General features: G+C 64.9%; 110 protein-coding genes and 1 pseudogene (2 of these 111 only partly in view). 23 read left to right on the top strand and 88 right to left on the bottom strand.

Features of this window, described 5'->3' with window-relative positions:
• A protein-coding gene (locus J2S96_RS11785) for a DNA-3-methyladenine glycosylase 2 family protein (RefSeq protein WP_306863385.1) crosses the window boundary here: on the top strand, positions 1-281 show its 3' portion. The gene continues 1,294 nt to the left of window position 1, outside the view; the window shows 281 of its 1,575 coding nt (coding positions 1,295-1,575); the start codon falls outside the window, past its left edge; the stop codon is at positions 279-281.
• Here J2S96_RS11785 and J2S96_RS11780 read toward each other — a convergent pair.
• The 9 genes from J2S96_RS11780 to argC all read right to left on the bottom strand — a co-directional run bounded on the left by J2S96_RS11780 (position 187) and on the right by argC (position 9,686).
• A complete protein-coding gene (locus tag J2S96_RS11780) occupies positions 187-924 on the bottom strand; it encodes a maleylpyruvate isomerase family mycothiol-dependent enzyme (protein ID WP_306863383.1) in 738 nt (245 codons plus the stop codon). The two genes, J2S96_RS11785 and J2S96_RS11780, sit on opposite strands and share 95 nt — an antisense overlap.
• 106 nt (positions 925-1,030) lie before the next feature.
• A complete protein-coding gene (gene argH, locus J2S96_RS11775) occupies positions 1,031-2,446 on the bottom strand; it encodes an argininosuccinate lyase (RefSeq protein WP_306863381.1) in 1,416 nt (471 codons plus the stop codon).
• Entirely contained in the window at positions 2,446-3,651 is a 1,206-nt protein-coding gene (locus J2S96_RS11770; protein WP_306863380.1) for an argininosuccinate synthase, read from the bottom strand. Before J2S96_RS11770 ends, argH begins: the two co-directional genes overlap by 1 nt.
• Before the next feature lie 63 nt (positions 3,652-3,714).
• On the bottom strand, positions 3,715-4,248 hold the full coding sequence (locus J2S96_RS11765) for an arginine repressor (RefSeq protein WP_306863378.1): 534 nt from the start codon (positions 4,246-4,248) through the stop codon (positions 3,715-3,717).
• Positions 4,248-5,261, bottom strand: a complete 1,014-nt coding sequence (gene argF / locus J2S96_RS11760; protein WP_306863368.1) for an ornithine carbamoyltransferase — start codon at positions 5,259-5,261, stop codon at positions 4,248-4,250. Before argF ends, J2S96_RS11765 begins: the two co-directional genes overlap by 1 nt.
• The gene (locus J2S96_RS11755; RefSeq protein WP_306863365.1) at positions 5,258-6,538 is read right to left on the bottom strand and encodes an acetylornithine transaminase; all 1,281 of its coding nucleotides are present in this window, start codon (positions 6,536-6,538) and stop codon (positions 5,258-5,260) included. Before J2S96_RS11755 ends, argF begins: the two co-directional genes overlap by 4 nt.
• Positions 6,538-7,479 carry an acetylglutamate kinase gene (argB, locus tag J2S96_RS11750; protein WP_306863363.1) on the bottom strand — a complete coding sequence of 314 codons (942 nt, stop codon included), beginning with the start codon at positions 7,477-7,479 and terminating at the stop codon, positions 6,538-6,540. Before argB ends, J2S96_RS11755 begins: the two co-directional genes overlap by 1 nt.
• A gap of 12 nt (positions 7,480-7,491) precedes the next feature.
• Positions 7,492-8,658 carry a bifunctional glutamate N-acetyltransferase/amino-acid acetyltransferase ArgJ gene (gene argJ, locus J2S96_RS11745; RefSeq protein ID WP_306863361.1) on the bottom strand — a complete coding sequence of 389 codons (1,167 nt, stop codon included), beginning with the start codon at positions 8,656-8,658 and terminating at the stop codon, positions 7,492-7,494.
• The gene (argC, locus tag J2S96_RS11740; RefSeq protein ID WP_306863359.1) at positions 8,655-9,686 is read right to left on the bottom strand and encodes an N-acetyl-gamma-glutamyl-phosphate reductase; all 1,032 of its coding nucleotides are present in this window, start codon (positions 9,684-9,686) and stop codon (positions 8,655-8,657) included. Before argC ends, argJ begins: the two co-directional genes overlap by 4 nt.
• Before the next feature lie 287 nt (positions 9,687-9,973).
• Between argC and J2S96_RS20210 the strand changes: the two are divergent.
• From J2S96_RS20210 to J2S96_RS11725, 4 genes and pseudogenes are all read left to right on the top strand, one after another.
• Positions 9,974-10,117, top strand: a pseudogene (locus J2S96_RS20210) (IS256 family transposase); the annotation flags it as partial.
• A 364-nt stretch (positions 10,118-10,481) separates the two neighbouring features.
• Positions 10,482-11,447 carry a quinone oxidoreductase family protein gene (locus tag J2S96_RS11735; protein WP_306863356.1) on the top strand — a complete coding sequence of 322 codons (966 nt, stop codon included), beginning with the start codon at positions 10,482-10,484 and terminating at the stop codon, positions 11,445-11,447.
• Between the two features lie 95 nt (positions 11,448-11,542).
• Positions 11,543-15,475, top strand: a complete 3,933-nt coding sequence (locus J2S96_RS11730; RefSeq protein WP_306863353.1) for a Pls/PosA family non-ribosomal peptide synthetase — start codon at positions 11,543-11,545, stop codon at positions 15,473-15,475.
• A gap of 81 nt (positions 15,476-15,556) precedes the next feature.
• Positions 15,557-16,936, top strand: a complete 1,380-nt coding sequence (locus J2S96_RS11725) for a M1 family metallopeptidase (RefSeq protein WP_306863420.1) — start codon at positions 15,557-15,559, stop codon at positions 16,934-16,936.
• A 9-nt stretch (positions 16,937-16,945) separates the two neighbouring features.
• Here the strand turns inward: J2S96_RS11725 and J2S96_RS11720 are convergent, their stop codons facing one another.
• The 3 genes from J2S96_RS11720 to pheS form a co-directional block, all read right to left on the bottom strand.
• Positions 16,946-17,557, bottom strand: coding sequence for a 4'-phosphopantetheinyl transferase family protein (locus J2S96_RS11720; protein WP_306863349.1), 612 nt, complete (start codon positions 17,555-17,557; stop codon positions 16,946-16,948).
• 80 nt (positions 17,558-17,637) lie between these two features.
• Complete coding sequence (gene pheT / locus J2S96_RS11715) at positions 17,638-20,187, bottom strand: phenylalanine--tRNA ligase subunit beta (protein WP_306863346.1); 2,550 nt, start codon at positions 20,185-20,187, stop codon at positions 17,638-17,640.
• Between the two features lie 2 nt (positions 20,188-20,189).
• Complete coding sequence (pheS, locus tag J2S96_RS11710; RefSeq protein ID WP_078105647.1) at positions 20,190-21,251, bottom strand: phenylalanine--tRNA ligase subunit alpha; 1,062 nt, start codon at positions 21,249-21,251, stop codon at positions 20,190-20,192.
• A gap of 185 nt (positions 21,252-21,436) precedes the next feature.
• Here pheS and J2S96_RS11705 point away from each other — a divergent pair, with 185 nt between their 5' ends.
• Positions 21,437-22,093 (top strand): SIMPL domain-containing protein, encoded by a 657-nt coding sequence (locus tag J2S96_RS11705; RefSeq protein ID WP_306863340.1) that lies wholly within the window; start codon positions 21,437-21,439, stop codon positions 22,091-22,093.
• Positions 22,094-22,244: 151 nt separating this feature from the next.
• Here J2S96_RS11705 and pcp read toward each other — a convergent pair whose 3' ends face one another.
• On the bottom strand, positions 22,245-22,892 hold the full coding sequence (gene pcp / locus J2S96_RS11700; protein ID WP_306863337.1) for a pyroglutamyl-peptidase I: 648 nt from the start codon (positions 22,890-22,892) through the stop codon (positions 22,245-22,247).
• Between the two features lie 157 nt (positions 22,893-23,049).
• Here pcp and J2S96_RS11695 point away from each other — a divergent pair, with 157 nt between their 5' ends.
• Entirely contained in the window at positions 23,050-24,144 is a 1,095-nt protein-coding gene (locus J2S96_RS11695; RefSeq protein WP_306863334.1) for an Rv2578c family radical SAM protein, read from the top strand.
• Here the strand turns inward: J2S96_RS11695 and J2S96_RS11690 are convergent.
• A complete protein-coding gene (locus J2S96_RS11690; protein ID WP_306863331.1) occupies positions 24,141-24,617 on the bottom strand; it encodes a (deoxy)nucleoside triphosphate pyrophosphohydrolase in 477 nt (158 codons plus the stop codon). The genes J2S96_RS11695 and J2S96_RS11690 overlap by 4 nt on opposite strands.
• Positions 24,618-24,788: 171 nt before the next feature.
• Between J2S96_RS11690 and J2S96_RS11685 the strand changes: the two genes are divergently transcribed.
• Positions 24,789-25,997: an MFS transporter gene (locus tag J2S96_RS11685; RefSeq protein WP_306863328.1), complete on the top strand. Its 1,209-nt coding sequence runs from the start codon at positions 24,789-24,791 to the stop codon at positions 25,995-25,997.
• A gap of 61 nt (positions 25,998-26,058) precedes the next feature.
• Here the strand turns inward: J2S96_RS11685 and J2S96_RS11680 are convergent, their stop codons facing one another.
• The 5 genes from J2S96_RS11680 to infC form a co-directional block, all read right to left on the bottom strand.
• Positions 26,059-26,976: a cation diffusion facilitator family transporter gene (locus J2S96_RS11680; RefSeq protein ID WP_306863327.1), complete on the bottom strand. Its 918-nt coding sequence runs from the start codon at positions 26,974-26,976 to the stop codon at positions 26,059-26,061.
• 99 nt (positions 26,977-27,075) lie between these two features.
• Positions 27,076-27,972, bottom strand: coding sequence for a TrmH family RNA methyltransferase (locus J2S96_RS11675; protein WP_306863325.1), 897 nt, complete (start codon positions 27,970-27,972; stop codon positions 27,076-27,078).
• Positions 27,973-28,023: 51 nt separating this feature from the next.
• Positions 28,024-28,554 (bottom strand): 50S ribosomal protein L20, encoded by a 531-nt coding sequence (gene rplT / locus J2S96_RS11670; RefSeq protein WP_306863323.1) that lies wholly within the window; start codon positions 28,552-28,554, stop codon positions 28,024-28,026.
• Between the two features lie 117 nt (positions 28,555-28,671).
• The gene (rpmI, locus tag J2S96_RS11665; RefSeq protein ID WP_028266640.1) at positions 28,672-28,866 is read right to left on the bottom strand and encodes a 50S ribosomal protein L35; all 195 of its coding nucleotides are present in this window, start codon (positions 28,864-28,866) and stop codon (positions 28,672-28,674) included.
• A gap of 117 nt (positions 28,867-28,983) precedes the next feature.
• On the bottom strand, positions 28,984-30,003 hold the full coding sequence (gene infC / locus J2S96_RS11660) for a translation initiation factor IF-3 (protein ID WP_370873089.1): 1,020 nt from the start codon (positions 30,001-30,003) through the stop codon (positions 28,984-28,986).
• 378 nt (positions 30,004-30,381) lie between these two features.
• Here infC and J2S96_RS11655 point away from each other — a divergent pair, with 378 nt between their 5' ends.
• The gene (locus J2S96_RS11655; protein ID WP_078105657.1) at positions 30,382-30,768 is read left to right on the top strand and encodes a DUF1844 domain-containing protein; all 387 of its coding nucleotides are present in this window, start codon (positions 30,382-30,384) and stop codon (positions 30,766-30,768) included.
• Between the two features lie 86 nt (positions 30,769-30,854).
• On the opposite strand, the gene J2S96_RS11650 is transcribed toward J2S96_RS11655, so the two are convergent.
• The 8 genes from J2S96_RS11650 to J2S96_RS11615 form a co-directional block, all read right to left on the bottom strand.
• The gene (locus J2S96_RS11650) at positions 30,855-32,189 is read right to left on the bottom strand and encodes an MFS transporter (RefSeq protein WP_306863319.1); all 1,335 of its coding nucleotides are present in this window, start codon (positions 32,187-32,189) and stop codon (positions 30,855-30,857) included.
• Positions 32,190-32,246: 57 nt separating this feature from the next.
• On the bottom strand, positions 32,247-33,149 hold the full coding sequence (locus J2S96_RS11645; protein ID WP_306863317.1) for an SseB family protein: 903 nt from the start codon (positions 33,147-33,149) through the stop codon (positions 32,247-32,249).
• Positions 33,149-33,895 (bottom strand): bifunctional 1-(5-phosphoribosyl)-5-((5-phosphoribosylamino)methylideneamino)imidazole-4-carboxamide isomerase/phosphoribosylanthranilate isomerase PriA, encoded by a 747-nt coding sequence (gene priA, locus J2S96_RS11640; RefSeq protein WP_306863314.1) that lies wholly within the window; start codon positions 33,893-33,895, stop codon positions 33,149-33,151. The genes J2S96_RS11645 and priA overlap by 1 nt, the downstream gene beginning before the upstream one ends.
• A gap of 79 nt (positions 33,896-33,974) precedes the next feature.
• Positions 33,975-34,133, bottom strand: a complete 159-nt coding sequence (locus J2S96_RS11635) for a hypothetical protein (protein ID WP_306863311.1) — start codon at positions 34,131-34,133, stop codon at positions 33,975-33,977.
• Between the two features lies 1 nt (position 34,134).
• A complete protein-coding gene (hisH, locus tag J2S96_RS11630) occupies positions 34,135-34,890 on the bottom strand; it encodes an imidazole glycerol phosphate synthase subunit HisH (RefSeq protein ID WP_306863308.1) in 756 nt (251 codons plus the stop codon).
• Positions 34,887-35,513, bottom strand: a complete 627-nt coding sequence (gene hisB / locus J2S96_RS11625; protein ID WP_306863305.1) for an imidazoleglycerol-phosphate dehydratase HisB — start codon at positions 35,511-35,513, stop codon at positions 34,887-34,889. The genes hisH and hisB overlap by 4 nt, the downstream gene beginning before the upstream one ends.
• Before the next feature lie 42 nt (positions 35,514-35,555).
• Complete coding sequence (locus tag J2S96_RS11620) at positions 35,556-36,674, bottom strand: histidinol-phosphate transaminase (protein ID WP_306863302.1); 1,119 nt, start codon at positions 36,672-36,674, stop codon at positions 35,556-35,558.
• 90 nt (positions 36,675-36,764) lie between these two features.
• Positions 36,765-37,124: a LysM peptidoglycan-binding domain-containing protein gene (locus J2S96_RS11615; protein WP_306863296.1), complete on the bottom strand. Its 360-nt coding sequence runs from the start codon at positions 37,122-37,124 to the stop codon at positions 36,765-36,767.
• A gap of 368 nt (positions 37,125-37,492) precedes the next feature.
• On the opposite strand from J2S96_RS11615, the gene lexA reads away from it, so the two are divergent.
• Positions 37,493-38,242: a transcriptional repressor LexA gene (gene lexA, locus J2S96_RS11610; RefSeq protein ID WP_306863293.1), complete on the top strand. Its 750-nt coding sequence runs from the start codon at positions 37,493-37,495 to the stop codon at positions 38,240-38,242.
• Positions 38,243-38,269: 27 nt separating this feature from the next.
• Here lexA and J2S96_RS11605 read toward each other — a convergent pair whose 3' ends face one another.
• Entirely contained in the window at positions 38,270-40,333 is a 2,064-nt protein-coding gene (locus J2S96_RS11605) for an ATP-dependent DNA helicase (protein WP_306863291.1), read from the bottom strand.
• Complete coding sequence (hflX, locus tag J2S96_RS11600; protein ID WP_306863288.1) at positions 40,326-41,888, bottom strand: GTPase HflX; 1,563 nt, start codon at positions 41,886-41,888, stop codon at positions 40,326-40,328. Before hflX ends, J2S96_RS11605 begins: the two co-directional genes overlap by 8 nt.
• Before the next feature lie 420 nt (positions 41,889-42,308).
• Between hflX and J2S96_RS11595 the strand changes: the two genes are divergently transcribed.
• A complete protein-coding gene (locus J2S96_RS11595) occupies positions 42,309-42,923 on the top strand; it encodes a class I SAM-dependent methyltransferase (protein WP_306863285.1) in 615 nt (204 codons plus the stop codon).
• Here J2S96_RS11595 and dapF read toward each other — a convergent pair.
• The 7 genes from dapF to J2S96_RS11560 form a co-directional block, all read right to left on the bottom strand.
• Positions 42,904-43,872 (bottom strand): diaminopimelate epimerase, encoded by a 969-nt coding sequence (gene dapF / locus J2S96_RS11590; protein WP_306863282.1) that lies wholly within the window; start codon positions 43,870-43,872, stop codon positions 42,904-42,906. The genes J2S96_RS11595 and dapF overlap by 20 nt on opposite strands.
• 31 nt (positions 43,873-43,903) lie before the next feature.
• Positions 43,904-44,845, bottom strand: a complete 942-nt coding sequence (gene miaA / locus J2S96_RS11585; protein WP_306863279.1) for a tRNA (adenosine(37)-N6)-dimethylallyltransferase MiaA — start codon at positions 44,843-44,845, stop codon at positions 43,904-43,906.
• Between the two features lie 6 nt (positions 44,846-44,851).
• Positions 44,852-46,492, bottom strand: a complete 1,641-nt coding sequence (gene miaB, locus J2S96_RS11580; protein WP_370873086.1) for a tRNA (N6-isopentenyl adenosine(37)-C2)-methylthiotransferase MiaB — start codon at positions 46,490-46,492, stop codon at positions 44,852-44,854.
• Complete coding sequence (locus J2S96_RS11575) at positions 46,467-47,723, bottom strand: lytic transglycosylase domain-containing protein (protein WP_306863273.1); 1,257 nt, start codon at positions 47,721-47,723, stop codon at positions 46,467-46,469. The genes miaB and J2S96_RS11575 overlap by 26 nt, the downstream gene beginning before the upstream one ends.
• A gap of 128 nt (positions 47,724-47,851) precedes the next feature.
• On the bottom strand, positions 47,852-48,412 hold the full coding sequence (locus J2S96_RS11570) for a regulatory protein RecX (RefSeq protein ID WP_306863270.1): 561 nt from the start codon (positions 48,410-48,412) through the stop codon (positions 47,852-47,854).
• Positions 48,413-48,521: 109 nt separating this feature from the next.
• Positions 48,522-49,568: a recombinase RecA gene (gene recA / locus J2S96_RS11565; RefSeq protein WP_306863268.1), complete on the bottom strand. Its 1,047-nt coding sequence runs from the start codon at positions 49,566-49,568 to the stop codon at positions 48,522-48,524.
• 240 nt (positions 49,569-49,808) lie between these two features.
• On the bottom strand, positions 49,809-50,048 hold the full coding sequence (locus J2S96_RS11560; RefSeq protein WP_306863265.1) for a DUF3046 domain-containing protein: 240 nt from the start codon (positions 50,046-50,048) through the stop codon (positions 49,809-49,811).
• A 41-nt stretch (positions 50,049-50,089) separates the two neighbouring features.
• Between J2S96_RS11560 and J2S96_RS11555 the strand changes: the two genes are divergently transcribed.
• Positions 50,090-50,587, top strand: coding sequence for a MarR family winged helix-turn-helix transcriptional regulator (locus tag J2S96_RS11555; protein ID WP_306863262.1), 498 nt, complete (start codon positions 50,090-50,092; stop codon positions 50,585-50,587).
• Between the two features lie 100 nt (positions 50,588-50,687).
• Here the strand turns inward: J2S96_RS11555 and J2S96_RS11550 are convergent, their stop codons facing one another.
• The 16 genes from J2S96_RS11550 to J2S96_RS11475 form a co-directional block, all read right to left on the bottom strand.
• Entirely contained in the window at positions 50,688-51,140 is a 453-nt protein-coding gene (locus J2S96_RS11550; RefSeq protein WP_306863259.1) for a helix-turn-helix domain-containing protein, read from the bottom strand.
• Positions 51,141-51,272: 132 nt separating this feature from the next.
• Entirely contained in the window at positions 51,273-51,776 is a 504-nt protein-coding gene (locus J2S96_RS11545; protein ID WP_306863256.1) for a CinA family protein, read from the bottom strand.
• The gene (pgsA, locus tag J2S96_RS11540) at positions 51,773-52,375 is read right to left on the bottom strand and encodes a CDP-diacylglycerol--glycerol-3-phosphate 3-phosphatidyltransferase (RefSeq protein ID WP_306863253.1); all 603 of its coding nucleotides are present in this window, start codon (positions 52,373-52,375) and stop codon (positions 51,773-51,775) included. Before pgsA ends, J2S96_RS11545 begins: the two co-directional genes overlap by 4 nt.
• Before the next feature lie 9 nt (positions 52,376-52,384).
• Positions 52,385-55,243 (bottom strand): FtsK/SpoIIIE family DNA translocase, encoded by a 2,859-nt coding sequence (locus J2S96_RS11535; RefSeq protein WP_306863250.1) that lies wholly within the window; start codon positions 55,241-55,243, stop codon positions 52,385-52,387.
• A 162-nt stretch (positions 55,244-55,405) separates the two neighbouring features.
• Complete coding sequence (locus J2S96_RS11530) at positions 55,406-57,097, bottom strand: ribonuclease J (RefSeq protein ID WP_306863247.1); 1,692 nt, start codon at positions 57,095-57,097, stop codon at positions 55,406-55,408.
• A gap of 27 nt (positions 57,098-57,124) precedes the next feature.
• Positions 57,125-58,036 carry a 4-hydroxy-tetrahydrodipicolinate synthase gene (gene dapA / locus J2S96_RS11525; RefSeq protein WP_306863244.1) on the bottom strand — a complete coding sequence of 304 codons (912 nt, stop codon included), beginning with the start codon at positions 58,034-58,036 and terminating at the stop codon, positions 57,125-57,127.
• Positions 58,037-58,122: 86 nt separating this feature from the next.
• Entirely contained in the window at positions 58,123-58,485 is a 363-nt protein-coding gene (locus J2S96_RS11520; RefSeq protein ID WP_306863241.1) for a hypothetical protein, read from the bottom strand.
• Positions 58,486-58,545: 60 nt separating this feature from the next.
• Positions 58,546-59,034, bottom strand: coding sequence for a hypothetical protein (locus J2S96_RS11515; RefSeq protein WP_306863238.1), 489 nt, complete (start codon positions 59,032-59,034; stop codon positions 58,546-58,548).
• Positions 59,035-59,038: 4 nt separating this feature from the next.
• Positions 59,039-59,797 (bottom strand): 4-hydroxy-tetrahydrodipicolinate reductase, encoded by a 759-nt coding sequence (dapB, locus tag J2S96_RS11510; protein WP_306863235.1) that lies wholly within the window; start codon positions 59,795-59,797, stop codon positions 59,039-59,041.
• A gap of 50 nt (positions 59,798-59,847) precedes the next feature.
• Entirely contained in the window at positions 59,848-60,093 is a 246-nt protein-coding gene (locus tag J2S96_RS11505; protein WP_306863232.1) for a hypothetical protein, read from the bottom strand.
• Between the two features lie 4 nt (positions 60,094-60,097).
• The gene (locus J2S96_RS11500; RefSeq protein ID WP_306863229.1) at positions 60,098-60,883 is read right to left on the bottom strand and encodes a hypothetical protein; all 786 of its coding nucleotides are present in this window, start codon (positions 60,881-60,883) and stop codon (positions 60,098-60,100) included.
• A gap of 2 nt (positions 60,884-60,885) precedes the next feature.
• A complete protein-coding gene (locus J2S96_RS11495) occupies positions 60,886-61,785 on the bottom strand; it encodes an ABC transporter ATP-binding protein (RefSeq protein ID WP_306863225.1) in 900 nt (299 codons plus the stop codon).
• Entirely contained in the window at positions 61,782-63,245 is a 1,464-nt protein-coding gene (locus J2S96_RS11490) for a PH domain-containing protein (RefSeq protein ID WP_306863222.1), read from the bottom strand. Before J2S96_RS11490 ends, J2S96_RS11495 begins: the two co-directional genes overlap by 4 nt.
• The gene (locus tag J2S96_RS11485; RefSeq protein ID WP_306863219.1) at positions 63,245-63,730 is read right to left on the bottom strand and encodes a PH domain-containing protein; all 486 of its coding nucleotides are present in this window, start codon (positions 63,728-63,730) and stop codon (positions 63,245-63,247) included. The genes J2S96_RS11490 and J2S96_RS11485 overlap by 1 nt, the downstream gene beginning before the upstream one ends.
• A 133-nt stretch (positions 63,731-63,863) precedes the next feature.
• A complete protein-coding gene (locus J2S96_RS11480) occupies positions 63,864-64,025 on the bottom strand; it encodes an aureocin A53 family class IId bacteriocin (protein WP_306863216.1) in 162 nt (53 codons plus the stop codon).
• A 172-nt stretch (positions 64,026-64,197) separates the two neighbouring features.
• On the bottom strand, positions 64,198-65,382 hold the full coding sequence (locus J2S96_RS11475; protein WP_306863213.1) for a sensor histidine kinase: 1,185 nt from the start codon (positions 65,380-65,382) through the stop codon (positions 64,198-64,200).
• A gap of 201 nt (positions 65,383-65,583) precedes the next feature.
• Between J2S96_RS11475 and J2S96_RS11470 the strand changes: the two genes are divergently transcribed.
• The gene (locus J2S96_RS11470) at positions 65,584-66,243 is read left to right on the top strand and encodes a response regulator (protein ID WP_306863210.1); all 660 of its coding nucleotides are present in this window, start codon (positions 65,584-65,586) and stop codon (positions 66,241-66,243) included.
• A 22-nt stretch (positions 66,244-66,265) separates the two neighbouring features.
• Here the strand turns inward: J2S96_RS11470 and J2S96_RS11465 are convergent, their stop codons facing one another.
• The 7 genes from J2S96_RS11465 to J2S96_RS11435 are packed head-to-tail and all read right to left on the bottom strand — an operon-like array spanning position 66,266 to position 72,541.
• A complete protein-coding gene (locus J2S96_RS11465; protein ID WP_306863207.1) occupies positions 66,266-66,721 on the bottom strand; it encodes a molybdenum cofactor biosynthesis protein MoaE in 456 nt (151 codons plus the stop codon).
• Positions 66,711-67,211, bottom strand: coding sequence for a MogA/MoaB family molybdenum cofactor biosynthesis protein (locus J2S96_RS11460; protein ID WP_306863204.1), 501 nt, complete (start codon positions 67,209-67,211; stop codon positions 66,711-66,713). The genes J2S96_RS11465 and J2S96_RS11460 overlap by 11 nt, the downstream gene beginning before the upstream one ends.
• Entirely contained in the window at positions 67,208-67,744 is a 537-nt protein-coding gene (moaC, locus tag J2S96_RS11455) for a cyclic pyranopterin monophosphate synthase MoaC (RefSeq protein WP_306863201.1), read from the bottom strand. The genes J2S96_RS11460 and moaC overlap by 4 nt, the downstream gene beginning before the upstream one ends.
• On the bottom strand, positions 67,732-68,952 hold the full coding sequence (locus J2S96_RS11450) for a molybdopterin molybdotransferase MoeA (protein ID WP_306863198.1): 1,221 nt from the start codon (positions 68,950-68,952) through the stop codon (positions 67,732-67,734). The genes moaC and J2S96_RS11450 overlap by 13 nt, the downstream gene beginning before the upstream one ends.
• A gap of 46 nt (positions 68,953-68,998) precedes the next feature.
• Positions 68,999-70,558, bottom strand: a complete 1,560-nt coding sequence (locus tag J2S96_RS11445; RefSeq protein ID WP_306863195.1) for a molybdopterin-dependent oxidoreductase — start codon at positions 70,556-70,558, stop codon at positions 68,999-69,001.
• Positions 70,555-71,823: a sensor histidine kinase gene (locus J2S96_RS11440; RefSeq protein ID WP_306863192.1), complete on the bottom strand. Its 1,269-nt coding sequence runs from the start codon at positions 71,821-71,823 to the stop codon at positions 70,555-70,557. The genes J2S96_RS11445 and J2S96_RS11440 overlap by 4 nt, the downstream gene beginning before the upstream one ends.
• Positions 71,810-72,541, bottom strand: coding sequence for a response regulator transcription factor (locus J2S96_RS11435; protein WP_306863416.1), 732 nt, complete (start codon positions 72,539-72,541; stop codon positions 71,810-71,812). The genes J2S96_RS11440 and J2S96_RS11435 overlap by 14 nt, the downstream gene beginning before the upstream one ends.
• A 176-nt stretch (positions 72,542-72,717) precedes the next feature.
• Here J2S96_RS11435 and moaA point away from each other — a divergent pair, with 176 nt between their 5' ends.
• The gene (gene moaA / locus J2S96_RS11430) at positions 72,718-73,848 is read left to right on the top strand and encodes a GTP 3',8-cyclase MoaA (RefSeq protein ID WP_370873084.1); all 1,131 of its coding nucleotides are present in this window, start codon (positions 72,718-72,720) and stop codon (positions 73,846-73,848) included.
• Positions 73,849-73,852: 4 nt separating this feature from the next.
• On the top strand, positions 73,853-74,119 hold the full coding sequence (locus J2S96_RS11425) for a MoaD/ThiS family protein (RefSeq protein WP_306863189.1): 267 nt from the start codon (positions 73,853-73,855) through the stop codon (positions 74,117-74,119).
• Between the two features lie 20 nt (positions 74,120-74,139).
• Here J2S96_RS11425 and J2S96_RS11420 read toward each other — a convergent pair whose 3' ends face one another.
• The 9 genes from J2S96_RS11420 to truB form a co-directional block, all read right to left on the bottom strand.
• On the bottom strand, positions 74,140-74,601 hold the full coding sequence (locus tag J2S96_RS11420) for a DUF1579 family protein (protein ID WP_306863186.1): 462 nt from the start codon (positions 74,599-74,601) through the stop codon (positions 74,140-74,142).
• Between the two features lie 464 nt (positions 74,602-75,065).
• Positions 75,066-76,409, bottom strand: coding sequence for a M16 family metallopeptidase (locus J2S96_RS11415; RefSeq protein ID WP_306863183.1), 1,344 nt, complete (start codon positions 76,407-76,409; stop codon positions 75,066-75,068).
• Positions 76,410-76,571: 162 nt separating this feature from the next.
• Positions 76,572-78,836, bottom strand: a complete 2,265-nt coding sequence (locus J2S96_RS11410; RefSeq protein WP_306863180.1) for a polyribonucleotide nucleotidyltransferase — start codon at positions 78,834-78,836, stop codon at positions 76,572-76,574.
• Positions 78,837-79,090: 254 nt separating this feature from the next.
• On the bottom strand, positions 79,091-79,360 hold the full coding sequence (gene rpsO, locus J2S96_RS11405) for a 30S ribosomal protein S15 (protein ID WP_028266602.1): 270 nt from the start codon (positions 79,358-79,360) through the stop codon (positions 79,091-79,093).
• A gap of 197 nt (positions 79,361-79,557) precedes the next feature.
• Positions 79,558-80,412, bottom strand: coding sequence for a tryptophan 2,3-dioxygenase (gene kynA, locus J2S96_RS11400; RefSeq protein ID WP_306863170.1), 855 nt, complete (start codon positions 80,410-80,412; stop codon positions 79,558-79,560).
• A 15-nt stretch (positions 80,413-80,427) separates the two neighbouring features.
• Positions 80,428-81,411 carry a bifunctional riboflavin kinase/FAD synthetase gene (locus J2S96_RS11395; protein WP_306863167.1) on the bottom strand — a complete coding sequence of 328 codons (984 nt, stop codon included), beginning with the start codon at positions 81,409-81,411 and terminating at the stop codon, positions 80,428-80,430.
• 117 nt (positions 81,412-81,528) lie between these two features.
• Complete coding sequence (locus J2S96_RS11390) at positions 81,529-81,978, bottom strand: hypothetical protein (RefSeq protein ID WP_370873083.1); 450 nt, start codon at positions 81,976-81,978, stop codon at positions 81,529-81,531.
• A gap of 2 nt (positions 81,979-81,980) precedes the next feature.
• The gene (locus J2S96_RS11385; RefSeq protein WP_306863162.1) at positions 81,981-82,334 is read right to left on the bottom strand and encodes a hypothetical protein; all 354 of its coding nucleotides are present in this window, start codon (positions 82,332-82,334) and stop codon (positions 81,981-81,983) included.
• Between the two features lie 2 nt (positions 82,335-82,336).
• On the bottom strand, positions 82,337-83,257 hold the full coding sequence (truB, locus tag J2S96_RS11380; protein WP_306863159.1) for a tRNA pseudouridine(55) synthase TruB: 921 nt from the start codon (positions 83,255-83,257) through the stop codon (positions 82,337-82,339).
• A 96-nt stretch (positions 83,258-83,353) separates the two neighbouring features.
• Here truB and J2S96_RS11375 point away from each other — a divergent pair, with 96 nt between their 5' ends.
• Complete coding sequence (locus J2S96_RS11375) at positions 83,354-84,508, top strand: pyridoxal phosphate-dependent aminotransferase (RefSeq protein ID WP_306863155.1); 1,155 nt, start codon at positions 83,354-83,356, stop codon at positions 84,506-84,508.
• A gap of 3 nt (positions 84,509-84,511) precedes the next feature.
• On the opposite strand, the gene J2S96_RS11370 is transcribed toward J2S96_RS11375, so the two are convergent.
• The 6 genes from J2S96_RS11370 to rimP all read right to left on the bottom strand — a co-directional run bounded on the left by J2S96_RS11370 (position 84,512) and on the right by rimP (position 91,166).
• The gene (locus tag J2S96_RS11370) at positions 84,512-84,997 is read right to left on the bottom strand and encodes a nucleoside deaminase (RefSeq protein WP_306863153.1); all 486 of its coding nucleotides are present in this window, start codon (positions 84,995-84,997) and stop codon (positions 84,512-84,514) included.
• Between the two features lie 138 nt (positions 84,998-85,135).
• The gene (gene rbfA / locus J2S96_RS11365) at positions 85,136-85,645 is read right to left on the bottom strand and encodes a 30S ribosome-binding factor RbfA (RefSeq protein WP_306863151.1); all 510 of its coding nucleotides are present in this window, start codon (positions 85,643-85,645) and stop codon (positions 85,136-85,138) included.
• A 322-nt stretch (positions 85,646-85,967) separates the two neighbouring features.
• Complete coding sequence (gene infB, locus J2S96_RS11360; protein WP_306863148.1) at positions 85,968-88,823, bottom strand: translation initiation factor IF-2; 2,856 nt, start codon at positions 88,821-88,823, stop codon at positions 85,968-85,970.
• 152 nt (positions 88,824-88,975) lie between these two features.
• Positions 88,976-89,317: a YlxR family protein gene (locus J2S96_RS11355; protein ID WP_306863146.1), complete on the bottom strand. Its 342-nt coding sequence runs from the start codon at positions 89,315-89,317 to the stop codon at positions 88,976-88,978.
• A 245-nt stretch (positions 89,318-89,562) separates the two neighbouring features.
• A complete protein-coding gene (gene nusA, locus J2S96_RS11350) occupies positions 89,563-90,543 on the bottom strand; it encodes a transcription termination factor NusA (RefSeq protein ID WP_306863142.1) in 981 nt (326 codons plus the stop codon).
• Positions 90,543-91,166 (bottom strand): ribosome maturation factor RimP, encoded by a 624-nt coding sequence (gene rimP, locus J2S96_RS11345; RefSeq protein ID WP_306863140.1) that lies wholly within the window; start codon positions 91,164-91,166, stop codon positions 90,543-90,545. The genes nusA and rimP overlap by 1 nt, the downstream gene beginning before the upstream one ends.
• 125 nt (positions 91,167-91,291) lie before the next feature.
• Here rimP and J2S96_RS11340 point away from each other — a divergent pair, with 125 nt between their 5' ends.
• From J2S96_RS11340 to J2S96_RS11330, 3 genes are read left to right on the top strand one after another with little or no spacing between them, the layout of a single operon-like run.
• Positions 91,292-92,386, top strand: a complete 1,095-nt coding sequence (locus tag J2S96_RS11340) for a DUF4439 domain-containing protein (protein ID WP_306863137.1) — start codon at positions 91,292-91,294, stop codon at positions 92,384-92,386.
• 51 nt (positions 92,387-92,437) lie between these two features.
• Positions 92,438-93,166, top strand: a complete 729-nt coding sequence (locus J2S96_RS11335) for a VIT1/CCC1 transporter family protein (RefSeq protein WP_306863135.1) — start codon at positions 92,438-92,440, stop codon at positions 93,164-93,166.
• 35 nt (positions 93,167-93,201) lie between these two features.
• Positions 93,202-94,242: an aminoglycoside phosphotransferase family protein gene (locus tag J2S96_RS11330; RefSeq protein WP_306863132.1), complete on the top strand. Its 1,041-nt coding sequence runs from the start codon at positions 93,202-93,204 to the stop codon at positions 94,240-94,242.
• A gap of 48 nt (positions 94,243-94,290) precedes the next feature.
• Here J2S96_RS11330 and J2S96_RS11325 read toward each other — a convergent pair whose 3' ends face one another.
• The 3 genes from J2S96_RS11325 to J2S96_RS11315 are packed head-to-tail and all read right to left on the bottom strand — an operon-like array spanning position 94,291 to position 98,328.
• Positions 94,291-95,676, bottom strand: coding sequence for a pyridoxal phosphate-dependent decarboxylase family protein (locus J2S96_RS11325; RefSeq protein WP_306863129.1), 1,386 nt, complete (start codon positions 95,674-95,676; stop codon positions 94,291-94,293).
• 46 nt (positions 95,677-95,722) lie between these two features.
• A complete protein-coding gene (locus J2S96_RS11320) occupies positions 95,723-96,520 on the bottom strand; it encodes a sulfite exporter TauE/SafE family protein (RefSeq protein WP_306863126.1) in 798 nt (265 codons plus the stop codon).
• A complete protein-coding gene (locus J2S96_RS11315) occupies positions 96,517-98,328 on the bottom strand; it encodes a proline--tRNA ligase (RefSeq protein WP_306863123.1) in 1,812 nt (603 codons plus the stop codon). The genes J2S96_RS11320 and J2S96_RS11315 overlap by 4 nt, the downstream gene beginning before the upstream one ends.
• 471 nt (positions 98,329-98,799) lie before the next feature.
• On the opposite strand from J2S96_RS11315, the gene J2S96_RS11310 reads away from it, so the two are divergent.
• Genes J2S96_RS11310 through J2S96_RS11300 form a run of 3 tightly spaced genes read left to right on the top strand, consistent with a single transcriptional unit; the run spans position 98,800 to position 100,957 of the window.
• Positions 98,800-99,591, top strand: a complete 792-nt coding sequence (locus tag J2S96_RS11310; protein ID WP_306863118.1) for an ABC transporter ATP-binding protein — start codon at positions 98,800-98,802, stop codon at positions 99,589-99,591.
• An 8-nt stretch (positions 99,592-99,599) separates the two neighbouring features.
• Positions 99,600-100,343 carry an ABC transporter permease gene (locus J2S96_RS11305; RefSeq protein ID WP_306863411.1) on the top strand — a complete coding sequence of 248 codons (744 nt, stop codon included), beginning with the start codon at positions 99,600-99,602 and terminating at the stop codon, positions 100,341-100,343.
• Positions 100,340-100,957 carry a TetR/AcrR family transcriptional regulator gene (locus tag J2S96_RS11300; protein ID WP_306863116.1) on the top strand — a complete coding sequence of 206 codons (618 nt, stop codon included), beginning with the start codon at positions 100,340-100,342 and terminating at the stop codon, positions 100,955-100,957. The genes J2S96_RS11305 and J2S96_RS11300 overlap by 4 nt, the downstream gene beginning before the upstream one ends.
• 39 nt (positions 100,958-100,996) lie before the next feature.
• Here the strand turns inward: J2S96_RS11300 and J2S96_RS11295 are convergent, their stop codons facing one another.
• The 5 genes from J2S96_RS11295 to dxr all read right to left on the bottom strand — a co-directional run bounded on the left by J2S96_RS11295 (position 100,997) and on the right by dxr (position 105,961).
• Entirely contained in the window at positions 100,997-101,890 is an 894-nt protein-coding gene (locus J2S96_RS11295; protein ID WP_306863409.1) for a GNAT family N-acetyltransferase, read from the bottom strand.
• Entirely contained in the window at positions 101,853-103,019 is a 1,167-nt protein-coding gene (ispG, locus tag J2S96_RS11290; RefSeq protein ID WP_306863114.1) for a flavodoxin-dependent (E)-4-hydroxy-3-methylbut-2-enyl-diphosphate synthase, read from the bottom strand. Before ispG ends, J2S96_RS11295 begins: the two co-directional genes overlap by 38 nt.
• A gap of 65 nt (positions 103,020-103,084) precedes the next feature.
• Positions 103,085-103,378, bottom strand: coding sequence for a YciI family protein (locus J2S96_RS11285; RefSeq protein WP_306863111.1), 294 nt, complete (start codon positions 103,376-103,378; stop codon positions 103,085-103,087).
• 49 nt (positions 103,379-103,427) lie between these two features.
• A complete protein-coding gene (locus tag J2S96_RS11280) occupies positions 103,428-104,759 on the bottom strand; it encodes a M50 family metallopeptidase (protein ID WP_306863108.1) in 1,332 nt (443 codons plus the stop codon).
• Between the two features lie 17 nt (positions 104,760-104,776).
• Positions 104,777-105,961 (bottom strand): 1-deoxy-D-xylulose-5-phosphate reductoisomerase, encoded by a 1,185-nt coding sequence (dxr, locus tag J2S96_RS11275; RefSeq protein ID WP_306863105.1) that lies wholly within the window; start codon positions 105,959-105,961, stop codon positions 104,777-104,779.
• A 38-nt stretch (positions 105,962-105,999) separates the two neighbouring features.
• Between dxr and J2S96_RS11270 the strand changes: the two genes are divergently transcribed.
• A complete protein-coding gene (locus tag J2S96_RS11270) occupies positions 106,000-107,460 on the top strand; it encodes a lipase maturation factor family protein (protein ID WP_306863102.1) in 1,461 nt (486 codons plus the stop codon).
• A 31-nt stretch (positions 107,461-107,491) separates the two neighbouring features.
• Here the strand turns inward: J2S96_RS11270 and J2S96_RS11265 are convergent, their stop codons facing one another.
• The 6 genes in view from J2S96_RS11265 to J2S96_RS11240 are tightly spaced (at most 19 nt apart) and all read right to left on the bottom strand, a layout consistent with a single transcriptional unit that may run on beyond the window.
• Positions 107,492-108,328: an HpcH/HpaI aldolase/citrate lyase family protein gene (locus J2S96_RS11265; RefSeq protein WP_306863099.1), complete on the bottom strand. Its 837-nt coding sequence runs from the start codon at positions 108,326-108,328 to the stop codon at positions 107,492-107,494.
• Positions 108,325-108,876 (bottom strand): MaoC family dehydratase, encoded by a 552-nt coding sequence (locus tag J2S96_RS11260; RefSeq protein ID WP_306863096.1) that lies wholly within the window; start codon positions 108,874-108,876, stop codon positions 108,325-108,327. The genes J2S96_RS11265 and J2S96_RS11260 overlap by 4 nt, the downstream gene beginning before the upstream one ends.
• Complete coding sequence (locus J2S96_RS11255) at positions 108,873-109,625, bottom strand: CoA transferase subunit B (RefSeq protein ID WP_306863093.1); 753 nt, start codon at positions 109,623-109,625, stop codon at positions 108,873-108,875. Before J2S96_RS11255 ends, J2S96_RS11260 begins: the two co-directional genes overlap by 4 nt.
• 2 nt (positions 109,626-109,627) lie before the next feature.
• Positions 109,628-110,437, bottom strand: coding sequence for a CoA transferase subunit A (locus J2S96_RS11250; protein ID WP_306863091.1), 810 nt, complete (start codon positions 110,435-110,437; stop codon positions 109,628-109,630).
• Between the two features lie 19 nt (positions 110,438-110,456).
• Complete coding sequence (locus J2S96_RS11245; protein ID WP_306863090.1) at positions 110,457-111,632, bottom strand: acyl-CoA dehydrogenase family protein; 1,176 nt, start codon at positions 111,630-111,632, stop codon at positions 110,457-110,459.
• Positions 111,633-111,634: 2 nt separating this feature from the next.
• Positions 111,635-112,447, bottom strand: partial view of an acetyl/propionyl/methylcrotonyl-CoA carboxylase subunit alpha gene (locus J2S96_RS11240; protein WP_306863089.1) — the 3' portion only. It continues 1,281 nt past the right edge of the window; the window shows 813 of its 2,094 coding nt (coding positions 1,282-2,094); its start codon lies off the right edge, out of view; the stop codon is at positions 111,635-111,637.

Here is a 112,447-nt window from a genome sequence, read left to right as displayed (position 1 = left end):
TGGGCTATGTTGGGATGAGGGTCACCGGCGATCCGGATGTTTTCCTCGGCAACGACGCAGCGGTCCGGAACGGCCTCAAGAGCCTGGCGGCCGCGGAAGGCCTGCCTGCCGACTTCCGCAACGTGAGCCCGTGGCGCTCCTACGCAACGATGCACCTGTGGCGGGCAGCGGCAAGCAAACGCCGCGTTAGTGCGCCGCCGGAACGCTCGATGGCCACGGCAGGAGTTCCGGCAAATCAACGCCATCCGCGTCGGCAGAAGCCCGCAGGCTCCCCAGGGTAGGCGTGCGCCCGGCGAGCCAGGCAGCGATATCCGTGATCATGCCGTTGATGGCAACGGACTGCCGGCCCGTGCCGATAACCACCTGCGGGAGGCCAAGTGGCTGAAGCACGAATTTCTGCTCGGCCGGCACGCGTGCCGAGAGGAAATCGAAGAGGTGCTCGCAGAATTGCCGGCTCCAGACCTCCGGGCCACGACCGATTCCCAGATCCGTGACGTGGATGACCAACTCGCGCCAGAGTGCCAGGCCGCCGTCGAACACCGTTCCATTCCGGAAGGTGATCCGGGCGTTCCAGCCGGACTCGACGAGTCCGTCGAAAGCCCTCAGCACCCGGGCGATCGCAGCTTCCGTCGCTTCACGGTGCTCAGCAATGCTGTGGCTCGCAGCCAACTCAATGGCCTTGGTCCGGCCCTCGTAGCCGCCGTCGTAGAGTTCGATGGTCTCGCCGCGCACAGCGTATTCCAGTTGCCTGGCCATCGCGTTCGCGATGCCTGCAATGTGAGCCAGCACGTGGCCCCGGGTCCACCCGGGCAGTTCGGAGGGAGCTGAGACATCGGCGTCGTCGAGATTGGCGACGACGCCGGTCACAGTGCCGGCTGCTTTGTGGAGCTCGGCAAGAAGTGCTGGGGTAGTGATCTCGGTCATAGCGCCATGATATCCGACAGGGTTAACCGCGCTTAACGCAAACGAGTTGGCATTTCACGGCGATGCTCACGAAAAACATTGCCGCGAAATGCCAACTCGCGCGTCGTTAGCTTGCGTACTTCCGCACCGCTGCCAGCTCAGCCTCGAGGGCCGCCAGTTGGCGTTCGACGGCGGCCGGGGCCGTTCCGCCCTGCGAGTTGCGGCTGTTGAGCGAACCTTCGGTACTGAGCACGGTACGGACCTCGGGCGTCAGGTGCTCCGAGATGCCCGCGTACTCTTCGTCCGTCAGGTCCCACAGCTCGACGCCGCGTCCCTCAGCCAGCTTCACCGCGGCACCGGACAGCTCGTGGGCCTCCCGGAAAGGCACGCCCTGGCGGACCAGCCATTCAGCGATGTCCGTGGCGAGTGCGAAGCCCTGCGGTGCCAAGGATGCCATGCGCTCGGTATTGAAGGTGAGCGTGGCAATCATCCCGGAGACCGCGGGGAGCAGCACTTCCAAGGTGTCCGCAGCGTCGAAAACCGGTTCCTTGTCTTCCTGGAGATCGCGGTTGTACGCGAGCGGGAGCCCCTTGAGCGTTGCCAACAGTCCGGCCAGGTTGCCGATGAGGCGCCCTGCCTTGCCGCGCGCGAGTTCGGCAACATCCGGGTTCTTCTTCTGCGGCATGATCGAAGACCCCGTGGAGTACGAATCATGCAGCGTCACAAAGGAGAACTCCTTCGTTGCCCACAGGATGACTTCCTCCGAGACCCGCGACAAGTCGATGCCAACCATCGAGCAGATCCAGGCGAACTCGGCAAATACATCGCGCGCGGCGGTGCCATCGATCGAGTTGTGGACCGCCGAGAAGAACCCGAGATCCGCTGCCACGGCCTCAGGATCCAGGCCGAGGGAGGAACCGGCCAGAGCACCGGAACCGTACGGCGAGACACCGGCGCGCTTGTCCCAGTCCTGGAACCGCTGCACGTCGCGCAGCAGTGCCCACGCGTGGGCCAGCAAGTGGTGGCTTAGGAGGACAGGCTGGGCATGCTGCAGGTGCGTTCGTCCAGGCATGGCAACGCCTTGGTGGGCCTTGGCTTGCTCCACGAGGGCGTCGATCGTGGCAAGCACACCACGGGCGATGATGCGGGCGTGGTCGCGCAGGAACATGCGGCCGAGCGTAGCCACCTGGTCGTTGCGCGAACGTCCTGCCCGGAGCTTGCCGCCCAGTTGGGTCCCCGCGCGCTCGATGAGCCCGCGTTCAAGGGAACCGTGGACATCCTCGTCGCTCTCTGCGGGTTGGTAGGCGCCGCTCGCGACGTCCTCATCCAGCAGGGTAAGCGCGGCGAGCATGCCCTCGAGTTCGCCGTCGTCAAGCAGCCCGGCCTTGTGGAGCACGCGGGCGTGCGCCTTGGAGCCGGCGATGTCGTAGCGGGCGAGCCGCCAGTCAAAGTGCGTGGACTTGCTCAGTGCGGCGAGGGCATCCGCGGGGCCGCCAGCGAACCGGCCGCCCCACAGTGCGCCCTCATTTGTTGCGGACGCCATTACTGGCCTGCAACCCGCAGGTCGCGGCCGGAGGCCACCTTGGAGGACATGCCCCACAGCTCGATGAAGCCGCGGGCCATCGACTGGTCGAAGGTGTCACCCGTGTCGTAGGTGGCGAGGTCGAAGTCGTAGAGCGAGGTGTCCGAGCGGCGGCCGTTGACAATGGCCTGGCCGCCGTGGAGAACCATGCGGATGTCGCCGGAGACGTAGCGCTGGGTGTCTTCGATGAAGGCGTCCAGGGAGCGCTTGAGCGGGGAGAACCACTGGCCGTCGTAAACCAGCTCGGACCAACGCTGGCCAACAGTGGCCTTGAAGCGGGCCTGCTCGCGCTCGATGGTGACGTCCTCGAGGTGCTTGTGGGCGGTGATGAGGGCCATGGCGCCCGGAGCTTCGTAGATTTCGCGCGACTTGATGCCCACCAGGCGGTCCTCGACGACGTCGATGCGGCCAACGCCCTGTGCGCCTGCACGGCGGTTCAGTTCCTGGATGACCTGCAGCGGGGTGCGCTGCACGCCGTCGATCGCCACCGGGACGCCGGCTTCGAAGGTGATGATGACTTCGTCCGGCGCCGGCGGGAATTCCGGGGTGGCCGTGTAGTCGTAGATGTCCTTGGTGGGAGCGTTCCAGATGTCCTCAAGGTAGCCGGTCTCGACGGCGCGTCCCCAGACGTTCTGGTCGATCGAGTACGGGTTCTTCTTGGTGGTCTCGATCGGCAGTCCCTTTTCCTCGGCGAAGGCAATGGCCTTGTCGCGGGTCAGGGCGAGGTCGCGGACGGGTGCGATGCACTTCAAGTCCGGGCCCAAGGTCTGGATGCCCACCTCGAAGCGGACCTGGTCGTTGCCCTTGCCCGTGCAGCCGTGCGCAACGGTGGTGGCACCGAATTCGCGGGCAGCCTTGACGAGGTGCTTGACGATCACAGGACGTGAAATCGCGGAAACCAGCGGGTAGTGGCCTTGGTAGAGGGCGTTGGCCTTCAGGGTGGGCATGGCGTATTCGTTGGCGAATTCGTCACGGGCGTCGGCCACGTAGGCCTCGACGGCGCCGCAGCCGAGGGCGCGCTGGCGGATGGTCTCGAGCGACTCGCCGCCCTGTCCGACGTCGACAGCCACGGCGATGACCTCGGCACCGGTGGCTTCACCGATCCAGCCGATCGCTACGGAAGTATCAAGGCCACCGGAGTAGGCCAGAACAATGCGCTCAGTCACGAGAGTGCTCCTTTGTTGTTTCTTTGTAATGTGTCGAGAGTCTTGATTCGGGTGCTGTTGGGTTCAGGTGCCGGTGCTGGCTTCTTCCGCGAAGGCCAGGAACCTCGCCGCCAACGCCGCTCCGCCGTCCGGATCCCTGGCGATCAGTAGCACAGTGTCGTCGCCTGCGATGGTACCTAACACGGCAGGCATGACCGAATGGTCGATTGCCAGCGCGAGGAAGTTTGCGGCGCCCGGCGGGGTCCGCAGGACGGCGAGGTTCGCAGATGCCTCTGCGGTCACGAGGAGTTCTCCGCACAGCCGGGTGAGCCTCGCGTCCAGGATTTCCTGGGTGACGCCGCTCTTTGCATTACGGTCACCACCCTCGCCGGGCACCGCGTAGACCAAGGCACCGTCCTTGCCGCGCACGCGGACAGCGCCCAATTCCACCAGGTCCCGGGAGAGGGTCGCTTGGGTGACCTGCACGCCGTCGTCCGCCAGCAACGCGGCGAGTTCTGCCTGCGAGCGCACGGACTCGCCGGTCAGGATCGCGGTAATGCGCGCCTGCCGGGCAGTCTTGGTCGCCGGGCTGACGCCCGGCGGAGGCTGGGTGGACACTAGAACGTGCTCTCCCCGGTGCCTTCAACGGAGGAGAGACCGCCGACGAAAGCCAGTCCCGACCTGTGCATGAGCCACGCCATCAGCGCCTTCTGCGCGTGCAGGCGGTTCTCGGCTTCGTCCCAGACGATGGACTGGGGTCCATCGATGACGCCGGCTGAGATCTCATAGCCGCGGTAGGCGGGCAGGCAGTGGAGTACGACGGCGTCCGGCGCCGCGTGCGCCATGGCGGCCTCGTCCACGGAGTAGTCGCGGAAGAGCTGCATCCGGGCTTCCTTTTCGGCTTCCTGGCCCATGGAGACCCAGGTGTCGGTCGCGACCACGTCGGCTCCCTTGAGTGCTTCGGGCGCGTCCGTGGTGATCAACACCGAACCGCCGGTTTCGGCGGCGCGCTCCTCCGCTGCGGCGACGATATCTGCGGCCGGCAGGTAGCCTTCCGGCCCCGAGATCCTGACGTGCATGCCCGCCGTGACGCCTGCCAGCAGGTAGGAGTTGGCCATGTTGTTCGCGGCGTCGCCCAAGTAGGCCATGGTGAGGCCCTTGAGCTCGCCCTTGTGCTCTTTGACCGTCAGGAGGTCCGCCAGCAATTGGCACGGGTGGTAGTCATCGCACAGCGCGTTGATGACGGGAACGTTCGAGTTTTCGGCCATGGCCACCAGTCCGCTGTGGGCGCCGGTACGCCACACGATGGTGGAGACCATGCGTTCGAGCACTTTCGCGGTGTCCTCGACGGACTCCTTGTGGCCGATCTGCGCCTCGCCCGGGTTGATGATGAGCGCGTTGCCGCCCATGTCGGCGATTCCGGTGGCGAAGGAGACCCGCGTCCGGGTGGAGGTCTTGTCGAAAATGACGGCGACGGTCTTGCGCCCGTTCCCGTCCGCCGCAAACGGTTGGACGCTGTACGGCGCGGCCTTCATGCGGACAGCGAGCTCGAGCACTTCGGCTTGCTCGGCGGGAGTGAGGTCCGTGTCCTTGAGGAAGTGACGTGTCGTAGAAGTTCCGGGAGTGTTCACTGTGCGTCCTTAGCGGTCTGAATGATGCCGGGCAGTGCGTCGAGGAAACTGTCGGCTTGCCCGGTGGTCAGGATGAGCGGCGGAGCCAGCCGGATGGTGCGCGGGCCCGGGCTGTTGATGATGAAGCCTGCGTCGAGCGCGGCAGTCACCATGGCGGGGGCGATGTCGGCGTCAACGTCGAAACCGATCAGGAGCCCCTCGCCCCGTACTTCGGTGACAGCGTCGACGTCGGACAGGCCGGCCTGCAGCCGCGCGCCGGTCCTGAGTACGTTTGCCAGCACGCCCTGGCTTTCGATGGCATGCAAGGTGGCGAGGGCTGCCGCTGTGGCCACCGGGTTGCCGCCGAACGTGGTGCCGTGCTGGCCCGCGGTCAAGAGCGAGGACGTCGGCTCGCCAAAGGTGATGAGTGCGCCGACCGGGAAACCGCCGCCCAGGCCCTTCGCGAGGGTCACGGCGTCGGGGACGATTCCGGAGTCTTCGCTCGCCAGCCATTTGCCGGTCCGGCCGATGCCGGTCTGGACTTCGTCCATGATCAGCAGCGCGCCGGCGGCGGTGGTGGCTTCGCGGGCCGCTCGCAGGTACTCGACACTGAGCGGGCGGACGCCGGCTTCGCCTTGGATGGGTTCGAGGAACACTGCAGCCGTGGTTTCGTCGACGGCGGCGCGGAGGGCCTCAATGTCGCCGAACGGAATGTGGACCACGCCACCGGGCAACGGCTCGAACGGCGCCCGGTAGGCTTCCTTGGCGGTCAAGGCGAGCGCGCCCATGGTGCGGCCGTGGAAGGCCCCTTCGAGGGCGATGATCTTGGTGCGCTTCGCTGGCTTGGCACCGGCGGGCGCTTCTGTTGTGGCGCCGCCGCCATTGCGCCGGGCCAGCTTGAAGGCCGCCTCGTTGGCTTCGGTGCCGGAGTTCGCGAAGAACACCTTGGAGCCGGCAGGAGCCTTGGTGATGGCAAGGAGTTTCTCGGCGAGGGCGATCTGCGTGGGGCTCGTGAAGAAATTGGAGACGTGGCCCAGGGTGGCGAGCTGGCTGGCGATGACCGAGGTGACGAACGGGTGGGCGTGGCCCAGGGCGTTCACGGCAATGCCGCCGAGGAGGTCCAGGTATTCCTTGCCGTCGGCATCCCACACAAGCGAGCCGGCGCCGCGGACAAGGACACGCTGCGGGGTGCCGAAGACGCCCATGAGCGAAGACGAATAGCGGGCCAGCCAGTCGGCTCCGCTGCTGGTGGAGACGAGCGCTTCTGCAGGCGTTTCGACCAATTCTGCTTCGTTCATCAGTTCACTTCCTCGTCTGGGACGACTTGGGTTCCTATGCCCGCCGTCGTAAATGTTTCAAGGAGCATGGAGTGCGGCAGGCGGCCGTCGACGATGTGTGCGCGCTCCACTCCTTCGTCAATGGCCTTTAGGCAGGCCGTCATTTTCGGGATCATGCCGGATTCGAGGCGCGGCAACATGTCGCGCAACTCCGTGGCCGTGAGCGAGGAGATGAGCGAGGATTTGTCCGGCCAGTTGGCATAAAGGCCCTCGACGTCGGTCAGGATGACTAGCTTCGAGGCGCCCAGCGCGGAGGCCACGGCCGCGGCAGCGGTGTCCGCGTTGACGTTGAGGACTTGGCCCGTGGTGGAGCCGGTGCCATCGCCCTCGTCGATGATTTCGGGGGCAACCGTCGAAATCACCGGGATGCGGCCGGCGTCAAGGATGTCCTCGATGCCCGTGGGATCAACACCCACCACTTCGCCAACGAGGCCCAGGTCCACTTCTTCCCCGTCCACCACGGTGCCGGTGCGCACGGCACGCAGGAGTCCGCCGTCTTCACCGGACATTCCGACGGCATAAGGTCCATGGGAGTTGATGAGGCCCACGAGTTCGCGGCCCACTTGTCCGGTGAGCACCATGCGGACGACGTCCATGGCCTCGGGGGTGGTCACGCGCAGGCCGCCCTTGAATTCGGATTCGATGCCCAGCCTGCCCAGCATTGAGTTGATCTGCGGGCCGCCCCCGTGCACTACCACAGGGTGGATACCCACGTGGTGCAGGAAGACGACGTCTTCGGCGAAGGCGCGCCGGAGTTCCTCATTGACCATGGCATTGCCGCCGTACTTGATCACCATGGTGGTTCCGGCGAAGCGCTGGATCCACGGCAGCGCCTCGATGAGGGTTGCGGCTTTGTCCTGGGCAGCACTCATGGACGTGGTTTCGCGGGTGTGCGCGGTCACTGTCATCCCCGCCTAGCTCGAGTAGGCGCTGTTCTCATGCACGTACTCGTGCGTGAGGTCGTTGGTCCAAATGGTGGCTTCCGCCTCGCCCGCCTGCAGGTCGATTTCCACGAGCACCTCGCGGGGCTCGAGATCGACCAGGTTACGGTCGTCGCCAATGCTGCCGTTGCGGCAGATCTGGACGCCGTTCATGGAGACGTTGAGCTGGTCCGGTTCGAAGACGGCGTCCGTGGTGCCCACCGCGGACAGGACCCGGCCCCAGTTCGGGTCCTTGCCGAAGATGGCGGTCTTGAAGAGGTTGGAGCGGGCCACGGCACGGCTGACGATTTCGGCGTCGCGTTCGCTCGCCGCGTTGAATGTGCGGATGGCGATGTCGTGGCTTGCGCCTTCAGCGTCACCGATCAGCTTGCGGGCAAGCTCGGCGCACACCTGGGTGATTCCGGCACCAAGCTGTTCAGCGGACGGCATGGCATCGGAGGCTCCCGAGGCCAGCAGGACGACTGTGTCATTGGTGGACATGCAGCCGTCCGAATCAGTCCGGTCGAAGGTGACGCGCGTGGCGTCGCGGAGTACGACGTCGAGCTCTTCAGCCGGAACCTGGGCGTCCGTGGTGAGCACCACCAGCATGGTGGCCAGGCCGGGCGCGAGCATGCCGGCGCCCTTCGCGATGCCGCCCACCGTGAACGTCTTGCCTTCGGCATCGGTTCCGGTGAACACTGCTTCCTTCGCCACGCTGTCCGTGGTCATGATCGCCGTAGCGGCCGCGGAACCGCCGTCCTCGGAGAGCTCCGAGAACGCCGCGTCGACGCCCGGGATGATCTTGTCCATGGGCAGTTGCTCACCGATGAGGCCAGTCGAACAGACCACGACGTCGGAGGCCGAGATCCCGAGGACCTCCGCCACTTTTTCGGCGGTCGCGTGGGTGTTCTGAAAGCCCTGCGGCCCTGTGCAGGCGTTGGCCCCGCCCGAGTTCAGGACCACGGCGTCCACACGGCCATCCGAGACCACCTGGCGCGACCAGTGCACGGGTGCGGCAGCGACGCGATTGGACGTGAAAACGGCTGCGGCGGCTTTCAGGGGGCCGTCGTTGACTACGAGGGCGAGGTCGGGATTGCCCGATGCCTTGATTCCGGCTTTGACCCCGGCGGCCCGGAATCCTTGGGGGGCGGTGATGGTCACGGAGCGACTCCTTGGACGTTGAGGCCGGCGGATTCGTCCAGGCCGAGGGCAATGTTCATGGACTGCACAGCACCGCCGGCGGTCCCTTTGGTCAGGTTATCGATGGCGCATGTGACAACCAGGCGGCCGGAGTGCTCGTCGAAAGCCAATTGCATGACGGCGTGGTTGGAACCCTGCACGGATTTGGTGGTGGGCCACTGGCCTTCGGGCAGCAGGTGGACGAACGGTTCGTCGTCGTACGCTTCGGCCCAGGCGCTGCGGAGATCGGCGGCGGTGACGCCGGCCTTGACCTTGGCTGTTGCGGTGCTCAGGATGCCGCGGCTCATGGGCGCGAGGGTGGGAGTGAAGGACACGGTGACCGTTTCACCGGCGGCGTTGGAAAGTCCTTGTTCGATCTCGGGGGTGTGGCGGTGGCCGCCGCCCACGCCATAGGGACTCATGGAACCCATGACTTCCGAGCCGATGAGGTTCACCTTGGCCGCCTTCCCGGCGCCCGAGGTGCCGGAGGCGGAAACAATCACGACGTCGTCCGGCTCGAGGAGCTTGCTGGCGAAGCCGGGCGTGAGGGCGAGGAGGGCCGACGTCGGGTAGCAGCCGGGTACGGCAATCCGCTTCGCCCCCTTGAGGGCGTCGCGCTGGCCTGGCAGTTCGGGCAGGCCGTACGGCCAGGTCCCGGCGTGGGCCGAGCCATAGAACTTTTCCCATGCGGCCGGGTCTTCGAGGCGGTGGTCCGCGCCGGCGTCGATCACCAGGGTGCCTTCCGGCAGCTGAGCCGCGATCCCGGCCGAGGCGCCATGCGGGAGCGCCAGGAACACGACGTCATGGCCGGCGAGGTTTTCCACGCTGGTGTCCTCGAGAATCCGGCTGGCCAAACCATGGAGATGCGGCTGCAACTCCCCTAGTCTGGAACCGGCGTTGCTGTGCGCAGTGATGGCACCGATGGTGACGTCCGGATGGCCAGCGAGCAGGCGCAGGACCTCTCCCCCGGCGTAGCCACTGGCACCGGAGACGGCAACAGAAATAGTCATGACACGACTATACAGCAAAACTATTCATAGTGGCCGATATTTATGCAAGCCATTTTCTACCTCCCGCAGACCCCCGGTCACATAACCACACCCTCCCACGGACCCCCGGTCACATCTCGGCCGATTCCTCCCGACCCCCGGTCACATCTCGGCCGATTCCCCCACCCCCGGTCACATCTCGGCCGATTCCCCCCACCCCCGGTCACATCTCGGCCGATTCCCCCCACCCCCGGTCACATCTCGGCCGATTCCCCCCCAACCCCCGGTCACCTACCGACGGTCTCCCCCCAACCATCCCCGCCGCCCTTAAATGCCTCTACCTGGCCACCCGGGCACTAGACCCCACCGGCCGAAGCAGAGCACGATGGATAGCACGATGGAAGCCGGCACTGAACGCCTTCGCCATCACCTTCGAAGGCAGAATCACATAACGCCAACACCCGAATCCACCGTTAAACGGACACTCCCCGCCGTCGGGCAATTGAAGAATCGAACTGACCGGGGATCGACCGGAAACGCTACATATCTGACCGGGGGTCGACCGGAAACACCCCATACCTGACCGGGGATCGACCGGAAACACCCCATACCTGACCGGGGATCGACGGGAAACGCTACATATCTGACCGGGGATCGACCGGAAACGCTACATATCTGACCGGGGATCGACGGGAGGGGGCACACATTACGGCGAACCACCGAAGGCAGCAGCCGACTGGACACCCGGCGGACTCCGCTCCCTAGGATGGGGGTGTGAATGCGGGCACGAAAGTGCCTCGACGGAGAAGGAGACCCATGACGCATGCGATCATTGCCCGGCAAGCCGGAGGACCCGAAGTCCTCGAACTCACCGAAGCAGAGGTTCCGGCCCCGGGCCCGGGCCAGCTCCTCGTCAAAGTTGCAGCCGCCGGAGTGAACTTCATTGACACCTATCAGCGCAGCGGCCTCTACAAGGTCGAGTATCCGTTCATCCCCGGCTCCGAGGCGGCAGGCACCGTGGAGGCCATCGGCGCAGGCGTCGAGGACTTCGCCCTCGGGGACAGGGTCGCAACCGCTGAAGGGTCCCGCAGCTACGCGGGTTACACCCTGGTAGACGCCGACAAGGCGCTTCCGGTACCGGACGGCGTCGACGACCACACAGCGGCTGCCCTGCCGCTGCAGGGAATGACCGCGCACTACCTGATCAATTCCTCCTTCCGGGTGGAACCGGGGCACACCGTCCTGACCCATGCCGGCGCAGGCGGAGTGGGACTCATCCTGACGCAATTGCTCAAGGCGCGGGGCGCCCGCGTCATCACCACGGTCTCCTCCGACGAGAAGGAAGCCCTTGCCCGGGGAGCCGGCGCGGACGAGGTGCTGCGCTACACCGGATTTGCGGAAAAGGTCCGCGAGCTCACCGACGGCGAAGGCGTCAACGTCGTGTACGACGGCGTCGGCAAGGACACTTTCGACGATTCCCTTTCAAGCCTTCGCATTCGCGGCGCGCTGGTCCTTTTCGGGGCGGCTTCCGGACCTGTGCCTCCTGTTGATCCCCAGCGGCTGAACGCGGGCGGATCGTTGTCCCTCACGCGCCCCACCCTCGCCCACTTCCTCCAGAATCCGCAGGAGCGGCGCTGGCGTTCGGCAGAAGTCTTCGGCGCTGCAGCGAGCGGCGCGCTCAAAATCCGGATTGGCGGAACGTATCCGCTCGCCGAGGCCGCCCAGGCCCATCGCGACCTGGAAGGCCGCAAGACCACGGGCAAATTGCTGTTGGTTCCTTAATCGGGGCAACGGTCACCCGCTTTTCAATTAACATGGGGCTAAGCCGCAGCGACCGCTGACACTTTTTGTTCACTTCAATCCGAGAAGCTTCGAACGTGACCCAGGAACATGACATCCCGGCGGACAGCCTGGAGCTCCGAGCGGTATATCTGCCCCAGCTCGAAGGCTCGGCGGCCGCGCCGCCGGCGCGCACGCTCATCGAGATCATCGATGACACGGCAAGCTCGTATCCGGAGGCCTCTGCGCTCGACGACGGGCAAAAGTCGCTGAGTTACTCCGAGCTCATGGCGCGGGTGCGCGGTTTTGCTGCCAAGCTCAACGCAGCCGGGCTGGGCCCCGGAGACAAGATCGGCGTGCGGGTTCCCTCCGGTTCCAACGATCTCTACATTGCCATCTTGGCGATCCTCTCGATTTCGGCCGCCTATGTTCCCGTGGACGCGGACGATCCCGAGGACCGGGCACGGCTGGTTTTCGGAGAAGCCAAGGTGTCTGCCGTCGTCACCAAGGGCCTCAGGATCGAGGTGTCCGGGGAGCGCCCAGCGCCGCACCCCGCTCCCCGGGGCCCGGGGCTGGACGACGATTCCTGGGTCATCTTCACCTCGGGGTCCACCGGCACGCCCAAGGGTGTGGCGGTGCGGCACCGTTCGTCCGCTGCGTTCGTCGACGCTGAAGCCCGGCTCTTCCTCCAGCAGGATCCGATCGGTCCGCAGGACAGGGTCCTCGCCGGCCTTTCCGTGGCGTTCGACGCTTCCTGCGAAGAAATGTGGCTTGCATGGCGGCACGGGGCTTGCCTCGTGCCGGCCCCGCGCGCTTTGGTGCGTTCCGGCATGGACCTTGGCCCTTGGCTCATCAACCACGGCATCACAGTGGTGTCCACCGTTCCGACGCTCGCGGCCCTGTGGCCCGCGGAAGCCCTCGAGAACGTGCGCCTGCTCATTTTCGGTGGCGAAGCCTGCCCTCCGGAGCTCGCCGAGCGCCTCGCGGTGGACGGCCGCGAAGTATGGAACACCTATGGCCCCACCGAAGCGACTGTCGTTGCCTGCGCAGCTCCCCTCGGCGGGGATGGCCCCGTCCGGATCGGATTGCCGCTGGACGGCTGGGACCTCGCGATCGTCGATGCCGCCGGGGTTCCGGTCGCGGAAGGCGGGACGGGCGAATTGATCATTGGCGGAGTCGGGCTGGCCCGCTACCTGGATCCCGCCAAAGACGCCGAAAAGTACGCCCCCATGCCGTCCCTGGGGTGGGCGCGTGCGTACCGCTCCGGCGACATCGTCCGCTACGAAGCGGCCGGCCTCATCTTCCAAGGCCGCGCGGACGAACAGGTCAAGCTTGGTGGACGGCGCATCGAACTCGGTGAAATCGACGCCGCCTTGCAGGCACTGCCGGGAGTCGCGGGCGCCGCTGCCGCAGTCCGCACGACGGCGGCAGGGAACCAGATACTCGTCGGTTACCTGGCCCCGGCCGGGCCCGCGGAGATCGACCTTGCCGCTTCCCGGGAGTTGCTCGCGGAAAGCCTTCCCGCTGCGCTGATCCCCCTGTTGACGGTTGTGGATTCGCTTCCGACGAAGACCAGCGGCAAAGTGGACCGGCACTCCCTACCGTGGCCGTTGGCGGGCGCGGGTGCCGCAGATGCGGACAAGGCGCCACTGAACTTGCCCGAGGACGCCCAATGGGTAGTTGAACAATGGGAAAGCGTTCTCGGCTCCAGCGTCACCTCGCTCGACGCAGACTTCTTCGCCTATGGCGGTGGCTCCCTCGCCGCAGCCCAGCTCGTCTCGGCCCTGCGCCTGCGCTACCCCACCATCACCGTCGCCGAAATCTACGCGACACCCCGCGTCGGTGCCCTGATCGACGCCGCGCGGCAGTCACTGCCGGAAGGCGGCATGGCGGGTCCGGCGGCCGAACGCACGGTTCGCCCCACGTCGCTTAAGTCGCAGGTCTTCCAGACCTTGATGGGGATTTTCCTCAACATCCTGGTGGGCATGCGTTGGCTCACCTATCTCATGGCCGCGAACCGTTTGCTGGCCGACTTCGCCGGTTTCGCCTCCGCTCCTGTGGTGTCCTGGTGGTGGATCCTGGCATCTTGGCTGGTGTTCGTCAGCCCGCCGGGACGCATGGGCATCTCGATCCTGGCCGCGCGGACCCTCTTGCGCGGAGTCCGGCCCGGAACCTACCCGCGCTCAGGCAAAGTCCACCTGAAGCTATGGCTGGCCGAACAGATCCAGGACCTTTCGGGCGCCATCAGCCTTGCCAGCGCTCCGTGGGTTCCCTATTACGCCAGGGCGCTGGGTGCCAAGATCGGGAACAACGTCCACTTGCACTCCTTGCCTCCGGTGACGGGCCTGCTGTCATTGGGCACTGGCTGCAACATCGAACCCGAGGTGGACCTCTCCGCCTGGTGGATCGACGGTGACTACGTCCACATCGGCGCCATCCACGTAGGTGCGGGCGCCACGGTGGGCTCCCGCAGCACGCTGATGCCGGGGACGAGCATCGGCGCAGGCGGGCGTGTGGAGCCCGGTTCCGCGGTATTGGGCAAGGTCAAGGCCGGGCACCTGGTCGCCGGCTCTCCTGCCGAACGCCGCGGCAAGGCCAAGACTGGCTGGCCGGAGACACCCGCGTCACACCATCTGATCGGCCGGCTCTGGTTTGCGGGGTTCGCGGCAGCCTCGGCGCTGCTTGCCTTGATCCCCTATATTTCGGCATTCCTCGCCGCCACCGTCATCCTGGCCTTCATCCAAGGCAGGAACTCCCTGCAGGACGCCTTTCCGGAACTCCTGCTTGCCATCCCCGTGGCGGCCCTGGCTTGGTTCCTCTGCAATCTCCTCCTGGTCCTGGCGACCACCCGGATGCTCGGCGTCGGCCTCAAGGAGGGGTACTATCGGGTCCGCAGCCGCGTTGGCTGGCAGGTTTGGGCCACTGAACGTGTGCTGGACATGGCGCGGGACCTGCTCTTCCCCATCTATGCCAGCCTCTTCACGCCTGTGTGGCTGCGCCTGCTAGGCGCCAAAGTGGGCCGTAACGTGGAGGCTTCCACGGTGCTGTTGCTGCCACGCATGACGACCATCGGCGAAGGCGCGTTCCTCGCTGACGACACCATGGTGGCCTCCTACGAGCTTGGCGGCGGTTGGATGAAGATCGCGCCGGCCAAGATCGGCAAACGCTCGTTCCTCGGCAATTCCGGCATGACCGCCGCAGGCCGAAACGTGCCCAAGAATTCGCTGGTCGCGGTGCTGTCCGCCACGCCTGCCAAGGCGAAGTCGGGCACCTCCTGGCTGGGCAGCCCGCCCGTCAGGTTGCGCCGAACAGCTGTCGACGCCGATCAGAGCCTCACTTTCAACCCGCCGCTGGCCCTCAAGACCAAACGGGCGCTTTGGGAACTATGCCGGATGGTGCCGGTCATCCTGACGGTAGGGATCGCCGTCGGGATCATGCTGGTCCTCGACTGGATCGCCACCGAGTCCTCGTACTGGCTCGCGGCCTTACTCGGGGGCGTCGTGGTCATCGCCGCAGGTGCCGTTGCCGCGGCGAGTTCCGTCGCGGCGAAGTGGATATTGGTGGGACGCATCAAGGCGGGCGAGCATCCCCTGTGGAGCTCGTTCATTTGGCGCAACGAAGTGGTGGACACTTTCATCGAAATGGTCAGCGCTCCTTGGTTCGCGCGTTCGGCGTCCGGCACTCCCGCGCTCGTGTGGTGGCTCCGGGCGCTCGGCGCGAAAATCGGCCGCGGTACCTGGTGCGAGAGCTACTGGCTGCCCGAAGCAGACCTTGTCACGCTCGGCGAAAGCTCCACGGTCAACCGCGGTTGCGTGATCCAGACGCATCTTTTCCACGACCGCATCATGAGCATAGACACCGTGGTCCTCGGGGACGGCGCCACCATGGGCCCGCACGGCGTCATCCTGCCGCGCGCCAGCATCGGGGCCGGCGGAACGGTGGGACCGGCCTCCCTGGTCATGCGTGGGGAAACCGTCCCCGCGGGCACCTACTGGATGGGCAATCCTGTCCGCCCGTGGTCCGGACCGTAGCGTAGATTGGCAAGAGGGCTTATGAATGACCAGCCCATGACAACAGCAACACAGCAAGCTACACGGAGGCAGCCAGCGCCCATGAGCCTAAGCGGACCAGGAATCACCACAACTGCCGCCGATCCCTACACGCTGTACCACGGGAGCACGGCATTCCAGGTGCTGCGGTATGAATTGGACCTGGACTACAGCCTGGGCAGCAACCGGCTCAGCGGCCGCGCCATGCTCCGCTGCGTAGCCCTCGAAGACACGGACTCGGTGGTCCTGGACCTGGTGGGCCTGAAGGCTTCCAAAATTCTGATGGACGGCAAGAAAGTGCCGAAGTTCAGTGCCCGCGGCGAGCACCTTGTGATCACCGCCAAGGACCGGTTGAGGGCAGGCCAGCACTTCACCGTTGAGCTCCGATACGACGGCAACCCGAGGCCGCGCCGGGGCCTGTGGGGCGAAGTCGGTTGGGAGGAGCTCGACGACGGCGTGCTGGTTGCGGGGCAGCCGAACGGCGCCGCGTCCTGGTTCCCGTGCAACGACCATCCGCGGCACAAGTCCAGCTACTTGATCAGTATCACCACCGACGACAACTACCGCGCCATTTGCAACGGGCGCCTCGTTTCGCACAGCAGGAAGTCAAGCCGTGAGACCTGGGTCTACGAACAGGGCGAGCCTATGGCGACTTACCTCGCCACTGTGCAAATCGGACGCTATCGGCTCCACCAGCTCAGCCCTGCCCTCGGTGTGGTCCGCGACGGGACGGCGCATCATGCCGAAGCGGTACGGCCGGCTCCGGTTCCCCAGTTCGTTGCGGTCTCCCCCGGTTTGTTGACCGAGGCCCGCGAAGGACTGGCGCGGCAGGCCGACATGATGCGGACCTTCGTGGAATGTTTCGGTCCGTACCCCTTTGCCGAATACACGGCCGTGGTGACTGAGGACGAACTTGAAATCCCGCTCGAGGCCCAGACCCTCTCGATCTTCGGGCGGAACCACATGGAGCAATCGTGGGACGCGCAACGCCTCATCGCCCACGAGCTGTCCCACCAGTGGTTCGGCAATTCGCTCACTGTGAGCAGCTGGAGGGACATCTGGCTGCATGAGGGATTCGCGTGCTACGCCGAGTGGATCTGGTCCGAGGAAGCCGGCGTCATGTCCCTCGCCAACCGTGCAAGGGCCGCGTGGCGAAGGCTCGACGCGGGCGCCCAGGACCTGGTGATCGGCGACCCCGGACTGGAGCTCATGTTCGATGACCGTGTTTACAAGCGCGGGGCGCTAGCCCTCCACGCCGTCCGTCTCGCATGCGGGGACGCAGCCTTCTTTGGACTGTTGCGGCACTGGACCGAGGCCAAGCGCCACAGCTCGGTGTCCACGAAGGACTTCATCGACGCAGCCAACACTTACGTCCCGGGGCTCGACGCCGCCAGCGTCCTGGAACCGTGGCTGTACCAAGCAAGGCTGCCCGCTTTCGGCTGATCGCCGGATTCAGCGGGACGTAACCGCGAGGGCTGCAAGCAGTCCGGCCGGAAGATCCCGACCATCAGCGCTGTCCGGGAGCTCCAGGTCCCACAGCCCCGGCCGTTCGAGCACATCGAGGGAATCCGGGGCCACCCTGAGCCCTTCGCCCGTCATCTTCAACCAGGCTTCCTTGCGCGCCCACAATCGTGCGCGCTCATGGGCCCGGCTCCCGGCGTCGACAGTGTTGAGGTGGCGCCGTTCCCGTTCGGTGAGCGCAACGTCGTCGAAGCCGGCGAATTCTGTGCCCGCCGCATTTTCCAGGTCGACGCCCACCTGGAGGCCGGGCTCCGGATGCACGACGGCGGCAAACAGTACCCAGCCCGACGACCGTGAGGCGCTGAGCATCAGGGGCGCGGGACCGCCGTCGAGCACGTATCCGGGCCGGCCATGCGCGATGTCCGGACCAGCACCGCATTCCGGACAGGCGTAGGAAGCCCGGAGCTTCGCGGCTGGAACACCCAGAAGGCTTGCGGCAAAGTACTGCTGGGCCAGCCTGGACGCCAGGAAATCCCTTCGCAGGACCGGGGCCATGGCGTCTGCCCGCAGGGACTCGGCCGGAGACAGCAATTCCGCCGCCATCTTCTCGACGGCGGCGGAATCGGCAGGATCCAGGGGCTGGATGTGAACAGCCAGCCCCTGGATCCCCGGGTTGATGCTCGTCAGCGCTGGACTGCTCCGAATCGCTCCGCGGCGACGGCGACGGCGGCCTCGCGTGCCGCCGAGGCCTCGTCGGCGGTCAACGTGCGGTCCGCGGCACGGAATCGCAACCCGAAGGCGAGCGACTTCTTGCCGCCTTCGATGCCCTTGCCAGCGTAGACATCGAAGAGGGCGACGTCTTCGAGGAGTTCGCCGGCGCCCTCCCGGAGGGCAGCCAGTACGGCGTCCGCCGGAACATCCTGCGGCACCACGAGGGCAACGTCCTGGGTGGCAACCGGGAAACCGGAGATGTGTTTGGCGACGATGACGTCCGGCGCGGCGTCGAAGAGCGCGTCCGCGTTGAGCTCAAGCGCCACGGAACGTGCCGGCATGTCATGGGCGGCCAGCAGCTTCGGGTGCAGTTCGCCGGCGTAGCCCACGACATCGCCCGCGCGGAGCGCCAGGCGGGCGGCACGGCCCGGGTGGAACGCCTGGTGGCTGCCCTGGCTGACCACGAGTTCCACGCCGAGGACGTCGCCGACAAGCCTGGCCACATCCAAGGCGTCGGCCCAGTCCCAGGCACGCGGGGTGTGGCCCGCGGCGGCCGGGGAATCATGGCCGGTCAACACAGCGGCGATGTGCAGCGGCTGGTCCGGGACGCCGTCGTACAGTCCGTCGAGGACCTCGTCGGAAGGCTTGATGCCCAACGGCGGGATGGACGCCGTGCCAAGCTGCCCGTCGGGAAGGAACACCGAACCCGCCTCGAAGAGGGCGAGGTCGCGGAACCCACGGGAATGGTTGCGGCGGGCAACCTCGATCAGGCCCGGAAGCACCGAGGTACGCAGGTAACCGTGTTCTTCGCTGATCGGGTTGGCCAATTTGAGGGCCGTGCGTGCCGCGCCTTCCTCTGCCACCCCGAAGGTGTCATTGGCCGACTTGGAGACGAACGGGTAGGAGAGGACCTCGGTGAGCCCCGCGTCAGCCAGCGCCTGGACCACGCGGCGCTTTTGCTGCTGGGTCCGGGTCAGGCCACGGCCCGGAGGGGCCACGGGAAGCGTTGCCGGGATGTTGTCGTAGCCGACCAGCCTCGCGATTTCCTCGGAGAGGTCTTCCTTGGTTTCGAGGTCATTGCGCCAGCTCGGTGCCGTGACAACATACGAGTCCGAGGCCTCGTCCTTCAGGACGATCGCGCCCAGGTCCTTGAGGGAACCGGTGATCTGTTCCTCTGTGAAGTCGATGCCGATCCGGGAAGCCGCGTAGCCGGCCGGCAGCTCGATGGTCACGGCGTCTGGTGCTGTCCCGACGTCGGTACCGGCCTCGTCAGCCGTCCCGCCCGCCAATTCAACCAGGAGGTCGATGACCCGCTGGGCGGCAACGTTGGCAACTTGCCAATCCACTCCGCGTTCGAAGCGCTTGGACGCCTCCGACGGCAGCTTGTGCCTGCGGCGCGAGCGCGCGATCGAGACCTCGTCGAAATGCGCGGCCTCGACCAGGATCTTGGTGGTCGAATCGGAAACCTCGGTGTTCGCTCCGCCCATGACGCCCGCGATACCGATGGCGCCGGAGTCGTCGGTGATCAGGAGGTCTTCGACGTCGAGCGCACGCACTTTGCCGTCGAGGGTGGTGATCTTCTCCCCCGCGACAGCGCGACGGACCACGATGTCGCCCGACAGCTTGTCGAGGTCATAGCAGTGGTTCGGCTGGCCGAGTTCGAGCATCACATAGTTGGAAATGTCCACAGGCAGCGAAATGGAGCGGATGCCGGCTAAGCGCAGCCGGGAGACCATCCACGGCGGGGTGGGGCGGGTGGCGTCCACGCCGCGGACCGTGCGGGCCACGAAGCGGTCGCAACCGGGCTTGCCGTAAATGGGGGCGTCGTCGTTGAGCTTGACGCCGTAGCCGCCCTGCAGGGAAGCCGGAGCGGCGACCTTGGAGGCCGGGTCCGTGAAGACGGTACCGGTGGCGTGGGCGTATTCGCGGGCCACGCCACGGATCGAAAAGGCATAGCCACGGTCCGGAGTGACGTTGATTTCCGCGGCTTCGTCGTAGAGGCCAAGGAGGGCCATGGCGTCGGTGCCCACCTCGGGATCCAAGCCGATGCGGGAAAGCACCAGGATGCCGTCGTGGTCCTCGCCGATGCCGAGCTCACGGACCGACGCGATCATGCCGGCGGAGAGGTGCCCGTACGTCTTGCGCGCGGAAATGTGGAAGTCGCCGGGCAGCACGGCGCCCGGGAGCGTCACCACTACCTTGTCGCCCTCGACGAAGTTGTGGGCACCGCAAATGATGCCCTGCACGCCGGAGGGGTCGATGCCCTTTCCGGTCAGGGTCTGCTCCTGGCCCTCAGGGACCACGCGGACCTGGCACCAGTTGATGGTCTTGCCGTTGCTCTGCGGTTCCTTGACGAGGCTGAGGACCTGGCCCACCACGATTGGACCCTTGAGTTGGTCCGTGGGGCGGTGGACGGCTTCCTCTTCAAAGCCGACCTTGACGAGTTCCGCCATGACGTCTTCGGCCGTGGCATCGGCCGGAACCTGCGCGAATTCGCGCAGCCATGAAAGTGGGATACGCACTGTTAGATCTCCATCCCGAAGTGCTCGCTGAAACGTACATCGCCTTCGATCATGTCGCGCATGTCGCCGACCTCGTTCCGGAACATGAGCGTGCGCTCGATGCCCATGCCGAAGGCAAAACCTGAATACTCGTCCGGGTCGATGCCCGCAGCGCGCAGCACGTTCGGATTGACCATGCCGCAGCCGCCCCATTCGATCCAGCGAGGGCCGCCCTTGGCACCGGGGTGCCAAATGTCCAGTTCCGCGGACGGCTCGGTGAACGGGAAGTAGTTGGGACGGAGGCGGATCTGAGCCTCATCGCCGAACATCTGCCGGGCAAAATGCTCCAAGGTTCCGCGGAGGTCGGCCATGCTCAGCTTCTTGTCGATGGCCAGGCCCTCGAACTGGTGGAACACGGGCGTGTGCGTGGCATCGAGTTCATCGGTGCGGAAGACCTTGCCCGGGCACAGAACATAAATGGGCACTTCGCGTTCCAGCATGGAACGGACCTGCACCGGGGAAGTGTGCGTGCGCATGAGCAGGTGCGCCTCGGGAGGTTCCACGAAGAAGGTGTCTTGCATTTCGCGGGCCGGGTGGTCCGGCTTGAAGTTGAGGGCGTCGAAGTTGAACCACTCGGACTCGACCTCGGGTCCTTCGGCGATTTCCCAGCCCATGCCGACGAAGATGTCCGCCACGCGGTCCTGCAGTGTGGAAAGCGGGTGGCGGGCACCGGCACGGCGTCGCCGCGGCGCCGCGGTGACGTCAACGGTTTCCTCGACCAGGATGCGTGCGTCGTTTTCGGCCTCCAGCACGGCGGTCCGTGCCGCGAGCGCCTGGTTGACGCGGCCACGGGAGGAACCCATGAGCTTGCCTGCGGCGGCCTTCTGTTCCTTGGGCAGTCCACCGATTTCACGGTTGGCAAGGCTCAAAGGCGACTTCTCGCCGGTGTGCGCCAAGCGCACGGCTTTGAGTTCTTCGAGGGAGGATGCAGCGGCAATCGCGGCGACGGCTTCCTCAACGGCAGCGGTGATGGCGGCTTCATCCAAAGGGTTCGGGATGGCAGCGCCCGGCAAAGTGTCAGTCATCTACTGTTCTTAGCTACGAGTCGGAAATGGTCTCCACCAGGCAGGGCCATGGCAAAAGCAGGAGCGATGCTCGCTGGACGCGTCCGGCGGGCACTAACCCCAGTCTAGTAGAAGGGTTCGGCGGGGCCTTAACCCGTGACACGGCACGGGTGCCGTTCCCCGGAACCCGGGGCTAGCATGGCCTCATGACGCCGGTCCGCACCATCACTGTCACCGGGGAGGGGACTGCCGGAGCCGTCCCCGACCTGCTGACGCTCACGTTCGCCGTCGAGGTCAGGCGCGACGGCGCCGAAACGGCCTATCGCGACGCCGGTGAAGCCGCCTCGGCGGTGACGGAAGCCTTGAGCGGGCATGGCGTGGCCGGTGCTGAGTTACGGACCAGCGGCCTCAATCTGCGCGCCGAACTCGTCTGGGCCGAAAACCAGGGGCAGAAGGTCACTGGATATGTTGCATCGACCACCATGGTTGCCCGGATCAGCCCGCCGTCACGGGCATCCGCGGCCATATCCGCGGCAGTCGCCGCAGGCGGTGACAGCCTGCGCATCAACGGGATCGAGCAAGGATTCGCTGATACGCCCGCGGTTGCCGCCCGGGCACAGGAGGCCGCGTGGCGGGACGCCGAAGCGAAGGCGTCCCGCTTCGCAGCACTTGCCGGCGGCCGGCTGGGCAAAGTCATCTCCATCGATCAGCGGCCGGAGCATGGACCGCCGGTACCGATGATGGCCGGCATGGAGCGCGCCTCAGCGAGCGAAGACCTGCCCATCGAGGCCGGATCGGTGGCGGTTTCCGCGAGCGTCGTGGTGCAGTGGGAGCTGGATTCGCCCGGGAGTAACACGGGGTGATCCGGGACCCTGGGGGCGGCAGGATCCCGGGAGCCTCCCGTCCTGACCTTCCTTGAAGAACGATTCTGCGCGACACGCCGGCGACACGCCGCTTGAGAGGCTTTCTCCGATCCAAAGAAGGTCAGGATGGACCCTTCATTTACCGCACCGCCTAGTGAACGGCGCCCGCGGAGAGCTTCGCGTCCACTGTGGTCCCAAGCGCCGTGCGCACGACGACGGCGATCCCCCGGCCCATGTCCCGCGTCGCCATGCCGGGTACGGTACTCCCCTGCGGCAGGCGTGTTTCGTCGTGGGGAACGTGGATGAAACCGCCCCGCGCCCGTGGCGTATCGGCTCCGCCGAGCTCGTGCATGAGGGCATAGAACACGTGGTTGCACACGTACGTCCCGGCAGTCTGCGAGACTTCGGCGCGGATTCCGGCGATCTGCAGCGCCCGGAGCGCGGACTTCACCGGTAGCGTGCTGAAGTAGGCCGCCGGCCCCTCCGGGACCACCGGCTCGTCGATGGGCCTGTTACCGGCGTTATCCGGAATCCTGGCGTCATCGCAGTTAATGGCCACGCGCTCCAAGGAGAGCCTGTCCCGGCCGCCGGCGAGTCCGACGCAAATGGTCAACTCGGGTTGCAGCTTTCCCATGGCCTCGCGCAGGACAGCGGCGGATTCACCGAAAACGCACGGTAGCTCGAGCACCTCCACCGTATGCCCTTCGCCTCGCAAGATTTCCTGCGCTTCGAGGACGGCACCCCACGAGGAGTTACTCGAATCGCCACCAAAGGGCTCGAATCCTGTCAGCAGAATCATGCACCCACCCTAGCAAGGGCTGACCCGGCTTCCAGGTTCCCCCATCGGATCTCCCGCAGGCCTCCAGGCCACACAGGCCTACTTTCACGGGCCTTCTTCCATGGGCCTTCTTCCTTGGGCCTTGACAAGTGTTCGAACATATATTCGAATGGAGGCCATGAGATGGGACGCACAAGCACTTTCACCACGACGTGGTCCGGCACCTGGAGACAACAGCAACAGCGTTCTGCCCGTAGCCGCCCCAGCAACGGAAGCACTGCTGCCGCTGGCCGGGCTTGTGCGTTCCGTCTCGACCCCCGAATTCTCCGGAGTCACCTTCCATGAGGTCACCGCCAAATCGGTGCTCAACAAGGTGGCGTCCGGTTCCCAAATGCCTTTCGAATGGACGGTCAACCCCTACCGCGGATGCAGCCATGCGTGCGTCTACTGCTTCGCCCGCAAGAGCCACACCTATCTGGAGTTCGACGCCGGACGCGATTTCGATTCCCAAGTGATAGTGAAGATCAACGTGGCAGAGGTCCTGCGCAAGGAACTGTCCAAACCGTCGTGGGGCCACCATCATGTGGCCCTCGGCACCAATACGGATCCGTACCAGCGGGCAGAGGGCCGTTACCAGCTGATGCCGGGCATCATCCGGGCCTTGGCCGATTCCGGCACTCCGTTCTCCATCCTCACCAAAGGAACCCTCCTGGGCCGCGACATCCCCCTCCTCAAGCACGCCGCCAGCCAAGTGCCGGTGGATCTGGGCATATCGCTGGCCATGACCGACGAAGCCCTGGCCTCGGCCGTGGAACCGGGCACGCCCGCGCCGCGCGCACGGCTCAAGCTCATCCACCGTTTGCGCGAGGCCGGGCTGCCGTGCGGCGTGATGGCCATGCCCATCCTGCCGTGGCTGACGGACAGTGATGAGGCCCTTGAGTCGCTCTTCACGGCCCTGTCCGGGGCCGGCGCCACTGGCGTGACGGCCGGGGCGTTGTACCTGAAGCCGGGCACCAGGGAGTGGTTCATGCAGTGGCTTGCGGCTCATCATCCCGGCCTCGTCGGCAAGTACCGGCGTCTCTACGGACAGGGCTCCTACGCCTCGAAGGAATACAGGACCTGGTTGAGTGGCCGCATCAACTATTTCAAAGCCCGTCACGGCTTTTCCGGAAGCAGCGGCTTCAGCCACAGGAGAGCCGCCGCGCGCAAGGAAGCGCCGTCTTCCCTTCCAGCGGCGTCCCTTCCGCCAGCTGGCCAGTCCACTCTTTTCTAGCCAAGCAGGCCGGTGGTCACCCTTTCCACCAGTGCCCGGACAATCGGCAAGTCAGCAGGAATCCAGGGCAACGCGAAGGCGTCATTGCCATTGCCGGCGTCGTTGCCATGGCCATGGCCGTCGCCGTTGCCAAGCGGAACCCACCGGAGTTCATCGTGGTCCTGGAGCGGACGCGGTTCGCCGTCGAGCACTTCTGCGAACCAAACCCTCATGACGGCCCGCTCGTTCAGGGGCCACCCGTCGGGTTCGGCCGGTTCAACTTCGGCCCCGAGACGGACGGTGATCCCGAGTTCCTCGAGCAGTTCGCGGTGCAGCGCGCCTTCGAAGGATTCCCCGGCCTCCAGCTTGCCGCCGGGAAACTCCCACATTCCAGCGAATTGCGGTGGGGCGCTGCGCCTCGCGACGAGCAGTTGCTGTGGATTTTCAAGGGAATCGACGACGGCGGCGCCCGCCACGCTTATCAGTCCAGTCACCGCAACAGTCTATTGGCCGTCAAGCGAGGAGCCCTGCCGATGGAAGCCGTCACATTCAGGAACATTCACCGGACTCCCGCATTAAGCTTTCACCGGGCTCTCGCATTACGCTTAAAAGTCAGCTTTATTTCCTTCGAGCGGGCTCCCCCTTCTCCCCCAAGAAACAGGACGATGACCACTACCGCTGCTAGCAAGACCTCCCAACGGACCGGAAACCGTCACGTGACGCTGGCGATCTTTGCCCTTGCCATGGGCGGGTTTGCCATCGGGACCACAGAGTTCACCATGATGGGCTTGCTCAAGGAGATCGAGCAGGGTCTCAATATCAGCACTCCCGAGGCCGGGAACCTGATTTCCGCCTACGCTTTGGGAGTCGTGGTGGGCGCGCCCGTCTTCGCGGCCCTGGGCGCCCGGCTCCCCCGCAAGCAACTTGCCTTGGGACTCATGCTGTTCCTGTCCATCGCGAACCTGAGCTCCTTCATTGCGCCGGACTACGGAACCATGTTGATCACCAGGTTTGCCTCGGGGCTGCCCCACGGCGCCTTCTTCGGGATCGCCGCGGTTATCGCAGCGAGCCTGGTTGCTCCCACCAAGCGTGGCTGGGCGATTTCGATGGTCATGGGCGGCCTCACGATCGCCAACGTCATAGGCGTTCCTGCGGCCACTTGGCTCGGCCAGACTTTCGGGTGGCGCCTGCTCTTCGTGGTGGTAGGCGCCATCGGCTTGGCCACTTGCGTGTTGCTGTTTAAGTTTGTGCCGTTTGAGCCTGCCCACCCGGAGGCGAGCATCCGCCGGGAACTTGGTGCCCTCAAGCGCATTCAGGTGTGGCTGGCATTGCTGATAGGAATCATCGGTTTCGGCGGCTTCTTCGCCACCTACACATACATCTCCCACACCATGACATCGGTGGCGGGCATCCCACAGGCGCTGATACCCCTGGTAGTCGCTCTGTACGGACTTGGGATGGTGGCAGGCAACATCCTCGGCGGCCGCATCGCCGACAAATCGGTCATGGGAACCATCTACCGGGTCCTGCCCCTCATTGCCTTGGCGCTGGTGGCCTACGCCGTCGCGGCCCACTGGGCGTGGTCGGCATTCATCATGGTCTTCATTGTGGGCGGCATCGGCTCCATGCTTGTCCCGCCGTTGCAGACGCGCCTCCTCGACGCTTCGCCGGACGCCCCCTCCTTGGCTTCCTCGCTCAACCACTCCGCCCTCAACATCGCCAACGCCCTTGGCGCGTTCCTCGGCGGAGTGGTGATCGCATGGGGCTGGGGCTACGTGGCCCCTGCCCTCGTTGGCGCTGTCCTGGCAGTCATGGGGCTCGGCGTCGCGGGAATCAGCGGCTGGTTGGAACGCAAGAGGCCCCTGGCTGCATAAGTACTGACCGCATACCTAAGAGCGTGCAGCGGTCACGCTTCGGCACCTCTTGGACCTGGACTTAGACCTGGACCCGTTCCACGTCCGGTTCAAGGTAGATGACCCGGGCAATCGGCACTGCAGTGCGAATCCGGAGTTCGGCGTCGTCGATCGCTTTGGCAATCGCCCGACCGGTATCTGCCGCGCCCACACTGATCTTCGCAGCCACCAGCAGTTCTTCCGGGCCCAAGTGCATGGTCTTGAGGTGGATAATGCGCGTGCCATCGGACTCAATGGCTTCCGTGATGCGCGCATTGTCCTCTTTGGTGGCTGATTCGCCGAGTAGCAGGGACTTGGTTTCCACCGCGAGCACCACGGCGATTCCCACAAGAAGCAATCCGATCATTCCCGTGCCTGCGGCGTCCCACAAACCGTTGCCCGTGATGAGGGTCAGGCTCACGCCGAAGAGCGCAAAGGCCAGGCCCAGGAGGGCTCCGAAGTCCTCGAGAAGGATCACAGGCAACTCCGGTTGCTTGGCGTTGCGGATGAACCTGATCCAGCCCTGGTTTCCGCGCAGCGGATTGGACTCGTGGATCGCGGTCCGGAACGAAAACGATTCCGCCACAATGGCGCCGAGCAACACGGCCAGCGGTACCCACCAGAAGGCGCCTTCAATCGCGTGGGGGTGCTGGAACTTCTGCCAGGATTCGTACAGCGCGAAAAGGCCGCCGACGCTGAACAGCACGATCGAGACGATGAAAGCGTAGATGTATCGCTCACGTCCATAGCCAAACGGGTGCTCGGGGCTTGCTGTGCGCTGCGCCCGCTTCCCGCCAACCAGCAGGAGCAATTGGTTGCCGGAGTCGGCTACGGAGTGGATCGCCTCGGCCAACATGGACGACGACGTCGTCAGCACGAAGGCAATGAACTTGAGTGCTGCAATCGACAAGTTGGCAGCCAGTGCCGCCACGATCGCCTTGGTACCGCCATTTGCAGCCACGAAAGCTCCACTTCTTCTTTTGGGGGATGTGAGTGAGTTGGCAGGGACGGACCGCGGGGTCGCGTCCCTGCAAGCAATACCGTACCTATAGCGGAATTGTCAGGAAGCGCGCTGGGAGCGTGCGCTGGCGTAAAGGCAGACTGTGGCGGCTGTCCCAAGGTTCAAGCTTTCCGCCGAGCCGTAAACGGGCACTGCGACACGATGGTCCGCAAGGGCCAGCTCGAAGTCGGAAAGTCCTTGCGCCTCGTTACCGAACAGCCAAACCGTCGGCGCTTCGAGGGCGTAGGCGGAAGGCGCTGCCGATCCACCCAGGCGGCGTGCCGCGTTCTCGTCCTGGAGTTTGTCCAAATTGAGGGTGCCGTAACCGTCCGCGGCGAGGATCCCGATGCCGCGCTCCTTGCAGAGGGCCACGAGCTCTTCAACGTCCGCGCCCAGGACAACGGGCAGGTGGAAGAGCGAACCTGCCGTGGACCGCACCGCCTTCGGGTTGTAAATATCGACGCTGGAGGCCGTCAACACCACCGCGTCCGCTCCGGCCGCATCAGCTGCACGAAGCACTGTTCCAGCGTTGCCGGGGTCCCGTACCTGGCACATGACGGCGATCAGCCGCGGCCCGGCGTCGAGCACTGATTCAAGGCTCACGTCCACAAAACTGCAGACGGCCACAATGCCCTGGGGATTGACGGTGTCAGCCATGGCGGAGAGGACATCGTCATTCGCGAGCCGCAAGGCAACGCCGTCGGCGAGATCGGCCAGTTCAGGGAGCCGGTCCAGGCAGCTTTCGCTCGCGAAGACTTCGTGCACGACGCCGGACTCCCCCGCGGCGGTCCGCTCCCGGTGCAGGACCAGCGCCTCGCGAACAGCCTGGGGGCCTTCCGCGAGGAAGCGGCCACGCTTTAAACGGGCCGGGCGCCCTGCAAGCTTCGCGACATCCCTGACCCGATCGGCTCGGGGGTTGGACATCGGAAGTTCTTGCGGGCGCCCGGTTTCGTTCATATACAGAACTTTAGTGGCAGTTGCCACCGTCCCATGAACTGAGGCTACGTGCTACTCAGCAGCTTCAGCGGCCGGCTTCTTCGCAGCCTTGGCCTTGGGTGCCTTGGCAGCGGGCGCTTCCTCGGAAACGGAGGCCTTCACACCGGAAGCAGTCTTCGCTGCCGGAGCAGCCTTGGCGGCAGCCTTCGGAGCAGCCTCGGCCTTGGCAGCCGGGGCGGAGGTGTCTGCAGGAAGGGAATCCTTGGCGACCTTGACCAGCGCGGCGAAAGCGTTGGCGTCGGAAACGGCCAGCTCTGCCAGCATGCGGCGGTCAACCTCGACCTCAGCGGCCTTCAGGCCCTGGATCAGGCGGTTGTAGGTCAGGCCGTTGGCGCGGGATGCAGCGTTGATGCGCTGGATCCAGAGGCGACGGAAGTCGCCCTTCTTCTTGCGGCGGTCGCCGTAGCTGTACACAAACGAGTGCAGCAGCTGCTCTTTTGCCTTGCGGTACAGGCGAGACCGCTGACCGCGGTAACCCTTGGCCCGTTCAAGGACAACCCGACGCTTCTTGTGGGCATTTACCGCCCGCTTCACACGTGCCACGTGCGTACTCCTTCAAAATTCTTATCCCAAGCTGCTACTGCCGGGAATCCGGCCCGCCTGAGAAGGCTTTGGTGTAGTCGGCGGCTACCGGATGGCAGCAACCAGAAAACTTGGAACTTAGACGCCGAGCATCTTCTTGATGACCTTGGCATCGCCCTTGAAGACGATCCTGTCGCCGGCAAGGCGACGGGTCAGGGTGGAGGACTTGTGCTCCAGGTAGTGGCGACGGTTGGCCTGCTGACGCTTCAGCTTGCCGGTACCGGTCAGCTTGAAGCGCTTCTTAGCACCACTGTGGGTCTTCATCTTCGGCATGGGAACCGATCTCCTTACGTATCCGCAGACTGGGTCTGCAGTTCTTTCGTGCAACCACCCCTTAGGGGGCGGCTGCTGCTTTCGTGCCGGGCGGAGGGAGTGCCTCCTGCGGCGTGACTAGTTGGTCTTGCGCGCCGCTGGCTTCGGAGCGGCCTTGGGGGCTGCCGGTCGAGCTGCAGGCTTCGGAGCCGCGGGCTTCGCCATCGGTTTCGGTACTGGTGTAGCAGCAGGCTTGGGGGCGGCCGGAACCGCAGGCTTCGGAGCTGCCTGCTCGGGAGCCTTTGCCGGTGCCGGCTGAGCGGTCTTGGCCGGTGCTGGTGCCTTTGCCTGCGTCGGTGCGGTAACCGGAGCTTCAACCACAGGAGCCTTTTCGGCTGCTGCAGTCTCTTCAACCACAGGAGCCTCTTCGACAAGCGATTCCTCAGCAACCGGAGCCTCTTCGACAACCGTTTCCTCAGCAGCCTCCGCCTCAACGGCATCCGGCGCGGTTCCCGCAGCCTGGGTTTCCCCGGACTGAGTCAAGAGTTCCGCCGGGAGCAAGTCCGCGAGTGACTGGGTCAAGGGAGCATCCTCGCCTGACGTGTCAATCCGGCCTGCCGCCTTGGCTTCATTCTGGGCTTTGGCTTCAGCACGCTGCGCCGCGCGGCGGGCCTCGGCCTTGGCCTCAGCCTTGTTCTTCAGCGGGCCGATCACCATGACCATGTTGCGGCCGTCGATGCGCGGGCTGGACTCAATCACGCCAACCTCGGCAACGTCCTCGGCGAATCGCTGCAACAGGCGGATGCCCATTTCAGGGCGCTGCTGCTCACGTCCGCGGAACTGGATCATGGCCTTTACCTTGTCACCGGCACCCAGGAAGCGAAGCGCGTGGCCGCGCTTGGTCTCGTAGTCGTGGGTATCGATCTTCAGGCGGAAGCGGATTTCCTTCAGAACCGTGTTGGTTTGGTTCTTGCGGGCCTCACGGGCTTTGACAGCGGCTTCGTACTTGTACTTGCCGAAGTCCATCAGCTTGCACACCGGAGGCTTCGCCTGCGGTGCAACTTCAACGAGATCCAGGTCAGCCTCGGCGGCCAGACGCAGGGCGTCCTCTATACGGACGATTCCAACCTGTTCGCCGGCAGGGCCGACCAAACGCACCTCGGGGACGCGGATACGCTCATTGATTCTTGGCTCGCTAATGTCAAAGCTCCTGTTGTTGTGATGAGTATTCCACCGGCAAATAGAGAAGGCCCCCAATTGCTGGCGCAATCGAAGGCCTCGACGATCGGATAAGGCCCCTCAATGGGAGCCTTCGCACCATCCAAGGCTGACCTTGAACGGCGTCCGACCAGGTACCCGGCAACTTACATCCCCGAAGGGAAACGGCTGACGCGGGTGGGAGAGAACTCCGCTTGCAAACTGAAAATCAATTCTACAGAAATCGGGCACCAACCGCACATTAACGATGGGTGTCCGAGTGCTGCGCGTGCCACGGAAAATGGCAACTTTCAGTCGGTCTGTGACAAGCTTACCAGCATGAGCACTTCAGACAGCAATTCCCTCGACCACGAGCCCACCGGTACCGACGCCGGAGTAGGCCAGCAGATCCGCGACATTTCGGAAGTACCGGCTGTTGAGGTCATCACCACAGGCGCCGTTCACCTCATGAGCGCAGCGGCCGTCAAGGTCGGCTTGGCCGACGACCCCGAGGCGGAAGAGCTCAAGGACCTCGACGAAGCCCGCAAACTGATCACCGCCCTGGCCGGCCTGGTCACCGCGGCAGCACCGGAAATCGGTTCGCAGCACGCCGGCCCCTTGCGCGACGGCCTCCGTTCCCTTCAGCTTGCATTCCGCGAGGCATCCCTGATCCCGGACGAGCCGGGCAAGGGCCCGGGCGAAAAGTTCACCGGCCCGGTCAACTGACCCGGAGCCACCTGTTGGACCCGCGACGGCGGGCTGGCCTCTTTGGCCGGCCCGCCGTCGTCGTATCCTGGCGGTTTACGCCCGACTCAGTTGACGGCATCCCCCGCTCCGGCCTGCGTGATGGTCATGATCCGGCGCCGACGCAACTGGAGGAACAGCCCCGCCAGGCACAGCACCACGCCCGCCGCGCCGATGGCGACGAAGCCGGCCCACGGCCCCACACCGTCGATAAAGAGTCCCGCAACCGGCGAACCGAAGGCGACCCCTGCCGTGAGGGCCGAGCCGTACCAGCCCATTGCCTCGCCCCGCCGTTCCTCATCTACGATGTCGGCGACTTTTTCCGAAGCCGCGGACAACACCGGGGCGCAGAGCAGCCCGGGAAGCAGGGACAACAAAGCAAGGGTCCAGGTATCCCCGGCGAAGCCCATCGGGATGGTCAGGGCCGCCATGCCCAGCAGGAGCAGGATGGGTGAGACGGGGCGGTGCATGGCGCCGTAGATGAGTCCGCCGACCACCGAAGAGGCGCACCAGAAGAAGAAAACGATTCCGATCTCGCTCTCGTGGCCGCCTCGCTGCAACACCGCGACGATTCCGACGTCGGTGCCGCTCAGGACCATGCCGGATCCTGCGGCGACGGCGAACACGGCGGCTACCGCCGCAGTGAACCACGTGAAGTTCCTGGCCATTTTTCCGCGGATCCCGGAAGCCTGCGAAACCGTCGGAGCCATCTCTGAAGCGGCTTCCTGGAGATGGGCCGGCGCCGAGGCCACCACCGCGGCTTCGGCAGCATGTAGCTCATCGGCATCCCGGTCAGCCGTCTGGCCGGCATCCAGGGCGCCCTCGCTACGGGTGGGCGGGTTGAACCATAGCAGGATAAGCCCGGCGGCCGAGGTGCACACTCCCACGATGGTCAGGCCCAGCACCGTGAAGCCACTGGTCGCGACGACCGCGCCGACTGCGGGCCCGATCATGAAGACCACTTCGGTGCCAATCGAGTCCAGGGCATAGGCCGAACGCCGTTGTTCGCCATCGACCAGGACGCCGAGGGACTGCCGGATGACGCTGAAGATCGGTAGCGTCAACAGGCCCCCGACGAACACGAGTGGAATGATCCATTCGTAGCTGACATGAGGCACCACGGACCAAATCACCAGTTCGGACACCACCGAAGGAATGAGGGCCTTGCGCAGGCCGACAGTGTCCACGCGCCGCCCTCGCCACGGAGCGCCTATCGCGATGCCGATGGTGAATACCGCGGCGGCCGCGCCGGCGGCGGCGTATCCCTTGCCCAGGGTCAGCACGATATGCAAGGTGAGCAGTACTCCCGCTGCAGAGTGCGGTATGCGGGCCACCATGCCCACCAGCAAGAGCCGCCGCACGGACGTGATGGACAACATCTCCCGGTAGAGAGAGAAATTCACGAGCTACATCCCCTGTTCTGCCGAGGGCAGGACAAGGAGGTTCCCCCATGCCTTCGGCTACTGTGCCGCCCGCTGCAGGCTGACCTCGATCGAGTCAACCCGCTCGGCGAACAATTCGTTCTGCGCCCAACGTCCGTTCAGCCCGGAGACGAGATCCTGCACCGCGGCGGCGTCCAGGCCATCTTCGAGGTACAGCACCACGCGCAATTCGGGCCCGGGTCCCCCGCCGGCCATCGCCGATCCGTCAGCCGTGCGTGAGGCCATCCCGGATCCTGGCCGCATCTCCAGGCGTCGCACCGCCGGGTACGTCCCTGCCACGGAATTGAGAGCAGCCTCCAGTTCACCATCAAGGTACGACGGCGTCCAGTCCCGCTGTTGCGCCAAGGACCACATGGCGGGCCGGCGCACCACGAAGGTGACATCCGAACCGGGGTCCACCACGAGGAGCTGGGCTCCTTCCGACACGGCAGACAGCGCCGCCCGTGCCGCATATACCGCGACCGGGCGCGCCTGCGGATGCCAGGCTTCGAGGGCGGCAGCCGAGGTGAACACGGGCATGGCCGTGCGGCCATCGGGTGCTTTCAGCGTCACGAGCGCCATATCGGCCTGCTTGTCGGCATGGAGACCATCCACGCCCTCTGCTTCCTCAGCGAGCTGGGCCACCACCGGGACAAAGACCCGGGCCGTTGCCAGCGAAGCCACCACGCCCGCCTCGTTGCCGCTACCTGCGAGCAGGGCCGCGACGGCGGCGAGGTACCCGGCGTCGGCCGTTCCGTCGTCGTCCTCGAAATTATGGATCTTGGGGGCATCTGCGCCCAGGTCGCGCCCCGCCCAGGGCTGGCCGGCAGAATCGCCCGCTCCCCCGGCACCCGCCAGTGCCGCGGCGATGTGCCCGGGCAACTGCCGGGTCGCCGGAGTTGAAGCCTTATCAGCGGCCGGGACCTGTGGATCCTGCGACATCAGCGGCGTCCGGCGACGTCCAGGGCTTCCGGAAGCGTGAAGGCACCGGCGTACAGGGCCTTGCCGACGATCGCTCCCTCGACCCCGAGGGGCACGAGCTCCCGCAGGACGCGCAGGTCTTCGAGGCTGGAGATGCCACCCGAAGCGACCACGGGTTTGCCGGTCCTTTCGACCATCTCGCGCAAGAGCTCAACGTTGGGACCCTGCAGGGTTCCATCCTTCGTGACGTCGGTGACCACGTAACGGGCGCAGCCGGCGTCTTCAAGGCGGGCCAGAACTTCCCAGAGGTCCCCGCCTTCCTTGGTCCAGCCGCGGCCCGCGAGCGTCGTTCCGCGGACGTCCAGCCCGACGGCGATCTTGTCACCAAAGCGCTCAATGGCCCGGCGGGTCCATTCCGGGTTCTCCAGCGCGGCGGTTCCGAGGTTCACCCGGGCGACGCCCAGCTCGAGCGCGCGCTCGAGGGATTCGTCGTCGCGCAGTCCGCCGGACAGCTCCACTTTGACGTCCAGCTGCGAGACGACCTCGCTGATAAGGCCGGCGTTACTGCCACGGCCGAAAGCGGCGTCCAGATCCACCATGTGTACCCACTCGGCTCCGGCGTTCTGCCAATTCAGGGCTGCCTCCAGCGGCGTGCCATAGCTGGTCTCGGAGCCCGCTTCTCCCTGCAGGAGGCGGACGGCCTGGCCGTCCACGATGTCGACGGCGGGCAGCAGTTCCAGAACGGGCAATTCGGAGGCGGTGGTCATTGGAGTCCTTGGGGTTGTGCGGACGGGCGTCAGTTGCCCGGAAAGTTATTTGGCGGGCTTGATCATTTGGCGGGCAGCGTCATTTGGCGGGCAGCGTGAAGAGGTAGGCCGCCAGCAGCGCCAAGGCGGCAAGCACGTAGAACGAAATGGAGACCCAGGCGGGGCGTTTCTGCTGGTGGAAGGAGATTCCGCCACCGACGAGCAGCCCGGCCGCGCCCATGAGGATCACGGACCACATATCAGGCAGCGCCTCCGGCTTCGGTTGCCGGCAATTGGGGCTGGGCCTGCGGACGCAGGCCGTCAACCCAGTTGCGCAGGAGCCGGGCCCCCGCGTCGCCCGACTTCTCGGGGTGGAATTGCGTGGCGCACAACGGACCGTTTTCCACTGCTGCGATGAACGGCGCGCCGTGCTCGGACCAGGTCACCTTCGGCGGGGCCATACGGGGCTGGGCGACGTCGAATTCCCACTTCTGCACGCCGTACGAGTGCACGAAATAGAAGCGTTCGTGCTCGACGCCGGCGAACAGCTTCGAGCCTTCGGGCACGTCCACGGTGTTCCAGCCCATGTGCGGGACAACGGGCGCAGGGAGGAGTTCCACCTTGCCAGGCCACTCGCCCATGCCTTCGGCCTCGGTTCCGTGTTCCACTCCGGCCTCGAACAACACTTGGAGTCCGACGCAGATACCCAGGACGGGCCGGCCTCCGGCCACGCGACGGCCGATCATCCGGATGGCGTCGACTGCTTTGAGTTCGCGCATCACCGTTTCGAAGGCGCCGACGCCGGGGACCAAGAGCCCATCAGCGTTCAGGACATCTTCGGGTTGGGCGCTCAACGTGACTGCCGCTCCGGCCCGCTCAAGCGCCCGGACCGCCGAGCGGACATTGCCCGAGCCGTAGTCAAGGACCGTTACGGTCGGTTTTCCATCGGGAGAGACAACGCGGCCGGCAGCCTTCGGATCGACGACAGCGCCATCCTTCAGGATGTGCGTACTCACAAGGCACCCTTCGTGGACGGAATGCCTTCCACGCGGGGGTCGGACTCAACGGCGGAGCGGAGCGCACGGGCGAAGGCCTTGAACTGGGCCTCCACGATGTGGTGCGGATCGCGGCCGGCGAGGACATTCATGTGAAGGCAGATACCGGCGTGCAAGGTGATGGCCTCAAAGACGTGGCGGGTCAGCGACCCGGTGAAGTGTCCGCCGATCAGGTGGTATTCCTGGCCTGCGGGCTCACCGCCGTGAACAAGGTAAGGGCGGCCGGAGACGTCGACGACGGCGTGGGCCAACGCTTCATCCAGCGGCACCGTGGCCTCGCCGAAGCGACGGATGCCCGCCTTGTTACCCAAGGCAGTCCGCAGGACTTCACCGAAGGTGATGGCAACGTCCTCCACGGTGTGGTGGGCGTCGATGTGCGTGTCTCCGCTCGCCTTGACTGTCATGTCGATGAGCGAATGCTTGCAGAGCGCCGTCAGCATGTGGTCATAGAACGGCACCGAGGTGCTGATATCCGAGATTCCCGTGCCGTCGAGGTTGATTTCAACCAGGACGGAAGACTCGCTGGTGGTGCGTTCCATGCGTGCTGTCCGGGCGGCCGCCGTGCTGGCGCCGTTTTCGCTCATTGATGATCCTTAGGAGGAAGGAGTGGTGGGACTTATCCAAGTCTAGGCCGGTGCGGAGACCTGTCCGTCCAGCAAGGCTTCAAGCGCCTCAAGGAAGGCTGTGGTCTCCGGTTCCGTACCGGCCGTCACTCGAAGATGGCCCGGTATGCCGACGTCGCGGATCAGGACCCCGCGCTCGAGGAGACCCTGCCACAAGGCATGGGGGTTTTCGATTCCGCCGAAAAACACATAGTTGGAATCGGAGGCGGCCGGCCTAAAGCCCATGCGGGTCAATTCGCTGACAATGCGATCGCGTTGAATCTTGATGTCTTCCACGTCGGCCATCAGGGCTTCGCGGTGCCGGAGCGCAGCCAGCGCGGTGGCCTGGGTGATGGCCGAGAGGTGGTACGGAAGGCGGACCAAGCGGATCGCATCGGCGACCTCGGGGGCAGCTGCCATGTAGCCGATGCGTGCACCGGCCAGGGCGAAGGCCTTGCTCATGGTCCGCGAGACGATAAGGCGCTCCCGGCCTGGGAGGAGCGTCAACGCACTTGGGGTGTTGTCGTGGGCGAACTCGTGATAAGCCTCGTCCACGATCACTACGGTCTGGCTCGGCTCGCCGGCCTCGTAAACTGCCTCGACAACGTCAAGGCCAAGTCCCGTGCCGGTGGGGTTGTTCGGGGAGCAGAGGAACACGACGTTCGGCTTGAGTTCGCGAACCTGGGCGGCTGCGGAGGCTGCATCGAGTCCATAGTCTTCAGCGCGAACTCCGACGACGTATTCAGTGTCGGTTCCGCTGGCCAGGAGAGGGTACATCGAGTACGTGGGCGGGAAACCGAGCGCGGTGCGGCCGGGGCCACCAAAAACCTGGAGGATCTGCTGCAGCACTTCATTGGAGCCGTTGGCTGCCCAGATGTTCTCCGCGGCAAGGCCGTGGCCGAGGTATTCCGCAAGGGCCTCGCGCAGTTCGGTGAACTCGCGGTCCGGGTAGCGGTTCAGTCCAGTGGCTGCGGCCGCCACCGCTTCGGTGATCGCGGCCTGTACATCCGCCGGCACGCCATGTGTGTTTTCGTTGACGTTGAGCAGAATCGGAACATCAAGCTGCGGCGCGCCGTACGGGCTCAGGCCGCGGAGGTTGGTCCGGAGGGGAAGTCGGTCAAGTCGCTCAAGCTGGTCACTCACCATGACAGTTTAAGGTGCCGCAGCGGATGCCCCTAAACTGTGACGGTCCTACGGCCGTTCGGAGCCCCGTCAGTGCGGTCAAGATTGCCCTTAAGCGGCAGGAACGAACAATTGCTGGCCCGGCACGATGCGGCCGTCCTGGAGGTTGTTCAGCTGGATGATCTCGGCAACGACGTCGCGCGGATCCCGTGAAGGTACAACCATTCCCGCAATCCCCCACAAGGACTGGCCGCTCTGAACCGTGACGCTCGTGCTGGTGGTCGGCTGCAGCTCAGCGGTGGAATCAGCGGCCTTGGCCGGCGAATTCAGGAATCCTGCCAAACTGAGCAGGGCCGCGACCAGGAGCATTGCCGGGAGGCCGAAGAAGACCATCCGGCCCCGGCGGGTCAGGCGAAGCCCTCCCGGTGCCGCACCGTGGCCGGACGTGTGGGTGATGGTTATTGCGGACATGAGCTGAGCCCTTCTGAACGATGCCACGCTCCGGAATCCCTGGGTGCGGCTGCCAATTCTTGCCTACAGTCAGTGCTTGCAGGACGGCCATTCGTTGATCCGTTCGAACGAATCAAGCAACGACCCGGAGCCTGGATCACTTTTATAGAACACATATTCGAACCTTGCTATGACATTTTTAGCACTTATCAACGAACGATGTCGAGACTCGCTAGAACAAATGTTTGAAAAACGCCTGCGCCTGCCCTACGTTTGACTGAAGGAACCAGCACTGAATCAGTGCAACAGGAGGGTCTGACATTTCAGGCCGACAGTCCCGGCAAGCGCCCCCGGCGCCGCACGGGCGCAACGGAAGGGCGTTGGCGAACATGGCAGCGAAAGCCACTGGCAGCGGGTCGACCCCAGCGCGGAGCCCGCAGCCGCAGAAGGCCCCCAAGAGCCTGACCGTCCGCCAAAAGAAAATCCTGGAAACCATCCAGCGTTCGGTGAACGACCACGGCTATCCGCCCTCAATGCGTGAAATCGGGGACACCGTGGGCCTGGCCAGCTTGTCCAGTGTCACCCACCAGCTCTCACAGCTTGAGAAGCTCGGCTATCTGCGCCGCGATCCCAAGCGCCCGCGCGCGATGGAAGTCCTCATGCCATTGACTTTGGACGGTGGCTCGGTCATACCGGGTGTGGAATCACCGGCGAAGCTGCGCAGCGCGGGCGGCCTGGCTGTCACGGAGCTCGCGAGTGCCAGCGACACGGCCATGGTTCCCCTCGTGGGCCGCATTGCCGCCGGTGGACCCATCCTCGCAGACCAGACCGTTGAAGATGTCCTGCCGCTGCCCCGCCAATTGGTGGGCCATGGCGAGCTCTTCATGCTGAAGGTCGCCGGGGATTCCATGATCGACGCCGCTATCTGCGATGGAGACTGGGTGGTTGTACGTCGTCAAAACGACGCACTCAACGGCGACATCGTGGCAGCCCTCCTGGATGACGAAGCGACCGTCAAGACGTTCCGGCAGCGCGACGGCCACACATGGCTGCTCCCCCAAAACACGCAGTACGAGCCCATCCTCGGCGACCATGCCACCATCATGGGCAAGGTCGTCTCGGTATTGCGCTCACTCTAGGACGCGCTCACTCGAGCGCGCCCGCCTTCAAGCCTTGACTGACTCGGCGTAAAGGCGTTCGAGCGCACCGTGCACCACGGAACGGTCCGTGGTGGGCCAGAACGGCGGCAGGGCTGCCCGGAGGAAGTTGCCGTAGCGTTCCGTCGAAAGCCTTGAATCCAGTACCGCCACAACGCCCTTGTCTCCCGTTGACCGGATAAGCCGGCCGGCTCCCTGGGCCAGCCGGATGGCAGCATGTGTCGCCGAAACCGCCATGAATCCGTTTCCTCCGGCCTGCGCGACCGCGCGGGACCGTGCCGTCATCAAGGGATCATCCGGACGGGGGAACGGGATGCGGTCAATCACCACCAGCCGGCATGAACCGCCTGGAACGTCAACGCCCTGCCAGAGGGACATGGTGCCGAACAGGCAAGTGTCCTGCTCCTCGGCAAACTGCCTGACCAACGCGGCCATGGTCGATTCGCCTTGGCACAGGATGTCCACGTCCAAGCGAGACCGCATCGCGTCCGCGGCGTCCTCCGCGGCACGTCGGGAAGAAAACAGGCACAAGGCCCCGCCGTGGGAGGCCTTGATGAGCTCCTCAAGTTCATCAAGCGCTTCGGGCGAGGTGCCACGCCCCGGCTTGGGCAGGTGCCTGGCGACGTACAGCATGCCCTGCTTCGGATAGTCGAAGGGAGAGCCCACATCCACGCCGGTCCAGCTGGGGGCGCCCTGACCAGTCAGCCCTAGTCCGCCGGCCGTGGCCTCGAATGCGGAGCCGATGGCCAAGGTGGCAGAGGTCAAAACCACGGTGTGGCCCGCGAAGAGCCCTTCGCGCAGGCGTCCGGCAACACTGAGCGGCGCGATGTTGATGAGCGCGGGTGAATCCTCGTCCGGCGCCGTGTAGCCCTGTTGCGGATCAAAGGTACTGTTCCTCGAAAGCCACACGACTTCCCGGTTTTCACGGGCTGCGAGCAGCCGTTCGCACAGCTCGAGGATCAACATCAGCCGCGAGCGCGCCAACTGGCGTCCGCCGTCGACCGCGTTGGACGAATCCCCTTTCGAATCGGAAAGCGCCGCACGGCAGGCTTCCCGGAGCTGGTCCACGCAATCGAGTTGTTCATCGTTGAGCCCGTTAGGCAGGAGGCCGGACGGCGCACCGATGATCGCGAGTTCCAAACGGTCCGCCGCGGCGTTCAAGGCGTCCACCGTGATGGCCGTGTGCTTCCGCGCGCTGGAGGCAGCGGCGTGGATCATTGCCACGGACAGCTGCCCGGACACGGCTCCGGTAACACGGTCCTGGAGCTCGTGTGCCTCGTCCACCACCACCACGTCGTACTCCGGCAGCACGGCCAGGCCTTCGAAGGCGCTGACTGCGAGCATCGCGTGATTGGTGACCACGACGTCGGACTCAGCGGCGCGGTGGCGGGCCAGCTCACTGAAGCATTCCTCCGCCATAGGACACTTCTGCGCCCCGAGGCATTCCATCGACGTCACCGATACCTGGCGCCAGGCCCGGTCGGTTACGCCCGGCATGAGTTCGTCCCGGTCCCCCGTGGTGGTCTTCCCGGCCCACTCACGAAGCCGCAGGACTTCCTTGCCAAGCTGCGATGCCGGCCCGCCGATCGCTGCGGCGAGATGTGGAACGCTGGTGTCCTCGCCGAGGGAGAACAACTGACCCTCAGCGGGTTCCTCGCTGGGGAAACCGCCCTCCAGCTTGTGCAGGCACACATAGTTGGCCCTGCCCTTGACCAGCGCGATGCTGACGGGGCGTTCCAACTCCGGATTGATCGCCTCCAGCAGCCTCGGCAAATCCCGGCCCACGATCTGGGTCTGCAGGGCGAGCGTGGCCGTGGACACGAGCGTGGGCTTATTGCTCTCCATCGCGTGCGCAATAAGCGGAATCAAGTACGCAAGGGACTTGCCCGTGCCTGTACCGGCCTGCACCAGCAAGTGTTCACCGGTCTCGATCGCCCGGGCCACTTGCCTGGCCATCTCATGCTGGCCGACACGGTTCTGGCCGCCCATGCCCGCAACGGCGGTATCCAGAAGTTTCAGGGCGGTCCGTTCCCCCGCGCTTTCGCCGCGCTCCCCCGCCTCTGGATCAACCATTGCTGACGAACGACTCCAACTCGGCTGCCAGGTTCTCGTGGACCATGGCCACCACGCGCGTGCCTTCTTCCTCATGCTCAAGGCTGAGGATTTCGGCCTCGGTGTTGTGCAGTTTGTTGATAAGTTCGCCGCGGTTGTAGGGAATAAGGACCTCAACGCGCACGCCGGGGCGCGGAATGGCCTCGCTGATGGCTCCAAGGAGTTCGGCGATGCCTTGCCCCGTGCGGGTGGACACCACCACGTGGCGCGGCTCTTTTTGCTTGAGCCGCTCAATGACGAACGGATCCGCGGCATCGGCCTTGTTCAGCACGATGATTTCCGGGATCTTCCGGGCATCCACTTCGCTGAAAACCTGGCGGACGGCCGCGATCTGGCCTTCCGGATCCGGGTGCGAAACGTCCACCACATGCAGGATCAGATCGGCGTCGGCCACCTCTTCCAAGGTGGAGCGGAATGCCTCCACGAGCTGGGTGGGCAGCGAACGGACGAACCCGACCGTGTCCGAGAGCGTGTAGCCGATTCCGTCAGGGGTCTGGGCCTTGCGGACCGTGGGGTCCAGGGTGGCGAACAACGCGTTCTCCACGAGGACACCGGCATCCGTCAGGCGGTTGAGCAGTGACGACTTTCCGGCGTTCGTGTAACCGGCGATGGCGACCGAAGGAACAGCATTACGACGGCGGTTTGCCCGCTTCGTCTCGCGTGATGGCTTCATCGCGGCGATTTCGCGCCGCAGCTTTGCCATGCGCGTGCGGATTCGACGGCGGTCCAGTTCAATCTTGGTTTCACCAGGACCGCGTGAACCCATGCCGGCGCCGGCGCCACCCACCTGGCCACCGGCCTGGCGGGACATGGAATCGCCCCAACCACGCAGGCGCGGCAACAGGTATTCCAACTGCGCAAGCTCCACCTGGGCCTTGCCTTCGCGGCTCTTGGCATGCTGGGCGAAGATGTCAAGGATCAACGTGGTTCGGTCCACCACTTTTACCTTGACGATGTCCTCCAGTCCACGGCGTTGGGACGGTGCCAGTTCGGCGTCGACCACCACGGTGTCCGCGCCCGTGGACATCACGATGTCCTTGAGCTCCATGGCCTTGCCTGAGCCAAGGAACGTGCCGGGGTCCGGTTTCATGCGGCGCTGGACGATCCCGTCCAGGACTTCCGAGCCGGCCGTTTCGGCCAGGGCGGCAAGTTCCCGCAGGGAATTCTCGGCGTCGGCCAACGTTCCTTCGGTCCAGAGGCCGGCCAGCACGACGCGCTCAAGGCGCAGCTGCCGGTATTCGACCTCGGTGACATCTTCAAGTTCGGTGGACAGGCCGACTGTGCGGCGCAGGGCCCGGCGTTCGGCCAGATCCTCTTGATCACCGTCGTAGATGCTGTGTTCGTCGTCCAGGCGGGAAATTGCCTGGGCCTTGCCCAACACGCCCCGGGGTTCGTCGCGGTCCTGGACTGTGGCAGGTGCGTCCTTGGAGAGAATCCGGTCGATGACAGCCTGGATTTCTTCAGGACTCATGTCCTGGGCGTCGGAATCGGGTCCGGTGTTCTTCTGCGTGGTCATGGTCTCCTTTAGGGGTTCGGCACTTCCAGAATAGTGCCGATTCGTCTCTTGTGGCGCGAAATTCGCGCTGGGCTGACGCCTGGCAAGGCTCTCCCGACGGTCTGGGACCTCCCTACGGAACCGCTGCGCGGATTGCGTGCACTGATCCGAGGACGGGAGGGGGACGATCTGCGGAGTGTCCAGGCGTCGGGAAGCAACGACTGGAACGGACATGCCAAGGCGGAAAGGCGCTGCGAACGATGCAGGCCTGCGTCGCGGGCGGTGCCGGCTACTTAAGAATGGCCGGCTAATCAAAAATGGCTGTCTACTCAGATCAAGAACATGCGGACAAGGCTATCAGACCCGTCAAGCCCGGATTGAGCCTGCATGGAACAGACTGCGGTTTCCTTTGCCCGCTGCTGGCCACTAATCTGGCAAGCTATGGAGTCTGCTCACTATTTCAGCGCACAGCCCGCGGGGCCGTTCACCCGCAAGCCCCTCACGGTGGAACTGGCCGGCGCGACCCGCCGGCTCCAGACATCCGGCGGCATCTTCAGCCCCGACGGGATCGACAAGGGAACAGCGATCCTGCTCGCCGAGGTTCCGCCGCCGGCCCCGCAGGGAAATCTCTTGGACATCGGCTGCGGCTGGGGTCCCATTGCGTTGACGATGGGGCTCATGGCTCCGCACGCCCGCGTCCACGCAGTTGATGTCAACGAGCGATGTGTCACCTTGACCAACGAGAATGCCGCCCTGCTGGAGCTCGGGAACGTCACCGCGAGCCTACCCGACGACGTCGACCCCGACATGACTTTCGACACTATTTGGTCAAACCCGCCCATCCGCATCGGCAAGGACGAGCTCCACAACCTGCTGCTGAAGTGGCTGCCGCGGCTCGCTCCGGGTGGAAACGCCTGGCTGGTGGTACAGAAGAACCTCGGAGCCGATTCGCTTCAGCGCTGGCTGGCCGATACCCTCGACGGTTCCTTCTCGGTATCCCGTGAAAGCACGTCGAAGTCCTTCCGCATCCTGCGGATCAGGAAAGCGTCCCGCTAGCGACAATCACGGCGGGGCCGCTGAGCTCCACGTGTTCACGGCCGCTTTCCCCGGGGAAGAACCGCACGCCGACGACGCCGCCGGGCACCTTGACGCGCCACGTGTCGGGAGCGCCTTCCCCGGCCCAATGGCGGATGGCGACGGCGGCCGCGCAAGCACCGGTACCGCACGATTGGGTCTCACCGACGCCGCGTTCGTGGACACGCATGGTGATGTTGCCTGTGCCGTCGTGAACGAGGGGCTCTGCGGGAACGACGAATTCGACGTTGGTGCCGTTGGCCGGCTTGGGATCGACGACAGGCGCCTTGAAGAGCTGCGTGGACTTGAGCTCTGAAAGTTCGGCCAATGCCACTACGGTGTGCGGGTTGCCCATGCTGATGGAAAGGGCAGGACGGGCGACTTCCAGTCCATCGGCGCTGACGAGGGAGTCCATGGCCTTGCTGGTGGCGTCTTTGGGGAAAATGAATTCCCACGGTCCCATGTCCACCGCGTAGCCGTCGGAAGTCCGGACAATCTTCTTGATGCCGCCGCGCGTCCCGATGGTCAGGGATTCGCCGGCGTCGAGCGTGACAAGGCCCTGCTCGATCAGGAACTGGACGAAGACCCGGACGCCGTTGCCGCACATCTCGGACAGCGAACCGTCGCCGTTGCGGTAGTCCATGAACCATTCGGCATCGGAGTCCGCTTCGAGAAGCTGAAGTCCTTCAGGCAGGAACCTCGAAGGGACGGCTCGGATGAGCCCGTCCCCGCCGATGCCCAAGTGGCGGTCACACAGCGCCGCGACCTGCGCAGGAGAGATCTGGTGCGCGTCTTCGGGGTCCGCGATGAGGACGAAGTCGTTGCCCGTACCGTGCCCTTTGGAGAAGGCCAGCCCGTGAAGGCCGGAGGCGGGCACGGCACCGCCGGCAGCTGTAGGCTGCGGGGCGGAAAATGCAAGCGTTTCGTCCATGGCTCAAGGCTACCTGCACAAGGGGTTGCGCCTAAATCACCGACGCCGGGCTCGCGCAGATTTCTGCCGCTTTGGCCACCAGATCCGGGTCTTGCCAGTCCAGCCAGTGGATCCGGGGGTCGGCCCGGAACCAGGTGAGCTGGCGCCGCGCGAATTGCCGCGTGGCCACGATCGTTTCTTCGGCTGCGGCGGCCTGGTCGGATTCGCCGTCGAGGACCCTGAGGAATTGTGCATATCCCAGCGCCCGCGATGCGGTCTTGCCTTGCCGAAGCCCGACGGCGTCGAGCCGCGCAACCTCTTCAAGGAGGCCGGCGTCGACCATCCGGTGGACCCGCCCGGCCAAACGCTCGCGCAGTACTCCCCGATCGACGTCGAGCCCTATCTGCACCGCCGGCTGGAAGTACTCGCGCTTGGGCATGAAGGAACTGAACGGGCGCCCGGTGAGCTCGAAGACTTCCAGCGCGCGGATGACGCGACGGGCGTCACCGAGCCTCCCCGCGGAAACGGGGTCGATGCGTTGCAGGCGTTCCTGAAGGAAGGGAAGGCCGGAAGTTTCGTGCTCCTGCTCCAGCCGTTGCCGCAAGCCGGGATCGGTACCCGGGAACTCCAGGACATCCAACGCTGCCCGGACGTAGAGGCCGGAGCCACCTGCCAGGATGGCCCGCTTGCCGCGACTATGGATATCCCGGACGGCGGCCCGGCATTCGGCCTGGAAAGCGGAGACGCTGGCTTCCTGGGTGACATCCATTGTGTCCAGCAAGTGGTGGGGCACTCCCCTGCGTTCGGCGACGCTGATCTTGGCCGTGCCGATGTCCATGCCGCGGTAGAACTGCATGGCGTCGGCGTTGATGACCTCCCCTCCCAGCGCGAGGGCAAGGTGGACGGCGAGGTCGGACTTACCGGAACCGGTAGGGCCGACGACGGCGATCACGGGCGGATTCGGATCAGCTGGTCCGGCCGGAACTGCTGTCATGTCGGGCTAGCCGCGTCGTGCGGGGAGCGACGGCATGCCGAGGGAGACGCCCTTTGACCCTGAAGACCCGACGCCGGATGCGGCGCCTGCGGAATTTGGGGCCGGAGCGCCGCAGGAGTCGGCCTGCGAGCGATCCCAGGCGTCGCCGGCACGGGAGCGCCTCAGGCTGTAGTCCGCCGTTGTCGCGGGGTCGGAGACGAGGTGGAAGGCAGCTGCCTCGGTGATCGTCACGGTGACGAAGTCGCCTGGCCGTGGAGCCTCTGCCCCTTCGGGCACGGAGAAGTGGACCAGCCTCTGGTCCTGGGAGCGGCCGGAAAGGCGGTGCGTTTCCCCGGCCTTGCGCCCGGACTGTGCCGTGACGAGGAGTTCAACCCGGCGGCCGAGCTGCTTCGCGTTCTCCTCGGCCGCGATGCGGTCCTGGAGGGCAGTCAACCGCTCGTAGCGTTCCTGGACAACGGCTTTGGGCAACTGCTCCGGGAGATCCGCGGCCGGCGTGCCCGGGCGCTTGGAGTACTGGAACGTGAAGGCCGAGGCGAAGCGGGACTTCTCTACGACGTCGAGCGTGGCTTGGAAGTCCTCTTCCGTCTCGCCGGGGAAGCCCACGATGATATCGGTGGTGATGGCGGCGTGCGGAATCTTGTCGCGGACCTTGTCCAGGATCCCCAGGAACCTGGTGGAGCGGTACGAGCGGCGCATGTCCTTGAGTACCTTGTCCGAGCCGGACTGCAGGGGCATGTGCAGCTGCGGCATGACGTTGGCGGTCTCGGCCATCGCGTCGATGACGTCGTCGGTGAAGGCAGCCGGGTGCGGGCTCGTGAAGCGGACACGCTCGAGACCCTCGATCTCACCGCAGGCGCGCAGCAGTTTGGAGAAAGCCAGGCGGTCGCCGAATTCAACGCCGTAGGAATTCACGTTCTGGCCGAGCAGCGTGACCTCGACGGCGCCGTCGTCCACCAATGCCTGGATTTCGGCCAGGATCTCGCCCGGACGGCGGTCCTTCTCCTTCCCTCGGAGCGACGGCACGATGCAGAAAGTGCAGGTGTTGTTACAGCCGACGGAGATGGAAACCCAGCCCGAGTACACAGAGTCACGCTTGGTGGGCAGGGTCGAAGGGAAGACGTCCAGCGACTCCAGGATTTCGAGCTGCGCCTCGTTGTTGTGGCGTGCCCTGTCCAGGAGGGCCGGCAGCGCCCCCACATTGTGGGTGCCGAACACTGCATCAACCCACGGAGCCTTGCGCACGATGGTTTCGCGGTCCTTCTGCGCCAAGCATCCGCCCACGGCGATCTGCATGCCCGGATGGGCGGCCTTGACCTGCTTGAGCTCTCCCAGGTTTCCGTAAAGCTTGTTGTCGGCGTTCTCACGGACGGCGCAGGTATTGAAGACCACGACGTCGGCCACGCCGGCGTCGACGGGCACGTATCCTGCATCCTCCAGGAGTCCTGCCATGCGCTCGGAGTCGTGGACGTTCATTTGGCAACCGAAGGTGCGGACCTGGTAGGTGCGCTTGGCGCCGGGGCCGGTTGCGGGCTCATCGAGAGGGGCCGGAACGGGCTGCTGAACGGGTGCTGGTGCTGGTGCTGCGGAAGGGGAACTCACCAATCTAGGGTAGCCCCTCGGACTAGTACCAGTTGAAGCCCATCTCATGTTGCCAGGCGTTGCAGGGAGAACCGTAACGGTCGCGGATGTAGCCGAGGCCCCAATCGATCTGGGTCCGGTAGTTGCTGAGCCAGTCGCTGCCGGCCGAATAGTACTTGTCCGGCGGCAGCGCCTGCGCAACGCCGTAGGCACCGCTGCTCGGATTCGTGGCGTCCGTCATCCAGCTTGATTCCTGGGTCCACAGCAGGGACAAACACTGCATTTGGTCCTGGCCCCAGCCATAGGCGCCGAGCCGGGAAGAAGCATATTGCCGTGCACCTGCAGGGTCGTCGACCACGTTGGCTCCGCCACCGCCGCCTCCCCCGGCTATGATGCCTCCGCCGCCGGAGCTGCCGCTGCTGCTTGCGCCTCCCCCGCTGCCGACCGGCTGTTGTTGCGCCTGCAGAGCCCGCTGGTTGGCTGCCGCTTGGGCGTCGGCTTCCGCTTGGCGCTCCGCCGCTTCCCTCTTGGCTTCCTGGGCAGCCTGGTAGGCGGCAAGCGCCGCTTGCCCTTCTTGGTATTTCTGCGCGACCGCGGCAGAAGTGGAGGTCAGGGAGGCGAGCTGGGCGACCATGGTCTTTCGCTGTCCATCCGTGGCTGCCACGCTGTCTTCGGCGGCGCGCCTGGCCGACTCTGCGGCCTGGGCTTTTGCCGCGGCGTCACTGTCCAGCTGGGCCAGCACATCGCGGGCAGCTTGTTCCTGGGCAGTGGCAGCGGCGGATGCCTGGGAGGCGCTCAGGGCATCAGCGTGCAGTTTCGCCGTACGATCCAGGACCCTGTTCAGCAAGGCGAAACTTTGAATGTTGTCCGGTGCGATGGCGGCATTCGCAACCGACCATGGTCCGGGATCGAAGCCGCCGGATTCGTATGCCTTGACGACCAAGGAGGATGTGGCCTTCTTCAACGAGTCCGCTTTTGCCTTGGCCTGTTGGGAAGCCTCAGCCAGTTTCTGGGTCACTGCCTGCTGATCCTGGAGGGCGTCATGTGCCTTCGCGTACTCGGTTCCGGCTTTGATGGCTGCCGCGCCAAGCTCCCCGGATTTCTGCTGGAGGCTAGCCAACAACTGGTTGATCCGGTCTACTTCGGCGCTTGCGGCTGCTTCATTTCCTTGGGCCTGTTGCACCTCTGCCCAACTGGGATACCCCGACGGCGGGCCATCATCCGCGGAAGCCGGGCCGGCCTGGAGTAGCGACGCGGCAAGCAAGGGCACAATGATTGCCGATAGCGACAACGGATTCATTGGACCTGACCTGCTTTCCGACTCGGAACACTAGTCCAGAACCATAGCCGACGACCCTCAAGAACCGCGCCAACCCGACCGCCGCGGGCAATACTCACAGGAAGCTCTCAGTTTCCACGCAACACCGGCTAGCCGATGTCGTCCACTTCAGGACCGGCGCTTTCCCATGCGTTGCGCGCTTCTGACTCCCCCGCCAAGGTTTCGTCCAGCACCTCACAAACGATCGCGAAGGCCGCCGATGGCTGGTAGCCCTTGCGGGCAAGCATCGACGCGAGCCGGCGGGTCTGCCTGTCACGCTCGGTCCTGTCGGAAAGATCCGTGCCGGACCTCAAACGGCGGGCGACCAACTCCCTGGCCGCGTTTCGCTCATCGTCATCGCTTACTTGCGCCAGCGCCTGCTCCGCCGTTTCGGGGTCGATTCCCTTGTCCGCCAATTCACGCCTCAAGGCACCCCGGGCCAGTTTCCGCGACTGCGCACGGCTGCGCACCCACATCTCGGCGAAGTCGGCGTCGTCGATGAGCCGGACTTCCTCGAAACGGTCCAACACGGCTTCGGCCACATCTTCCGGCACGTTCCGCTCAGCTAGCTTGCGCGCGAGCTGAAGCCTGCTCTTGGGCGAGTTGGTCAGTTGGCGGAGCACAATGGCCCGCGCTACCGATTCCGGAGTGGCCTCGGGGTCAGCCGCCACGGAGGAATCCGCAGACGGACCCCAAGACCGGCCGGCCTCTCCGGATTCCGAAGCTGGAGTACGGCCCGAAGAACGGGAAGCACTTGAGGACCGGGAGGAGCCCAGACGCCTAGCCGTCAACGGCCTTCAGCTTTGGCGAGGCCTCGGCTTCGGCAGGCTTGACTCCGACGCCAAGCTTTTCCTTGATGAGCCGCTCGAGGTCCGCGGCCAGCTCCGGGTTGTCCCGAAGGAAGCGGCGGGAGTTCTCCATGCCCTGTCCCAGCTGGTCACCGTCATAGGTGAACCATGAACCGGACTTCTTGATGATGCCGTGCTCGACGCCCATGTCGATAATGCCGCCCTCACGGGAAATGCCCTGGCCGTAGATGATGTCGAACTCAGCGACCTTGAAGGGCGGAGCCATCTTGTTTTTGACGATCTTGGCCTTGGTGCGGTTACCTACCGAATCCGCGCCTTCCTTCAGGGTCTGGATGCGCCGGACGTCGATGCGGATGGAGGCGTAGAACTTCAGGGCCTTACCACCGGTAGTGGTTTCCGGGGAGCCGAAGAAAACGCCGATCTTCTCGCGGAGCTGGTTGATGAAGATAGCTGTGGTCTTCGTTTGGCTCAGCCGGCCGGTGATCTTACGCAGGGCCTGGCTCATCAGGCGGGCCTGCAGGCCGACGTGGGAGTCACCCATTTCGCCTTCGATTTCAGCGCGGGGAACCAACGCGGCGACGGAGTCGATTACGACAATGTCCAGGGACCCCGAGCCGACCAGCATGTCCATGATCTCAAGCGCCTGCTCACCGGTATCCGGCTGCGAAACCAAGAGGGCATCGGTATCGACACCCAATTTCGCCGCGTACTCGGGATCGAGGGCGTGCTCGGCGTCGATGAAGGCCGCAATGCCGCCCTGGCGCTGGGCGTTGGCCACGGCGTGAAGCGCGACGGTGGTCTTACCGGAGGATTCAGGACCGTAAATTTCGACGACACGGCCACGAGGCAAACCACCAATGCCAAGAGCGACGTCCAAGGCGATGGAGCCGGTCGGGATAACCTCGATCGGCGCCCGGACTTCGTCTCCGAGGCGCATGACCGAGCCCTTGCCGAATTGCTTGTCGATCTGGGCAAGCGCTGCCTCGAGCGCCTTCTCACGATCCTGATTTGCCGCCATGGTTCACACCTCTGATGCTTTCTCGCTGTGGACTGGCCTGAGCGGCCGCTTTCCTGTCTCATCCGACGCTAGTACGAGCTGCCGACAATATTGCGTGCGACGTCGTCTATGTGGATAACCACAGGACTCGAATAAGGCGAAAACCGGTCCGTTAGGGTCAATTTTCCTCTGAAAGGAGCATAGCCTCATCCGAACAGATATTCGAACAGCCTTGCGGGCGTGTCCGCCGGGAACCGGAATTCAGAACGTCCCTGAGCCCTTGTCGGAGGGCTTGATGTCCCTGCCTAGCCGTCGCTCCGGAGGAACGTCCTGGACATCGCACAAGGCAAGCCAGACGTCGCGGGGGTTGTAGCCCGCCGCCAAGGCGTCATCTGCCGTACGTCCTCCGACGCCGGCCAATACAAGGGAACTGCTGAGGACCCGGGAGTAGCCAGCCCCGAATTCATCGTCCATCAGCCGCCAGAAGTCACTGATCCGCACCAATAGAGTCTCTCATGGGAGCTGACTCTAGAATGGTTGTCATGAGCAACACTCCCGACGACGCACCTGAGATGGTGGAGGCAGGCGACAACGTCGACGCCGCCCTCCGGCAGGTGGAACACCAGCTGAGCATGTTCTGGCGACGCGCACGCTCGCTGTCCCACCAGTTATCCCGCCAGGTCCATCCCGATATGGAACCAGCCGCTTACGGACTGATGTCGATCATTCGGACGGAGGGTCCCATTCGCCTGACGGAGCTCGCCTCGTGCATCGGCGTCGGGAAGCCATCGGTGAGCCGCCAGATCGCATTCCTGGAGAGCATCGGCATGGTCTACAAAGAGGCCGACCCCCAAGATGGCCGCGCACAATCGATCAGGCTCACCCCCAAGGGCGAAGAAAAGATGCACCAGGTCCAGGACGCACGCCGGCAGGTATTCCGGGAACGCCTCGGCGAGTGGCCGCTGGAAGAAATCCAGACGCTGGCGGAATACATTGAGCGGCTCAACGTCGCCTACGGCGAAGGAATCGGCAAGGACTGACCCCACGAAGCGATAGACACAGACACAAACACAAGAAGGAGGACCTCCAATCGGAGGTCCTCCTTCTTTGCCGGGGTTTTCTTTGCCGGGGTTGGTCCGCCTAGCGGGCTCCCGAGAGCATGCCCTGGGTGAAATCGTCGTTCAGTTCCGCCCTGAGCTCGCGGTCGAGATCGCGGCCGTAACGCTGGGCGAATTCCTGCGGGACAGTATCCGGAACAGCCACGCCTTCGGCGACTGCAACCCTGTCGCTGACTTCGCGGAGCATCCCGGACAGCGGAACGTCCAAGGCTGAGCAGATCGAGGACAACAACTCTGAGGATGCTTCCTTCTGGCCACGCTCAACTTCGCTCAGGTAGCCAAGGGAAACGCGGGCGCTGTGCGAGACTTCGCGGAGCGTACGGCCCTGGCGCTGACGGACATCGCGCAGGACATCACCGATCTCGTGACGCAGTACAACCATTTTGCGCTCCTTCTGTTCGCTCGGTGCCTTCTCGGCCAAGCCCACATCCTTCCAGCGGACAACGCCGTTTACGGATACGGGCTGCTTAACCATCTGTATCGCCTTGCTCCCTCGTGAGTCCGGTTCACCTTCCCGGTGTACCGGTCGTTTTCTACATCCTAGGCGCCCCGGCCGTTCCGGGGCGACACAATGTAACAACTATTGGGCCGCTCTTTTTGTTCCCGGCTACTTTACGTGTGGTAGGTCGGCTTGGACAAGGTACTCCAACAAGCGCTCCAAGGCTGCCACGGTGGCTTGCGCACGGATACCCGGCCGGTCTCCCTCGAAGCTGTAGGCATGGGCGGCAGCCCCGCCTGATGTCGCGACGCCGATGAACACGGTGCCAACCGGCTTCCCGTCGTGCGGCAAGGGCCCCGCAACCCCGGTAGTGGAGACCCCGACGTCGGCCCCGCACGCGCGCCGGGCGCCGTCGGCCATTGCCGCCGCGACTTCGGCGTCGACCGATCCGACGGCGGAAAGCAGCTCTTCGGGCACCCCCAGTATTCCGGCTTTGACCGCGTTCTGATAAGCGACGACCCCGCCCTGGAGCATGCCCGACGCCCCCGGAGTATCGGCGAGGGTGGCGGCAACCAGCCCGGCGGTCAGGGATTCCGCGGTAGCGACGGTGATGCCCCGCTCGATGGCGAGGGCGACGGCGGCCGCCGCAGCCTCCCCAGCGGTACGGCTCATGCCCGCTTCCCTGCCGCACGGAGTTTTGCGGCCTGAATCACGTATTCGACGCCGGTCCACACCGTGATGACGAGGGCGACGATCATCACCAGGAAGGCCACGCTGACGAGCCATGGCGCGAAAGAATTCAGCGGCAGGATGTAGAAGAAGATCGCGACAGTCTGGACGGCAGTCTTGAGCTTGCCGCCGCGCGAGGCCGGCATCACGCCGTAGCGGATGACAAAGAAGCGCAAAGCGGTGATTCCCCATTCGCGCACCAGGATCAGGATGGTGATCCACCACGGGAGCTCCCCCAGTGCCGACAGGAGAACGAGTGCCGAGCCGATGAGCAACTTGTCGGCAATGGGGTCCGCGATCTTGCCGAAGTTGGTGACCAGGTTGCGGCTCCGCGCGATGTCGCCGTCGAGCTTGTCCGTGTAGATCGCCACCGCGAAGGCAACCACGGCGGCCCAGCGCCAGATACCGTGGCGGCTGTTGTCCTCCAGAAGGAACCAGACGAAGAACGGAACCAGGACAATCCGGAGCATCGTCAGGATGTTTGGCAGGTTCCAGATATCGGAGCTGCTGGAACTGGCTTTGCTGCCCTCGGATGTAGTCACCCCTCTAGGCTACCGTCCGGTCAGCGCCCAGGCGTCTTCGCCGCCGTCGTCCTCGTCGTCGGGGCTATCCGCTCCGTCGTAGTAGTTCGTGGCCTGCTTGCGGTTCTCGAGATCAGCGGCCACGAGGTCCTCCGCGTAGCCTCCGACGGCGATGTTCGCGTTCGCGTTCTCACTCAGGGCGGCCGTGTGCGCGTCCGGCGCAGCCGGAGCCTCCTGGCCCTTCATGGCTGCCAGCACGGGAGCGAGGTCGTCCGGCTTGACCAGCACGTCGCGGGCTTTGGAACCCTCGGACGGGCCCACGACGCCCCGCGACTCCAGCAGGTCCATGAGGCGGCCGGCCTTGGCGAAGCCGACGCGGAGCTTGCGCTGCAGCATCGACGTCGAACCGAACTGGGTGGTGACGACGAGCTCGGTGGCCTGGAGCAGGACTTCGAGATCGTCTCCGATGTCGTCGTCGATCTGCTTCTTCTGCGCCTCGGGGGCGACATCGTCACGGTAGACGGCCTTGAGCTGGCCCTTGACGTGCTCCACCACCCGGTGGATTTCGGACTCGCTGACCCAGGCGCCCTGCACGCGCATCGCCTTGGAGGCGCCCATCGGCAGGAAGAGCGCGTCACCCTGGCCAATGAGTTTCTCCGCACCCGGCTGGTCCAGGACCACGCGCGAGTCCGTGACGGACGAGGTAGCGAACGCCATGCGCGAGGGGACGTTCGCCTTGATGAGGCCGGTGACGACATCAACGGAAGGGCGCTGGGTGGCCAGGACCAGGTGGATGCCCGCAGCACGGGCCAGCTGGGTGATGCGGACAATCGAGTCTTCGACGTCGCGCGGGGCCACCATCATGAGGTCGGCAAGCTCGTCCACAATCACCAGCAAGTACGGGTACGGCTTGATCACGCGTTTGGAGTCCACCGGCGGAGTGACCTTGCCGGCGCGGACGGCCTTGTTGAAGTCGTCGATGTGCTTGAAGCCGTAGTTCGCGAGGTCGTCGTAGCGGGCGTCCATTTCACGGACAACCCACTGGAGCGCCTCGGCGGCTTTCTTGGGGTTGGTGATGATGGGCGTGATGAGGTGCGGAACACCTTCATACGCGGTCAGTTCAACACGCTTGGGATCCACCATGACCATGCGGACCTCATCGGGTGTTGCCCGCATCAGGATCGACGTGATCATGGAGTTCACGAACGACGACTTACCGGCACCCGTAGCACCGGCGACGAGCAGGTGCGGCATCTTGGCGAGGTTGGCGACGACGTAGCCGCCCTCGACGTCCTTGCCGACGCCCATCACCATGGGGTGGTCCGTCCGCCTTGCGTTCTGGCTGCGCAGGACGTCGCCGAGGGACACGGTCTCGCGGTCCGTGTTGGGAATCTCGATGCCGATGGCCGACTTGCCCGGGATGGGGCTGAGGATACGGACATCACTCGATGCCACGGCATAGGAGATGTTCTTGGACAAGGCCGTGACGCGCTCTACTTTGGTGCCGGGAGCAAGTTCGATCTCGTAGCGGGTCACGGTGGGGCCACGGCTGAAGCCGGTGACAGTGGCGTCGACGTTGAACTGCTGCATCGTGTCCGTGAGGGCGGCCACGACGGCGTCGTTCGCTTCCGTGCGCTCCTTCGGGATGGACCCCGGAGTCAGGTTGTCCGAGGACGGCAGGGTGTAGGTAACGTCGCCGGCGAGGGAAAGTTGTTCGGTGCGCTGCGGGATGGGCGTGGGCGGCGGTGGCGGGCTGACCGGCGTCGACGGCACAGTAGCCGGCGGAGCGGCCGGGGGGACCATCGGGATCGCTTCGGTGGCGTTGTCAGCAACCGGCTTCGGGCTTCCCAGTCCCTGGGCGGCTTTGATCTTCTCGACGGCGATTTCGGCCTGGGTCGGCCTGCGCACGCCGGGCGGGACGGACGGGACGCCCTTCGCGGGAGGGACGTCGTCGTCGACGATCGCGTGTTCGAAGGCCTCGTCGCCGACATAGCCGTCAATGGTGGGGTCGTCGCCGTGGTCCTTGCCGAACAAGCGTTTGCGGCGCCTCTTCTTCGGTTCGGCGGCCGCCTCGTTTTCGTAGAGGTAGCTGCGGTCATGGGAATCGCCGCGAGGCGCGTCGGCGTCCACCAGGTCGACGCCCATGAGGTGCTCGTACGCGCCGCGGATACGCCGGGGAATGGCGCCGAAAGGCGTGGCCGTGACTATCAAGAGGGAGACGAACGCCAAGGCGCCATAGACCATGATGGGGACAACAGGGTGGATGGCGGCAAGGGGCGAGGCAGCGAGGAAACCGAGCATCCCGCCGGCGCGCCGGAGGCCCTCGAAGCCATCGGCGACAGTCGGCTGCCCCCCGATGATGTGGGCCAAGCCGGTGCCGGCGAACGCCATGATCAGGAATCCGATGCCTACGCGGTTGTTGCCACGGCCATCCCACGGCTGCCGGAAAAGCCGGAACGCGCAGACGAAAAGCATGAGCGGCAGAAGCAGGGACACCCAGCCGAATGTTCCGTTGACGATGCTGTAGACAACATCCGGGAACCACCCTTTGAAGCCCCACCACGCGAAGGTTGCGATGAAGACACCGAGCGCCAGGTTGAAAAGCGCGGCGCCGTCCCGGCGGTCCGCGGGATCAAGGTCACTGACGTCATAGCCGATCCGGCGGATACCCGCACCCACGACGTGCCCGATTCCCAGCCAGGCACCGGCAAGCGCGCGCAGGATCCACGGCTGTTGGGGTTCGACGACGGCGGCCTGCTTGCCGCGGGCCGTGCCTGTACTGCTCCTGCCGGTCTTAGCCTGGGTCCGGCCGCTGCCCGGGCGTGAACCTGCCCCGGCGGGTTTGCTATTGGAGCTGCCTCTAGGCGCGGAGGTAGTACGAGTCGCCATATCGGCCACGCTACCCCAAGCCGGCCGGAAACCCGCGGATTTCAGGGGCGCTGAGGAACCATGTTGCCCTTGTTGAACGATCTGCGGCTTGCCTCTCGGCGAGCCGGCCCCTGAAACACGAGAGGCCCGGTTCATCGGAACCGGGCCTCTCGCGGACTGGGGCTACGCTTCCAGAACCAACGGGATGATCATGGGACGCCGGCGAAGCTTGCGGTTGACCCACGTGCCGATCACACGACGGACCACTTGCTGGAGCTGGTGGTTGGTGTGGTCAGCGTGGTGGAGCACTGCGTCTTCGAGGGCAGCGTTGATCTTGGGGATGATCTCATCAAAGACGGAATCGTCCTCAGCTACGCCGCGGGCGTGGATTTCCGGGCCCGAGACGATCTTGCCGGTGGTCCGGTTGATCACGGTGATAACGGAGATGAAGCCCTCGTCGCCAAGGATCCTGCGGTCCTTGAGGTCGGCGTCGGTGATTTCCCCCACGCTGGAGCCATCCACATACACGAAGCCAACTTCCACCTGGCCCACGACGTTGGCTTTGTGGTCCCTGACGTCAATGACCGTGCCGTTGTCGCTGAGGATCACGCGATCAGAGGGAATGCCGGATTCCTCCGCCAGGTTGCCGTTGGCAATCAGGTGACGGGTTTCGCCATGCACGGGCATCGCGTTCAGGGGCTTGAGGATGTTGTAGCAGTAAAGTAGTTCGCCCGCGGCGGCGTGACCGGAAACGTGCACCTTGGCGTTGCCCTTGTGGACGACGTCGGCGCCGAGTTTTAGCAGCCCGTTGATGATGCGGAAGACCGCGTTCTCGTTGCCCGGGATGAGGCTCGAGGCCAGGATGACGGTATCGCCCTGTCCCACAACCACGCGGTGGTCCCCGTTGGCCATCCGCGATAGCGCCGCCATGGGTTCGCCCTGGGAGCCCGTGGACATCAGGACCACGCGGTGGTCCGGAAGGTTCTCGATGTTCTTGATGTCCACGAGGATGCCTGGCGGGACGTCAAGGTAGCCCAGTTTCGCGGCAATGGCCATGTTGCGCACCATGGACCGGCCCACGAAGGCGACGTTGCGGCCGTGCTTCGCGGCGGCGTCGAGCACTTGCTGCACCCGGTGGACGTGCGAGGAGAAGGACGCGACGATGATCCGCTTCTTGGCCTGGCCGAACAAGCGGTCCAGGGTGGGACCGATTTCCTTTTCCGCCGTGGTAAAGCCGGGGACATCCGCGTTGGTGGAGTCGGCCATGAACAGGTCCACCCCTTCTTCGCCGAGGCGGCCGAAGTGGCGCAGGTCCGTGATGCGGCCGTCGAGGGGCAACTGGTCCATCTTGAAGTCGCCCGTGTGCAGGACATTGCCGCCGGCGGTGCGGATGAAGACGGCCAAGGCATCCGGAATGGAGTGGTTGACGGCAACGAATTCGCATTCGAAGGGTCCGAACTGCTCCACCTGCTGTTCCGAAACCGTGAGTGTGTACGGCTTGATCCGGTGTTCCTGGAGTTTGGCCTCAACCAGGGCAAGCGTCAGCTGGGAACCGACCAATGGCAGGTCCGGACGCAGGCGCAGAAGGTACGGCACAGCGCCGATATGGTCTTCATGGCCGTGCGTCAGGACGATGGCGACTACGTCGTCCAGCCTGTCCTCGATGTACGAGAAATCTGGCAGGATAAGGTCGACACCCGGCTGGGTCTCTTCAGGGAAGAGAACGCCGCAGTCGACTACCAGCAGTTTGCCGTTGATTTCGAAAACGGCCATGTTGCGGCCGATCTCCCCCAGCCCGCCAAGGGGCACAATCCGGAGTGTTCCCTGCGGAAGTTTGGGCGGGGTGACAAGTCCGGGAAGGGCGGTTTGGGTCATAATTCGCTACTTTCCGGCGGAATCGTTCTAGACAGTGAAGTCCATTCCAGCTTCCGCCAAGTCCTCGCGGATGATTGCGATCTCGGCGGCGTCCGGCTCCACGAGGGGCAAGCGGACAACCGAGTTGGGCAGGACTCCCTGCCATTTAAGAATTTGTTTGGCGGAGACGGCGCCTTGGACCCTGGTCATGGTTGCACGGATCACGGGCTCGAGATCGAAGTTGATCTTGCGTGCCGTGCCAAGGTCGTTCGCGTTGACGGCGTCGATGAGTTCACGGAAACGGCGCGTGACAACGTGGGTGGTGACGCCAATCAGGCCCACCGCACCCATGGCCATCCACTGCAGGGTCAGGCCGTCGTCCCCCGAGTAGAAAAGGAGGTCGGTTTCCGCCATGACCCGGGTGGCGGCAGCGAAGTCGGCTTTGGCATCCTTGACCGCAACGATGTTGGGGTGGGCAGCCAAGCCAATCATGGTTTCCGGTGCGATCTGAATGGAGGAACGCCCGGGAATGTCATAGAGCATGACGGGAAGTTCGGTAGCGGACGCAATGGTCTCGAAGTGTGCCTTGACGCCGGCCTGGCTCGGCTTGTTGTAGTACGGGGTGACGATCAAGAGTCCGTCGACGCCGAGCTTGGCGGCTTCCTGGGAAAGGTGCACCGAGTGCGCGGTGTCATTGGTTCCCGTTCCCGCGATGATTGCCGCGCGCCCGCCCACGGCTTCCTTCACGGCGCGGAACATGCCGAGGTTTTCCTCATCGGTGAGCGTGGACGTCTCCCCGGTTGTTCCGGTGACCACCAAGCCATCACAGCCGTCGTCAACAAGCTTGACTGCCAGTTCCGCTGCCTGCTTGTAGTCAACTTCGCCGTCTTTGGTAAACGGGGTGACCATGGCGGTCAGAAGGGTACCGAGAGCAGGAACGTTCGCACGAGAGTCAGACATACGAAAAACGTTACCCTGTCATCCTCGGGTTAGGAGAATGGGGCCCGCGTGATTGTCGTCAAATTCAACGAAATGGGAGCGAGGCCTCAGGCCGAAGCGTCGCTGCGCCGCCCGGGCCTCGACGGCATCTCCGGCGAGCAATACCGGGCCACCGCGGACTCCCGCAAGCGGTCCGCCCACGCCCCCAAGCGCTGGGCAGCCCGCACGTAATCGAACAATTCAACCGGGGTCAACGATTCAAGGTCCGTCTCCGCGAGCCGCCTGGCGAGTTCGGCGCCCGGCTGCTGTTCGCCGAGGACAGTTCCCTCGCGCCTCCACTGCACATCTTCAGGCGGCTCCCCTGTAACGAGCTGCCGGAAGAGGAAATCGACGACGCCCGGGCTCATCGCCTTCATGGGCCCATCCAGGCCTTGGGGATAGCCGTCCGGCCGCTTCGAAGGATCGTTCATGCAGCCATGCTATTCGAACATATATTCGAATACAAGGTGTTTACCCGGGCGCGACAGCCGCTACCGCTCCGCTGAGGTGGGCTCTGTCCGGAAGAGGCGTACGGCGTCGCGCATGGATGCCCTCGCGCGCTTGCGGTCGCCCGCGGCATCGTACGCGCAGCTGAGCCGGAACCAGGAGCGCCAGTCTTCAGGGGCGGCCTCGGCCTCGAGACGGTACTTCTCGAACTCGGCATCCGCGGCCGCACGCACGATGCGGCCTCCGGGCGTGCGGGGCAAGTTGTCCACCGGCAGCCCGCCTTCGGCTTCGAGCACCTTCGCCATCTTCTCCGTGCGTGCGCCGAACACTAGCTCGCGGATCAATGCCCACGCTCCAATGATCGGAAGCACCAGGTAGGCAGCGCCGATTCCCTTGGCCACCAGGTTCGCGTCACCGAGCAGGAGGATCGAGCGTTCGAAGGTGACCACGAGGTAGAGAACCAACAACAGGGTGACGGCACCCACCCAGATCTTGGTGCGGTTCTCCTTGAATCCGTTCCAGAGCGAGCCCATGCGCCTACAGCCCCAGGTCCAGATAGCCGTCCAGGCCGACGGTCAGGCCGGGGTGGGACGCAACCTTGCGCAGTCCCAGCAACACGCCGGGCATGAAGGACGCCCGGTCGAAGGAATCGTGGCGGATGGTCAGCTGCTCTCCCGGGCCACCGAGGAGCACCTCCTGGTGTGCCACGAGGCCGCGCAGACGGACGCTGTGGACGCGGACGCCGTCAACATCGCAACCGCGGGCACCGTCGAGGGCCGTGTTCGTGGCATCCGGGCTGGCCGGGACGCCGGCTTCATCGCGGGCGGCGGCGATAAGCTGGGCCGTCCGGACGGCAGTGCCCGAAGGCGCGTCCACCTTGTTCGGGTGGTGGAGCTCGATGATCTCCACCGATTCGAAGTACTTGGAGGCCTTGGCGGCAAAGGCCGAGGCGAGCACGGAGCCAAGGGCGAAGTTGGGCGCGATCAGGACACCGGACTCCGGGTTCGCGGCAAGCAGCTGCCGCAAGTCTGCGAGGCGTGCCGCGTCCCAGCCCGTAGTGCCGACGACCGCATGCATGCCGTGTTCGACCGCGAAACGGACGTTCGCTTCGGTGCTGTCCGGAACGGTCAGGTCGACGACGTACTTGGCGCCGACGTCGAGCAGGGTATCAAGGGAATCGCCGCGGCCAAGTGCCGCAACGAGCTTCAGGTCAGCGGCTGCCTCGACCGCCTTGACGGCTTCGATTCCCATGCGCCCGTGGGCGCCCAGCACGGCGACAGCAAGTTGTTCGGTCATGGCCTTAACCCTACCGGGCGGTGCGGGCCGGGTGGTCCCTCGGATTCCCCCTAGTCCAGGGTTCGAGCGACAGAACGCGGCCGTACGAGATGTCGAAGGCCCAGCACGGTGAGCCCCAAAACCGAGCCGGCAACGACTGCGAGGATGAGCATGGCCACGATTGGAATCACCAGGGAATCAGCACCGATTTCTTGCCGGGCACCCTCGAGTCCCGGGATGCTGATGGCGATAACGAGCACTGTCGCCACCAGCGTGGGCACAAGGAACCAAAGCCACGATCGGCTTTTGTTGGACATGGGATCACTTTCCTTTCAATCGCAGGGCCGCGAGAAGAAGAACTCCGCTCGACCAGATCACAAGAAGAAGGAGCGCTCCCCAGGGCCCAAGGTTGCCGCCAAGCTCGGGAGTTGCGCTGACGGCTTGCCCCACCAGTATCCCGAGGGTGATATTCGCTACTGACGCGGCGCCCGGGACTCCACTCATCCCGGCGATGAGGAGCGTGATCGGAGCAAGCCAAAAAAGGGTAATGATCACGATTGCCGCGACGGTCGCTGAGCGCACGGCGTATCCGAGCCCTGCACCGAAGCATGAAACGAGTGCAACCGCAGCTATCGAACGCCCTATTGCGGCGACGGAGTCAGCAGAAAAGGGCGCGGAAGTCCCACCGAACACGGTAGCGAACACGCCGACAATGAGCATGGCGAGCAACGCAATTGCTGCAGCAACCCCGCTGTGCCCAAGTGCACTCGCTGCAAGCAGCCGTCCGCGGCGCGGGATGAGCAGCATTCGGAAGCCGATCGCCCCCGTCTGGTAGTCCCTGCCAACGCCGATGGCCGCCGTCAAGGCTGCCACGAATGCGAAGATGTCGGCCCCGGCGGTTGCGATGCCCTCCAGATCCGGTGCCGGCGACGACACCTTCCGATAGATCGCCTGGCCAACGCCGAGCGCCAGTGGCACGGCTGTTCCCAGCAACAGCAAGACCATGGACGGGCGGGTCCGGATGATCCGGGCCGTCTCTGCAAACACGAGCTCGCTTGGCCGTTGCGCGCCTTGCTGGCGAGCGATTCGGACGAGTGGGCGCAGCATCCTCAATGGACCTCTCCTTCGACTTTAGTGTCGACTATCCGCCGATACACATCGTCGAGTGAGACGCTCTCGGTGCGAAGTTCGTCCAACACAACCCCATGCATGGCCGCAAGGGAGAACACCTCACGCGCTGTCAGGCCTGCGATGACCACGGCGCGACCGTTTGCTTCGACGATGGCGCCGCCGCTCCTCTTTGCGACCGCGACGAGGGTGTCGGCGTCCTCGGTTATGACGCGGACACGCGCCCCGGCTCCACGTGCGAGGTCGGCAAGGCTGCTTCGGAGTTTGAGCACGCCGTCGCTGATCAGTACGACGTCGTCAGCTACGAGCTCAAGTTCTGTGATGATGTGCGATGAAAGCAGTATCGCGGATCCAGCATCACGAAGTTGGAGGAGCAGGTGGCGCAGCCACTGTATACCGGACGGGTCAAGACCGTTGAGCGGCTCATCGAGGACGTAGTTGCCAGGGTTGCCCATGATGGCTGCGGCGAGCGCGAGACGCTGCCTCATGCCAAGGGAAAGCTCGCGCACCCTCCGTCGGCGCCCCTCACCGAGGTCGACCACGTCCAGCACCCGTTCGGCCCGGGCCTTGTTCACGCCTTGAATTCTTGCGCAGTACCGGAGGAGCTCGATCGCGCGGAGGTCAGGGATCAACGCCCCGGCGTCGAGGACCGCCCCAACGCTCTGGCGTGGATTGGGAAGCTCCCCGTACGGGCGGCCGTCGAACAAGGCCCGTCCCGAATCGGGCTTCTCAAGGCCGAGGGCGGTTCGCATCGTGGTGGTCTTGCCAGCGCCGTTAGGCCCGATGAAGCCGACGATGCGGCCGTCGTCGACGCTGAAAGTAACGTCATCGACCCGTGTCTTTCCGCCGTATGACTTCGTGAGTCCAATCACTTCGATCATGATGCGCGCACTTGGACTCGTGAGAGCGCTTCCATCAAAGTCGCGTGACCTTGGCCCCGGAGGAACGCTCTGATCGTCCGCGGCACTGTGCCGCCGACTCGGAACGCGAGCACGCAGAAACGCCATCCGGACGCGGTGCCGTAGACCGCCGTCGAGGTGGGACTTGTTGAGGGGAGCACCCACGCCTTAGTGCCAAGCACCCCCGACCTCACTAGCCATAACCGGCTCTCACCGGAGAAATCAGCGCGCTTAACCGCCAGTTGTGCCACTGCGGTCGCGATGACTACCAAAGCCGTGATCGCGACGGCACCCGGAAGTGAAAGCAGAGCCGCAAGCGAGCCCGCCACGGCTCCTCCGACCATCAAACCCGCGCCCCATCCCAGGAGCGGGTGCATGCTGGCGACCTCAACGCGGCTGGCGATGCGGAGTCGCGGGAGGTACTGCACCACGAATGCGTCGATGTCTGAGTGGCGGCCAACCGGGATCACAACTGTACGGCTCGCGCTTCCGGACCCCTGACCCCGCACGATCACCCGGAGCGAGTGTCGCCCAAACACCCGCATCGCGACGTTTTGCCGCATTTCCAGTGCATCGATTCGGTCGACGCAAATGGAATGATCCACGGTAGATATCAGCCCGCGCGATACCTTCATCTTCAGGATGCCGTCAGAGTCGTGTTCCACGCGGACGAGCATCTTCGCATATTTCAGATAGGCCACCAATGCGCCGTAGGCAACGCTGGCGGCAAGTATCAAGGGCGTCGCGGCCAGCGCAAGGCCCGGATGGGCCCGCCATTGCTCTACAGTCCACTCAAGCTGAGCGAAACCAGTGTTCCCGCTGATCCGCGAGATCAACGACCAAAGCACCGGAATGAGAAGCATGTACTTGCCATAGGTGAGGGATATAAGCCAGTAGTCCGCGTTCCGAAGCGAAACCGCACTCGTCACCACGGACGGCGTTTCAGTAACGCCTTCAGGCGGCTCATGCAGGCCGGACCCTACGGCTGCACTGACATCCTTGGCCTTCAGGGTCGGATGAACACCGCAGACTCGTGCAATCTCATCGACTTGATCACGTGTGACCGCGTGCAGAAGCAGGCTGGCGCGTCCTCCCGCAGTACTCTGGACCCGCACCTCAAACAGCTGCCATAGCCGGTCCAGGCCGCCCTGCGAGAGGTGGATGCTCGCGATGTCGTTGCGGGCGAGGGTCAAGGTCTCCCGCGAGAGGAGGCCTCGTCGATAGTGGAAGCCGTCCGACCGTACATCCCACGTGGTCGCCAGGTAGTCGTAGAAGATCACATGGATCCGGGTATAGACGAAGTATGCGAGGATCCCCCACAACACCACTGCAGTTCCGCCTTCGAACGTGGAGATCGCGAAGACCAGCCCGACGATGATGAGTAGAGACTGTGGCAGACCCCTCAGGAGTCTGACAAGCATCAACAGTGGTGAATTGCGCATCACTCGGCTCCGCTATCGACGTTTTTCAAAGCTCCCCGCAGTCGTTCAGCATCCCTTTCTTCCAGGCAGGGAACCATGAACTCCCTGCCCAGTACACCTACGTGCACACTTGCAAGTCCAAAGTTGCGCAGCACGGGACCGCGGCGAAGCCGGACATAGAGAATCTGTGCCCTCGGCACGAACGTCTCGCGTCGAATCCAACGGCCCTGACCAATCGACAGCCCCAGCCGCTCCACGCGATAACGGAAGGTGCGGGCGCGTCCCGGGTTGACGATCAGGCACTCAGCGAACGTCGAGACAACAGTCACCACCGCCAAGACAATGAGTACGGTCGCAAGCCAGCCGCCTCGAATGACCTGATGCAAGCCGAGCAGCACGACGCAAGCCGTAAGCCCCGTGCACGCGGAGGTAATATTCCACACTGTCACCGCGCGGGAGCTCACCGATGCTGAGAACGTCCCTGCGGCATCATCTGTTTCCGCCACCCTCACCATCCCTCGCTGTGCCCCTCTCAGGCCGTCACGGTCGTTGCAGTCATCGCGCGTCGGTTGCTCGCACGGGGTCGTTTGAAACGGGAAAGGGCGACTCGCGTGGGCTGGCCGCGCCCTTTCCCGCTGCTCACAGCCCGATGATGTCCCGGATCCGCCGAACGACCCAATCGATCGTCCGGCCGGCGTTGAGCCAGTCCAGAATCGTGCGCCAGTTGGCCGTCACCCAGTTGACCGCACGAGAACCCAAATGTGCGACTGCCCTGATGACAGCGAGAATGATGGCAGGCATCGACCCACTTCTCCTTCCTCTCAGTGCGACCTTGTTGTCGCCACTGACTAGGATTCATCTCAACCTCACTCCTCGAACACCGTCTTCCGTATCGACTCAGACATCGTTCGGATGCACCCTTTTCTCTTCGCATTCAACCGAATGGCATAGCTTCTTTCGCATAACTGATCCCCTAGAACCTGGGCACTGTCGCCGTCACGGTCCACCCCGTTTCATCACCGCCTGCCTCGAACGTCCCGCCCAGCAGCATCACACGGTCGTTCATCCGCTTCAGTCCGTACCCGGCCTCATCCGTGCCCAAGTCGTCCCCGCCGCTGGACGGGGCATTCCAGACCAGCAAGGTGACGCCTTCACGATCAGACGTGACAGCCAAACGAATCAACGGGGTCTGACGGGCGTGCTTCATAACGTTCGTGGCGGCTTCGCGTGCGATGTGCACGAGCGTGGTCTCGATGGTGTTCGACATTGAAATCTCGCTGCCGGGGAGGGAGAGCTCCACCGAGGCTCCCATCGATCCGAGTCCGAGGGACAAGGACTCCAACGTCGCTGACAGGGACACGGTCCCTGCTCCGGCTCCTCCAACGGCCTCGTCCCTCCCCTGGACCAAACGCAGCATCCGTCGGATGTCTGTGAGCGCCTGTGTCGCGGCGTCTGTGATCGCACGCCTCGACGTATCCCTGGACACGGGGTCGTCCACGAGTTCGAACGCCCGGGCCTGCATAACAACGGTCGTGATGTCGTGGGCAATAATGTTGTGCAGCTCATCGGCGATCCGGTCCCGCTCCATTTGTACGGCGGATGCCGATTCCCGTTTGAGCCGATCAATGTCAGCAGCAAGCTGACTTTCCCGTGCACGACCCCCGCGGAATCCCCAACCGATCAGTCCTGAAGCGACGCCAACGGCAACGCCCCCGACCCCGCCGCCTTGTACAAACCCTTGGCCAAACCCTTCGGCAACGATCGCCCACGCCACTGTGGCGACGCAGTATGAGACGCTCAGCCACCGGCCGCACGTACTCGTGACCAAGCCGACCGAGATGGCGACGGCAAGCGAGTAGGACCCACCAGCGCCAAGCAGTGTCGCGACGAGGCCCCATGTCGCGAGCACCGTCGCCGCCACCCGCGGCCGCCAGGCAAAAGCTCCGATTGCGATGAGCGCACCGATGTCAACGATCGCGGTGGGCAGCGGCGTCCGGGCAAGGAACGCGAGCACACCGTCCGCCAGCAACGCCACCCCGACGACGGCCGCCAATGCGCGACGAGCACCGACCGGCAACGTGGCGAAAGTCCAAAAGCCCCGCAAACCCGCAGATCCGTGGACGTTGCGGGTAGCTTCTGCCAGGCCGCTTCGCTTCATCCCCCAATTATCCAGTTGAAGCGCGGGGACCCTTAGCGACAAAGCCTCATTGTCTTGCACATGATCAAGTTCCTCCTGCTTGAAAGCATCAACAACCTGATCGTCGCAGTCGGGCCGGCACAGGGTCTGCCGACGAAAGTCGATTCCTTGCGCAACTTTTGTCTAATCTGCGCTGCGAGCCCGGCCGCCTAAACTGAAGAAATGGAGCCCGTGCGTGTTCTGATCGTCGATGATGAGGCCCTCGTGCGCCACGCACTGCGAATCTTCCTGGAGTCGGACCCAGCCACAGCTGTGGCCGGAGAAGCCGTAAACGGAATTGAAGCCGTCCAGCAGTACCGTTTATTGAAACCGGACGTTGTGCTGATGGACATACAGATGCCGGCAATGAATGGCGTCGAAGCGACAGAAACGATCACGGCCGAACATCCGGAAGCACGAGTCCTTGCGGTGACCACGTTCTCCTCCGAAAGTCACGTCATCGCCGCGCTCAGAGCAGGAGCCTCCGGCTATCTCGTAAAAGACACGCATCCCGATGAGATCGTCTCCGCGATCTTGGATGTGCACGCTGACAGGTCAGTGCTCTCGCCCCGCATAACTCGTGGACTCATTACAGCCGTCCGTGACATGGCCGACCCCGGCGGACACATAGCGCTCGCTCGCGCCCAAGCGCTCACCGAACGCGAACTGTCGATCGTGAAGTTTCTCGCGCAGGGTCTGTCAAACGCCGAGATAGCAAATGCTCTCTACCTCTCAGAGGCGACCGTCAAGTCAAACCTCGGCCGCATCATGAACAAATGGGGCGCGCGCGACCGCGTCCAAGTACTTATCCACGCTGTGCGCACACATCTCGTGACGTTGTAGCAGGCGCGATCCCTGCGCTCAGCTATTCCCCTGCCCCGACCCACTCGACCGTGCCGTCGCTGAAGAACTGTTCTTTCCAGATGGGCACTTGGGCCTTGATCCGATCGACGAGTTCAGAGCACACCGCGAAAGCCTGCCCGCGGTGTGCGGCAGAAACGGCACAGACGAGCGCAGGTTCGCCGATCTCCAGCATGCCGATCCGGTGCGCCGCCCAAATCCGGACCGGCTGCGCCGCTTCCCCCGAGTGCTCCGCCACGAGCCGGGCCACGACGTCGGACATGACCTGGTACGCCGTGGGGTGGGCACTGTAGCTGAGCCGGTCAACGGGCTTGCCGCCGTCGTGGTTCCGCACCACGCCGCTGAAGCTCACCACTGCTCCCGCGGTGTCCGATTCCACGGCCGCAATCGCCTGGTCCACGGAAATCGGCTCCGGACTGAGGACCGCGCTGATGATCTCGAAGTCGGTATCAATGGCCATGACTTCCCTCCAACTGCTCGCATAGGTGGGCAATGACTGGATCGAGGACGGCAAGGCCATCCATGACGCCCTTGGGGGAACCGGGCAGGTTCACTATGAAGGTCTTGCCGGCGGTCCCCGCATGGCCTCGGCTCAGCATCGCCATGGGGGTCTTTGCGGCTCCCGCCCGGCGGATGCCCTCCATGAGCCCCGGAATTTCACGGTCGAGGAGAGGCAGTGTGACCTCTGGAGTGCGATCATCGGGGCTCAGCCCGGTGCCGCCGCTGGTGATCACGACGGCGGGTTCCTGGGTGAGCAGCGCACGGATGGCCGCGCCGACGGGCTCACCGTCAGGCACCACCATGACCGGGAAGGTCTCATAGCCGTGTTCGGCCAGCCAGTCCAGGATGACCGGGCCGGTTTCGTCGCGGTAGATCCCTGCCGCGGCACGGGTGGAAGCAATGACGACGCCGGCCTTCCGTGGACCGCGGCTGGGCTCACAGGCGCTCATGCGCGTCCACCGTCGCCCTGGGCGCCTGACGCAGGGGCAACGACCCAATCACCGCTTTTTCCGCCGCTCTTCGCCAGTACCTGGATGTTGCTGATCACGGCGTGCTTGTCCACTGCCTTGATCATGTCGTAGACGCTCAATGCGGCCACCGAGGCAGCAGTCAGGGCTTCCATTTCCACGCCCGTGACGCCTTTGGTCTTGACTGTCGCCATGACGACTACAGTGTCCTCGCCGAGTTCAAAATCCACCGTGACCTTCGAAATCGGCAGCGGGTGGCACAGCGGGATGAGATCCGGAGTCTTCTTCGCCGCCATGATCCCGGCAACGCGCGCGACGGCGAGGGCATCGCCCTTGGGAAGCTCACCGGCACCAAGCAGGGCGAGCACCTCGGACGTGCTGCGGACGGTGGCGGTTGCGGTAGCCTCGCGCGTGGTCACGGCCTTTCCGGAGACGTCGACCATCTGGGCAGTTCCGTCTTGGCGCAAATGCGTGAGGGCGCCGCCAATGTCTTGAGTGTCATTCACAACATCCATACTTCCACTTCCGCGCCGGCGTCGAGTTCCGTGACGGCTTCAGGAACCTGGACGAGAGCGTTCGAGTTCGCGAGCGCATGGATCAGATGAGAGCCTGGCCCCCCTTCCAGCCTCACCGTTCCCCCTGGAAGAAGCGTGCCACGACGGACCTGGTGCTTGCCGGCCGGAGAGGTCAAAGGCTCCGCGAGGCGTGCCCGCAGGCTCGGCCGCGGAGCAGGGCTTCCGACGACGTCGGCGAGCGCCGTGCGAAGGAACATTTCGAATGAGACCAGGCAGCTCACCGGATTGCCCGGGAAGCCCAGGAAAGGCAGGCCGTCGAACGTTCCGATCCCCTGGGGGCCGCCGGGCTGCATGGCCACCGACACGAATTCGATCGGCTGGCCGTCCATGGCCTGCCGGACCACCTCGTAGGCGCCCTTGCTGACGCCCCCTGTGCTGACGATGAGATCGATTGTTTCGCTCCGGCTGCGCAGGAGTTGAAGCAGCTGGGCGGGATCGTCGCCGCTGATCCCCGTCCGCGTGACGCGGAGGCCGGCCTGCCGCATGGCGGCTTCGAGCAGGGTTCCGTTGGAATCGTAGATCTTGCCTTCCGGCAGCGTCGTACCGGGTTCCACAACCTCATCGCCGGTGGTCACCAAGAGCACGTGCACCGGCTTCCGGACTTCGACCGAGGTGATCCCCAAGGCAGCGAGCAGCCCCAATGGCCCGGGCCCGAGGGCCGTTCCCGCGCGCAAGGCGACGGTTCCCGCACTGATGTCGCTCCCGGCGTCGCGGACGAAGGTTCCCGGCTCTGTTGTGGGAAGACGGACCGTTGCTGCCGTCCCCGGGGCGGGGAAGGCATCTGGTACTGCCTGCTCGATGGGCACGACGGCGTCGGCCCCCTCGGGCATCATGGCACCGGTCATGATCGGGGCCGCGGTGCCGGGCAAGAGTCGGGCCGGTGCCGCGCCGGCCGGGACGGGATCCACTACCGTCAGCTCCGCACCGGCGTCGCTCCCCGGGTGGGGAGGCAGGTCCGCTGAACGGACGGCAAAACCGTCCATCTGGGAGTTGGCGAACGGCGGCAGGCTGAGCGGGGCCAAGACGTCGGCGGCAAGTAACCGGCCAAGCGCCCCCATCAATGGCAGTTCCTCGGTGCCTTCTTTGTGTGCAAGGCCGGACAGCAGCTCCTGGACGGCTCGGCGGTGGGCTGCGACGGATCTTGCCACGAGGGTTCCTCCCGGATTGTTTCGCTCAGACCTACACAGCCTAGTGTCAGTTGGCGGTGACGTGGATGGTGTGGAACCCCGTGGCGCCGTCCGGGGCTACGGGAGTTCGGGCTTCGGGCTGCGGCGCACCCGTGGCATCGGTGGCACGGACCTGGACTTCATGGTTTCCGGAGCCCAACTCAAGACCCAGCTGCCACTGGTACCACGTGTCCGAGGAGATCCCCGGCGCGAGCTTGGCTTCCTGCCAATTCCCGCGGTCGACGCGCAACTCCACCCGCGAAACGCCACGGTGTTGAGCCCAGGCGACACCGCCGAACTGGACCGTCCCGGCCTTGACCGAGCGGCCGTCCCGGGGAACATCGATGCGGGACTGCGTCTTGACGGGCCCGTGGTCGCTCCAACCGCGCGGAACCCAGTAGCCCTGGTCGTCAGCGAAACGGGTGACCTTCAGCTCCGTCAGCCATTTGGTGGCCGAAACATATCCATAGAGGCCTGGGACGATCATCCGGACGGGGAAGCCGTGCTCCAGCGGCAAAGGTTCGCCGTTCATTCCGACGGCGAGGATCGCGTCGCGATTGTCGGTGAGCGCTTCGAGGGGGGTCCCGGCAGTCCAGCCGTCAGTGCTGCGGGACAGCACCATGTCCGCCCCGGGCTTGGGTCCAGCCATGGCGAGGAGTTCGCGGACCGGCCAGCCCAACCAGAGGGCATTGCCGATCAGGTCTCCGCCGACTTCGTTGGACACGCAAGCGATGGTCACGTAACGCTCGATCATCGGTTTGGCGAGCAGCGTGGCGAAATCCAACTGGACTTCGCGTTCCACCAGGCCGGTCACCTTGAGGGTCCAGTCCGGCGGATTCACGGCCGGCGGGATCAGGGCAGTGTCGATCCGGTAGAAGTCCGGGTTCGGCGTGACGAGCGGCTGGAGACCCGCCAAGGTGAGTGCGGCGCCGTCGGGAATCTTTTCCGGCGGGTTTACGGGGGTGGGCAGGGCCAATCGGTTGCGGAAATCCGATACCACCGTTCCTGCCCTACGCACCACCGTCGTGACCACCCCTGCGGCGACTGCCGCGATCGCGGTTCCACCCAGCAAACGCATGAAGCTTCGGCGGGCCAATGGCGCGTCGGCCGCCTCGGGCACGGGGCGCCAGGTTTCAAGCCGTTGGACCAGGAGCCGGAGGAAAAGCATGGTGACCATGGTGGCCACCACGGGGGCGACCGCCGCTGTGGGTGCGGCCTGGGCGCGGGTCAGCACGGCCGCCAGCCCCGCTGCTCCCGCGAGCAAGGCGAGCGCCAGCCCCGCCCCCTTTCGCCGATACTCCAGGATGCCGGAGACGCCGGCGAGCACCACAGTCACCAGGGCAATGCTGACGATCAAGGCAAGTTTGTCCGCGGTGCCGAAAAGGCTGACGGCCAGTTCCTTGGCCCAACCAGGCACTGCGTCGATGACCACACCGCCCAATGCGGTGACGGGCGAGACTGCCGGGCTCAGGAGGCCGGCCAGCAACTCGCCGGCCGCCACCCCGAGTCCGATGGCCACCACGCCACACGCCGCCGCCCATCGGGGAGCCGTCCTGGTGCTGGTTTTCTTCGAAGTGGTCCTGCTCATGGTGTGCCTGCCTGTTCGGGGCTCTCTGCCGGAACGGTCTCGGCGGGAGCTGCCTGTATCTGAAATGTTCCGGCACGGGACGCGCTCGCCGGGGAACCTGATGGAAGGCGGAGGGTGAAGCGGCAGCCCTCCCCCGTGTTCGCCACGGTGACAGTGCCGCCGTGCGCCTTCACAATGCCCGCCACCATGCTGAGTCCGACTCCTGCGCCGTTGTATCGCGGCGGACCGCCTTCGTCCGGCCTTCCGGCTCCCCGGGAGCGGTCTTTTTGCCAGCCAGTCTCGAAAACATGGGCGAGATCCTCGTCGTCGATGCCGCCGCAGCTGTCCACGACGTCGACGACGGCGTCGCTTCCGTCGCGTCCGACGCGAACCAGGACCCCGCCGTCGGGCCGGCTGTAGATGATCGCGTTGAGCAGGACGTTCCGGACAGCCCTTCCCAGGCTGGGGCCGTCCGCGACCGCCATGCACTCGCGGTCCCCGCCGCCGTCGAGCCGGATCCCGCGCTGCGCGGCGAGCGGGGCGAGATCGGCGATGGCGTCGCTCACAAGGTCGTACAGGTCCAGCGATTCCGCGCTCAACCGGAGTGTTCCCGCCTGGATTTTGGACAGTTCCAAGAGGTCGTTCACCATGACCGCCATCTGGTCCGTCTGGGCGATGATCTTGCGATAGTACGCGGGGACGTCGGATGCCATGCCGTCTTCCAGCGCTTCGGCCATGGCCCGCATGCTGGCCAAGGGGGTCCGGAGGTCATGCGAGATCCAGGAGACCAGCTCGCGGCGGGCGGTTTCAATGGCCGCCTCGCGTCGACGGGATTCCTCGAGTTTGATGCTGCTTGCTTCGAGTTCCTGGGCGAGCTGGGCGAGCTCGGAGTTCATTGCCGGTCCGGCCCGCCGCGAAGCCGATTGGGTCAGGAACGAGCCATCGAGGGCTTCTCCGCTGCCGAGGCGTCGCGTTGCGGCCACGAGCCGGATGGCGTTGCGGGACACCCCGGCCCCGAGGACAAGGGAAATCCCGATCGCCACGGCCGAGGCCACCCCGAGGATGTACCACATGACCTCAAGGTCCACGGCGGAAATAAACATCGCATTGAAGGCACTCACCATCCCCGCCACGAGAACAGCGACGGTGGCCACCACCACGAGGCAGATCTGGACCAGGATCGACGCGCCGCGCAGGAACCGCAGCAAGGCGAGGGTCAAAGCGCCGATGAGGACAGCCCACAGCAGCATCCAGCCCAGGATCGTGAACATTTCAGTTGCCTGCATGTCCAGCGTCCTTCGCGTCAAATCGGTAGCCGACTCCCCAGACTGTCTTGAGCAACACCGGGGTAGTGGGGTTGTCCTCGATCTTTTCGCGCAAGCGGCGTACGTGGACGGTCACGGTGGACAAATCCCCGAAGTCCCAGCCCCAGACCGCCCGGATGAGGTCCTCGCGGCTGAACACTTGGTTGGGCCGACGGAGCAGGAAGGCCAGCAGATCGAACTCACGCACCGTAAGCATCAAGGGCTTGCCATCCTGGAGCACGGTGCGCGAGGCCGGGTCCAGTTCGAAGCCGGCAAGCTCCACGGGAGGTTCCGGGCTGAATTCCCGGATGCTCCGGCGCAATACGGACTTCACCCTGAGGACGAGCTCGCGGGGTGAGAAGGGCTTGGTGACGTAATCGTCCGCTCCGGTTTCCAAGCCCAGGATCCGGTCGTCCTCAGTGCCAAGTGCGGTGACCATGATGATGGGAACGCTCATGGCAAGGCGCAGCCTGCGGCACACTTCCACGCCGTCGAGCCCGGGGAGCATCCGGTCCAGGATGACGAGGTCGGGCCGCCTGGCGGCCGCGAGGCCCAGCGCGGTGAAGCCGTCGCCGGCCAGATCGACCTGGAAGCCTGCTTGGACCAAATAGTCCCGGACGACGTCGGCGATGGTCTGTTCGTCTTCGACCAGGAGAATGCGGCGATTGCCAAGGTCGGCAGCGTGCGGGGCGGGCTGCATGTTCACACCTTCAGCATAGATTCGCAAGGTGCCCACGGTATGTGTTCCGGACGCCCCAGGGCCAACCGTATGCATTCCGTAAGAAGTCGCGCTGTGCGTTGCCTTCCGCCGTAATCGCCGCTGAACATGACCGCCGGGATATCACGCTTGGGCGGCGCCTGGCGTAGCCTGAAGCCATGAGTGTTCAGCTAGGCATGCCGTTGCCGCCCGCGGGCGACGGGACGGGACGCAGCATGGCTGCGCCCCCGCCGCGCCCTGCCGGGACCCCCGCAGGCCTGTTCGACCGCTACGGGCGCCGGGCCACCGATATGCGCTTGTCGCTCACGGACAAATGCAACCTCCGCTGCACATACTGCATGCCGGCCGAGGGCCTCGAATGGTTGTCCAGACAAGCCGTCATGACGGCGGCCGAGATTATCCGCCTGGTACGGATCGGCGTTGAACAGCTCGGGGTCCGCCAACTTCGCCTCACAGGCGGCGAACCCCTGGTGCGTGCCGACCTCGTGGACATCATCTCGGCCCTCCGCCAGGCGCACCCCGAACTTCCGATCTCCATGACCACCAACGGCGTCGGTCTCGACAAGAAGGCGGCGGCGCTCAAAGAAGCCGGGCTCTCGCGCATCAACGTGTCCCTCGACTCCTTGCACGAAGAAACGTTCGCAATGCTGACCAGGCGACCTTTCCTGGATAAGGTGCTGGCCGGCATCGACGCTGCGTGGGCCGCAGGCTTGGGCCCGGTCAAGATCAATGCCGTCCTCATGCGGGGAATCAACGACGCCGAGTCCCCCGGGCTCCTGGCCTGGGCTCTGGAACGCGGCTATGAACTGCGCTTCATCGAGCAAATGCCGCTGGACGCCGATCACGGTTGGACCCGGCGGGACATGATCACCGCGGCGGAGATCCGCGAACTGCTTTCGCGCGACTTCGTGCTGGGTCCGGACCCGCGGGCACGCGACGGCGCACCGGCCGAACGATTTGAAGTACGACGCCGGGACCGGGCATCTGCCGAAGCCACGGGGCCGCTCCTGGGCACCGTCGGAATTATCGCCTCCGTCACCGAACCCTTCTGTTCCGATTGCCGGCGCACCAGGATTACGGCGGAAGGCAAGATCATGAGCTGCTTGTTCTCCCGCGAGGAATTCGACCTCCTCGGCTTGCTTCGGCACGGAGCCGGCGACGAGGAACTCGCCCAACGCTGGCAGGACGCCATGTGGATCAAACCCAAAGCGCACGGCATGGACCACACGGGCCTCGGCGCCGCCGACTTTGTCCAGCCGGACCGCAGCATGAGCGCAATCGGAGGCTGAAAGTTTGCTCGTAAGATACTTCGCTGCCGCGCGCGCCGCGGCGGGCGTCGAAGAGGAACACCACGACCTTCCGGAAGGAACCGGCCTGGACGGACTGATCGCGGCTGTGCTCGCCGTCGAACGTCCGGAACCACCGGCCGGCACGCCGCCCTTGGCCCGGATCATCTCCCGCAGCAGTTTCCTGCGCAACGAGGTAGCAGTCCGCGACCGCTCGGCCGCTCTTGACGAGAACGACGTGGTAGACGTCCTCCCGCCGTTTGCCGGGGGCTAAGCCGAAGCGGCCATGTACGCTCAGACGCGCCTGCAGACGGAGATCATGAACGGGCTGAATGTCTGAGCATCTCCGAGCCTGAGTTCCGCCATGTGGGTCAGCACCCCGCCGTCCACATTGAAAGTGTGTCTCGCGGTCCCGCGGGGGCTGCGCCGCTCAAGCCTCAAAGTGCCGTCTTGCCAATACCCCCGGGCCGGGGCTTCCGGTGGCCGGCCCATGCTGTCCACGTAATACCACAACGTCTCCCCGTGGTCCGGATCAACTGTAAAGACGCCGTGCCCCTCGAAATGGGTGCCGTCGGGCTCAATGTGCCGGTAGCTCTGCACCAAGGCGTAGCCTCCCGCAGCGCGGGAAAAAGTCACCTCGGCCTCGGCGGTCCGGGCAGGTCCCCAAGGCGAGGCCGCGAGCTCTGTACTCCCCCGCCAATGCCCCAGGAACGCCTCCAGCGCGGTGTTTGCATGACTCTTAAATGGCTCGTTCATGGCGACTCCTGCGCGGGACGATGGATACCCACCATCATGTTCCCCTTGGGCAGGCGCGTCCAGCCTCCCCCGGGACATGCCCCCTCTTTGAAGGCAGGGATGGACATATCAGGGTTATGCCCACTCCTACGCTCCAACGAGGGGCATGTCCCCTGGCCGCATCCAGCTGCACCACCGGACATGCGCCCTCTTCCAAGCCAGGGATGGACATATCAGGGTTATGCCCACTCCTACGCTCCAACGAGGGGCATGTCCCCTGACCGCATCCAGCTGCACCACCGGACATGCTCCCTGCTCCAAGCCAGGGATGGACATATCAGGGTTATGCCCACTCCTGCGCTCCAACGGGGGGCATGTCCCCTCGCCGCATCCAGCTCCCCCACCGGACATGCTCCCTGCTCCAAGCCAGGGGTGGACATATCAGGGTTATGCCCACTCCTACGCTCCAACGGGGGGCATGTCCCCTAGAGGCCGAAGGTCTCGGTTTCTTCGAAGGGCCCGACGACGGTCACGGTGCGGGGGGCTGCGGCGAGCACTCGGGCGAGTTCCTGGACCTGTTCGGCCGTGACGGCCTTGATACGGTCCAGCGTTTCGTCGATGTCCTGGAATTCGCCGGAGACGAGTTCGGCGCGGCCAAGGCGGGACATCCGGGAACCAGTGTCTTCAAGGGCAAGGACGATTCCGCCGCACAACTGGCCGACGGCCTTCCGCAGTTCCTCGTCCGTGATTCCGTCGGCAGCGAGCTTGTCCAGCTCGGCGCCCAGGAGTTCCAGGACCTGCTTGACCTTCGACGGCGTGCAGCCCGCGTACATGCCGAAATAGCCTGCGTCCGCATAGGCGGAAGCAAAGGAATAGGTGGAGTAGACGAGTCCCCGCTTTTCGCGGATCTCCTGGAAGAGGCGGGAGGACATACCGCCGCCAAGGACCGCGTTCAGGACGCTCATCACGAAGCGCCGATCGTCGGTAGCCACGATCGAAGGGCAGCCCATGATGATGTTTGCCTGTTCCACGGGGCGCTTGATCACATGCAGCCCCGCGGTGCCGGTGATATCCGCCTGCGCGGTGGAGCGGCGTTCAACGGGGGCAGCGGTGTCTTTCAGCTCCCACCCGGCCGTCCGCAAGGCATCGAGCACGAGGCGGCAGACGACGTCGTGGTCCAGGCCGCCGGCGGCGGTGATGACGATTTCGTCCGGCCGGTAGTAGCGCTGGTAATGTGCCCACACGGAATCGCGCGACACGGCCTTGATGGCGGCAGGGGTGCCGCCGATGGGGCGTCCGAGCGGATGCACGCCGAGTACGGCGGCCACGAAGTTTTCATGTGCGACGTCGGTGGGATCATCGCTGTCCATGGCGATTTCCTCGAGGATCACGTCGCGTTCCTGCTCAAGCTCGGCAGGATCCAGCACGGCGCCGGTGATCATGTCGGCAATGACGTCGATGGCCATGGGGAGGTCCGTGTCAAGCACGCGCGCAAAGTAGCACGTGCTTTCCTTCGCGGTGGCCGCATTCGATTCACCTCCGACCTCGTCGAAAGCAGAAGCGATTTCCAGGGCTGTGCGCCTCTTGGTGCCCTTGAACAAGAGATGCTCGAGGAAGTGGGTTGAGCCGTGCTGGCCGTCTGCCTCGTCGCGCGAGCCGACCCCCACCCAGAATCCGATGGTTGCCGAACGTTGCCCTGGCATGGCCTCGGTGAGCACCCGAACACCTCCCGGAAGCACTGAACGCCGGACTTCGGAGCCGCCTTCGGCACCATGGATCAGTTCGCCGCCGGGCACGGTCTGCGCCAATGGGAGGGGTACGACAGTCATCAAGACCTTTCAGTTCTGGGGAAACATGGTGCCAAATCTGGCTGCAATCGTATCAGCGGGCGCATCGCCGCTTGGGCGGGAGCCCAATTAGCACACCGTTGTTAAAACCGGGCAGGACCGGTGGACATGTCCACCGGTCCTGCCCGTGATTGCCGGTTCAGGCTACTCGGCGGAAACTTCGGCCGCCTCGGCGGAAGCTTCCTCGGAGGCAGCGCCTTCTTCCTCGGCCACAACCGGGGAGAGGGAGAGCTTGCCGCGGTCGTCGATCTTGGTGATCTCGACCTGGATCTTCTGGCCCACGGAGACCACGTCCTCGACGTTGTCCACGCGCTTGCCGCTGGCCAGCTTGCGCAGCTCGGAGATGTGCAGCAGGCCGTCCTTGCCCGGGGTCAGGGAAACGAACGCGCCGAAGGTAGTGGTCTTGACGACCGTACCCAGGTAACGCTCACCGATTTCCGGGACCTGCGGGTTGGCGATGGCGTTGATCGCGGCGCGGGCTGCTTCCGCAGACGGACCGTTGGTAGCGCCGATGTAGACGGTGCCGTCGTCCTCGATGGAGATGTCGGCGCCGGTGTCTTCCTGGATCTGGTTGATCATCTTGCCCTTGGGGCCGATGACCTCGCCGATCTTGTCAACCGGGATGTTGACGGCGATCACGCGCGGTGCGAACTCGGAGAGCTCGTCCGGGGTGTCGATGGCGGCGTTGATGACATCCAGGATGTGCAGGCGGGCTTCGCGTGCCTGCTTCAGGGCTGCGGCCAGGACCGAGGCGGGGATGCCGTCGAGCTTGGTGTCCAGCTGGATGGCCGTGACGAACTCGGAGGTACCGGCGACCTTGAAGTCCATGTCGCCGAATGCGTCTTCGGCGCCGAGGATGTCGGTCAGGGCAGCGTAGCGGGTCTGGCCGTCAACCTGGTCGGAAACCAGGCCCATGGCGATGCCGGCAACAGCGGCCTTCAGCGGAACACCTGCATTGAGCAGCGAAAGCGTGGAGGCGCAAACGGAACCCATGGACGTCGAACCGTTGGATCCGAGGGCTTCGGAAACCTGGCGGATGGCGTACGGGAATTCCTCGCGGGACGGCAGCACCGGAACCAGGGCGCGCTCGGCGAGTGCGCCGTGGCCGATTTCGCGGCGCTTCGGGGAACCGACGCGGCCGGTCTCGCCGGTGGAGTACGGCGGGAAGTTGTAGTTGTGCATGTAGCGCTTGCGCGTCACAGGAGACAGCGAGTCGATCTGCTGTTCCATCTTGAGCATGTTCAGCGTGGTGACACCCATGATCTGGGTTTCGCCGCGCTCGAAGATGGCGGAACCGTGAACGCGGGGCAGGACCTCTACCTCGGCCGTCAGCTGGCGGATGTCAGTCAGGCCACGGCCATCGATGCGGATCTGGTCCTTGAGGATGCGCTGGCGCACAACCTGCTTGGTCACCGAACGGAATGCTGCGGAGAGTTCCTTCTCACGGCCTTCGAACTGGCCGGCGAGGGCGCCAAGGACTTCGTCCTTGAGCTCGTCGGAAGCGTTGTCGCGCTCCTGCTTGTCGGCGATCTGGAAGACAGCGGCAAGCTTCTCGGCGGCTGCGGACTCCACTGCGGCGTAAACGTCGTCCTCGTAGTCCAGGAAGACCGGGAACTCAACGGTCGGCTTTGCAGCGCGGGCGGCCAGGTCTGCCTGGGCGTCGCACAGGGCCTTGATGAACGGCTTGGCAGCCTCGAGGCCTTGAGAAACGACCTCTTCGGTAGGAGCGGTGGCGCCTTGTTCCTTGATGAGGTTCCAGGAGTTGTCCGTGGCTTCGGCTTCGACCATCATGATGGCGACGTCGTCCCCGTCGGAACCCGACACAACACGGCCTGCGACAACCATGTTGAAGACGGCGTTCTCAAGCTGGGAGTGCTTCGGGAAGGCAACCCATTCGGTGCCCTGTTCGTCGGCGATGAGGGCAACGCGGACGCCACCGATCGGGCCGGAGAACGGAAGGCCGGAAAGCTGGGTGGACATGGACGAGGCGTTGATGGCCACGACGTCGTAGAGCTCGTCCGGGTTGATCGCCAGGACGGTGACGACGATCTGGACCTCGTTGCGCAGGCCCTTGACGAACGCGGGGCGCAGCGGGCGGTCCATGAGGCGGCAAGCCAGGATGGCTTCGGTGGACGGGCGGCCTTCACGGCGGAAGAACGAGCCCGGGATGCGGCCGGCGGCGTACATGCGCTCTTCGACGTCGACGGTCAGCGGGAAGAAGTCGAAGCCTTCACGCGGGGACTTGCCGGCGGTGGTTGCGGACAGCAGTGCGGTGTCTTCGTCGATGTAGACCATCGCGGCACCGGCTGCCTGCTTGGCGAGGCGGCCGGTTTCGAAGCGGATAACACGCTTGCCGAAGCGGCCGTTGTCGATGATGGCTTCTGAGAACTGGATTTCGGGACCCTCCATTGAGAGTCACCTCCGTTTCTTGTTTAGCGGAAGTCCTCCCGCATCGACCCAGGCCAGCGTCTGTTCCTGGCCTGTACGACACCCGGTCATCGATCGAGACCCACGGGCCGCGCCTTCGTCACCGAAGGCTGCTCCCGGGGATCACTACCGAGGACCGCGAATGCGCGATGCGGTTGGGCTCCTGATAAGTGTTGGATTTAGTTATGGAGAAAAGGCGGCCCGGTCCGCGGAGGATCGGGCCGCCCGAAGTCAAACTAGCGGCGCAGGCCGAGGCGCTCGATGAGCGCACGGTAGCGGGCAATGTCAGTCTTCTTGAGGTAGCCCAGCATGCGCTTGCGACGACCAACCATGGCCAGCAGACCGCGCTGGGTGTGGAAGTCGTGCTTGTGCTCCTTCATGTGCTCAGTCAGATCCTTGATCCTCTGAGTCAGGACTGCAATCTGGACCTCCGGCGAACCAGTGTCGCCCTTGGACGTTGCGTATGCCTCGATGATGGACTGCTTAACAGCGGCTTCAAGTGCCACATGAACTCCTAGAGTTGTGCCGTGCGTCCCGATTCAGCGCCTCGCTGCCGGGTTGTTCGTGCCGATGACCGCACACAAAACAGGTCCAGCCGCCACGGACTGCAGCCGGATCCATCCCTCAGTTTACCGGCAGCCCGGCGATGTTGTCGAAAGCTGCCGTGTGACCCTGATCAAAGCTGATCAAAGCCAGGCGCCGGTCACTGCCCGATCTCGGTCCGGACCGCGAAAAGTTCCGGGAAGAACGTCAGGTCAAGCGCCTTCTGCAGGAAGGACACTCCGCTCGAGCCGCCGGTTCCCGTCTTCATGCCGATGGTTCGCTGGACGGTGCGGAGGTGCCGGAAGCGCCACAATTGGAAGTTGTCTTCCAGGTCCACCAGTTCCTCGCAAGCTTCGTAGGCCGCCCAATTGTCTGCGGCGTGTTCGTAGATGTGCTTGAAAAGGGGCAAGAGCGCCGGGGCGAACTCGTGGGCCTGCGTGACATCCCGGTCCAGGACGGACCGCGGAACCTCATAGCCGTGCCGGTCCAGGTAGGCCAGGAATTCGTCGTAGATACTCGGGGCGTTCAAGAGCTCCTCGAGCATGGACCTGGACTCCGGATCCGATTCGAACACCGGCAGCATCCTGGCGTTCTTGTTGCCGAGGATGAACTCGACCGCCCGGTACTGGGCCGACTGGAACCCGGAGGCATTGCCCAGGAAGCCGCGGAACTGGGAGTACTCCGTAGGGGTGAGCGTGGCGAGCACCGACCATTGCTCGGTGAGGGTCTTCTGGATGTGCTTGACCCGTGCGATGCCCTTGAGCGCGGATCCAAGATCGTCTTGGCGCAGCCAGGCGGCCGCACTGCGGAGCTCGTGCAGGACAAGCTTCAGCCACAGCTCGGTAGTTTGGTGCTGGATGATGAACAAAAGCTCGTCATGGTGCTCGGGCCTGCTGACAGGTTGCTGGGCGCTGAGCAGCAAGGGCAGCTGGAGGTAGGAGCCGTAGCTCATGCGTGAGCTGAAATCCCTGACGATGCCTTCGTCGAGTGGACGGGTGTTCTTCTCAACGCTCACGGCCCGCTCCCGCCGCTACTTGTCCAGCAGGAGGTCGCGGGCCTGGACGACGTCCAGGCGCATCTGCTCCACAAGCGCCTCGGGTCCCCGATACGCGACCATGCCCCGCAGCCGCGCGGTAAATTCCACCACGACGGACTGGCCGTAGAGGTTGAAGTCCTCCACTGCCTCCTCCGGGCGATCGATCACGTGGGCTTCCACCTGGCGGCTGACGCCGTCGAACGTGGGGTTGGAACCCACCGAAATCGCGGCGGGCCAGCGGGTTCCGGATTCGTCCACCAACCAGCCGGCGTAGATTCCATCCGCAGGGACGTAACCCGTAGCGCCGTGGTCCAGGTTCGCCGTGGGAAAGCCCAGGGCGCGGCCGCGTGCAGCGCCGTGGACCACTTCGCCGCGCATCCTGTGCGGGCGGCCGAGGACCGCGGCCGCGGTCTCGACGTCGCCTTCGGAAAGGGCCTCGCGCACCCAGGTGGAGGAACAGCGGCGGTCCGTGCCGCCGTCGTCGTGTACTGGAAAGCCTTCCGCGCCGAACTCATTGACCACGTGGACCCCGAACCCCAATTCCTTGCCGAGCTCCTGCATGGTGCCGACGTCGCCGGAATTTCCCACACCGAAACGAAGATCGTGGCCTACCACCACGTGTGCCGCATGAAGGCCGTCCAGGAGGACCTTGACGACGAATTCCTCCGGTGTCATGGCGGCAAGGGCGAGGTTGTATTTCATGACGAGGACAGCGTCCACGCCGGTGCCGGCCAGGGCATCGAGTTTGTCCTGCAGTCCCATGAGCAACTCCGGTGCGGAGTCGGGCCGATGGACCAGGGCCGGGTGGGGGTCGAAAGTCACGACGACGGACCGCGCGCCATGCTGGCCTGCTGTGCGCAATAGTTGCGTCAGCACCTGCTGGTGCCCGCGGTGGACACCGTCAAAGTTGCCGATGGTAACGACGCTCGGACCGAAATCCTCGGGGACCTCGGTGGGATCGTTCCAGATGTGGACCATCAACCTCGCCTTTTACTGCTGGTATTCACTATGCCCGGCGCCTGGTCCGGCGCCGGATTTTCTCTAAGGTTACCCGCTGCCCCGGGGCTGGCATGCCGGTTTGCGGTAGCCCGATTCCTAGTGCGGGATCCGTGCCGGGCGCCGACGGTAGAGCCAGAGCAGGCCCAGGACCGGCAGGATCAACGGCACAAAGCCGTATCCGCGTCCGAACGACGACCACACTGTGTCGTGCGGGAAGGCCACCGGATCGAAGAGGCTGATTGCCCCAACCACCACTACACCCAGCATCTCCACGACGACGGCCGCGAGGGATACCTTGAACCACGTGCGGCCCGGCTTCGCGAGGGAGACCGTGGCCACGATGTACACCACGGCGGCGAAGGCCGAGAGGATGTAGGCCAAGGGAGCATCCGGGAACTTGGTCAGGATCTGGTAGCCGGCACGGGCCGTGGCCGAGATCGCGAACACCGCGTAGACCGCGATCAGGAGCCTCCCGGGACCGGTATTGCGCGTGTCCCGGTTCTTTTTCTCGGTGGTTTCAACAGTCACTTCGTGTGCTTCTTCCAATGTCAGTACCAGATCTGGTTCATGCGGGCCGCCATGACCAAGGCGGTGACGCCCACGGCGCCCATGACGAAATTGCTCCAGCGGGTCCGCTCCAGGATGGACCAGTACACCGCGGCGATGGGGAGTATGAGCGCCGTGATGATGTAGCCCCAGAATTCCCAGGGTTCCCCTGCGATCTTTTCACCCATCGCGACGCGGATAATCGATCCCACCAGATAGACCAGCAGGACGAGTTCGACGGCGGCGACGGACAGGATCGTGACGTCGTTGGGGGTCTTCTTCATGATGCCCGCCACGACGCAGATGACGGTGGACAGCAGGCCCACAATCAGGACAGCGTAAAAATATCCGTCCATGGCTAGTCTGCCTGCTTTTCGTTGTCAGGAGCGAACACGAGGACGGGCTTGGCGAAACTCCCCGCATCGGCCAGCAACGCCACCAGCTCACCTTCCGGAGAGAACGCGGCGGCCGGGTTCTCGGCGGTGGCCGCGCCGGGCGTGCCGGCATCGGGTCCAGCGGCGATCCTGCGCCCGAAAGAGATTTCGGTGGTTTCAGCCTCGCTCAACTCCCGGTTGGGCATGAGCGCCCGGGCGGCTGCGGACATGTCGAGGACCTCCAGGTCCTCGGCAAGCTGTTCGAGGGTGCGGGCTTGAGCCAGGGAGTACGGCCCCACTTGGGTGCGGCGCAGCGCCGTCAGATGGCCTCCGACGCCGAGGGCCTCGCCAAGGTCCCGTGCCAGCGCGCGGATGTAGGTGCCCGAGGAACACTCGACGGTCACGTCGATGTCCACCACCCTGCCGTCGTCGACCCTCCGGATGGCGTGGATCTCGAAACGGTGGATGGTCACCGGCCGGGCGGCGAGCTTGACTTCCTGCCCCGAACGGACGCGCGCGTAGGACCGTTCGCCGTTGACCTTGATGGCGCTGACGCTGCTGGGAACCTGCTGGATCTCGCCAGTGAGCTGCGCGACGCCGGCACGGATGGCTTCCTCAGTGATTGCAGCGGCGCTGCGGCTTTCGGTGACGTCGCCTTCGGCATCGTCCGTGATGGTTGATTCGCCGAGCCGGATGGTGGCGGAGTACGTCTTGGACGTGCCCACGATGTACGTCAACAATCGCGTGGCCTTGTTGATGCCAAGCACAAGCACCCCGGTGGCCATGGGGTCCAAGGTCCCCGCGTGGCCCACTTTCCGGGTACCGGCCAGTCGCCGCATCCGTCCAACCACATCGTGGCTGGTCCATCCTTGCGGCTTGTCAACGATTACCAGTCCAGAAAGCACGCTTCCCAGTATATCCGCGCCGCGGCATGCATCCTGCGGCCCGCGGCTCCCGCCCTGCACCAGTAAGCAACCCGCTCCACGGCTAAGATGGCTCCCATGCCTGAGCTTGCCGCACACGTCCGCGAAGTGCCCGTAAACCAGATCCGCGAGATCACGGAGGCCGCGTGGAACACCCCCGGAGCCATTGTCCTCAGCATCGGCGAGCCCGGCTTCGCGCTGCCCCGGCACGTCCTGGATGCGGGGATCGCGTGCCTTGACAGGGACGAGACCAACTACACCCCCAATGCCGGGATCCCGGCCCTGCGTGAGGCCTTTGCTGAGCGGTTCCGTGCCCACAACAAGGTGGATGTGGGAGCCGAGCGCGTGTACGTCGTGGACGGAGCCCAGCAAGGGCTGCACTTCGCGATGAGCCTGCTCCTCTCCCCCGGAGACGAAATCCTGATACCCAATCCGGGCTACCCCACTTTTGTCATGACAGGCCATTTGCTGCATGCAGTCCCGGTGCGGTATCCGCTCTACCCCGAGCACCAGTTCCAGCCCCGCATCGAGGACATCGAGGCACTGATCACGCCCCGCACCAAGGTGTTGGTCCTGAATTCGCCGTCCAATCCCCTGGGTGCGGTCATCTGCGAGGAAACGACGCGCCGGCTCGTGGAATTGGCTGTCAAACACGATCTATGGATCATTTCGGACGAATGCTACGAAGCCTTCACCTTCGACGTCCCGCACACGAGTCCGGCCCGCTTCGACAGCAGTGTTCCCGGGGAGGCCCGGGTCTTCACGTCCCTGACTTTGTCCAAGACCTACGGGCTGACCGGACTGCGGATCGGCGCCCTCATTTGCCCGCCGGGACTGGAGCGGACGATGAACAACGTCATGGAAGCGATCGTTTCCTGCGTGGCTTCGCCTTCCCAGTACGCCGCCGTCGCGGCTCTGACTGGCCCGCAGGACTATGTGGATGCTGCGCGGGAGCATTACCGTTCCAACCGCGACGCAGCCTCGGCGGTGCTTGCAGGGAAAGGCATCCCCTTCCTGGGCGCCCAAGGGGCTTTCTATCTTTGGGCCGACGTTTCCCACGTGAGCGGCGGGAACGTGCGCTCCTGGGTACGCCAGTTCCTCAAGGATTCCGGAGTGGCCGTGGCGCCGGGCACCGCGTTCGGCTCCATCGGCGAGGGTTGGATCAGGATTGCCTTGTGCGGGGATCACGAGCAACTGCTCGACGGCGTCGCGCGGCTCCCGGCACGGCCCTAGCCTTCAGTACCGGGTCCGGTTCTTGTGCCCGCGCCAAGCGTCGAAAGGAGCCTCGGATGCAGCGACCTCGGTATGTTGGACGGGCAACAGTTCGGGCCTGTTGCCGCCGAAGTATTCGTAGAACACGGCATCGTCGAAGCCTGCAGCTGCGGCCCCGTGCCGATCCGCAGCAAAATAGACACGGCTTACGCGCCCCCATAGGGCCGCCGAGAGGCACAAAGGGCACGGTTCGCAGCTTGAGTAGAGCACGGAGCCACTGAGATCGAAGCTTCCCAGTTCCGACGCGGCGCGCCTGATCGCTACCACTTCGGCGTGGGCAGTGGGATCGTTGTCGCGGGTGACCCGGTTGACGCCATCATGGAGCCGCCCGTCCGGAGTGACCACGACGGCGCCGAAAGGACCGCCGCCGTCGGCCACGTTCTGCACGGCGAGCCGCAGTGCGTGTTCAAGGTAGTCTTCGGGACTCTGAGCTGCATCGTGCGCCGCCATGCTCCGATCTTAGCGACGGCCCATCGATTTGGCCCGGCTTTTCACGGTGAAACCCCGGCTCTTGAAGGTTAAACACAGCAAGGCCGGGTCCGCAGTGACAATACCTGCGGATCCGGCCTTGCCCGGGAAGTCGGAGGACTACTTGCCGCCGTCTTCGTCGATGTCTTCATCGGCGCGGAGGTCGATGTCTTCTTCATCAAAATCGTCTTCGTCGATGTCCGCGTCTTGCGGGGCATCGCTCTTGTACGGGTCTGCATCGCCCGCATGCTTGGCACCGGCGGCCAGGGCGGCCACCTCGGCGTCGCGCTGCTTGGCGGTGCGCAACAGCTCCTCGAGGTTTGAGGCGTTGACCGGAATAAGGTCGGCGACGAATTCCAAGGTAGGAGTCAGCCGCACGGTGATGTTGCGGCCCACTTCCTGTCGCAAGACACCCTTGGCCTTCTCCAACGCCTTGGCAGCATCGGCATGGGCCACCTCGTCACCGAAGACGGTGTAGTACACCGTTGCGTGCTGCAGGTCATTCGTCACGCGGGCATCGGTCACAGTGATGCCCTCAACCCGAGGATCCTTGATCCGCCGGCCCAATGCCTCAGCAACAACAACCTTAATCCGCTGCGCCAACTTGGCAGCGCGTGCCGGATCAGCCATTTCTACTCCTAATAAAAATTGCGTACGACGGCGATAGGGCAACGTGCGTACTTAAGTCTAAAAATGCCTCAAGTCGAAGAGACAGGAAGCGTACGGCGAGATACCCACCGAGGCCCGCGGAGCCGATATGGGGGCCCGGGAGTGGCATCGGGCCTGCCGGAGCTGGGCTGCTGACGTCGTCAGACGTCAGCCGCCCAGCGAAGGGGCGGGGCCCCCATATCGGCGGAGCGGGCCGGACCGCCCCCCATATCGGCGGAGCGGGCCGGACCGCCCCCACGACTCGGCGGAACGGGCCGGAGGCCCTGCCCCCTATTTGCCGAGCTTAGGCGCGCGGCTTCTCGCGCATCTCGAAGGTCTCGATGATGTCACCTTCGGCGATGTCGTTGTACGAGCCAAGACCGATACCACACTCGAAGTCCGTGCGGACTTCAGTGGCGTCATCCTTGAAGCGCTTGAGCGTCTCAACGGTGAGGTTGTCGCCGATGACCTTGCCGTCACGGCTGACGCGTGCCTTGCTGTTACGGCGGATGATGCCCGAGCGGACGATGGAACCGGCGATGTTTCCGAACTTGGAAGAACGGAAGACTTCGCGGACCTCGGCGGTACCGAGCTGGACTTCCTCGTACTCCGGCTTGAGCATGCCCTTGAGGGCCAGCTCGATGTCATCGATTGCTGCGTAGATGACGGAGTAGAAGCGCATGTCCACGCCTTCACGGTCGGCAAGGTCGGCCACGCGCTCGGCGGGCTTGACGTTGAAGCCGATGATGATGGCGTTGTCCACCGTGGCGAGGTTGACGTCGTTCTGCGTGATGGCACCCACACCGCGGTGGATGACGCGCAGCTGAACGTCGTCGTCGCCGACGTCGATCTTGAGCAAGGCGTCTTCGAGGGCTTCAACAGCACCGGAAACGTCACCCTTGAGGATGAGGTTGAGGGTGTCGATCTTGCCCTCGGCCACAGCCTTGTCGAAGTCTTCGAGGCTGATGCGCTTGCGACGCTTGGCCAGGGCCGCGTTGCGGTCGGCTGCCTCACGCTTTTCAGCGATCTGGCGGGCCGTACGCTCGTCGGAGGTCACCAGGAAGGTGTCACCTGCACGCGGCACGTTGGACAGACCCAGGACCTGGACCGGACGCGACGGGAGCGCGATGTCCAGGGCGTTGCCGTCTTCGTCGAACATGGCACGGACGCGGCCGTGGGCCGTACCTGCCACGATCGTGTCACCAACGGCCAAGGTACCGGACTGGACGAGGACGGTGGCCACGGAACCGCGGCCCTTGTCCAGGTTCGCTTCGATGGCAATGCCTCGAGCGTCCTTGTCGGGGTTGGCGCGCAGGTCCAGAGCGGCGTCCGCAGTCAGCAGGACGGCGTCGATCAGTTCGTCGATGTTGAGGTTCTGGCGGGCAGAGACCTCAACGAACATGGTGTCGCCACCGTATTCTTCGGGAACCAAGCCGTACTCGGTGAGCTGGCCCTTGACCTTGTCCGGGTTCGCGCCTTCCTTGTCGATCTTGTTGACCGCGACGACGATCGGCACGTTGGCCGCCTGTGCGTGGTTGAGTGCTTCCACCGTCTGCGGCATGACGCCGTCGTCGGCTGCGACAACCAGGATGGCGATGTCGGTGACCTTGGCACCACGTGCACGCATGGCGGTGAACGCCTCGTGACCTGGGGTGTCAATGAAGGTGATGTCGCGTGGAGTGCCTTCGTGGATGTGGCTGATCTGGTAAGCACCGATGTGCTGCGTGATGCCACCGTGTTCGCCTGCAACCACGTTGGTCTTGCGGATGGCGTCGAGCAGCCGGGTCTTACCGTGGTCAACGTGACCCATGACCGTGACCACCGGGGGACGCGGTTCGAGGACGTCGTCGCCTTCGGCTTCGAGTTCGGCGTCGAGGTCGATGTCGAAGGAGTCGAGGAGCTCGCGCTCTTCGTCTTCCGGCGAAACTACCTGGATCTTGTAGCCGAGTTCCTCACCCAGCAGGGCGAAGGTGTCTTCGTCCAGCGACTGCGTGGCCGTTGCCATTTCACCGAGGTGGAACAGGACGGTCACCAGTGCGGCGGGGTTCGCCTCGATCTTGTCGGCGAAGTCCGTGATGGAGGAGCCTCGACGGAGCCGGACCACGGTGTTGCCGTCGCCGCGGGGCACTGATACGCCGCCCAGCGACGGAGCACTCATCTGCTCCAGTTCCTGACGCTTTGCACGCTTCGACTTGCGCTGCTTGCCGCGTCCTGCGCCACCCTTGCCGAACGCACCCTGGGTACCGCCGCGTCCGCGGCCGCCCTTGCCGAAGCCACCGCCGGCGGGAGCTCCGCCGCCGGTGCCTGCGCCAGGAGCGCCACCGGGGCGGCCGGGGCCGCCACCGGGACGGCCGGCGCCACCGGGACGCCCGGCTCCACCGGGAGCGGGACGCTCGGTGCGGTTGGGCATCATGCCCGGGCTGGGACGGTTTCCTGCGGGGCCACCTGCCGGACGCGGAGCGCCTGGACGGGGAGCACCGGGGCGCGGAGCACCCGGACGCGGGCCACCGGAACCGGCTGCGGGGCGGGGACCGCCTGCGCCGGCCGCGGGACGCGGACCGCCGGGACGTTCACCGTCAGTGCGGCCACCGGAACGGGGCATGCCCTGCGAGGTTGCGAAGGGGTTGTTGCCGGGACGGGGAGGACGCTCGCCGTCGCCACCACGGCCGCGGGGCATGCCCTGCGAGGTTGCGAAGGGGTTGTTGCCCGGACGGGGGCCGCCGGGGCGCGGTGCCTGGCTGCCAGGACGTGCCGGGGCAGGGGCTTCGGCCTTCGGAGCCGGACGGGCGCCCGGCTTGGCGGAGAAGGGGCTTGCTGGCGCTGCCGAAACGGGTGCTGCTGCCGCAGGCGCTGCCGGGGCGGGAGCCGGGGCCGGGGTTTCAGCCTTGGGGGCGGGAACCGGAGCCTTGGGCGCTGCGGGGCCCGGAGCCGGGCGGGATGCTGCGGGTGCCGCCGGGGCTGCGGCGCGGGGGGCTGCCGGAGCAGCCGCCTTTGCGGCGCTGGCCCCCGGGTAGGCGTCGCGAAGCTTCTTCACGACCGGTGCCTCAATAGTTGAAGAGGCGGAGCGAACGAATTCGCCCAATTCCTGCAGTTTCGTCACTGCATCTTTGGAAGTAATACCGAGCTCTTTGGCGAGCTCATGTACGCGGACCTTGGCCACATTTCTCCTGTCTCGGTCCGCACCGAGCCAGGCACGAACCGTCTAATTCTTACTGCGGGCCCCTGCCGCGAACGCGGCGGATAGGCCCTGTGCAGAGCGCAACAAAGTTGTCATCGTTGCGCACTCATCGCTGGGAACTCATCGGGTTTCCATCAGTTTTCTGACCCGCTTTCAGGTTTGGACGGTTTTCCTGCTTCCACGGGGGTGTCCGCAGGGGGTATGACTGCCGCCAGGTAGCTTTCGACGGCAGTGATTTCACTTGCGCCCGCGAGGGCCCTTGCGAAAGCACGCCGTTTGCTTGCCAGCATCAGGCACGTGTTGCTGGGGTGCAGCCACGCACCCCGGCCAGCCATCCGGCGTCGTTCATCCACCAGGACGACGGGAGACCCGCCGCCTTCGGCGACAAGCCGGATCAACTCGCTCCGCATGCCTTGGTTCCGGCATCCGATGCAGGTGCGCACAGGCTGGCGCCTGGAGTGAAGCAGTTCAGTCACTGGGTGTATCAACCTGCCTCAGTGTCTTTACCTGTCTCTGCGGTTCTGCTTTGCCCGGCGCACGCCGACATCTTGTCGGGATTGTTGCCCTCAAGTCGCGAGTACGCCAAAGCACACGGATACCGGGCATAGGCCCGGTTCCATCTATTCTAAGCCCCCGAGGGCCCGGCCACCGAATCCACGGGGTCCTGCATCGTCTGGATCCGGGGCTGGCCCTATCCGGCTTATGGCACCGTCTGGATTATTCAGTTGCCCTTGGCGGGAGCGGCGTCGGAGACGATGTCGATCCGCCAGCCGGTCAGCTTCGCCGCAAGCCGGGCGTTCTGGCCTTCCTTGCCGATAGCGAGGGAAAGCTGGTAGTCGGGAACAACCACCCGGGCGGAGCGCGTGGCTTCGTCGGTGATAGTGACGGAATTCACGCGCGACGGCGACAGGGAGTTGGCGATGAAGGTCGCCGGATCCTCGCTGAAGTCCACAATGTCGATCTTTTCGTCGTTGAGTTCGGTCATGACGGCCCGCACTCGCGATCCCATTTCGCCAATGCAAGCACCCTTGGCGTTGATGCCAGGGGTGTTGGCTTTGACGGCCATCTTGGTCCGGTGCCCGGCTTCGCGCGCGAGCGCCACGATCTCGACGGAACGGTCCGCGATCTCCGGGACCTCCAGTTCGAAAAGCTTCCGGACGAGGCCCGGGTGTGAACGCGACAGCGTGATGGAGGGCCCCTTGGCGCCGCGGTGCACGTCCACCACAAATGCGCGAAGGCGGTTGCCGTGGGTGTATTTCTCCCCCGGGACCTGCTCGGGCGGCGGCAGCAGGGCTTCCACGGAACCGAGGTTCACCTGGATCATGTGCGGGTTGTTTCCCTGCTGGATCAGTCCAGCGACGAGTTCACCTTCACGGCCCTTGAATTCGCCGAGGACGTTGTCGTCCTCGACGTCGCGCAGCCGCTGCAGGATGATCTGCCGTGCGGTGCTCGCCGCAATGCGGCCGAAGCCCGCAGGAGTGTCTTCGAACTCGCCGACGGATTCGCCGTCGTCGTCTATTTCCGTGGCCCAGATGGTCACGTGCCCGCTCTTGCGGTCCAGCTCCGCACGGGCCTTTTCGAAAGCGCCCGGCGTCTTGTGGTAAGCCACCAGGAGCGCCTGCTCGATGGTGGGGATCAGGAGGTCCAGCGGGATTTCACGCTCACGCTCCAGGAGTCTCAGCGCACTCATGTCAATATCCATTAGGCCTCCTCGGAAGGTCCGTTGTACTCGTCTTCCAGCACGGCCTCGTTGAGGTGGCTGAACTCTATCTCGACTTTTCCTTGGCGGATCCTGTCGAAAGGAATTTTCACGGGCTCGCCCTGCTTGGGCTTCATGCCCTTCTTGACCTCTTGCTCGGGAACCAGCGTGACGCCGTCGTCATCGACGGACTGGATACGGCCCGTCAGGTTCTCGCCCTGGATTACATTGACCTTGACCATGCGTCCGCGGGCCCGGTGCCAGTGACGGGGCTCCGTGAGGGGCCGGCCAACGCCCGGCGAGGAGACCTCGAGGTCGTAGGGGCGGCCATCGGTGCCGGGATCGTTGTCCAGGATGTCCGAGAGGGCCCTGGAGATTTCCGCGATGACGTCCAGGCTGACGCCGCCGGTTTCCTCCTGGGGCAGGTCGATGACAACCTGGACTACCCGATGCGAACCGGCAACCTGGATGGCAACATCCTCAAGATAGAGCCGGCTTGCGAGGACGGCAGGCTCCAAAAGCGCCTTCAGCCTGCTCTCCTCGGGGCTGCGGACCTCGTGTTGTGCTGGACGCGTCGGACCCGTTCCAGCCTGGTCTGTTGAAGTCGTGGCTTCCGAATGACTCACTGGCCAGCCGCCTCCCGATAGATGATGTTGTGACTACTAGCTTAACGATATTTACGGCGGCGTGGTGCACGGGGCCTCCCTGCGGCAGACGCAAGTTGTCCGTGAGCGTGACACCATAGTCTGTTGTGAACCACGAGACTGTTGAGAAAGCACGGCGCCATGGCTGGATGAAGGCCGTCCTCCTGGCTTTACTCGCAGTCCTCGTCCTCGGAACCGGCGCCGTGCTTGTCCCGCGGGACGCCGGAAGCCTGCAAGCGGCGCCGTCTTCCGAAATTGCCCGGGCCGAAGCGCTCTCCTCGGCCGAGGCGCTCCTGGGCAGCGCATCACTCCTGGAGGGTACGACGCCGGGCGGCGCCCCTGCAGGTGAAGCCTCCGGCGGCAACGGTATTTCGGACACTGTGATGTTGCTGACAAGGCAGGCACAGGCGCTCCTGCCTTCCAGCACTCCGGAGTCGAACACCCCAGCGGCTTCCCCGAGCCCCGGCGCCACCCAGGACCGGCCAACGCGGGCCGGCTTCGTGTCGGCGCTCTCCTCGAGCGCCTCCCGCCGCTTGGCGGACGCCGTGAACGCCGACGGCGGGATGGCACGGCTGCTTGCCGCCGTCGGGACCGCCCAGTTGCTTGAATCAACGCGGCTGGCCGCTACATGGGGGTTGCCGGCACCGGCAACACCGGCATCCGAGAGTACCGCCCCGACACCGCCTCCGAGCTGCCCTGCCTCGACGGGTACGTCGACGGCGGCACCGACATCCGGTACGGCACCCGCCAAGGCCGACCTGCCCGCTGCCCTTGCTGCCGTGGTCAGCTCCGAACAGGAGTCGATCTACGCGTACCAAGTGGCCCTCACCAAGCTCGACGCAAAGGCTTCCGCGACAGCAGCGACCTGGTTGGGCCGCCATCAGGAGCTGCTCCGGGGAGCGGAGGCCCAAGGCCGTCTGCATTGCATCGCCACACCTCCGCTGGAGGCCGGCTATCGCCTGCCTGCCAGTTTCGCCGCCAAACCCGCACTGGCGCTGGGAAGCATGGAGTCCAGCTCGTTGACCGCCTACGCCGACCTCGTGGCGCTCTCAGAGGGGCAAACGCGCCAATGGGCGATCGACGGCCTTGTCGACGCCGCCAAACGCAGCCAAGCCTGGGGAGCCCCGGTTGGCCCCTTCGCCGGACTTGCGATCGACAACGCGGCGCTCCCGCCGCTGCCGTCCCCGGCTCCGTCGAGGTAGGAAAGCCTTTCTTTGCTGGCGGCGGCACTTTCCAAGTGCTTGGCTTGTAGCATGGCTTCCATCGAAACTGCAGCCCTGCACGAGAACGAACCACACGCCAACGACCTCGCCCACCGGCTCAACTGGCTCCGGGCAGGCGTTCTTGGCGCCAATGACGGAATCGTCTCCGTTGCCGCCATCGTGGTGGGCGTCGCCGGCGCCACCACGAGCACCGGCGCCATCCTCACCGCCGGAGCTGCCGGACTCGTCGGTGGCGCCGTGTCCATGGCACTAGGTGAATACGTGTCCGTCAGCAGTCAAAGTGACAGCCAAAAGGCGCTCATCGAAAAGGAACGCCGGGAGCTGGCCGAGCAACCCGAAGAAGAGCTGGCCGAACTGACTGCGATCTACGAGGCCAAGGGCCTGCGGCCTGAAACCGCGCGGAAAGTGGCCGCGGAACTGACGGAACACGACGCTTTGGCCGCCCACCTTTCCGCCGAATTGAACATCGACGAGGACGACATCGTCAGCCCGTGGCACGCGGCCTTCGCCTCCGCCATTGCTTTCACCCTCGGCGCCATCCTGCCCATGCTCGCGATCCTGCTCCCGCCCCCGGGGCTGCGCGTGCCGCTGACCTTCATTTCCGTGCTGCTCGCGCTCGCCATCACCGGGGCCATAGGAGCATGGATCGGCGGCAGCTCGAAGAGACGTGCCGCCGTGCGGGTCGTCATCGGCGGAGCCCTTGCGCTGGCTGCGACGTTCTTGATCGGAAGCCTCCTGGGCTCCTCCGGAGTGGTCTAAACAACTCAGGGACCGGCTTGGGTAGGCTGACAGTGATGTCTACCTTCGTTTCCATCCCTGGCGACCTCCAGGCACGCTACTCGCGCACACCGCAGGGGCGTGCGTGGCTCTCAGGGCTGCCCGGGCTGATCGATGCCAGCCTGGAACGCTGGCAGCTGTCCGTTGACCTCGAGCCCGGAGCGGAACCATGGAACGGCCACGGCGGCATCGTCATTCCGGTCCGCTACAACGGCACCCCCTCGGTACTCAAGATAGCGTTCCCGCACGAGGAGGCGCTCGTTGAACGGCATGCGCTGGCCCTGTGGGGCGGTTCCGGGGCCGTAAGGCTGCTCGAGGCCGACGCCGCCTCCTGCGCGATGCTCCTGGAGCGGCTCGACGCGCTCAGCTGGCTGCAGGCCGCCCCGATGGACGAAGCACGCGACGTCTGGGGGTCGCTCATGAAGGAACTCGGAATCGAACCGGACGACCGGCCCGAGTGGAAAGGGTTTGAGCACATAGCTGCACGTGCCGAGCGCTGGAGCGATGAGTTGCCTGCCGAGTGGGAGCACCTGGGCCAGCCCTTCCCCCGGTGGCTCCTCGAAGCCGCGCTGGAGGTGTGCCAAACCCGCGGCGCTGTTGGGCGGCGCGCAGGCAAGGACGTCCTGGTGCATTGCGACCTGCATTTCATGAACATCCTCCCCCGCCTCAATGGTGGGAGTACCCTCGACGGCACCGGGGCCACCGGAAACCGCGGATACGTGGCGATCGATCCGCAGCCGATGATCGGGGAGGCGGAATTCGCCGTTGCCCCGATTTTGTGGAACCGTATCCGCGATCTCTCCAGGACCGCCCCGGAAGTCGCACTCCTGGAGCGCTGCGCGGATTTCAGCAGCGCGGCCGGCCTGGACGGCGAAGCGGCCCGGGAATGGAGCCTGGTCCGCGAGGTCGACAACGCTCTCTGGTATGCCGGAAAACCACGCCATGAAGGCGATCTTGCGCGCTCCTTGTGGGTGGCCAGCACCCTCGCAGGACGGCCCTTGGACGGGCTGCCCGCCGCGCATGATCTGCCCGAACCAGGACTGGCCGGGTCCAATTAGCCTTAGACGCCGTTGCCTTCAAACGCCGTTGCCTTCAGAAACTCCTGCTCAGGCGGTAGCCTCCAGCGCATCTTTGATGGCCTGTACTGCAATATCCAGGTCTGCCGGATCCGTTGACCAGTTGGTCACCGAAACACGCAGGATGTCCCTGCCTTGCCAGCGCGAGCCGGACATCCAGACCCTCCCGTCAGCCATGATGAATTCGGTCACGGCACGGGTCCTCCCGTCCGAACCGAAGGCCAGGGACAACTGCGTGAACACCACGTCGTTGAGGACTTCCACGCCACGCACTTCGGCGAGCCGCCGGGCCAGTTCCGCGGCACACTCCACGCGTCCTTCGACAAGCTTCCGCACGCCGTCGCCACCCAGGGAGCGCAAGGCCGCCCACACTGGCACTCCGCGGGCGCGGCGGGACAACTCGGGTACTTTTTCCATGGGGTCGGCGGGGCCGTGGTCGTCCTGCATGAGGTATTCGGCGTGCATGCCGATGGCCGATCGCAGGGCGGCAACGTCACGAACCGCCACGATTCCGGCGTCGTAAGGGACGTTGAGGGTCTTGTGGGCATCGGTTCCCCACGAATCGGCCAGTTCGACGCCCTCCACCAGATGCCGCAGTCCCGGCACAGCTGCTGCCCACAAGCCGAACGCCCCATCAACGTGGACCCATGCTCCGTGGTCCTTGGCAGCCGCAATCGCCTCGACGAAAGGATCGAAGGCCCCGGAATGCAGGTTCCCGGCCTGGAGGCACACGATTGCCGGACCTGAACCGGCTTCCAGCGCGGCCCGCAGGGCGGCGGGATCGATTCTTCCTTCCTTGTCTGCTCCTATGACTTCGGGTGCCCCGAGCCCGAGGAAGCGCAGTGCCATGTCCAGGCTCTCGTGCCGCTCGGCTCCGACGAGGACACGCAGTTTCGGCGCTCCCCGGAGTCCGTCGGCGTTGACGTCCCAGCCGACGTCGGCCAGCCGGCGCCACCGTGCCGCCGCCAGGGCCGTGAAGTTGGCCATGCTGGCGCCCGTCGCGAATCCGACGTCGGAGCCGTCGGGGAGGCCGAGCAGCTCAAGGAGCCACTGCCCGGCAGCCTCCTCGATCCCGGCCGTGGCGGGTGTGGCGAAGCGCAGGCCGGAGTTCTGGTCCCATGCGGAAACCATCCAGTCCGCAGCCATGCCCGCAGGCACCGTTCCGCCGATGACCCAACCGAAGAAGCGGCCCGATTGCATGGCCATCAGCCCGGGCTCGGCGTGTTCGGCGAGGAAATCGATGACTTCGGCCGGATCCAGTCCGGTGGCCGGCAAGGGACCGCCAAAGACTGCCGTGACGTCATCGGCCGGCGTGCTCGGCCGTACCGGCCGCCTGGGCAAGGCCTTCAACCACTCCCGGGAGTGTTCCCATGCACGTTCGAGTGCCCGCTCATAATCGCCGGAGTCGACCCACATGAGTGCATGCTACGCCCGCGGCTTCGCACCGGCCATGTCCGGCCCGCTACTTCGCGAAGTCGTCGTTCCAGACGTCCATGCCGAGTTTGACGATCAACGCGCCAACCACGATCAGGAAGACAATCCGCACGAAGCCGCTACCTTGCTTCACGGCGGTCCGGGCGCCCAGGTAGCCTCCGGCCATGTTGGACAAGCCCAGGACGGCACCGACACCCCACAGCAGCGATCCGTGCGGCAGGAAGAACAACAGTGCGCCGGCGTTCGTGGCCATATTGACGATCTTCGCCTTGGCGCTGGCCTCAAGGAAGGCATAGCCCATGGCCGAGACCAGGGCGATCACCAGGAACGAGCCTGTTCCCGGACCTATCAGCCCGTCGTAGAACCCGATCACCGCACCTATCGCGCAGGCCACGACGTAGTGCGTGTGGCCGTCATGACGAAGGGCGGTCAACTCGCCTGCGTTGGGCCGCAGCGCGGTGAAGAGCGCGACGGCGATGAGCGCCACCACGATGATGGGTTTGAAGACGCTGGAGGGAAGGTTGGCAGCCAGGAGGGCTCCGCCGAAACTGCCTGCGAGGGCAATCACCGCCATGGGTATGGCCGTCTTGAGGTCAGGGCCGACCCTGCGGTAGTAGGTGACGGCACTGGTCGTTGTCCCGAAGATGGAGCCCATTTTGTTGGTGGCCAACGCCTGGACCGGGGTAATCCCGGGAACCAGGAGCAAGGCGGGAAGCTGGATCAGTCCCCCGCCGCCCACCACGGCGTCTATCCAGCCGGCTGCGAATCCAGCCACCACGATCATGATGAGCGTGGTGAGCTGGACCGACTCGAAGCCGGAGATCACTTCTGGCGTGCGGCGTTGACCACGTAATCGGCGGCCTTCTCGACGGCCACGTTTTCGGCCTCGCCGGTGCGGCGGTCCTTGATCTCCACCACGCCGTCCACCAAGCCGCGGCCGACCGCCACGATGGTCGGCACGCCCACCAGCTCGGCGTCACCGAACTTCACGCCCGGGGAAACCTTGGGGCGGTCGTCGTAGATCACGTCGAGGCCGGCGGCCTCGAGTTCGGCGCAGAGCTTTTCTGCCGCGGCGAAGATTTCCTCGCCACGTCCGACGGCGACCACGTGGACGTCCGCGGGAGCCACGGAACGCGGCCAGATCAACCCGCGGTCATCGTTGTTGGCCTCGGCCAGGGCAGCCACAGCACGCGTCACGCCGACACCATATGAGCCCATGGTGACCACAACCTGCTTGCCGTTCTGGTCAAGGACCTTCAGGTCGAGGGCCTCGGCGTATTTGCGGCCGAGTTGGAAGATGTGGCCCATTTCGATGCCGCGCGCAGTTTCCAGGGGACCGGAGCCGTCCGGTGCTTCGTCTCCCGCGCGGACCTCGGTGCATTCAATAACGCCATCCCAAGCGAAGTCGCGGCCGGCTACGAGGCCGAACACGTGATTGCCCTCCTCGTTCGCCCCGGTGACCCAGCTGCTGCCCGAGACAACCCGGGGGTCAACCAGGAAGAGCAACTTGGAGGTGCCTTCGAGCCCGAGCACGGCTTCGCCGGGGACGAGTCCGGGGCCGATGTAGCCCTTGACGAGCTCCGGGATTTTCTTGAGGTCTTCCTCGTTGGCCGCTTCCAGTCCGATCTCTCCGGAAATAGGCAGGAAGGAGCCGATGTTGGCCTCGACGCGCTTAAGGTCCACGGCACGGTCGCCTGGAACGCCGATCACCACGATCTGGCGCTCGCCCGTGGGCAGCGTGACGGCGAGGACCACGTTCTTGAGCGTGTCGGCAGCAGTCCAGGCGCCGCCGTCGGAATCGCTGCGGGGAGCGAGCTGGTTGGCAGCGGCGACGAGGGTTTCGATGGTGGGCGTGTCCGGGGTGTCCAGGACGCGTGCGGCAGGCGCGTTGCTGAAGTCGATCTCGGCCGGAACCACGGTGGTTACGGCTTCGACGTTGGCCGCGTAGCCGCCTGCCGATCGCACGAAGGTGTCCTCGCCGATCTCGGTGGGGTGCAGGAACTCCTCGCTCTTGGATCCACCCATGGCGCCTGCCGTGGCGGCGACGGGGATGACCTCAAGGCCAAGGCGTTCGAAAATTTTCAGGTAGGCGGCGCGGTGGGCGGCGTAGCTCGCGTCCAGGCCGGCGTCGTCGACGTCGAAGGAGTAGGAATCCTTCATGATGAATTCGCGGCCGCGGAGGAGGCCTGCCCGGGGGCGTGCTTCGTCGCGGTATTTGTTCTGGATCTGGTACAGGCTCAGCGGCAGGTCCTTGTACGAGGAGTACAGGTCCTTGACCAGGAGGGTGAACATTTCCTCGTGGGTCGGGGCCAGAAGGTAATCGGCACCCTTGCGGTCCTGCAGGCGGAACAGCCCCTCGCCGTATTCGGTCCAGCGGTTGGTGGCCTCGTAGGGTTCCCGGGGCAGCAGCGCCGGGAAATGGACTTCCTGGGCGCCGATCGCGGCCATTTCCTCGCGGATGATCTGCTCGACCTTGCGCAAGACGCTCAATCCCAGAGGCAGCCACGTGTAGATGCCCGGTGCGGCGCGGCGGATATAGCCCGCGCGGACCAGGAGTTTGTGGCTTGCGACTTCGGCGTCGACGGGATCTTCACGCAGGGTGCGCAGGAACAGCTGGGAGAGGCGAAGGACCACGGGGCAGAATCCGTTTCTATGGCAAGAGCTGGCAAATACTACTGCCTACCAATCTACCGGCTTGTGGGCGGGGAACCTGCCTGGGAACCTGCCTGGCCCCTCCCCAGCCTCCTCCCGAAGGCAGCCGGCCCCCAACGAAGAGGAGCCACGCCATGGTCCTTGGAAGCCCCTGGCCGCTGGGCGGCTGGTCATCCTGCCATGGCGTGGCTCAGCGGCCGCTCGGCCGCAGGCGTTGTCTTGGAGGCTTAGCCAGACTTGTCGACTGCCATCGAAAGATCAACACTTACAGTCATTTGTCTGTGTTTCCTCTCTGAAACCATCCGCGCCCCAGCGACACGGCTGATCCGAACATATGTGATTACAGACACTTTTTTCAAGGGCTTGGACTAATCAATTATTCATTGACGCCAGCGTGTGCAAGGCCTACCTTTTATTCATCACCTGATGAATAAAATCTCTCCGGAGGCGACAATGACCAACAGTGCATCAGGAAGCATCACCCCCGGCATACCCCCGGCGGTCGCGGCGGCCGGCCTGCACGTCACCCGCGGCCGCAAGAAGATCCTGCGCGGCTTGGATTTCGCCATGGAGCCGGGCCGCATCACGGGCCTTTTGGGACCCTCCGGGAGCGGGAAGACAACCCTCATGCGCTGCATCGTAGGGGTCCAGCGACTCACGGCCGGCACCATGGAAGTATTGGGACGTCCGGCGGGTACGCCGTCCTTGCGGCACGACGTCGGATATGTCACCCAGGCACCGAGCGTCTACACGGACCTCAGCGTCGAAGCGAACGTCAGGTATTTCGGAGCCATGCACGGCGCCTCGGAGGCCGACACCGCGGAGGCGATTGCCGCCGTCGGGCTCGAAGCGTTGGCACGGCAAAGGACCTCGGACCTTTCCGGTGGCGAATTCAGCCGGGTCTCGCTGGCCTGCGCGCTCGTCTCGCATCCGAAGCTGCTGGTCCTCGACGAACCGACGGTTGGCTTGGACCCGGTACTGCGTGCCGAACTGTGGGAACGGTTCGCCGCGATGGCCGCATCGGGAACCACCCTGCTCGTGTCCAGCCATGTCATGGAAGAGGCCTCACACTGTGCCTCCCTGCTCCTGCTCCGCGACGGACTTCTGCTGGCCCAGCTCAGTCCGGCGGAACTCAGCGAGCGGGGACACAGCAACGACCTGGAGCAGGCATTCCTGCACGTCATCCAGGAAACGGGCGCCGCCTCGAACCGCCGGGCTGCCGATGAAAGCCAGGTGGCGTCATGAATCCCAGGATGATGATTGCCACCACCCGGCGGGTTTTGGAACAGCTGCGGCACGACCATCGCAGCGTCGCCCTCATCATGGTGGTTCCCGCCCTGCTCCTCACCGGCGTCTACTATCTCTTCGAGAACGAAACCCTGCCTCCCGGATTCCCCCGGACCTTTGACCGCGTGGGACTCGTGATGCTGGCGATCTTCCCGTTTGTGGTGATGTTCCTGGTCACGTCGATCACGATGTTGCGCGAAAGGACGTCGGGAACGTTGGAACGGCTCCTGACGACGCCCATCCACAAAGCCGATCTCCTGTTCGGCTACGCCTTGGCGTTCTCCATCATGGCTGCCCTGCAATCGCTTGTGGCCACGGCGGTTGCCTACTGGATCTTCAACCTGGATATCAGGGGCGGCCCGGGCTACGTCGTGATGATCGCCGTCATCAACGCAGTGCTTGGTGTCGCGCTCGGCCTCTTGTGCTCAGCCTTTGCCCGGACCGAATTCCAGGCGGTCCAGTTCATGCCGGTAGTGGTGATACCGCAGATCCTGTTGTGCGGACTGTTCGTGGCCAGGGACCACATGAACGGCCTCCTGGAAAGCATTTCCAACGTGCTGCCGCTGACTTTTTCGGTCGACGCGCTCCAGCAGATCGCCAACAACTCCGAGGCGACGCAGCTCATGTGGCAGGATGCCGGGATCATGGCGGCGATCGTGGTGGGAGTTCTGGTGCTGGCCTCGTTCACCCTCCGACGGCGGACGGCATGAGCGGCGCCTTGCCTCCCCAGCGGCGGGGACGCCGCAGCGGCGGGGGTGACTCCCGCGAACTGATCCTGGCCACAGCGCGCCGGCTCTTCGCCGAGCACGGTTTCGAGGGCACGAGCCTGCGGCAGGTGGCCCGCGAAGCCGAGGTCGACCCTGCCATGGTCCACCACTTCTTCAAGGGAAAGGACCAACTCTTTGCCCAGAGCATCGAGCTCCCGGCCGATCCCAACGAGGTCCTTGCCGGCGTCGAATCGTTGGAGCCGTCGCAACGCTCAGAGGCAATCGTCCGCGCCGTGGTGCGCCTGTGGGAAGGCCCTGCGCAACACGGGCTGGTCGCGTTCGTCAGGGGAACGATCGGTTCCAAGGCCAAGACCGCCCTGTTGCGCGAAATGGTGGCGAGGACCATCCTCTCCAGGATCACGGCGGGGCTTCCTGGCTCCCCCGAGGAAACAAGGATGCGCGGCAATCTCATCGCCACGCAGATGGTGGGGCTCATGCTGATGCGTTACGTGGTCCGGCTCGAACCGCTGGCTTCGGCCTCCCAGGACGAGGTGGTCCGGCTCGTGGCCCCCAATGTCCAGCACTACCTCACCGGCGAGCTCACTCCCCCTGGCTAGCCCGCACTATACAGGACCGTGACTAGTACAGGACCGTGGCTAGTAAAGGACTGTGGCGAACGTACCGAGGCGCTGGAATCCGACCCGCTCGTAGGTGGCCCGTGCCCTGGTGTTGTACTCATTGACGTAAAGGCTCGTAATCGGCGCGAACTGCTGGGCCAGGACTACCACTCCCGCCATGTACCCGGCGCTGAGCCCTTGGCCGCGGAACTCAGGGTTCATCCAGACACCCTGCACCTGGGTTGCCTGTGCCGTGACAGCCCCGAGTTCCGCTTTGAACTTCACGGTCCCGCCGGCGTCGATGTGCACCAAGGAATGGCCCTGCCGGATCAGTCCGGCCACCCTGCGGCTGTAGAAGTCCTCGCTCCCGAGAAAGGGCGAATAACCCACTTCCTCTTCGAACATGGCGGCGCAGGCGGGCAGGATCCGCTCGAAGTCCGTGATTTTCCCGAAGCCGAGCTGCGGATTGGCTTCGATGGCAGGTGGGCCCGAGATGGCCAGGAGGGGCTGCTCAGCACGTACCTCGTGGGCGAAATGACCAAACTGCTCCAAGCGGGAATGCAATGCCAGCACGGTCTCCGCGGGCCCGAAGATCGAGGCGTAGCGCCGGCCCGCGCGGTGGGCCGCCACGGCCACGCGGGAAGCCAGTCCGGGGTCCAGCTGCACCGGAACCAGGTTGGCACCGGCCCAGCAGGCACCCACCAGGGCGTCGCCGTCGAACACTCCAAAGACGCTCGCGCCCCCGGAAGTGGGTGCGGCGCTCCCCGACGAATCCAGGTGCGCCAGAATGAAGACGTTCGCTACCGGGTCTTCCATCGCGAGCACGCGAAGGGCCGGGGTGTCGGCAGCGCCGAGCACCCGGACGGTGACACCGTCCGGGCCGGTCCCCTCTTGGCTACGAGACGCTAACCACGGGGCTACCCTTGACAGCATCTTCGCCATCGGCCTCCCCCATCTCTTCAGCGATACGCATGGCCTCTTCGATCAGTGTCTCAACAATTTGGCTCTCGGGGACAGTCTTAATGACTTCCCCCTTCACGAAGATCTGGCCCTTGCCGTTTCCGGAGGCCACACCGAGATCGGCTTCACGTGCCTCACCGGGGCCGTTCACCACACAACCCATGACGGCGACGCGCAGCGGAATTTCCATTCCCTCAAGCCCGGCCGTGACCTGCTCTGCCAGCGTGTAGACGTCCACCTGGGCGCGTCCGCATGAAGGGCAGGAGACGATTTCGAGCTTGCGGGGGCGCAGGTTGAGGGACTGCAGGATCTGGTTGCCTACCTTGACTTCCTCAACAGGCGGCGCGGAAAGGGACACGCGGATGGTGTCGCCGATGCCCCGGGACAGCAACGCTCCAAACGCCGTTGCGGACTTGATGGTGCCTTGGAAGGCGGGTCCGGCCTCGGTCACGCCAAGGTGCAGGGGCCAGTCACCCTTTTCGGCAAGCATCTCGTAGGCCGCCACCATGATGACGGGGTCGTTGTGCTTGACGGAGATCTTGAAATCGTGGAAGCCGTGTTCCTCGAACAGCGAAGCTTCCCACACCGCCGACTCGACGAGGGCTTCGGGGGTGGCTTTGCCGTACTTCTTGAGGATGCCGGGCTCCAGGGATCCGGCGTTGACGCCGATCCTGATGGAGGTGCCGTGGTCCTTGGCGGCCTTGGCGATTTCCTTCACCTGGTCATCGAACTTGCGGATGTTGCCCGGGTTGACACGCACGGCGGCGCAACCGGCCTCGATCGCGGCGAAGACATACTTCGGCTGGAAGTGGATGTCTGCGATCACGGGAATCTGGGACTTACGGGCAATGATCGGCAGTGCCTCGGCGTCGTCCGCGGAAGGGCACGCGACACGCACGATGTCACAGCCGGACGCCGTCAGCTCGGCGATCTGCTGCAGGGTGGCGTTGATGTCCGTAGTGGGGGTGGTGGTCATCGATTGCACGCTGATGGGTGAATCGGAGCCTACGCCGACCGAACCCACCTTGATCTGGCGGGTCTTGCGACGGGGCGCAAGAACGGGGGGCGGGGCTGACGGCATTCCCAGGCTGACCGAGGTCACGTGGACTCCTTGGGTTGAAATGGGTGGATCGTAGGGCCGGGATCTGGACCCGGCCGGTCATGCTGCTAGGAAGCGTGGGCGGCGAGCACACCGATCACGGGGTTCCACTCCGACGTCCGGATACCTGCAATCCCTTGGACGGCAGCGAAGGGGTCCTCCTTCAGCGTGGCGTTCAGCTCAGTCTCGTCGGCGGCCTTGAGCAGCAGCAGCGCACCCGCGCCGTCGGTGTAAGGTCCACTGGCCAGCAGGGTGCCCTTCTCGGCAAGGCTGGCGAGCCAATCCCGGTGCGCAGGGCGGTTCGCGTCGCGCACCTCGGCGGACTCGGCGTCGTACACGTACTCAACAGCGAAAACAGTCATACCGATAGCCTATCCCCCCGGAACAATTCGAAGCCCGGATCCATGCGGATCAGCCGAAGAGGTTGACGGGCTTGACGATGTCCGCGTAGATAAGCAGCGCGCTCATGGCCATGAGGATGCTCGCCACGACGTACGTGAGCGGCAGGAGCTTCGCGATGTCGAAAGCACCCGGGTCCGGCTTGCCGAACAGCTTGGCGATTCGACGCCGGGCCCCTTCGTAGAGCGCGCCCGCCACATGTCCGCCGTCTAGGGGCAGGAGCGGAACCAGGTTGAAGACGGCGAGCGCGAAGTTCAGTCCGGCGAGGAGCCCGACGAGGGCACCGATGCGCGATTGCAGCGGAACCTGATCCATGGCAGCCACTTCGCCCGCCACCCGGCCCACGCCGACGACGCTGATGGGTCCGTTGGGGTCGCGGGGCTCGGAGCCGAAAGCCGCTTGCGCCACGCCGACTACCCTGGCGGGCAGGTTGAGGATGACTCCGGCGATTTGCTTGATGTTCTCTCCGGCCATGGGAAGGACGGTCGACGCCGGTTGGGGCACCATGGCGGTCTGCGCACCGATGCCGAGGAACCCGACTTCCTCATACAACGGTTTACCGTCCGCGCCCTTGGCCTGCTGGCCGTTGTCGCCGATGACCGGGCGTGCGGAAAGTACCGGGGTTACTTGCGTGGTGACGCTCTTGCCGCCACGGTCCACGGTGATTTGCACGGCCTTACCGGCCGATGCCCGGATCCAGCTGCTCATCTCGGCCCAGCTCGTCACCGGCTTGCCGTCGAAGCTGGTGACAACATCGTTCGGCTGGAGTTTGGCTACTGCGGCAGGCGTCAGTTGGCAGTTGGGCGAGTTGGGATCGACGGTCTCGCCTGCTTTGACCTGGCACTTGGACACCTCGGCAATGGTGGTGGTGGCGGTCGACACCCCGAAACCCATCAGGAGCACCGCGGTCAGCACCAGGCCGATGAGCAGGTTCATGGCCGGGCCGCCCAGCATGATGATGACCTTTTTCCAGACCGGCAGCCTGTAGAAGACCCTGTTCTCGTCGCCGGGGCCGACTTCCTCGTGCGCCGCGGACCGGGCCTCGGTGGCAAGGGTCTGGAACATGCCGGTGCTGGACGGCCTGACGCTGCCATCTTCCGGGTTGGGCGGGTACATGCCGATCATTGCTACGTAGCCGCCCAGCGGGATGGCCTTGACGCCGTATTCGGTCTCGCCTCTCCGCTTGGACCACAGGGTTGGGCCGAAACCGATCATGTATTTCGTGACGCGCACGTTGAACAGCTTGGCGGGAAGCAAGTGCCCCACCTCGTGCAGCGCAATGGAGACGGCCACGCCGATCGCGACGAAGACGACTCCGAGAATGAACAAAATGACGGGATTCATGCCTTAAGTACTGCTTCCTAAAGGGTGCTGTTGGCTAAACGATCGTGGGTGCGCGTGCGTGCCCACCTCTCAGCATCCAGCACGGACTCCACCGTCAGCTCCGAGGATCCTGAATGTTCGCTGAGGACGGATTCCACCGTGTCCACAATGTCGGTGAACCGGATCCGGCCGGCATGGAAGGCCTCCACCGCTTCCTCGTTGGCGGCGTTGAACACGGCCGGGAAAGTGCTCCCCTGCTTCGCGGCGTCCTTGGCCAGCTCCACGGCCGGGAAGGCTGCCGAGTCAAGTGGCTCGAACGTCCAACTGGTGGCCTGGGTCCAGTCGCAGGGCTTCGCGGCGCCGGGCACGCGCTCCGGCCACCCGAGTCCCAGGGCGATCGGGAGCCGCATGTCCGGCGGAGAGGCCTGGGCAATGATGGATCCGTCCACGAACTCCACCATGGAGTGCACCACCGATTGCGGGTGCACCACGACGTCGATTCTGTCCAAGGGGACGTCGAACAGCAGGTGTGCTTCGATGACTTCCAGGCCCTTGTTGACCAGGCTGGCCGAGTTGGTAGTGACCATCAGGCCCATATCCCAAGTGGGGTGGGCAAGCGCTTCGGCCGGGGTGACGTCCCGGAGTTGCTCGCGGCTGCGGCCCCGGAAGGGTCCGCCGGACGCCGTGAGGATGAGTTTCTCGACCTCGTTGTCGGTTCCCGCGCGGAGGCATTGTGCGATGGCCGAGTGCTCGGAATCCACGGGCACGATCTGGTCAACGGCCGCAGCGGCCTTCACCAATGCACCGCCCACGATCAGAGATTCCTTGTTCGCCAAGGCCAGGGTGGCGCCGGACTTGAGGGCTGCCAGCGTCGGCGCCAGCCCGATGGACCCCGTGATGCCGTTGAGGACGACGTCCGCTTCGATCGCGGCAATCTTGGTGGACGCGTCCGCCCCCGCAATGATCGCCGGATCGTAGTTCCGGAGCCCGGCGGCGGAAGCAGCAACGCCGATGAGTTTCTGCAGTTCATGTGGATCGCCGTAGGCGATGCCGACTGCCTGGGCCTTGGTGTGGACGGCCTGCTGCGCGATGAGTTCGAGGTTCCCGCCGCCCGCGCTCAACGCCACGACCTCGAAGAGATGGGGGGCGGCGTCGACGACGTCAATCGCTTGTGTGCCGATGGACCCGGTGGACCCGAGGAGGATGATCTTGCGCGGCTGCATTGCTTAAGTATCCCGCACCCCAGGCGTAGCGTTGGTTTGTGGACTGGGTCTCGTGGTTCGAGGCGCCGGACTATGAATTCGCCCGGCAGGTGCTCCAGCGCGGCACGGCCGCGCTCTATTTCATCGCGTTCCTGTCCAGCCTCAACCAGTTTCCCGCGCTCCTTGGCGAACACGGGCTCCTGCCTGTCCCGAGATACGTGGCTGTTCACAGGGTCCTGCGCCGGCCCAGCCTCTTTCGCTGGAAGTATTCGGACAACTTCCTACGGGCCGTATGCGGCGTCGGCATCGCCATTTCCCTCGCGCTGGTTGGCGGGCTGCCGCAACTCGGCCCGCCTTGGGTCCCGATGCTGGCGTACTTGGCGCTCTGGTTGCTCTATATGTCCATCGTCAACGTCGGCCAGACCTTCTACGGTTTCGGCTGGGAGATGCTGCTGCTGGAGATGGGCTTCACTGTGGCGTTCCTCGGCTCGGAGCAGACTCCCCCGCCCAAGACCATCCTCGTCCTTCTCGTGTGGCTGCTTTTCAGGCTGGAATTCGGCGCGGGCATGATCAAGATCCATGGCGGACATGAATGGCGTGATTTAACCGCCCTGTACTACCACCACGAGACGCAGCCCATGCCCGGTCCCCTGAGCCGCCAGGCACATCTCTTGCCCAAAGCGATGCACCGCATGGAAGTGCTCGGCAACCACTTTGCGCAGCTTGTGGTGCCGTTCTTCCTGTTCGCACCGCAGCCACTGGCCACCATTGCCGCAGGCATCGTGGTCTTCACGCAGCTTTGGCTGGTGGGGAGCGGAAACTTCGCGTGGCTCAATTGGTCTGCGATCGTGCTTGCCTTCGCTGCGGTGAGCGACCCGGTAGCCCACGCTGTGCTGCCCTTCATACCGCAACAACCGAGCCGGCCCGCGCCGCAGACCCCGGTGTGGTGGCTCGCCGCCGTACTCGCAGTGACCGTGCTCCTCGTAGTACTCAGCTATTGGCCCATCCGCAACCTGCTCTCGCGGGAGCAGCTCATGAACGCCAGCTTCAACCGATGGCAGTTGGTCAACACCTATGGGGCGTTCGGCACGGTGACCCGGCACCGCGTGGAAATCGTCGTGGAAGGCACCAAGGCCGAGGTTCCCGTCGATGAGGCGGATTGGCGAGAATACGGCTTCAAGGGCAAGCCCGGCGACGTCCGCCGGCTGCCCCGCCAGTGGGCACCGTACCACCTGCGCCTCGACTGGCTGATGTGGTTCCTGCCCTTGCGCACGGTGCACGAGGAGTGGTTCTACGCGTTCCTTGGCAAACTGCTCGTCGCCGATCCGCCCATGTTGCGATTATTGCGGCACGACCCGTTCGACGGCGAACAGCCGAGTTGGGTGCGTGCGCGCAGCTTCCTCTATCGCTTCGCCACGCGGTCCGAGTTCCGCGAAACGGGTCAACGCTGGATCCGCATGGAGCTCTACGAGGTCATCGCCCCGTTGTCACTGCCGAAGTCGCGACGGCAGGACAAATAGGCAGGACAAATAGGCCGGCCGGAGCGCCCCTTCAGGAAAGCCGGGCCCTGCGCAGCGTTGATTCGGCGTGTTTCAGGATGGGTCCGTCCACCATCCGGCCCTTGTGCTGGAACACCCCGGTTCCAGCCGCGGCCGCGGCTTCAAGCAGTTCCCGGGCCCCTGCGACGGCTTCGGGCGACGGTGCGTAGGCTTCGCGGATAACGGCAACCTGGTTCGGATGGATGCAGGCCTTCGCGCCGAATCCGCTGGCTACGGCATCGGCGGATTCCACGGCCAGCCCGGCAAGGTCGGGAATGTCGACGTAGACCGAGTCGATGGCTTCCTTCCCGGCGGCCTTCGCCGCCAACAGCACAGTGGATCGGGCGTGCATCGCGACGGCCCGGTAGCTGCCGTCGTCCTTGCGGCTTGAGGTGCCGCCCATGGAGGCGATCAGGTCCTCGGCGCCCCACATGAGCCCGATGACGTTGGGCGCCTCGGCGATCTCACCCGCGTTGACGATCCCTTGGGCCGTCTCGCACAAGGCGATGACGTGGTATCCCTCAAGTGCTTTCAGCTGGTCGCCGGTCTCTGCCTTGGCCAGCATGACGGTGCGGTAAGGGGTGTGGGCAAGGCAGTGGAGGTCCTTCTCGAAGTCCGGGGTGCCCACCGGATTGACGCGCACGATCGTGCGGCTGGGGTCGAGTTCGACCGTCTCGCCGCCCGAGCCGAGCTGGGCGAGGATGGCGCCCCTGGCCAGCTTCTTGTCGGCGGGCGCCACCGCGTCCTCGAGGTCGAGGATGACGGCATCGGAACGCTCAGCGGCCTTTTGGTACCGTTCCGGGCGGTCGGCGGGGCAGAAAAGCAGGGCGGGGCCCATCGTGAAGGTCATGTATTGATTGTCCCTTGTTGCGCCTCGAGATGCGCAGTCCGGCTCCACATGAGGCATGCCCGCGTGGCCAGCGCCACAACCGTGCCGTCCTGGTTGCGGCCGGTGTGCTGCATGGTCACGACGCCCTGACCTGGACGTGAGGACGACTCCCGTTTCCCGGTAATGACAGTCTCCGTGTAGAGGGTGTCACCGTGGTACAGCGGGTGCGGAAAGGAGACGTCGGTGAGCCCCAGCTGGGCAATGATGGTGCCTTGGGTCAGCTGCGTGACGGACTGTCCCACCATGGTTGACAAGGTGAACATCGAGTTCATGAGCCTCTGCCCGAAGGGCTGTTTGGCGCTCCACGCCGCGTCCAGGTGGAGTGCCTGGGTGTTCATGGTCAGCGTGGTGAACAGGACGTTGTCCGCTTCGGTGACGGTGCGCCCGGGCCGGTGGGCGTAGACGACGCCTTCCTCGAGTTCCTCGAAGTACAGACCGCGCTGCTCGACAATTCGGCGTTCAGAGATGTGGCGTTCAGCTGTCCCGGGCTGTCCGGCGTCCGCGGTCATACAGTCAACTCCTGGTCCTCTTCGAAGAGTTCGACGCCGGTCGCGGCCGCCACGTCCTCGGCCGTCACGTTGGGTGCCAGCTCCCTGAGGACGAGCCTGGACTCGCCGCCTTCTGAGACGACGTCGATCACGGCGAGGTCGGTGATGATCCGGTCAACGCAGGCTTTCCCTGTCACGGGCAAGGAGCATTCCTTGACGATCTTGGGCCTGCCGTTGCGGTCCACGTGCTCCATCATGACGATCACCCGCTTGGCGCCGAAGACCAGATCCATGGCGCCGCCCATGCCCTTGACCATCTTGCCCGGGACCATCCAGTTGGCCAGGTCGCCATTGGCGGCGACCTCCATTGCACCCAGCACGGCCACGTCCACGTGGCCGCCGCGGATCATGCCGAAGGACGTTGCCGAATCGAAGAATGCGGCGCCCGCGTTGACGGTGACCGTTTCCTTGCCGGCATTGATCAGGTCGGGGTCCACGGCGTCCTCGGCCGGATAGGGGCCGACGCCCAGGATCCCGTTCTCTGAATGCAGGATCACCTCGACCCCGTCGGGGATGTAGTTGGGAATCAGGGTGGGCATCCCGATCCCGAGGTTGACGTACTGCCCGTTGCTGAGTTCGCGGGCTACGCGGGCGGCCAGTTCGTTCCGCGTCCAGCCTTTGCCCTCGTGGTGCTCGGCGCCGGCGCGGCGGTACTCGTGCCTGACCGTCTCGGGACGCGGCGGCACGTCCTGGGTGATGTTCGATTCCATGGCTACGCTCCTGCCAGCTCGGTGGTGCCCGCGGCTTCGGTGGGACGGGTAGGGGCTGCCTGGGTGAGCGCTACGGTCCGCTTTTCGATGCGCTTCTCCGTATCCGGCGCCACCACGACCCGTTGGACGAAGATCCCCGGAGTGTGGATGTGTTGCGGATCGAGTTCGCCGGGTTCCACGAGCTCTTCGACCTCGGCGATGGTGATCCGGGCGGCCATGGCGCACAAAGGGTTGAAGTTCATTGCCGTCGCACGGAACACAAGGTTCCCGTGGCGGTCGCCCTTCCAGGCGTGGACCAGTCCGAAATCGGGCGTCAGCGATTCCTCCAGGACGTAGTCCGCCCCGTTGAAGGTGCGAACTTCCTTGGGTGCGGACGCGATCGCCACGTTGCCGTCGGCGTCGTACTTTTGCGGAAGGCCGCCTTCGGAGACCTGTGTCCCGACGCCTGCCGCCGTAAAGAACGCGGGGATCCCGGCACCTCCGGCGCGCAGCTTCTCGGCCAGGGTTCCTTGCGGTGTGAGTACCACTTCGAGTTCACCCGCAAGGTACTGCCGCGCGAACTCCTTGTTCTCACCCACATAGGAACTGATGGTCCGGCGGATCCGCCCGTCCCTCAGCAGGATGCCCAGGCCCCAGTCGTCCACGCCGCAGTTGTTGCTGACTGTTTCGAGGTCCTTGGTGCCTTGATCGTGGAGCGCATCGATCAGCGCCACCGGGATACCGCACAAGCCGAACCCCCCGACGGCGAGAGAAGCGCCGTCGTGGATGTCTTTCACCGCTTCCGCGGCGCTGGCAACAACTTTGTCGATCATCGTTCACCTTCCCTGACGGTTAAAGGCCCAGCTCGCGGGCGATGAGCATCAACTGGACCTCGGTGGTGCCTTCCCCGACTTCCAGGATCTTGGAGTCGCGGTAGTGCCGTGCCACCGTGAATTCATTGATGAATCCATAGCCACCGAACACCTGGGTGGCGTCCCGCGCGTTGTCCATGGCTGCCTCGCCTGCGACCATCTTAGCGATGGCCGCTTCGGTCTTGAACGGCTTGCCGGCCAGCATCCTCGCGGCGGCGTCGTAGTAGGCCAGGCGCGCCGTGTGGGCGCGTGCCTGCATGCGGGCGATCTTGAACTGGATGGCCTGGTACTTTCCGATGTTCTGTCCAAAGGCCATGCGTTCCTTGGCGTATTTCACGGACAAGTCGACGCAGCCCTGGGCCGCACCGGTGGCTAGCGCGGCGATGGCGATCCGGCCTTCGTCCAGGATGGACAGAAAGTTGGCGTATCCGCGTCCCCGGACGCCGAGCAGGTTCTCTTCAGGCACGCGGACGTTCTTCAGAGTGAGCGGGTGGGTGTCTGAAGCGTTCCAACCCACCTTGTTGTAGGCCTTTTCCGCAGTGAAGCCCGGCGTGTCTGTCGGAACCAGGATGGTGGAGATTTCCTTCTTGATGCTTCCGTCGTGGCGTTCATGCTGCCCGGTGACGGCAGTGACGGTCACGAGCCGCGTGATGTCGGTTCCGGAGTTGGTGATGAACTCCTTGTTGCCGTTGATGACCCAGTTTTTCGCGTCTCCGACGTCCTCGAGGCGGGCGTTCGTCTTGGTCCCTCCGGCGTCGGAGCCGGCTTCCGGCTCGGTCAGCCCGAAGCCTGCGAGCGCCTCGGCCGAGGTCAGCTGGGGCAACCAGTGTTCCTTTTGCGCCTGCGTGCCGAAGCGGTACACCGGCATGGCGCCGAGCGAGACACCCGCTTCGAGGGTAATCGCCACGGACTGGTCCACCCTGCCCAACTGTTCGAGCGCGAGGGCGAGCGCGAAGTAGTCTCCGCCCATGCCGCCGAATTCTTCGGGGAAAGGCAGGCCGAAGAGGCCCATCTCGCCCATCTGCTTGACCACCTCGTACGGGAAGCTGTGCTCCTCGTCGTGCTTGGTGGACACGGGAGCCACTACCTCGTCGGCGAATTCCCGGACGGAATCGCTCAGGTCCTGGTATTCCTCGGTGAGTTCGAAACTTGCCATGGCTAGGCTTCCTCGTCTTTCTGGTTTTCTGTTGAGGCTTCGGAGGCGGGTTCTGCCGCCACGTGGATGGTGGCGAGGACTTGGTCAGCCTTGACCAGGTCCCCGGTCTTGCTGCTGAGGTGCACGGTGCCGGACACCGAGGCCACCAGCTGGTGTTCCATCTTCATTGCTTCCACCGCGAGGAGGACGTCGCCCGCTGCCACGTGATCACCGTTGTGCACCGAAACGGAGACGACGGTTCCCGGCATGGGAGAGCGGACTTCGGGGTCCGCGGCGCCTTCTTCGCGCTGGATACCCGCGAGGATGCGTTGGAGCCTGGCTTCGCGGTCCAGGATCTCCAGCCGGCACGACCAGCCGTCACTGCCCAGCCAGAGTTCGCGCGTCCCGGGCCCGGGAGATGGTGAACCGTGCGCGAAATGGTGCTCGACGCCGTCGAGCACCAGCACCGCATGCCCGGCGGACACCTGCCGGAGGGTGGCGGAGCGCTCAGCGCCGCCATCCACGCGCGCCGTGAAGCCCGGGCCGTCCACCGTCAAGCCCACGGTGGCGAGGCCGCCGTCGGGACGGCCGAGGGTGGTCTTCCACGGCGCGGGGGCGCCGACGCGCCAGCCATCGGCGGTGTTCCAAGGTGAGCCGGTATCGACAGGCGCCACGGCATTCCTGGTGAGCATCGCCGCGGCGAGTAGCTCGACGTCGGACACCTGGCGGAATGCCATTCCGTCGAGTTTGCGCTCGATCAAGCCGGTGTCGAGGCGGCCGGCCCGGACGTCGTCGTCGTTGACCAGGAGCCGCAGGTACTCGACGTTCGTGTGCAC

The sequence above is a fragment of the Arthrobacter bambusae genome, assembly GCF_030812595.1.
In the GTDB taxonomy this organism is placed as follows: Bacteria; Actinomycetota; Actinomycetes; order Actinomycetales; family Micrococcaceae; genus Arthrobacter; species Arthrobacter bambusae_B.
This window is presented reverse-complemented; position numbering and strand designations above follow the sequence as displayed.

What these genes read in the sequence shown, in the direction of transcription:
- moaA (WP_370873084.1), top strand. Translation starts at nt 72,718, where the DNA reads ATGAGTGTTCAGCTAGGCATGCCGTTGCCGCCCGCGGGCGACGGGACG.
- J2S96_RS11555 (WP_306863262.1), top strand. Translation starts at nt 50,090, where the DNA reads ATGAGCAACACTCCCGACGACGCACCTGAGATGGTGGAGGCAGGCGAC.
- J2S96_RS11755 (WP_306863365.1), bottom strand. Translation starts at nt 6,538, where the DNA reads ATGAACGAAGCAGAATTGGTCGAAACGCCTGCAGAAGCGCTCGTCTCC.
- J2S96_RS11440 (WP_306863192.1), bottom strand. Translation starts at nt 71,823, where the DNA reads ATGCAGGCAACTGAAATGTTCACGATCCTGGGCTGGATGCTGCTGTGG.
- dapB (WP_306863235.1), bottom strand. Translation starts at nt 59,797, where the DNA reads ATGACCGAACAACTTGCTGTCGCCGTGCTGGGCGCCCACGGGCGCATG.
- J2S96_RS11415 (WP_306863183.1), bottom strand. Translation starts at nt 76,409, where the DNA reads ATGACTGTCGTACCCCTCCCATTGGCGCAGACCGTGCCCGGCGGCGAA.
- J2S96_RS11325 (WP_306863129.1), bottom strand. Translation starts at nt 95,676, where the DNA reads ATGTGGGTCGACTCCGGCGATTATGAGCGGGCACTCGAACGTGCATGG.
- J2S96_RS11295 (WP_306863409.1), bottom strand. Translation starts at nt 101,890, where the DNA reads ATGCTGTCAAGGGTAGCCCCGTGGTTAGCGTCTCGTAGCCAAGAGGGG.
- J2S96_RS11545 (WP_306863256.1), bottom strand. Translation starts at nt 51,776, where the DNA reads ATGAGCCGTACCGCTGGGGAGGCTGCGGCGGCCGCCGTCGCCCTCGCC.
- J2S96_RS11520 (WP_306863241.1), bottom strand. Translation starts at nt 58,485, where the DNA reads ATGAACGATCCTTCGAAGCGGCCGGACGGCTATCCCCAAGGCCTGGAT.
- J2S96_RS11635 (WP_306863311.1), bottom strand. Translation starts at nt 34,133, where the DNA reads ATGTGGTCCGTGATCCTCATGGGCGCGGCCGGGCTGCTCGTCGGTGGC.
- J2S96_RS11395 (WP_306863167.1), bottom strand. Translation starts at nt 81,411, where the DNA reads ATGGTCCACATCTGGAACGATCCCACCGAGGTCCCCGAGGATTTCGGT.
- J2S96_RS11330 (WP_306863132.1), top strand. Translation starts at nt 93,202, where the DNA reads ATGTCTACCTTCGTTTCCATCCCTGGCGACCTCCAGGCACGCTACTCG.
- J2S96_RS11410 (WP_306863180.1), bottom strand. Translation starts at nt 78,836, where the DNA reads ATGGAGGGTCCCGAAATCCAGTTCTCAGAAGCCATCATCGACAACGGC.
- J2S96_RS11280 (WP_306863108.1), bottom strand. Translation starts at nt 104,759, where the DNA reads ATGAATCCCGTCATTTTGTTCATTCTCGGAGTCGTCTTCGTCGCGATC.
- J2S96_RS11530 (WP_306863247.1), bottom strand. Translation starts at nt 57,097, where the DNA reads ATGACCCAAACCGCCCTTCCCGGACTTGTCACCCCGCCCAAACTTCCG.
- J2S96_RS11305 (WP_306863411.1), top strand. Translation starts at nt 99,600, where the DNA reads ATGATGATTGCCACCACCCGGCGGGTTTTGGAACAGCTGCGGCACGAC.
- J2S96_RS11735 (WP_306863356.1), top strand. Translation starts at nt 10,482, where the DNA reads ATGACGCATGCGATCATTGCCCGGCAAGCCGGAGGACCCGAAGTCCTC.
- priA (WP_306863314.1), bottom strand. Translation starts at nt 33,895, where the DNA reads ATGACCACCGCCTCCGAATTGCCCGTTCTGGAACTGCTGCCCGCCGTC.
- J2S96_RS11490 (WP_306863222.1), bottom strand. Translation starts at nt 63,245, where the DNA reads ATGCGCAATTCACCACTGTTGATGCTTGTCAGACTCCTGAGGGGTCTG.
- hflX (WP_306863288.1), bottom strand. Translation starts at nt 41,888, where the DNA reads ATGACCACGCAGAAGAACACCGGACCCGATTCCGACGCCCAGGACATG.
- J2S96_RS11285 (WP_306863111.1), bottom strand. Translation starts at nt 103,378, where the DNA reads ATGACTGTTTTCGCTGTTGAGTACGTGTACGACGCCGAGTCCGCCGAG.
- J2S96_RS11675 (WP_306863325.1), bottom strand. Translation starts at nt 27,972, where the DNA reads ATGAACGAAACCGGGCGCCCGCAAGAACTTCCGATGTCCAACCCCCGA.
- dxr (WP_306863105.1), bottom strand. Translation starts at nt 105,961, where the DNA reads ATGCAGCCGCGCAAGATCATCCTCCTCGGGTCCACCGGGTCCATCGGC.
- argC (WP_306863359.1), bottom strand. Translation starts at nt 9,686, where the DNA reads ATGACTATTTCTGTTGCCGTCTCCGGTGCCAGTGGCTACGCCGGGGGA.
- pcp (WP_306863337.1), bottom strand. Translation starts at nt 22,892, where the DNA reads ATGATTCTGCTGACAGGATTCGAGCCCTTTGGTGGCGATTCGAGTAAC.
- J2S96_RS11515 (WP_306863238.1), bottom strand. Translation starts at nt 59,034, where the DNA reads ATGGGCTCGCTCTGGAACGGATTCAAGGAGAACCGCACCAAGATCTGG.
- J2S96_RS11500 (WP_306863229.1), bottom strand. Translation starts at nt 60,883, where the DNA reads ATGCTGCGCCCACTCGTCCGAATCGCTCGCCAGCAAGGCGCGCAACGG.
- nusA (WP_306863142.1), bottom strand. Translation starts at nt 90,543, where the DNA reads ATGGATATTGACATGAGTGCGCTGAGACTCCTGGAGCGTGAGCGTGAA.
- J2S96_RS11460 (WP_306863204.1), bottom strand. Translation starts at nt 67,211, where the DNA reads ATGAGCGCCTGTGAGCCCAGCCGCGGTCCACGGAAGGCCGGCGTCGTC.
- J2S96_RS11385 (WP_306863162.1), bottom strand. Translation starts at nt 82,334, where the DNA reads ATGGACGGATATTTTTACGCTGTCCTGATTGTGGGCCTGCTGTCCACC.
- J2S96_RS11595 (WP_306863285.1), top strand. Translation starts at nt 42,309, where the DNA reads ATGGAGTCTGCTCACTATTTCAGCGCACAGCCCGCGGGGCCGTTCACC.
- J2S96_RS11475 (WP_306863213.1), bottom strand. Translation starts at nt 65,382, where the DNA reads ATGAAGCGAAGCGGCCTGGCAGAAGCTACCCGCAACGTCCACGGATCT.
- J2S96_RS11420 (WP_306863186.1), bottom strand. Translation starts at nt 74,601, where the DNA reads ATGAACGAGCCATTTAAGAGTCATGCAAACACCGCGCTGGAGGCGTTC.
- J2S96_RS11375 (WP_306863155.1), top strand. Translation starts at nt 83,354, where the DNA reads ATGCCTGAGCTTGCCGCACACGTCCGCGAAGTGCCCGTAAACCAGATC.
- J2S96_RS11260 (WP_306863096.1), bottom strand. Translation starts at nt 108,876, where the DNA reads ATGACCGCGGACGCCGGACAGCCCGGGACAGCTGAACGCCACATCTCT.
- rbfA (WP_306863151.1), bottom strand. Translation starts at nt 85,645, where the DNA reads ATGGCTGATCCGGCACGCGCTGCCAAGTTGGCGCAGCGGATTAAGGTT.
- J2S96_RS11575 (WP_306863273.1), bottom strand. Translation starts at nt 47,723, where the DNA reads ATGAATCCGTTGTCGCTATCGGCAATCATTGTGCCCTTGCTTGCCGCG.
- recA (WP_306863268.1), bottom strand. Translation starts at nt 49,568, where the DNA reads ATGGCGGCAAATCAGGATCGTGAGAAGGCGCTCGAGGCAGCGCTTGCC.
- lexA (WP_306863293.1), top strand. Translation starts at nt 37,493, where the DNA reads ATGGCAGCGAAAGCCACTGGCAGCGGGTCGACCCCAGCGCGGAGCCCG.
- moaC (WP_306863201.1), bottom strand. Translation starts at nt 67,744, where the DNA reads ATGGATGTTGTGAATGACACTCAAGACATTGGCGGCGCCCTCACGCAT.
- J2S96_RS11550 (WP_306863259.1), bottom strand. Translation starts at nt 51,140, where the DNA reads ATGGTTAAGCAGCCCGTATCCGTAAACGGCGTTGTCCGCTGGAAGGAT.
- J2S96_RS11265 (WP_306863099.1), bottom strand. Translation starts at nt 108,328, where the DNA reads ATGACCTTCACGATGGGCCCCGCCCTGCTTTTCTGCCCCGCCGACCGC.
- J2S96_RS11655 (WP_078105657.1), top strand. Translation starts at nt 30,382, where the DNA reads ATGAGCACTTCAGACAGCAATTCCCTCGACCACGAGCCCACCGGTACC.
- J2S96_RS11695 (WP_306863334.1), top strand. Translation starts at nt 23,050, where the DNA reads ATGAGATGGGACGCACAAGCACTTTCACCACGACGTGGTCCGGCACCT.
- argH (WP_306863381.1), bottom strand. Translation starts at nt 2,446, where the DNA reads ATGGCGTCCGCAACAAATGAGGGCGCACTGTGGGGCGGCCGGTTCGCT.
- dapF (WP_306863282.1), bottom strand. Translation starts at nt 43,872, where the DNA reads ATGGACGAAACGCTTGCATTTTCCGCCCCGCAGCCTACAGCTGCCGGC.
- J2S96_RS11505 (WP_306863232.1), bottom strand. Translation starts at nt 60,093, where the DNA reads ATGTCCAACAAAAGCCGATCGTGGCTTTGGTTCCTTGTGCCCACGCTG.
- J2S96_RS11470 (WP_306863210.1), top strand. Translation starts at nt 65,584, where the DNA reads ATGGAGCCCGTGCGTGTTCTGATCGTCGATGATGAGGCCCTCGTGCGC.
- J2S96_RS11685 (WP_306863328.1), top strand. Translation starts at nt 24,789, where the DNA reads ATGACCACTACCGCTGCTAGCAAGACCTCCCAACGGACCGGAAACCGT.
- rpmI (WP_028266640.1), bottom strand. Translation starts at nt 28,866, where the DNA reads ATGCCGAAGATGAAGACCCACAGTGGTGCTAAGAAGCGCTTCAAGCTG.
- J2S96_RS11435 (WP_306863416.1), bottom strand. Translation starts at nt 72,541, where the DNA reads ATGCAGCCCGCCCCGCACGCTGCCGACCTTGGCAATCGCCGCATTCTC.
- J2S96_RS11250 (WP_306863091.1), bottom strand. Translation starts at nt 110,437, where the DNA reads ATGATCGACAAAGTTGTTGCCAGCGCCGCGGAAGCGGTGAAAGACATC.
- J2S96_RS11480 (WP_306863216.1), bottom strand. Translation starts at nt 64,025, where the DNA reads ATGCCTGCCATCATTCTCGCTGTCATCAGGGCAGTCGCACATTTGGGT.
- J2S96_RS11605 (WP_306863291.1), bottom strand. Translation starts at nt 40,333, where the DNA reads ATGGTTGATCCAGAGGCGGGGGAGCGCGGCGAAAGCGCGGGGGAACGG.
- J2S96_RS11615 (WP_306863296.1), bottom strand. Translation starts at nt 37,124, where the DNA reads ATGTCCGCAATAACCATCACCCACACGTCCGGCCACGGTGCGGCACCG.
- J2S96_RS11535 (WP_306863250.1), bottom strand. Translation starts at nt 55,243, where the DNA reads ATGGCGACTCGTACTACCTCCGCGCCTAGAGGCAGCTCCAATAGCAAA.
- J2S96_RS11705 (WP_306863340.1), top strand. Translation starts at nt 21,437, where the DNA reads ATGACGCCGGTCCGCACCATCACTGTCACCGGGGAGGGGACTGCCGGA.
- J2S96_RS11465 (WP_306863207.1), bottom strand. Translation starts at nt 66,721, where the DNA reads ATGGCCATTGATACCGACTTCGAGATCATCAGCGCGGTCCTCAGTCCG.
- J2S96_RS11335 (WP_306863135.1), top strand. Translation starts at nt 92,438, where the DNA reads ATGGCTTCCATCGAAACTGCAGCCCTGCACGAGAACGAACCACACGCC.
- J2S96_RS11300 (WP_306863116.1), top strand. Translation starts at nt 100,340, where the DNA reads ATGAGCGGCGCCTTGCCTCCCCAGCGGCGGGGACGCCGCAGCGGCGGG.
- hisB (WP_306863305.1), bottom strand. Translation starts at nt 35,513, where the DNA reads ATGAGCGAAAACGGCGCCAGCACGGCGGCCGCCCGGACAGCACGCATG.
- J2S96_RS11720 (WP_306863349.1), bottom strand. Translation starts at nt 17,557, where the DNA reads ATGGCGGCGGAATTGCTGTCTCCGGCCGAGTCCCTGCGGGCAGACGCC.
- J2S96_RS11245 (WP_306863090.1), bottom strand. Translation starts at nt 111,632, where the DNA reads ATGGCAAGTTTCGAACTCACCGAGGAATACCAGGACCTGAGCGATTCC.
- J2S96_RS11445 (WP_306863195.1), bottom strand. Translation starts at nt 70,558, where the DNA reads ATGAGCAGGACCACTTCGAAGAAAACCAGCACCAGGACGGCTCCCCGA.
- miaA (WP_306863279.1), bottom strand. Translation starts at nt 44,845, where the DNA reads ATGACAGCAGTTCCGGCCGGACCAGCTGATCCGAATCCGCCCGTGATC.
- dapA (WP_306863244.1), bottom strand. Translation starts at nt 58,036, where the DNA reads ATGTCTGACTCTCGTGCGAACGTTCCTGCTCTCGGTACCCTTCTGACC.
- J2S96_RS11310 (WP_306863118.1), top strand. Translation starts at nt 98,800, where the DNA reads ATGACCAACAGTGCATCAGGAAGCATCACCCCCGGCATACCCCCGGCG.
- J2S96_RS11495 (WP_306863225.1), bottom strand. Translation starts at nt 61,785, where the DNA reads ATGATCGAAGTGATTGGACTCACGAAGTCATACGGCGGAAAGACACGG.
- J2S96_RS11780 (WP_306863383.1), bottom strand. Translation starts at nt 924, where the DNA reads ATGACCGAGATCACTACCCCAGCACTTCTTGCCGAGCTCCACAAAGCA.
- miaB (WP_370873086.1), bottom strand. Translation starts at nt 46,492, where the DNA reads ATGAGATGGGCTTCAACTGGTACTAGTCCGAGGGGCTACCCTAGATTG.
- J2S96_RS11725 (WP_306863420.1), top strand. Translation starts at nt 15,557, where the DNA reads ATGAGCCTAAGCGGACCAGGAATCACCACAACTGCCGCCGATCCCTAC.
- J2S96_RS11370 (WP_306863153.1), bottom strand. Translation starts at nt 84,997, where the DNA reads ATGGCGGCGCACGATGCAGCTCAGAGTCCCGAAGACTACCTTGAACAC.
- J2S96_RS11255 (WP_306863093.1), bottom strand. Translation starts at nt 109,625, where the DNA reads ATGGAATCGAACATCACCCAGGACGTGCCGCCGCGTCCCGAGACGGTC.
- J2S96_RS11645 (WP_306863317.1), bottom strand. Translation starts at nt 33,149, where the DNA reads ATGTCGCAGGATCCACAGGTCCCGGCCGCTGATAAGGCTTCAACTCCG.
- pheS (WP_078105647.1), bottom strand. Translation starts at nt 21,251, where the DNA reads ATGACTGACACTTTGCCGGGCGCTGCCATCCCGAACCCTTTGGATGAA.